At 64.8% G+C, this 115,343-nt stretch carries 99 protein-coding genes, 3 tRNA genes and 2 pseudogenes; 44 read left to right on the top strand and 60 right to left on the bottom strand.

Features of this window, described 5'->3' with window-relative positions:
- Window positions 1-64 precede the first annotated feature (64 nt).
- Entirely contained in the window at window positions 65-265 is a 201-nt protein-coding gene (locus MUN73_RS17480) for a DUF7835 family putative zinc beta-ribbon protein (RefSeq protein WP_250141793.1), read from the top strand.
- Between the two features lie 131 nt (window positions 266-396).
- Here MUN73_RS17480 and MUN73_RS17475 read toward each other — a convergent pair.
- Window positions 397-1,056: pseudogene (locus tag MUN73_RS17475) on the bottom strand (metal-dependent hydrolase).
- 137 nt (window positions 1,057-1,193) lie between these two features.
- On the opposite strand from MUN73_RS17475, the gene MUN73_RS17470 reads away from it, so the two are divergent.
- Both MUN73_RS17470 and MUN73_RS17465 read left to right on the top strand, forming a co-directional pair.
- The gene (locus MUN73_RS17470) at window positions 1,194-1,904 is read left to right on the top strand and encodes a helix-turn-helix domain-containing protein (RefSeq protein WP_250141792.1); all 711 of its coding nucleotides are present in this window, start codon (window positions 1,194-1,196) and stop codon (window positions 1,902-1,904) included.
- Between the two features lie 10 nt (window positions 1,905-1,914).
- Window positions 1,915-2,106, top strand: coding sequence for a hypothetical protein (locus MUN73_RS17465; protein ID WP_250141791.1), 192 nt, complete (start codon window positions 1,915-1,917; stop codon window positions 2,104-2,106).
- Between the two features lie 102 nt (window positions 2,107-2,208).
- Here the strand turns inward: MUN73_RS17465 and gcvH are convergent, their stop codons facing one another.
- Together gcvH and gcvT are read right to left on the bottom strand one after the other, a co-directional pair.
- Complete coding sequence (gcvH, locus tag MUN73_RS17460; RefSeq protein ID WP_250141790.1) at window positions 2,209-2,592, bottom strand: glycine cleavage system protein GcvH; 384 nt, start codon at window positions 2,590-2,592, stop codon at window positions 2,209-2,211.
- Window positions 2,593-2,597: 5 nt separating this feature from the next.
- On the bottom strand, window positions 2,598-3,716 hold the full coding sequence (gcvT, locus tag MUN73_RS17455; protein ID WP_250141789.1) for a glycine cleavage system aminomethyltransferase GcvT: 1,119 nt from the start codon (window positions 3,714-3,716) through the stop codon (window positions 2,598-2,600).
- Between the two features lie 318 nt (window positions 3,717-4,034).
- Here gcvT and MUN73_RS17450 point away from each other — a divergent pair, with 318 nt between their 5' ends.
- Window positions 4,035-5,285 (top strand): RNA-guided endonuclease InsQ/TnpB family protein, encoded by a 1,251-nt coding sequence (locus MUN73_RS17450; protein WP_250141788.1) that lies wholly within the window; start codon window positions 4,035-4,037, stop codon window positions 5,283-5,285.
- A gap of 12 nt (window positions 5,286-5,297) precedes the next feature.
- Here the strand turns inward: MUN73_RS17450 and MUN73_RS17445 are convergent, their stop codons facing one another.
- Complete coding sequence (locus MUN73_RS17445) at window positions 5,298-6,890, bottom strand: S8 family peptidase (protein WP_250141787.1); 1,593 nt, start codon at window positions 6,888-6,890, stop codon at window positions 5,298-5,300.
- Between the two features lie 405 nt (window positions 6,891-7,295).
- Between MUN73_RS17445 and MUN73_RS17440 the strand changes: the two genes are divergently transcribed.
- A complete protein-coding gene (locus MUN73_RS17440; RefSeq protein WP_250141786.1) occupies window positions 7,296-7,754 on the top strand; it encodes an NYN domain-containing protein in 459 nt (152 codons plus the stop codon).
- A 10-nt stretch (window positions 7,755-7,764) separates the two neighbouring features.
- Here MUN73_RS17440 and MUN73_RS17435 read toward each other — a convergent pair whose 3' ends face one another.
- Window positions 7,765-9,378, bottom strand: coding sequence for a S8 family serine peptidase (locus MUN73_RS17435; RefSeq protein WP_250141785.1), 1,614 nt, complete (start codon window positions 9,376-9,378; stop codon window positions 7,765-7,767).
- A gap of 351 nt (window positions 9,379-9,729) precedes the next feature.
- On the opposite strand from MUN73_RS17435, the gene MUN73_RS17430 reads away from it, so the two are divergent.
- From MUN73_RS17430 to MUN73_RS17415, 4 genes are all read left to right on the top strand, one after another.
- A complete protein-coding gene (locus tag MUN73_RS17430; protein ID WP_250141784.1) occupies window positions 9,730-10,587 on the top strand; it encodes a TatD family hydrolase in 858 nt (285 codons plus the stop codon).
- 98 nt (window positions 10,588-10,685) lie between these two features.
- On the top strand, window positions 10,686-11,264 hold the full coding sequence (locus tag MUN73_RS17425; RefSeq protein WP_250141783.1) for a DUF2150 family protein: 579 nt from the start codon (window positions 10,686-10,688) through the stop codon (window positions 11,262-11,264).
- Between the two features lie 101 nt (window positions 11,265-11,365).
- Window positions 11,366-11,737, top strand: coding sequence for a 30S ribosomal protein S8e (locus MUN73_RS17420; RefSeq protein WP_250141782.1), 372 nt, complete (start codon window positions 11,366-11,368; stop codon window positions 11,735-11,737).
- Window positions 11,738-11,855: 118 nt separating this feature from the next.
- Entirely contained in the window at window positions 11,856-12,182 is a 327-nt protein-coding gene (locus MUN73_RS17415; protein WP_250141781.1) for a sodium:proton antiporter, read from the top strand.
- A gap of 58 nt (window positions 12,183-12,240) precedes the next feature.
- On the opposite strand, the gene MUN73_RS17410 is transcribed toward MUN73_RS17415, so the two are convergent.
- Entirely contained in the window at window positions 12,241-13,236 is a 996-nt protein-coding gene (locus MUN73_RS17410; RefSeq protein WP_250141780.1) for a phosphate uptake regulator PhoU, read from the bottom strand.
- 404 nt (window positions 13,237-13,640) lie between these two features.
- On the opposite strand from MUN73_RS17410, the gene MUN73_RS17405 reads away from it, so the two are divergent.
- From MUN73_RS17405 to pstB, 4 genes are read left to right on the top strand one after another with little or no spacing between them, the layout of a single operon-like run.
- Window positions 13,641-14,618: a PstS family phosphate ABC transporter substrate-binding protein gene (locus MUN73_RS17405; protein ID WP_382182031.1), complete on the top strand. Its 978-nt coding sequence runs from the start codon at window positions 13,641-13,643 to the stop codon at window positions 14,616-14,618.
- Window positions 14,615-15,532: a phosphate ABC transporter permease subunit PstC gene (pstC, locus tag MUN73_RS17400; RefSeq protein WP_250141779.1), complete on the top strand. Its 918-nt coding sequence runs from the start codon at window positions 14,615-14,617 to the stop codon at window positions 15,530-15,532. Before MUN73_RS17405 ends, pstC begins: the two co-directional genes overlap by 4 nt.
- A complete protein-coding gene (pstA, locus tag MUN73_RS17395; protein ID WP_250141778.1) occupies window positions 15,532-16,437 on the top strand; it encodes a phosphate ABC transporter permease PstA in 906 nt (301 codons plus the stop codon). The genes pstC and pstA overlap by 1 nt, the downstream gene beginning before the upstream one ends.
- Before the next feature lie 2 nt (window positions 16,438-16,439).
- Window positions 16,440-17,315, top strand: a complete 876-nt coding sequence (gene pstB / locus MUN73_RS17390) for a phosphate ABC transporter ATP-binding protein PstB (RefSeq protein ID WP_250141777.1) — start codon at window positions 16,440-16,442, stop codon at window positions 17,313-17,315.
- A gap of 212 nt (window positions 17,316-17,527) precedes the next feature.
- On the opposite strand, the gene arsB is transcribed toward pstB, so the two are convergent.
- The 3 genes from arsB to MUN73_RS17375 form a co-directional block, all read right to left on the bottom strand.
- Entirely contained in the window at window positions 17,528-18,697 is a 1,170-nt protein-coding gene (arsB, locus tag MUN73_RS17385) for an ACR3 family arsenite efflux transporter (protein ID WP_321575770.1), read from the bottom strand.
- A gap of 106 nt (window positions 18,698-18,803) precedes the next feature.
- The gene (locus MUN73_RS17380) at window positions 18,804-19,259 is read right to left on the bottom strand and encodes a RidA family protein (RefSeq protein WP_250141776.1); all 456 of its coding nucleotides are present in this window, start codon (window positions 19,257-19,259) and stop codon (window positions 18,804-18,806) included.
- A gap of 183 nt (window positions 19,260-19,442) precedes the next feature.
- Window positions 19,443-19,838, bottom strand: a complete 396-nt coding sequence (locus MUN73_RS17375) for an ArsR/SmtB family transcription factor (protein WP_250141775.1) — start codon at window positions 19,836-19,838, stop codon at window positions 19,443-19,445.
- Between the two features lie 205 nt (window positions 19,839-20,043).
- Here MUN73_RS17375 and phoU point away from each other — a divergent pair, with 205 nt between their 5' ends.
- Window positions 20,044-20,715: a phosphate signaling complex protein PhoU gene (gene phoU, locus MUN73_RS17370; RefSeq protein WP_250141774.1), complete on the top strand. Its 672-nt coding sequence runs from the start codon at window positions 20,044-20,046 to the stop codon at window positions 20,713-20,715.
- A gap of 288 nt (window positions 20,716-21,003) precedes the next feature.
- Entirely contained in the window at window positions 21,004-23,091 is a 2,088-nt protein-coding gene (locus MUN73_RS17365) for a midas domain-containing protein (RefSeq protein WP_250141773.1), read from the top strand.
- 75 nt (window positions 23,092-23,166) lie between these two features.
- Here MUN73_RS17365 and MUN73_RS17360 read toward each other — a convergent pair whose 3' ends face one another.
- From MUN73_RS17360 to MUN73_RS17335, 6 genes are all read right to left on the bottom strand, one after another.
- On the bottom strand, window positions 23,167-23,811 hold the full coding sequence (locus MUN73_RS17360) for a plastocyanin/azurin family copper-binding protein (RefSeq protein WP_250141772.1): 645 nt from the start codon (window positions 23,809-23,811) through the stop codon (window positions 23,167-23,169).
- Between the two features lie 242 nt (window positions 23,812-24,053).
- Entirely contained in the window at window positions 24,054-24,431 is a 378-nt protein-coding gene (locus MUN73_RS17355; RefSeq protein ID WP_250141771.1) for a DUF8055 family protein, read from the bottom strand.
- A gap of 2 nt (window positions 24,432-24,433) precedes the next feature.
- Window positions 24,434-26,107 (bottom strand): FAD-dependent monooxygenase, encoded by a 1,674-nt coding sequence (locus tag MUN73_RS17350; RefSeq protein WP_250141770.1) that lies wholly within the window; start codon window positions 26,105-26,107, stop codon window positions 24,434-24,436.
- On the bottom strand, window positions 26,100-27,692 hold the full coding sequence (locus MUN73_RS17345) for an electron transfer flavoprotein subunit alpha/FixB family protein (RefSeq protein ID WP_250141769.1): 1,593 nt from the start codon (window positions 27,690-27,692) through the stop codon (window positions 26,100-26,102). Before MUN73_RS17345 ends, MUN73_RS17350 begins: the two co-directional genes overlap by 8 nt.
- 2 nt (window positions 27,693-27,694) lie before the next feature.
- Window positions 27,695-28,564, bottom strand: coding sequence for an electron transfer flavoprotein subunit beta/FixA family protein (locus MUN73_RS17340; RefSeq protein ID WP_250141768.1), 870 nt, complete (start codon window positions 28,562-28,564; stop codon window positions 27,695-27,697).
- A gap of 223 nt (window positions 28,565-28,787) precedes the next feature.
- The gene (locus MUN73_RS17335) at window positions 28,788-29,639 is read right to left on the bottom strand and encodes a polymer-forming cytoskeletal protein (RefSeq protein ID WP_250141767.1); all 852 of its coding nucleotides are present in this window, start codon (window positions 29,637-29,639) and stop codon (window positions 28,788-28,790) included.
- A gap of 193 nt (window positions 29,640-29,832) precedes the next feature.
- Between MUN73_RS17335 and MUN73_RS17330 the strand changes: the two genes are divergently transcribed.
- Together MUN73_RS17330 and MUN73_RS17325 are read left to right on the top strand one after the other, a co-directional pair.
- A complete protein-coding gene (locus MUN73_RS17330; RefSeq protein WP_250141766.1) occupies window positions 29,833-30,030 on the top strand; it encodes a DUF5800 family protein in 198 nt (65 codons plus the stop codon).
- Between the two features lie 199 nt (window positions 30,031-30,229).
- Window positions 30,230-32,719, top strand: a complete 2,490-nt coding sequence (locus MUN73_RS17325; RefSeq protein ID WP_250141765.1) for a methyl-accepting chemotaxis protein — start codon at window positions 30,230-30,232, stop codon at window positions 32,717-32,719.
- Window positions 32,720-32,924: 205 nt separating this feature from the next.
- Here the strand turns inward: MUN73_RS17325 and MUN73_RS17320 are convergent, their stop codons facing one another.
- Window positions 32,925-33,467: a DUF7097 family protein gene (locus MUN73_RS17320; protein WP_250141764.1), complete on the bottom strand. Its 543-nt coding sequence runs from the start codon at window positions 33,465-33,467 to the stop codon at window positions 32,925-32,927.
- Window positions 33,468-33,652: 185 nt separating this feature from the next.
- Here MUN73_RS17320 and MUN73_RS17315 point away from each other — a divergent pair, with 185 nt between their 5' ends.
- Window positions 33,653-34,015, top strand: coding sequence for a DUF192 domain-containing protein (locus tag MUN73_RS17315; protein ID WP_250141763.1), 363 nt, complete (start codon window positions 33,653-33,655; stop codon window positions 34,013-34,015).
- An 89-nt stretch (window positions 34,016-34,104) separates the two neighbouring features.
- Here the strand turns inward: MUN73_RS17315 and hpt are convergent, their stop codons facing one another.
- The gene (gene hpt / locus MUN73_RS17310; RefSeq protein WP_250141762.1) at window positions 34,105-34,662 is read right to left on the bottom strand and encodes a hypoxanthine/guanine phosphoribosyltransferase; all 558 of its coding nucleotides are present in this window, start codon (window positions 34,660-34,662) and stop codon (window positions 34,105-34,107) included.
- A 230-nt stretch (window positions 34,663-34,892) separates the two neighbouring features.
- Between hpt and MUN73_RS17305 the strand changes: the two genes are divergently transcribed.
- The 3 genes from MUN73_RS17305 to MUN73_RS17295 all read left to right on the top strand — a co-directional run bounded on the left by MUN73_RS17305 (window position 34,893) and on the right by MUN73_RS17295 (window position 39,384).
- Complete coding sequence (locus MUN73_RS17305) at window positions 34,893-36,425, top strand: (R)-citramalate synthase (RefSeq protein ID WP_250141761.1); 1,533 nt, start codon at window positions 34,893-34,895, stop codon at window positions 36,423-36,425.
- 234 nt (window positions 36,426-36,659) lie between these two features.
- The gene (locus MUN73_RS17300; protein WP_250141760.1) at window positions 36,660-38,354 is read left to right on the top strand and encodes a right-handed parallel beta-helix repeat-containing protein; all 1,695 of its coding nucleotides are present in this window, start codon (window positions 36,660-36,662) and stop codon (window positions 38,352-38,354) included.
- A 187-nt stretch (window positions 38,355-38,541) separates the two neighbouring features.
- A complete protein-coding gene (locus MUN73_RS17295) occupies window positions 38,542-39,384 on the top strand; it encodes a succinylglutamate desuccinylase/aspartoacylase family protein (RefSeq protein ID WP_250141759.1) in 843 nt (280 codons plus the stop codon).
- Window positions 39,385-39,446: 62 nt separating this feature from the next.
- Here the strand turns inward: MUN73_RS17295 and MUN73_RS17290 are convergent, their stop codons facing one another.
- The 5 genes from MUN73_RS17290 to MUN73_RS17270 all read right to left on the bottom strand — a co-directional run bounded on the left by MUN73_RS17290 (window position 39,447) and on the right by MUN73_RS17270 (window position 45,664).
- Window positions 39,447-39,644 (bottom strand): hypothetical protein, encoded by a 198-nt coding sequence (locus MUN73_RS17290; protein ID WP_250141758.1) that lies wholly within the window; start codon window positions 39,642-39,644, stop codon window positions 39,447-39,449.
- A gap of 108 nt (window positions 39,645-39,752) precedes the next feature.
- Window positions 39,753-41,552, bottom strand: coding sequence for a 4Fe-4S ferredoxin N-terminal domain-containing protein (locus MUN73_RS17285; protein WP_250141757.1), 1,800 nt, complete (start codon window positions 41,550-41,552; stop codon window positions 39,753-39,755).
- A 636-nt stretch (window positions 41,553-42,188) separates the two neighbouring features.
- Window positions 42,189-42,273 (bottom strand) — tRNA-Ser (locus tag MUN73_RS17280).
- Between the two features lie 108 nt (window positions 42,274-42,381).
- Complete coding sequence (gene ppc, locus MUN73_RS17275) at window positions 42,382-45,072, bottom strand: phosphoenolpyruvate carboxylase (protein ID WP_250141756.1); 2,691 nt, start codon at window positions 45,070-45,072, stop codon at window positions 42,382-42,384.
- A 415-nt stretch (window positions 45,073-45,487) separates the two neighbouring features.
- Window positions 45,488-45,664 carry a hypothetical protein gene (locus tag MUN73_RS17270; protein WP_250141755.1) on the bottom strand — a complete coding sequence of 59 codons (177 nt, stop codon included), beginning with the start codon at window positions 45,662-45,664 and terminating at the stop codon, window positions 45,488-45,490.
- Window positions 45,665-45,884: 220 nt separating this feature from the next.
- On the opposite strand from MUN73_RS17270, the gene MUN73_RS17265 reads away from it, so the two are divergent.
- A complete protein-coding gene (locus MUN73_RS17265; RefSeq protein ID WP_250141754.1) occupies window positions 45,885-47,567 on the top strand; it encodes a thiamine pyrophosphate-binding protein in 1,683 nt (560 codons plus the stop codon).
- 30 nt (window positions 47,568-47,597) lie between these two features.
- Here MUN73_RS17265 and MUN73_RS17260 read toward each other — a convergent pair whose 3' ends face one another.
- Both MUN73_RS17260 and MUN73_RS17255 read right to left on the bottom strand, forming a co-directional pair.
- A complete protein-coding gene (locus tag MUN73_RS17260; protein ID WP_250141753.1) occupies window positions 47,598-48,698 on the bottom strand; it encodes a 3-hydroxyacyl-CoA dehydrogenase family protein in 1,101 nt (366 codons plus the stop codon).
- The gene (locus MUN73_RS17255) at window positions 48,695-50,014 is read right to left on the bottom strand and encodes an APC family permease (protein WP_250141752.1); all 1,320 of its coding nucleotides are present in this window, start codon (window positions 50,012-50,014) and stop codon (window positions 48,695-48,697) included. The genes MUN73_RS17260 and MUN73_RS17255 overlap by 4 nt, the downstream gene beginning before the upstream one ends.
- Window positions 50,015-50,319: 305 nt before the next feature.
- On the opposite strand from MUN73_RS17255, the gene MUN73_RS17250 reads away from it, so the two are divergent.
- Entirely contained in the window at window positions 50,320-50,643 is a 324-nt protein-coding gene (locus MUN73_RS17250) for a zinc ribbon domain-containing protein (RefSeq protein ID WP_250141751.1), read from the top strand.
- Between the two features lie 183 nt (window positions 50,644-50,826).
- Here MUN73_RS17250 and MUN73_RS17245 read toward each other — a convergent pair.
- A tRNA-Glu gene (locus MUN73_RS17245) sits at window positions 50,827-50,901 on the bottom strand.
- A gap of 187 nt (window positions 50,902-51,088) precedes the next feature.
- Here MUN73_RS17245 and MUN73_RS17240 point away from each other — a divergent pair.
- The 4 genes from MUN73_RS17240 to MUN73_RS17225 all read left to right on the top strand — a co-directional run bounded on the left by MUN73_RS17240 (window position 51,089) and on the right by MUN73_RS17225 (window position 55,260).
- Window positions 51,089-51,826 (top strand): fumarylacetoacetate hydrolase family protein, encoded by a 738-nt coding sequence (locus MUN73_RS17240; protein ID WP_250141750.1) that lies wholly within the window; start codon window positions 51,089-51,091, stop codon window positions 51,824-51,826.
- A gap of 125 nt (window positions 51,827-51,951) precedes the next feature.
- Complete coding sequence (locus MUN73_RS17235; protein WP_250141749.1) at window positions 51,952-52,653, top strand: MBL fold metallo-hydrolase; 702 nt, start codon at window positions 51,952-51,954, stop codon at window positions 52,651-52,653.
- Between the two features lie 157 nt (window positions 52,654-52,810).
- The gene (locus MUN73_RS17230; RefSeq protein ID WP_382182063.1) at window positions 52,811-54,181 is read left to right on the top strand and encodes an Nramp family divalent metal transporter; all 1,371 of its coding nucleotides are present in this window, start codon (window positions 52,811-52,813) and stop codon (window positions 54,179-54,181) included.
- A 101-nt stretch (window positions 54,182-54,282) separates the two neighbouring features.
- Entirely contained in the window at window positions 54,283-55,260 is a 978-nt protein-coding gene (locus MUN73_RS17225) for a zinc ribbon domain-containing protein (protein ID WP_250141747.1), read from the top strand.
- A gap of 125 nt (window positions 55,261-55,385) precedes the next feature.
- On the opposite strand, the gene MUN73_RS17220 is transcribed toward MUN73_RS17225, so the two are convergent.
- The 8 genes from MUN73_RS17220 to MUN73_RS17185 all read right to left on the bottom strand — a co-directional run bounded on the left by MUN73_RS17220 (window position 55,386) and on the right by MUN73_RS17185 (window position 65,366).
- Entirely contained in the window at window positions 55,386-56,474 is a 1,089-nt protein-coding gene (locus MUN73_RS17220) for a DNA topoisomerase IV subunit A (protein ID WP_250141746.1), read from the bottom strand.
- Entirely contained in the window at window positions 56,471-58,948 is a 2,478-nt protein-coding gene (locus MUN73_RS17215) for a DNA topoisomerase VI subunit B (protein ID WP_250141745.1), read from the bottom strand. The genes MUN73_RS17220 and MUN73_RS17215 overlap by 4 nt, the downstream gene beginning before the upstream one ends.
- Window positions 58,949-59,103: 155 nt before the next feature.
- Complete coding sequence (locus MUN73_RS17210; protein WP_250141744.1) at window positions 59,104-60,102, bottom strand: potassium channel family protein; 999 nt, start codon at window positions 60,100-60,102, stop codon at window positions 59,104-59,106.
- 74 nt (window positions 60,103-60,176) lie between these two features.
- Window positions 60,177-61,445: a hypothetical protein gene (locus tag MUN73_RS17205; RefSeq protein ID WP_250141743.1), complete on the bottom strand. Its 1,269-nt coding sequence runs from the start codon at window positions 61,443-61,445 to the stop codon at window positions 60,177-60,179.
- Between the two features lie 131 nt (window positions 61,446-61,576).
- Window positions 61,577-62,107, bottom strand: a complete 531-nt coding sequence (locus MUN73_RS17200; protein ID WP_250141742.1) for an SPW repeat protein — start codon at window positions 62,105-62,107, stop codon at window positions 61,577-61,579.
- A gap of 86 nt (window positions 62,108-62,193) precedes the next feature.
- Window positions 62,194-62,622: a universal stress protein gene (locus tag MUN73_RS17195; RefSeq protein WP_250141741.1), complete on the bottom strand. Its 429-nt coding sequence runs from the start codon at window positions 62,620-62,622 to the stop codon at window positions 62,194-62,196.
- A 633-nt stretch (window positions 62,623-63,255) separates the two neighbouring features.
- Window positions 63,256-64,035, bottom strand: a complete 780-nt coding sequence (locus tag MUN73_RS17190; RefSeq protein ID WP_250141740.1) for a sulfite exporter TauE/SafE family protein — start codon at window positions 64,033-64,035, stop codon at window positions 63,256-63,258.
- Window positions 64,036-64,109: 74 nt separating this feature from the next.
- Window positions 64,110-65,366: an NRAMP family divalent metal transporter gene (locus MUN73_RS17185; protein ID WP_250141739.1), complete on the bottom strand. Its 1,257-nt coding sequence runs from the start codon at window positions 65,364-65,366 to the stop codon at window positions 64,110-64,112.
- 667 nt (window positions 65,367-66,033) lie between these two features.
- Between MUN73_RS17185 and gyrB the strand changes: the two genes are divergently transcribed.
- Together gyrB and gyrA are read left to right on the top strand one after the other, a co-directional pair.
- Window positions 66,034-67,965, top strand: a complete 1,932-nt coding sequence (gyrB, locus tag MUN73_RS17180) for a DNA topoisomerase (ATP-hydrolyzing) subunit B (protein WP_250141738.1) — start codon at window positions 66,034-66,036, stop codon at window positions 67,963-67,965.
- Between the two features lie 21 nt (window positions 67,966-67,986).
- A complete protein-coding gene (gene gyrA, locus MUN73_RS17175; protein WP_250141737.1) occupies window positions 67,987-70,473 on the top strand; it encodes a DNA gyrase subunit A in 2,487 nt (828 codons plus the stop codon).
- Window positions 70,474-70,663: 190 nt separating this feature from the next.
- Here gyrA and MUN73_RS17170 read toward each other — a convergent pair whose 3' ends face one another.
- From MUN73_RS17170 to MUN73_RS17160, 3 genes are all read right to left on the bottom strand, one after another.
- Window positions 70,664-71,197 carry an Rrf2 family transcriptional regulator gene (locus tag MUN73_RS17170; protein ID WP_250141736.1) on the bottom strand — a complete coding sequence of 178 codons (534 nt, stop codon included), beginning with the start codon at window positions 71,195-71,197 and terminating at the stop codon, window positions 70,664-70,666.
- A 256-nt stretch (window positions 71,198-71,453) separates the two neighbouring features.
- Complete coding sequence (locus MUN73_RS17165; protein ID WP_250141735.1) at window positions 71,454-72,383, bottom strand: ZIP family metal transporter; 930 nt, start codon at window positions 72,381-72,383, stop codon at window positions 71,454-71,456.
- Window positions 72,384-72,530: 147 nt separating this feature from the next.
- Complete coding sequence (locus MUN73_RS17160) at window positions 72,531-73,208, bottom strand: metal-dependent transcriptional regulator (RefSeq protein WP_250141734.1); 678 nt, start codon at window positions 73,206-73,208, stop codon at window positions 72,531-72,533.
- Window positions 73,209-73,300: 92 nt separating this feature from the next.
- On the opposite strand from MUN73_RS17160, the gene rocF reads away from it, so the two are divergent.
- Together rocF and MUN73_RS17150 are read left to right on the top strand one after the other, a co-directional pair.
- Window positions 73,301-74,221 (top strand): arginase, encoded by a 921-nt coding sequence (rocF, locus tag MUN73_RS17155; protein ID WP_250141733.1) that lies wholly within the window; start codon window positions 73,301-73,303, stop codon window positions 74,219-74,221.
- A 96-nt stretch (window positions 74,222-74,317) separates the two neighbouring features.
- Window positions 74,318-75,487 (top strand): NAD(P)/FAD-dependent oxidoreductase, encoded by a 1,170-nt coding sequence (locus MUN73_RS17150; RefSeq protein ID WP_250141732.1) that lies wholly within the window; start codon window positions 74,318-74,320, stop codon window positions 75,485-75,487.
- Between the two features lie 82 nt (window positions 75,488-75,569).
- Here MUN73_RS17150 and MUN73_RS17145 read toward each other — a convergent pair whose 3' ends face one another.
- The 3 genes from MUN73_RS17145 to MUN73_RS17135 form a co-directional block, all read right to left on the bottom strand.
- The gene (locus tag MUN73_RS17145; RefSeq protein WP_250141731.1) at window positions 75,570-76,694 is read right to left on the bottom strand and encodes a DUF4013 domain-containing protein; all 1,125 of its coding nucleotides are present in this window, start codon (window positions 76,692-76,694) and stop codon (window positions 75,570-75,572) included.
- Window positions 76,695-76,783: 89 nt separating this feature from the next.
- Complete coding sequence (locus tag MUN73_RS17140; RefSeq protein WP_250141730.1) at window positions 76,784-77,329, bottom strand: acyltransferase; 546 nt, start codon at window positions 77,327-77,329, stop codon at window positions 76,784-76,786.
- Between the two features lie 109 nt (window positions 77,330-77,438).
- Complete coding sequence (locus MUN73_RS17135) at window positions 77,439-78,260, bottom strand: Nmad3 family putative nucleotide modification protein (RefSeq protein WP_250141729.1); 822 nt, start codon at window positions 78,258-78,260, stop codon at window positions 77,439-77,441.
- A 282-nt stretch (window positions 78,261-78,542) separates the two neighbouring features.
- Here MUN73_RS17135 and MUN73_RS17130 point away from each other — a divergent pair, with 282 nt between their 5' ends.
- The 4 genes from MUN73_RS17130 (at window position 78,543) to MUN73_RS17115 (ending at window position 84,010) form a co-directional block, all read left to right on the top strand.
- Window positions 78,543-78,704: a hypothetical protein gene (locus MUN73_RS17130; protein ID WP_250141728.1), complete on the top strand. Its 162-nt coding sequence runs from the start codon at window positions 78,543-78,545 to the stop codon at window positions 78,702-78,704.
- Window positions 78,705-79,225: 521 nt separating this feature from the next.
- Window positions 79,226-80,803 carry a cryptochrome/photolyase family protein gene (locus MUN73_RS17125; RefSeq protein WP_250141727.1) on the top strand — a complete coding sequence of 526 codons (1,578 nt, stop codon included), beginning with the start codon at window positions 79,226-79,228 and terminating at the stop codon, window positions 80,801-80,803.
- Between the two features lie 274 nt (window positions 80,804-81,077).
- Window positions 81,078-82,229: a DUF1214 domain-containing protein gene (locus tag MUN73_RS17120; protein ID WP_250141726.1), complete on the top strand. Its 1,152-nt coding sequence runs from the start codon at window positions 81,078-81,080 to the stop codon at window positions 82,227-82,229.
- A 101-nt stretch (window positions 82,230-82,330) separates the two neighbouring features.
- On the top strand, window positions 82,331-84,010 hold the full coding sequence (locus MUN73_RS17115) for a SulP family inorganic anion transporter (RefSeq protein ID WP_250141725.1): 1,680 nt from the start codon (window positions 82,331-82,333) through the stop codon (window positions 84,008-84,010).
- A 93-nt stretch (window positions 84,011-84,103) separates the two neighbouring features.
- Here MUN73_RS17115 and MUN73_RS17110 read toward each other — a convergent pair whose 3' ends face one another.
- Entirely contained in the window at window positions 84,104-84,277 is a 174-nt protein-coding gene (locus MUN73_RS17110; RefSeq protein WP_250141724.1) for a hypothetical protein, read from the bottom strand.
- A 168-nt stretch (window positions 84,278-84,445) separates the two neighbouring features.
- On the opposite strand from MUN73_RS17110, the gene MUN73_RS22790 reads away from it, so the two are divergent.
- Window positions 84,446-84,775, top strand: a complete 330-nt coding sequence (locus MUN73_RS22790; RefSeq protein ID WP_382182014.1) for a bacteriophage holin — start codon at window positions 84,446-84,448, stop codon at window positions 84,773-84,775.
- Between the two features lie 144 nt (window positions 84,776-84,919).
- Here MUN73_RS22790 and MUN73_RS17105 read toward each other — a convergent pair whose 3' ends face one another.
- The 13 genes and pseudogenes from MUN73_RS17105 to MUN73_RS17045 form a co-directional block, all read right to left on the bottom strand.
- Window positions 84,920-85,087 (bottom strand): hypothetical protein, encoded by a 168-nt coding sequence (locus MUN73_RS17105; RefSeq protein WP_250141723.1) that lies wholly within the window; start codon window positions 85,085-85,087, stop codon window positions 84,920-84,922.
- Window positions 85,084-85,611, bottom strand: a complete 528-nt coding sequence (locus MUN73_RS17100) for a DUF488 family protein, N3 subclade (protein ID WP_250141722.1) — start codon at window positions 85,609-85,611, stop codon at window positions 85,084-85,086. Before MUN73_RS17100 ends, MUN73_RS17105 begins: the two co-directional genes overlap by 4 nt.
- Window positions 85,612-85,906: 295 nt before the next feature.
- Window positions 85,907-86,430: pseudogene (locus tag MUN73_RS17095) on the bottom strand (PD-(D/E)XK family putative nuclease).
- A 605-nt stretch (window positions 86,431-87,035) separates the two neighbouring features.
- On the bottom strand, window positions 87,036-87,275 hold the full coding sequence (locus MUN73_RS17090; RefSeq protein WP_250141721.1) for a DUF7563 family protein: 240 nt from the start codon (window positions 87,273-87,275) through the stop codon (window positions 87,036-87,038).
- Window positions 87,276-87,384: 109 nt separating this feature from the next.
- A tRNA-Pro gene (locus MUN73_RS17085) sits at window positions 87,385-87,455 on the bottom strand.
- A gap of 164 nt (window positions 87,456-87,619) precedes the next feature.
- Window positions 87,620-88,987, bottom strand: coding sequence for a branched-chain amino acid ABC transporter permease (locus MUN73_RS17080; RefSeq protein WP_250141720.1), 1,368 nt, complete (start codon window positions 88,985-88,987; stop codon window positions 87,620-87,622).
- Window positions 88,977-90,017, bottom strand: coding sequence for a branched-chain amino acid ABC transporter permease (locus MUN73_RS17075; RefSeq protein WP_250141719.1), 1,041 nt, complete (start codon window positions 90,015-90,017; stop codon window positions 88,977-88,979). The genes MUN73_RS17080 and MUN73_RS17075 overlap by 11 nt, the downstream gene beginning before the upstream one ends.
- A 70-nt stretch (window positions 90,018-90,087) precedes the next feature.
- A complete protein-coding gene (locus MUN73_RS17070; protein WP_250141718.1) occupies window positions 90,088-90,786 on the bottom strand; it encodes an ABC transporter ATP-binding protein in 699 nt (232 codons plus the stop codon).
- The gene (locus MUN73_RS17065; protein WP_250141717.1) at window positions 90,783-91,601 is read right to left on the bottom strand and encodes an ABC transporter ATP-binding protein; all 819 of its coding nucleotides are present in this window, start codon (window positions 91,599-91,601) and stop codon (window positions 90,783-90,785) included. The genes MUN73_RS17070 and MUN73_RS17065 overlap by 4 nt, the downstream gene beginning before the upstream one ends.
- A gap of 10 nt (window positions 91,602-91,611) precedes the next feature.
- A complete protein-coding gene (locus MUN73_RS17060; RefSeq protein WP_250141716.1) occupies window positions 91,612-92,979 on the bottom strand; it encodes an ABC transporter substrate-binding protein in 1,368 nt (455 codons plus the stop codon).
- A 131-nt stretch (window positions 92,980-93,110) separates the two neighbouring features.
- Window positions 93,111-94,019, bottom strand: coding sequence for an RNA-guided pseudouridylation complex pseudouridine synthase subunit Cbf5 (locus MUN73_RS17055; RefSeq protein ID WP_250141715.1), 909 nt, complete (start codon window positions 94,017-94,019; stop codon window positions 93,111-93,113).
- A complete protein-coding gene (gene cmk, locus MUN73_RS17050) occupies window positions 94,019-94,597 on the bottom strand; it encodes a (d)CMP kinase (protein WP_250141714.1) in 579 nt (192 codons plus the stop codon). Before cmk ends, MUN73_RS17055 begins: the two co-directional genes overlap by 1 nt.
- A gap of 143 nt (window positions 94,598-94,740) precedes the next feature.
- Complete coding sequence (locus MUN73_RS17045; RefSeq protein ID WP_250141713.1) at window positions 94,741-95,685, bottom strand: DUF106 domain-containing protein; 945 nt, start codon at window positions 95,683-95,685, stop codon at window positions 94,741-94,743.
- A gap of 153 nt (window positions 95,686-95,838) precedes the next feature.
- Here MUN73_RS17045 and MUN73_RS17040 point away from each other — a divergent pair, with 153 nt between their 5' ends.
- Entirely contained in the window at window positions 95,839-98,250 is a 2,412-nt protein-coding gene (locus tag MUN73_RS17040; protein WP_250141712.1) for a vWA domain-containing protein, read from the top strand.
- Window positions 98,251-98,517: 267 nt separating this feature from the next.
- Here the strand turns inward: MUN73_RS17040 and MUN73_RS17035 are convergent, their stop codons facing one another.
- Window positions 98,518-98,781 (bottom strand): hypothetical protein, encoded by a 264-nt coding sequence (locus MUN73_RS17035; protein WP_250141711.1) that lies wholly within the window; start codon window positions 98,779-98,781, stop codon window positions 98,518-98,520.
- On the opposite strand from MUN73_RS17035, the gene MUN73_RS17030 reads away from it, so the two are divergent.
- Both MUN73_RS17030 and MUN73_RS17025 read left to right on the top strand, forming a co-directional pair.
- Window positions 98,668-100,071 carry a DUF7289 family protein gene (locus MUN73_RS17030; protein ID WP_425492735.1) on the top strand — a complete coding sequence of 468 codons (1,404 nt, stop codon included), beginning with the start codon at window positions 98,668-98,670 and terminating at the stop codon, window positions 100,069-100,071. The two genes, MUN73_RS17035 and MUN73_RS17030, sit on opposite strands and share 114 nt — an antisense overlap.
- A gap of 292 nt (window positions 100,072-100,363) precedes the next feature.
- Window positions 100,364-101,857, top strand: a complete 1,494-nt coding sequence (locus MUN73_RS17025; protein ID WP_250141709.1) for a DUF7289 family protein — start codon at window positions 100,364-100,366, stop codon at window positions 101,855-101,857.
- Window positions 101,858-101,866: 9 nt separating this feature from the next.
- Here MUN73_RS17025 and MUN73_RS17020 read toward each other — a convergent pair whose 3' ends face one another.
- The gene (locus MUN73_RS17020; RefSeq protein WP_250141708.1) at window positions 101,867-102,502 is read right to left on the bottom strand and encodes an adenylate kinase; all 636 of its coding nucleotides are present in this window, start codon (window positions 102,500-102,502) and stop codon (window positions 101,867-101,869) included.
- 59 nt (window positions 102,503-102,561) lie between these two features.
- On the opposite strand from MUN73_RS17020, the gene MUN73_RS17015 reads away from it, so the two are divergent.
- On the top strand, window positions 102,562-102,987 hold the full coding sequence (locus MUN73_RS17015) for a DUF7975 family protein (protein ID WP_250141707.1): 426 nt from the start codon (window positions 102,562-102,564) through the stop codon (window positions 102,985-102,987).
- Window positions 102,988-103,032: 45 nt separating this feature from the next.
- Here MUN73_RS17015 and MUN73_RS17010 read toward each other — a convergent pair whose 3' ends face one another.
- The gene (locus MUN73_RS17010) at window positions 103,033-103,323 is read right to left on the bottom strand and encodes an amphi-Trp domain-containing protein (protein ID WP_250141706.1); all 291 of its coding nucleotides are present in this window, start codon (window positions 103,321-103,323) and stop codon (window positions 103,033-103,035) included.
- Between the two features lie 472 nt (window positions 103,324-103,795).
- Here MUN73_RS17010 and coxB point away from each other — a divergent pair, with 472 nt between their 5' ends.
- Together coxB and MUN73_RS17000 are read left to right on the top strand one after the other, a co-directional pair.
- Window positions 103,796-104,620: a cytochrome c oxidase subunit II gene (coxB, locus tag MUN73_RS17005; protein WP_250141705.1), complete on the top strand. Its 825-nt coding sequence runs from the start codon at window positions 103,796-103,798 to the stop codon at window positions 104,618-104,620.
- Window positions 104,620-107,076: a cbb3-type cytochrome c oxidase subunit I gene (locus MUN73_RS17000; protein WP_250141704.1), complete on the top strand. Its 2,457-nt coding sequence runs from the start codon at window positions 104,620-104,622 to the stop codon at window positions 107,074-107,076. The genes coxB and MUN73_RS17000 overlap by 1 nt, the downstream gene beginning before the upstream one ends.
- Before the next feature lie 319 nt (window positions 107,077-107,395).
- Here MUN73_RS17000 and MUN73_RS16995 read toward each other — a convergent pair whose 3' ends face one another.
- The 3 genes from MUN73_RS16995 to MUN73_RS16985 all read right to left on the bottom strand — a co-directional run bounded on the left by MUN73_RS16995 (window position 107,396) and on the right by MUN73_RS16985 (window position 111,187).
- Window positions 107,396-109,066 carry a S8 family serine peptidase gene (locus MUN73_RS16995; RefSeq protein WP_250141703.1) on the bottom strand — a complete coding sequence of 557 codons (1,671 nt, stop codon included), beginning with the start codon at window positions 109,064-109,066 and terminating at the stop codon, window positions 107,396-107,398.
- 234 nt (window positions 109,067-109,300) lie between these two features.
- Window positions 109,301-109,624, bottom strand: coding sequence for a DUF7410 domain-containing protein (locus MUN73_RS16990; RefSeq protein ID WP_250141702.1), 324 nt, complete (start codon window positions 109,622-109,624; stop codon window positions 109,301-109,303).
- Between the two features lie 147 nt (window positions 109,625-109,771).
- Entirely contained in the window at window positions 109,772-111,187 is a 1,416-nt protein-coding gene (locus tag MUN73_RS16985) for a hypothetical protein (protein WP_250141701.1), read from the bottom strand.
- Window positions 111,188-111,290: 103 nt separating this feature from the next.
- Between MUN73_RS16985 and MUN73_RS16980 the strand changes: the two genes are divergently transcribed.
- Window positions 111,291-111,557 carry a cytochrome C oxidase subunit IV family protein gene (locus MUN73_RS16980; RefSeq protein ID WP_250141700.1) on the top strand — a complete coding sequence of 89 codons (267 nt, stop codon included), beginning with the start codon at window positions 111,291-111,293 and terminating at the stop codon, window positions 111,555-111,557.
- 223 nt (window positions 111,558-111,780) lie between these two features.
- Window positions 111,781-113,934, top strand: coding sequence for a GH32 C-terminal domain-containing protein (locus MUN73_RS16975; RefSeq protein WP_250141699.1), 2,154 nt, complete (start codon window positions 111,781-111,783; stop codon window positions 113,932-113,934).
- Between the two features lie 27 nt (window positions 113,935-113,961).
- On the opposite strand, the gene MUN73_RS16970 is transcribed toward MUN73_RS16975, so the two are convergent.
- Complete coding sequence (locus MUN73_RS16970) at window positions 113,962-115,296, bottom strand: glycoside hydrolase family 68 protein (protein ID WP_250141698.1); 1,335 nt, start codon at window positions 115,294-115,296, stop codon at window positions 113,962-113,964.
- Window positions 115,297-115,343 lie beyond the last annotated feature (47 nt).

Here is a 115,343-nt window from a genome sequence, read left to right as displayed (position 1 = left end):
TACCCCTTCTCCTCGTCCGAAGCCACTGGCAGTGCTATATGACGGACCGGTGTGATGGGCCGGTATGGCAACGACAGATGGTGTGTCAAACGGGATGACCGAACCGTGTGCCGTATGCGACACCGATACGCTACACGAGGTGTCGGTCCAGCTCGTGACCGAGGCAGGAGGCGGCGAGAACGCCCAGTATTCGCGCGAACCCTACCGCGTCCGGGAGTGCCAGCGCTGTGGCAACCGCGAGAGCCAGCGGATGAACAACGCCTGATACGGTCGGTTGTGATTCGTTCCCGGTGATCGCCCGACCGGGGCGGCGATCACCGGTAACACGTTACAACGATGCGTATGAGGGTCCCGCTTTTGTTCCTGGAACGACGGTTCTCCTGACGGCGAGAGCGGTCATTCGTTCTCGGACGTGCGACGCGTTTCTGCGATCCGAAAGAGTACCGTCCCGAGTCCCGCGACCGTGAGCACGAACAGTTCCCCCGTGTCCGCGATCGGGAACGTCCGTTCCGCGCCCGCGGCGGGCTCTCCGGGCGTCGGGTTGAACCCGGTCGAGTAGTACGTATCCCGGGTTGTGCCGCGGGCCGTCGACTCGGTGATCCGCCCGTTACCGTCGTCGAACTCGACGAACGTCTGTTCGATCCCGCGCTCGGTAGAGAGGATGATCTAGTCCGAGAGATCGTAGAACCGATCGTGGAGCGGCCAGAGGAGATTCGCGCCGTTGTAGAACGCGTCCAGCAGGACGTGTGCGAACAGCACCGTAACGAGGATGACCCAGAGGACGCGGGTGCCGTAGGCACCCCAGCGCGCGCGGACGACCGACGTCGAATGGAGATGTCCGTCCCAGTACAGCACCGCGGCGGGAACGAGCACGAGCCAGACGTTGTGAAAGAGCGCGCGGTGAGCGCCGGGAACGTAGATGCCGATCACGGTGTCGAGATCGATCGCCGCCGTCACGACCATCACGGCGAGGATCGCCTTCGTATCGAACCGCTCGCCGAGCAACGCGGTCCCGAGGAGACCGGCGAGGGCGACGTGGACGAGAACCGAGGGCATATGGAGTTCGTGTTCTGGTACCGATATTCAAGGTACTCCCGTCTCTCGGAGGGCGAGGGCGACACGAGAGGTCTGGCCCTGCTGTACTCCCGATCGATCTTCAGAAGCTACTTGACGCGACCACGCAACCGACGCACATGGGCGGACGCGGACCGAAACGAGAACTCGCAGAGAAGATTGCCGGGGAGATCACGCTGAGTACCGAGCCCGGTGCCACGTTACGCAAGTGGCGAACCGATTTCGGCGTCTCCCAGACCGACCTGGCGGCGGAGATCGACGTCTCCTCGTCGGTCATCTCCGACTACGAGAGCGGGCGCCGCGAGAGTCCCGGGATCGGCGTCGTGAGCCGACTCGTCTACGGCCTGCTCGCGATCGACGAACGCCGCGGGGGGGATCGCATTCGACAGTACGGCCGCGTACTGTCGGCCGGGTTCGAGAGCGACGTCGTCTACGACCTGCGGGAGTACGCGACGTCGATCCCACTGGCGCGGCTGTACGACGCGATCGACGCGACCGAGATCGCGAGCGGGGCCACCGATCGGATCAGCGGCCACACGGTCATCGACAGCATCCAGGCGATCACCCGGCTCTCCAGCGAGGAGTTCTTCCGGCTCTACGGCCAGAGTACGAACCGCGTACTCGTGTTTACGGGCGTCACGCGCGGCGAATCGCCGCTGGTCGCGTTGCGCGTGGTCAACCCGACACCGAACGCCGTCATCCTGCACGGGATCGACGAACCCGACCTGTGGGACCACGCCGCCGACCTGGCGCGGATCGACGGCTACTCGCTGGCCGTCACGACCGAACCGCTAGAGGAGTTGCTCGACCACCTCGTCTCCCTCGAGTGACCCCGCTGCCGTGACCGACCGCCGCCAACCGCTCGATCGGGCCGACCGACTGACGATTGCGGTCGCCATCGTCTTCCTCGCGACGCTCGCGATCGTCGCCGTCGTCGACGCGGCGATCGGCTGGCTCCTCTGGAGCGTCGCGATGATCGCTCTCGTCGGGACCGTGCTGATGCTGATCAACCGATCGTCGTCCGACGAGTGACCGAATGCGGACGGTCGATTCATACGGCTTACTGTACGTCAGTTCCAGCGCAACCGCGATCCGGGCGGCGGTTGCGCCGGTGCATCGGTACAGCAATCCGTATCAGGCGATCTGGTCCTCGTACTCGTCGGCGGACAGGAGGGCGTCGAGTTCGTCCGCGTCGTCGGCGTCGATCTCGAGCATCCAGCCCTCGCCGAACGGATCGTCGTTGACGAGTTCCGGCGCGTCGAACAGGGCCTCGTTGATCGCCACGACCTCGCCGCTGACCGGGGCGTAGAGATCCGACACCGCCTTGATCGACTCGATGACGCCGAACTCCTCGTCCTGGGTGACCGCGTCGCCCTCGTCGGGGAGTTCGACGAAGACGACGTCGCCGAGTTCGTCCTGTGCGAAGTCGGTGATGCCGACGCGGACGACGCCGTCGGTTTCTTCTGCCCACTCGTGCGATTCCTGGTACTGCCGGTCGTCGGGAATTTCGAAACTCATAGTCGTTATACCGTATCGATGAAGGGAAGGGGTTCAACTCTTGCTTTTTTCGACTGGCCGCGGACGACGACCTGCAACGTCGTGCCGGGATCGGCGTACTCGACCGGGACGTAGCCGAGGCCGATCGGTTTCTCGAGGCTCGGACTCATCGTCCCGCTGGTGACCGACCCGATGACGCGGCTCTCGGTGGTGGTGATGTCGTAGCCGTGCCGGGGGACGCCCCGATCGATCAGCTGGAAGCCGACCAACTTCTCGTCGACGCCCTCCTCGTCGACCGCCGCCAGGGCGTCGCGGCCGACGAACTCGGTATCGAGAGCGACCGTGAAGCCGATGCCGGCCTCGTAGGGGTTCCGGGGATCGTCCTCGTGGTCGAAATCCTGGCCCGCAAGCAGGAGGCCCGCCTCGATCCGGAGCGTGTCGCGGGCACCGAGCCCACAGGGCTGGCAGTCGAACAGCGACCAGATGCGCTCGGCTTCGGTCCAGGGGACGATCAGTTCGAACCCATCCTCGCCCGTGTAGCCGGTGCGCGCCGTCCAGCAGTCGACGCCGTCGATCGTCGCGTACTGGGCCTCGAACCGCGACAGGTCGGTGATCGACTCGTCGGTCGCCTCTTCGACCAGGTCGGGGGCCGACGGTCCCTGGACCGCGAACATCGCGTACTCGTCGGTCCGGTTGTCGACGGTCGCCTCGAGGTCGAAGTCGTTCCGGTAGCTGATCCAGCGTTCGTGGGTCGCCTCGTCGGTCCCCGCGTTGGGGACGAAGAGATACGTCGGGTCGCCGCTTCCGTCCGATCGATCGCCATCCCCGTCCGGGAGCCGATAGACCACGGTGTCGTCGATGATGACGCCGTCCTCGTTCGTGATGGTCGCGTACTGCGAGTCGCCGACGTCGAGTCGCGTGACGTCGTTCGACGTGAGCCGTTGCATCAGCGTCGTCGCGTCGGGGCCGGTGACGTGAATCTGGCCCATGTGGGAGACGTCGAACTTCCCCGTATCGGTGCGAACGGCCTCGTGTTCGGTACGAATCGAGTCGAATTCGACTGGCATGTCCCAGCCGCCGAACTCCGTGAACTTCGCCCCCCGGTCGTCGTGAATCCCACGCAACGGCGGCGTCTGAAGCGGCATATTCGGGTGGACACTCTCGGGATAGTAATGTCTTTTCGTCAGTCGGTCGAACGCGGCCGGTCGGGGATCGGTTCGAGCACGATCCGTTCGGCGGCCGTTCCGGGACCGGACGGTAGACGCACGCGCCGGCGATCGATCGCGAAAGAGAAGACGAGCGCGTGTCGCGACGGTTCCACGCGGGTCGACGCGGCAGTTCGGTCCCTCGATGCGTTTTACAGGCTGTCGAGGCGAATGCCACGGGGCTTGACCCCGTGGATGAAGCCGACACTCCGTGCCACCAACCATTAAGTACAACACACCGATAATCACGGTACAGCGATGTGGTACGACTACCGCTTCCGTGCCTATCCTGACCGAACAGGCGTGACTGCGGAAGTCGAACGCCACATCGACATCCACCGCCAAGCCTACAACCACACGCGATACGAATACCAAACCCTCGACACCAACGAGGACAACATCGGTTCGGCGTACCAACACCAGAAGCGACTCACCGAGTGGAAAACTGAGTGGCCCGTGTTCTCAGATGTCCACTCTAAGGCGTTGCAGAAGACCGTCGAACGCTTCTACGACAACCTCAGCAACCTCTCGGACAAGAAAGAGAAGGGATACAACGTCGGTGAACTTCGATGGAAGTCACCGCGAGAGTACCAGAGTATGACGTACTCGCAGTCTGGCTTCGAACTCAAAAACACGAGTGGTCGGACTGCTACGCTCTGGCTCTCCAAAATCGGTGATATCCCCGTTCGCTACCATCGCAACATCCCCGACAACGCCACCATCAAAGAAGTCACCTTGAAGAAGGAGACGACGGGTGAGTGGTACGTCACATTCGGTCTCGAAGTCGATGATAACGCGCTCCCTGAGAAAACCGACGTGGATGACTTGGATGCTGAGGATTGCGTTGGCATCGACCTCGGCATCACCAACTACATCTACACATCAGATGGCGACAGCGTGGACTGGCTCGACCTCACCGACGAATACGAACGACTGCGCCGCGAGCAACGCAGTCTCTCCCGCAAGGAACACGGTAGCAACAACTGGGAGAAACAACGACGCAAGGTTGCCAAAGTCAAGCGCAGAATCAAGCGGAAGGTCGAAGACTTCCAGCACAAACTCACGACGTGGCTCGTCAGGACGTATGACGCCGTGTTCGTGGAGGACTTGAACGTCGCGGGGATGCTTCAGTCCACGGGGAATGCGCGGAACAAGCAGGACGCCGCGTGGCGCGGGTTCATCGAGATGCTGGAGTACAAGGGCGACCTGTACGGGATTCACATCATCCAAGTGAACCCTGCGGGGACGACCAAGGAGTGCGCCGAGTGTGGTGTCGAGACGGAGAAGCCGCTGTGGGTGCGAGAACACAGTTGCCCAAGTTGTGGGTTCGAGGTGGACAGGGACGCAAATGCGTCGTACAACGTTCTTTCTCGCGGTCTTCAGGAGTTAGGTCTGGGACAGGCCGAAGTTACGCTCGTGGAGACTGCGACCGCTGTGGAAACCGACGGAGGGCGGTCTTCGTTGGTTCCTGCAAGTCGCGTCATCGAAACGGGAAGCCTCGGGGCTTGACCCCGAGGCGGTTCACTTGCCGAGTTCCTCGATCGTCACCGTGTAAGAGCCGCTGCCGCTGTAGGCGTCGACGAGGATGCCCAGTTCTTCGTCGCCCGAGAGGTCGACCTGGATCTCCTCCTGACTGTCGTAGGAGGTCGCCGACGCGTCGTAGTCCCAGGTGCTGGGAGTCCGACCGTCCAGCGTCAGGTAGAGGTCGAAGTCCGCACTCGACGGGCCGTCGAGCGTGACCGTCGCGGAGCATGGGTTCGCCGTGTCGAGCGTGTAGGTGTAGGCGTCGCTGCTGCCCCAATAGCCGCCGCTGAGGTAGCCCTCGACGGAGTCGGTGGCGACCTCGTCTCCGCACTCTCCGTCACCGGGGTCGTCCGGATCGTCGGGGTCGTCGGGATCGCCGCCGTCGACGATGTTGAGCGCGTCGACCCGACCGGCACCCTGTTGATCGTCCGAGAGCCCGACGTCGACGGCGCTGTTTTCGAGGCGTTGCCAGAGATCGGCGGGCGAGTCGTCGGGGTTGACGCCCTTGCCGAGGGCGGCGACGCCGGAGGCCACGGGACACGCCATCGACGTCCCCGAGAGCGATTCGTAGGTGCCACCCGGAACCGGCGCGAGCACGTCGACGCCCGGGGCGGCGACGTTGATCTCGGGGCCCCGGTTCGAGAAGCTCGCGAGGTTCTCGTTCTGGTCGATCGCCGAGACCGCCATACAGTTTTCGTACGCGGCCGGGTACGAGACGGCCCCGCCGTCGTTACCCGCGGCGGCGATCGGCAGGGAGCCGTTCTCGTAGGCGTAGTCGATCGCGTTGCGCATGGTGGTGTTGGCACCACCGCCACCCAGGGACATGTTGATGATGTCGGCCCCCTGGTCGGCCGCCCACTGGATCGCGTCGGCGATGTCCGAGAGGGACCCGCCGCCGTCCGAACCGAGAGCGCGCCCCGAGATGAGCCGACAGTTCGCGATACCCGCGGTCCCCTCGGCGTTGTCGGTCGTCGCGGCCGCACAGCCGGCGACGTGGGTGCCGTGGTTCTCGCTGTTGACGACGGGTGCGGGGTCCTCGTCGTTGTCGACGAAGTCGTAGCCCTCGTCGCCCTCGAACCGATCGGCGAGGTCGGGATGGGTGTAGTCGACTCCCTGGTCGACGACGGCGACGGTCACGTCCATCGACCCCAGGGTAGTATCCCAGGCGTCGTCTGCGCGGACCTGCTGGGGAGCGTACTGCTGGCCGAACTGCGGGTCGTTCGGTTCTAGCTGAGTGTAGTACGTGGCGTTGCGCTCGGCGTACTCGATACCGGGCTGGCGCTCGAGTCGGTCGATGGTCGAATCCATCGTACCGGCCCGATCGTCGGGCATCTCGACGGCCATGTAACCGAGTTCGTCGTTCTCGTGGACGACCGCGGCACCGTCGGGAACGTTCCGTTCGACGGTGGCCTGGGCGCTGGCGATACCGACGCCGTCGGCGGTACCGACGAGGATTTCGTCCTCCTTCGGACCGGGCGTTCGGCCGGGCGTCGCGGAAGCGACGCCACCCATTCCGAAGAAGGCGCCGAGGGCGCCTGCTGCTTTGAGTACGGATCGGCGATCGACGTGGACGTTATTTTCTTCCACCATGATCCATGATCACAGAAATGAACCCTACATTAAATTCTTGTTAAACATTCTAATAATCAATACTGTATTGACACGATGAGAAGGATCTGCGAAAAGAGTTTCCGATACTTCCGTTCTGGCTGGAAGGTCATGTCGTGCCAACACTCTCAGTATGAAATAAACATAACACAAGTTCTTTTCCCGAAATAATTACCATCCACGACAATGGCCGATCGTCAGCCGACTGCAGGCCCAGAGCGGAGTCTCCGACCCGGTCTCGGTCGCTCGATCGATCGTCTCACCGGGAGATCGTCGCGAGGCGGCGAGTGGAGATCAGGGTGATCGGAAAGACGGCGGTACGTCCCGCCAGTCGAGTGACGGCGGCGATCCGTCACACCTATTTCCGGCGGGGGGAAACGGGCGTGCATGTTCGACCGCGTTCGTGCCCGTTTCGCACCCGATGCCGAGGGATCGCTGACCGTCGGGTTGTTCGTCGACGGGCCGAACGTCTTCCGCGACGAGTTCGACGTCGACCTCGACGACCTCCGGACGGCGGCGCGGGACCTCGGCCGGGTCGGCGTCATTCGCCTCTACCTCGACGAGCACGCCACGCCCGGACTCATCCAGGCGGCCGAGGCCCGCGGCTTCGAGGTGGTCGTGACCAGCGGCGACGTCGACGTCAAACTCGCCGTCGACGCGACCGCGCTGGCGAGCGAGGGCACGTTCGATCGCCTCGCCATCGCCTCGCGTGACACCGATTTCAAACCCGTCCTCGAGTACGCGGGAACCGTCGGCGTCGAGACCGTCGCGATCGCACCGGGGTCGTACGGCCGATCGGACGCGCTCCGGAACGCGGCCGACGACGCGATCACCCTCGGAACCTGATCGATCGACGCTACCGGCCCGCTTCCCGGACCGTCAGCGTGTACGCACCGCTTCCGGACTCGGCGTGGACCTGAATGCCGAGTTCCTCGTCACCCTCGAGCGGGACGGTCACGGTCTCGCTGGCGCCGGCGTCGGCGCTTCCGTCGTCGTAGTCCCAGCGGGTCGGCGATCGCCCGTCGAGGGTCACGTACAGGTGGAAATCGGCGTCCGCCGGTCCCTCGAGCGTGAGCGTGACGGAACACGGATCCGCCGTGTGCGGGGAGTAGGTGTATCGATCGCTTTCGCCCCACCAGCCGCCGCTGAGTTCGCCGGCGGCGCTCGCGGTGACCGTTTCGTCGCCGCACTCGCCGCCCGATTCCTCGTCGTCGCTCTCGTCTCCCCCCTCGGAATACGGGTCGGTCGTCACCGCGGCACCGGCGTCCACGCGACCGTGGCCCTGCGCGTCGGCGTCGAGGCCGACGTCGACGGCGGTCTCCTGGAGGTGTTCCCGGAGGGCCTCGCCCGAGAGGTCGGGATGGGCCGATCGCGCCAGGCCGGCCACGCCGGAGACGACCGGCGCGGCCATCGAGGTGCCCGACATCCGCGCGTACTCGTTCCAGGGAACGGCCGAGACGAGCATCGTCCCCGGTGCCGCGAGGTCGATCCCGGGCCCCGTGTTCGAGAAGCCAGTAATTTCGTCGTCCGCGTCGACGGCCGAGACGCCGATCACGCTCTCGTACGCCGCCGGATACGCGACGCCGTCGGTCCCTCCGTTCCCGGCGGCCCCGACGAGCAGACAGCCCTGATCGCGCGCGTACTCGCACGCGTTCGCGAGAGTCGAGTAGTCGCCGCCTGTCCCGAGCGAGAGGTTGACGACGTCCGCGCCGGCGTCGGCGGCCCACGCGATCGCGTCGGCGATGTCGGACAGCGAGCCGCGACCGGACTCGTCGAGCGCCCGGACGGAGAGCAACGAGCAGTTGCTGATGCCCGCGTGGCCGGTGGCGTCGTCGGTTTCACCCGCGGCGATCGCCCCGACGTGAGTTCCGTGCCGTTCCTCGTCGCTCACCGGATAGGGATCGCTCCCGGATCCGACGACGTCCTCGCCGCGCCGATCGTCGATCGTTTCCGCGACCGCCGGGTGATCGTACTGGATTCCCTGGTCGACCACGGCGATCACGACGTCCTCGTCGCCGAGCGTGGTCTCCCAGGCGGTTTCGCAGTCGATCTGCTGGGGGGCGTGCTGGATGTCGTAGTGGGGGTCGTCCGGTTCGGCGATCGTCTCGATCGTCGCGTTCTCCTCGACGTACTCGACCTCGTCGACGCGGGAGACCGCTTCCACGAACCGCTCGCGGGCCCGATCGGGTGCGTCCGCGGGAACCGAGACGACGGCGTAGCGGATCCGCTCGTTACGCCGGACGATCTCGGCGTCGCTGGGGAGGGCAGAGCGGACCGCACTTCGAACGTCCGAGACCGACTCGGAGAAGCCGATTACGAGTTCGTCTTTCCGGGGCCCAGGATCGCGTCCGGGGGTCGCGCTCGCGAGTCCCGTCGAACCGAGCAACCCGCCGATCGAAAGCGACGTCAGGAGCGTTCGCCGATAGACCGTCGGAGTGGTGTCCCGATCGCTTGAGCCATCGTGTGGCATGGAGTGACTGTCACCACCACGTGATATTAGTAAACGTTTGTCGAACAGACTATCTGTTCATTACCACTATTTTTAATAACTACCCGTCAGTTGAAAACGATTTGTTGACTTAAAGCGTGAACTGGTGCATCCGGCCGTTGAAACGTCCTGCGAGGAGCGGTGAAACCGGACCTGCGTTTGACAACTGGACGACGGTCTCGGGATCGCGATCGGCGCGGCGACCTGACCTCGCGACACCTGCGAGTGACGCGACGGCGGAACGGATCGGGGGTGTCGTCAGCCCGGCGATCGCGCGCGATAGACGGTCGGAGAGTCGATGAATTTTCCCGCCTCGATCGCCGACACCGACGTATGATCGACGACGACACGCCGGTACTCGACAACCACCTCCACCTGGATCCGGACACCAATCGCGGCATCGACGCCGTCCGGGACTTCGCACGGGTTGGCGGCACCCACCTGCTCGTGGTAAACAAACCCTCCTGGCACCTCGGGGTCGAGGCCGACGCGGGCGAGGACTTCCGTCCCGTGTTCGAGCGGACGATCGAGATCGTCGACGCGGCCACGGCCGAACTCGACGGGCGCGCCTGGCCGGTGCTCGGAGTCCACCCCGGACTGATCTCGCGGCTCGTCGACGATCGGGGCTACGCGCCCGCCGAAGCCCGGGAGATCATGCAGGGCGGCCTCGACGTCGCCGCGGAGTACGTCGAGCGCGGCGACGCGCTGGCCCTGAAGTCCGGTCGGCCCCACTACGACGTCGACGAGGGCGTCTGGGACGCCTCGAACGCCGTCATGCGCCACGCGTTCGACCGGGCCGCGGACCTCGACTGCGCCGTCCAGCTCCACGCCGAGGCGAGCGAGGACATGACGGCGGTGACCGACTGGGCCGAGTCGGCGGGACTGCCGGCCCACCGGGTCGTCAAACACTACGCGGGCGGCCGACTCGAGGGGCCGATCCCGAGCGTCATGAGCGAGAAAGATCGCCTCGAGGTCGCCGCCGATCGCGGCGACCCGTTCCTCATGGAGACGGACTACATCGACGACCCCGATCGGCCGGGAGCCGTGCTGGGTCCCAAGACCGTCCCCCGCAGGGTCTCGTGGCTCCTCGAGAACGGCCACGACGAGGCCGTCCGGAACGCACACGTCGAAACGCCCGAACTGGTCTACGGGATCGACACGGAGGCCACGCTCGCGGACGCGGACCGATAACGGGAGATTACCGCCATCGACAGGTCTTCGAACCGAAAAGTCACGCGTACCGGCCGGTGTAGAGAAAGGCATTTCAAGCGGCCGGTGTAGGTGTCTGTATGAGCAATCCGCCGACCGAGTTCTACTCGGAGGAACGCTGGCAGAACTGGATCGATCGCATCAAAGACGAAGAGATCGATCCGGAAGACGAATCGTCGGCCCGACTGCTGCTCAATCTGCAGGACGACACGGCGATCGCGATCGCGAAGATCGTCGCCGCCTACGACGACGGCGAACTCGGTGAGGAGGAGGCCCTGGAGGAGATCAACGACGTCCGCGAGATCGTCCTCGGCGAGGTCGATATCGAGGACGAGGAGAAGTTGATCCTCGTCGACGGCGTCCAGACGAGTCTCGTCTGCGTCTTCTTCGCCGCCGAAGAGTACGTCGCCACCGGCCCCGCCGACGACGGGAGCGTCGGCGACTACCTCGGGGCCGCGGCGGACGCCGAAGCCGAGGAGGATCTAGACGCCGCGCTCGGCTACGCCGCACAGGCGGGGACCCTCATCATCGACGGCGAGGAACTCGACATGGGCGTCGCGGAGGACCTCGAGTACGGCCTCGTCACGGAGTGGATCAACGGGCTGGACAGTCTCCAGAGCGCGATGAGCGACCCCGAAGTCGTCGAAGAGGACGAGTAACGCGGCTCCGAACGGCGTCGGGTCGTTCGATCGCGCCCGATCGGTGCGTTCTCGCGGATCGACTCGTTGCATTCAAATAGCCGCCGCGACTGGTATCGGGTATGCAAGACCAGGGACGATCTACGCGCAAGCGCACCGGCGGCCGACTGAAGAACGTTCGCAAGCGCCGCAAGAACGAACTCGGACGGCTCCCGACCGAGACGCAGGTCGGCGAACCCCGCTTCCGGACCGTCGACGTCCGCGGGAACGACACCAAGACCCGCGCGCTGGCGACGGACGTCGCGAGCGTCAACAAGGGCGAGGAGACCGTCAGCGCCGACATCGAGGACGTCGTCGAGAACGAGGCGAACCCGAACTACGTTCGCCGGAACATCATCACGAAGGGTGCCGTCATCGAAACCTCGGAGGGCACCGCCCGCGTGACGTCCCGTCCCGGCCAGACCGGCCAGGTCAACGCCGTTCTGCTCGACTAGTCTGTCGACCCGTTTCGATTTCGGTCGGGTACCGTCTGTCACACAGCGTCGCGGCTCGATCCGGTTTCCGGACGGGAGCCACGACAGATTTTTGTCATCCTGCAAACGAGTACTGGGTATGTTGCCGGCGTTCGTCGGACTGCTATCGGTCGTTCTCCTCCTCGCAGGAGCGCTCTGTCTCGTCGAATACGCGCTCTACACGCCGGAACAGAAGGCGCGTGCGCCGTGGCTCTCGCGCCTGTATCTCGGAGCGATCGGCCTCGTCATCGCGCTGGCACTCGGGGGCCTTCTTGCGGCCGTCACCGGAACGCGAGTCCAGGGGACGATCTTCGGTCTCGTCGCCGTCGTCGGCGCCCTCCCCGCGCTCGTCCAGTACCGCCTCCACCGGGAATTGGGGCTCGAAAACGGCCCGCTGTACGACCGTCTCTCGGAGAACTGGATCTGAGCCGGAGGCCCCGGGCCGGACGACCCGAGTCGAGCGATCGGACGGGACGCGCAGCCGGTCAGGGACGGGGCGCCGCCTTCTGGAGCGCGGTTTCCGCGATGTTGCCACCGTAGTCGGCGCTCCGGGAGAGCGAGTCGACGATCAGTCCGAGCGACTGGGCCTGGACGGGGTCCAGGTCCCGGAGCATGTCGTCGATTCGTCGGGTGTGCTGGTCGATCTCGATCACCGCCTCGCGAGCGGCGTGTCCGAGTCGGTTCGCCTCCTCGGTTTCGTCGGCGACCAGCGCGTCCATCGACTTCTCGAGGATGTCGAAGGCGTCCTCGTGCAGGGCGACGAGCGCGTCGGCCACCTCGGGTGGAATCTCGTCGAGTTTCAGCGCGAGGTTGCTGATCTTGGCGGCGTGGTCCGCGACCCGTTCGAGCTGGCGGGCGCTGGAGTGGTAGTCGAAGCAGTCCTCGCGGGGGACGCCGAGTTCTTCGGCCGCACGCGGGGACCGAAGCGTCGCCCGGAAGATCCGGGAGACGACCAGCCAGAGCCGATCGACGTCGTCGTCGCGCTCGATGACGTCGTGGGCGATGTCGTCGTCGTTCTCGATGAGGGCGGTGACCGCGTCCTCGAGCATCGACTGGGCGATCAGGCGCATCCGGGAGACGGCGTTGACGATCGACAGCTCCGAGGAGTCGAGCAGGTCCTGGATGACGACGCTGTCGGTGGTCTCTTCCAGTACTTCGACGCCGACCAGTCCGTGCGTGGCGGTGCGAATGGCGCTTCGTTGATCGGTCGTAATCCGGCCTGCCTCGAGCCGGATGATGTCGAAGCCGCTGACGTACATCGTCATGACGGCCCGGGTGAGTCGCTCGCCCTCGAGGTCGGTGATGTCGAGCGTTCCCTCCTGGCGATCGGTCTCGCTCTTGGGCGTCAACAGCAGTGCGTCGTCCTCCGGGTAGAACTCGACGGTCGTCCCGGCACTGACGCCGTTTTCGGTCGCCCAGGTTTTCGGCAGTGAGACGGTGTAGGTCGATCCACCCGTCACCTGGACCTTGCGCGTCTCCATAGGAGGACCGTTCGGGAGTGTGCGTATAAATATGGTCGCATCTATAGACGGTTCGACGACCACAGCGACGCCCTGGATGGGATATTGCCCCGATGACGGAATCAGGATCGACGCTCCCGCGCAGACAACGGACGTTCCCCGATTCCTATATAGCTATTTCGGAAGATCGGGAGCGGTACTCGATGGTGGCGGAGCCTGGTTCCCGACGTTCGACCGCAGAGCATCGGCGGTGGAAGTGGTTGGCTCCCAGACACCGCTAATGGTTGCTGTGGCGGCCAGGATCGCTTCCGCGATCGAGCCGGTTTCCGATCTCGTGGGGCGTGTTACCGCCCGTCTATCGAATACATATCTCTATATAGCCATCATAGTAGGGTACTTATCCGGCTGCTGGCGATCCAAAGGTGATGTCGAAAGACACCACTGGACCACCGTCGTTCGATCTCGGACGGCGGCACTTTTTGACCGGGGCAGGCGCGGCTGCCATAACCGGGCTGTCCGGCTGTATGCGGGCGATGGGGGGACGTGCCAGGGAAGTGAACATCGCCGGGAGTTCGACCGTGTTCCCCATCACCGAGGTGGTCGCGTCCGAGTTCTCGTCGGAACGGGAGGACGTGACCGTCTCGATCAGTCAGACGGGGACCGGGGGCGGCTTCTCGAACTTCTTCTGTCCGGGGATGACGGACATCAACAACGCCAGTCGAGAAATCGCCGACGTCGAGGTCGACCAGTGCGGCGAGAACGGGATCGAGGCGATCGAGTTCCAGGTGGCGACCGACGCGCTGACGGTCGTCGTCAGTCCCGAGGCCGAAGACATCGACTGCCTCACCGTCGACGAACTCCGACAGATCTGGACCGACGGGGGTGCCGAGCGCTGGAGCGACGTTCGGGACGACTGGCCCGACGAGGAGTTCGAATTCTTCGGGGCCGACACGACCTCCGGGACGTTCGACTACTTCGTCGAGGCCGTTATCGGCGAGGACGACACCCACCGGACCAATTACCACGCCACCGAGCGCGACCGGACGATCGTACAGGGCGTCCAGGGCAACCCGTACGCGATCGGCTACTTCGGGTTCGCCTACTACGACGAGAACCCCGACCAGATCAAGGCGGTCTCGATCGACGACGGCGACGGCTGCGTCGAACCGTCGCTCGAGACCGCGAAAAACGGCGAGTACACGCCGCTGTCGCGGCCGCTGTTCATCTACGTCGCGAAACAGGCGCTCGAACGACCCGAGGTCCGGGACTTCGTCGAGTTCTACCTCGAGCGGTCGGCGACCGACACCGTCAACGAGGTCGGCTACGTGCCGGTCACCGAGGACGTACGTGACGAGAACCTGGAGAAACTCCGGGCGGCGATCGACGAGGTGGTCGACGAATGAGCACACCCGATTTCACGCACAATCAGGCACGGTCGGCCCGCGGCGTCGCGTTCAAGGCGCTGTTCGCGCTCTGTGCCTTCCTCTCGATCCTCACGACGGTCGCGATCCTCGCGACGTTGCTGTACGACGCCGTCGACTTCTTCGCCGCCGTCTCCCCGGTGGAGTTCTTCACTGGAACCGAATGGGTCCCGTCGAACGAGGTCTACGGCGTCTGGCCGCTGATCTCCGGGACGCTGATCATCACGATCGGGTCGGCGGCGATCGCGCTCCCGATCGGCCTCCTGACGGCGATCTACCTCTCGGAGTACGCCTCCGAGCGTCGGCGGGCCTACCTCAAGCCCGCACTCGAGGTGCTCGCGGGCGTCCCGACCGTCGTCTACGGCTACTTCGCGCTGGTGTACGTGACTCCTGCCCTCGACAGGATCGTCCCTATCGGTACGTTCAACGCCTTCTCGGCGTCGATCATGGTTGGGATCATGATCATCCCGATGGTGTCCTCGATCAGCGAGGATGCCATGAGCGCCGTCCCCGACTCCCTTCGCCAGGCCAGTTACGGGCTGGGCGCGACGAAGTTCACCGTCTCGACCTCGGTCGTGGTGCCGGCGGCGCTGTCGGGCATCCTCTCGTCGTACATCCTCGCGCTCTCGCGGGCGATCGGCGAGACGATGATCGTCGCGATCGCCGCGGGACAGACCCCGCGGATGGCCGATCTCACTGACCCCGGCGGGATGTTCCTCGAGTCGGTCCAGACGATGACCGCCGCGATGGTCCAGATCGGGGCCAGCGACGTCGTCGGGCAGTCGACGGAGTACAAGAGCCTCTTTGCGGTCGGCCTGACGCTGTTCGTCATCACCTTCGCCATGAACCTGTTCAGTGAGTGGGTCTCCTCGCGCTACCGGGAGGTGTATCGCTAATGAGTACCGAAACCGATACGAGCGATATGACCGAGGGATCCGAACCGGCGTTCGGACGGGTAAGTCGGTCGAAAGACGTTGCGTTCCGCTGGCTCACGCTCGCGGCGGCCCTGCTCGGTATCGTCGCTCTCGCGGCGTTGCTGGCCAACGTCGCGGTCGACGCCGTCGGCTGGCTGACGTGGGACTTCCTGACCGGGATGCCCAGCTTCAGCAACCCGTACGACGCCGGCTTCTATCCGGCGATCGTCGGCTCGATCGCGCTCATGCTCCTGATTGCGCTCATCACCTTCCCGCTCGGCGTCGGCGCGGCGATCTACCTGGAGGAGTACGCCAGCGACGGCTACCTCACGCGGTTCATCCAGTTGAACATCGCCAACCTCGCCGGCGTCCCGTCGGTCGTCTACGGACTCCTCGGACTCGGCCTGTTCGTGGGCCTGCTGAACCTCGGGTTCGGGACGCTGCTGGTCGCCGGCTTCACCGTCTCCCTGCTCATCCTGCCGATCGTCATCATCTCGGCCCAGGAGGCGATCCGGTCGGTCCCCGACTCCCAGCGCCAGGCGAGCTACGGGATGGGTGCGACGAAGTGGCAGACGATCCGGAACGTCATCTTACCGCGGGCGATGCCGGGCATCCTGACCGGGACGATCCTCGCGCTCGGCCGGGCGATCGGGGAAACGGCCCCACTGATCATGATCGGTGCGCCGACGGCAGTGTTCGGCGTCCCCAACAGCCTGTTCAGCAAGGTCAGCGCGATGCCGATGCAGATCTTCACGTGGGCGGATCGACCGGAGATGGAGTTCCAGTACGGCGTCGTCGCGGCCGGCGTGGTGACGCTGCTGGTAATCTTGCTGTCGATCAACTCGATCGCGATCCTCATCCGGAACAGATATCAGCGGAGGACCTGACAATGACACAAGACACGATGACCTCCTCAGAGGCGGAACAGACCGACGACCAGCAAACCAGACCGACGCCGGGAGCGGACGGCCTCGTCGATCGAGCGGACGATTCCGAGAGCGAAACGGCCGCCGATCGGACGCTCATCGAGGCACGTGACCTCGACGTCTACTACGGCGACGACCAGGCCCTGCAGGGAATCGACATGGAGATTCCCGAAAAGCAGGTGACGGCGCTCATCGGGCCGTCGGGCTGTGGGAAGTCGACGTTCCTGCGGTCGATCAACCGGATGAACGATCTCATCGACATCGCACGCGTCGACGGCGACCTCTACTTCCGCGGGAAGAACGTCTACGACGACGACGTCGACCCCGTCGCGCTCCGGCGCAAGATCGGGATGGTCTTCCAGTCGCCGAACCCGTTCCCGAAGTCGATCTACGACAACGTCGCCTACGGACTGAAGGTCCAGGGGAAAGACGACGACGTCGACGAGAAGGTCCACACCGCCCTCGAACGGGCGGCGCTGCTCGACGAGGTCGAGGACCAGCTGGACTCGAGCGGGCTCGACCTCTCCGGCGGTCAGCAACAGCGGCTCTGTATCGCTCGTGCGATCGCGCCGGATCCGGAGGTCATCCTGATGGACGAACCGGCCTCGGCGCTCGACCCCGTCGCGACCTCGAAGATCGAGGACCTCATCGAGGACCTGGCCCAGGAGTACACGGTCGTCATCGTCACCCACAACATGCAACAGGCGGCACGCATCTCCGACAAGACGGCCGTCTTCCTCACCGGCGGCGAACTCGTCGAGTTCGACGACACCAACAAGATTTTCGAGAACCCCGAGAGCGATCGGGTCGAGGACTACATCACCGGCAAGTTCGGGTAACTCGCTTCTCCGTCGGCCCAAGGGCTATCCCGCCGACGTACGTTCTTCTCTCGGGCGGGCACGCGCCGGAGTACGATCGCCGGCGCGATTCGAGGGCGAATCGGCCCCGAGTATCCCGTTCGGATCGCGATTCATACGGATCGTTGTAACGTTTTACCGGTGATCGCCCGACCGGGGCGGCGATTACCGGTGAAGAATCAGAACAGACCGTATCAGTCGTCGTCGACGGTCGAGTCGTCGAGCACCGTCCGATCATCGAGTCGCCCGGTCTCGTAGCCGGCCCAGTCGAACCGATCCTGGAGGAATATGGCCACGTTGACCAGGGCGAGCAACACCGGGACCTCGATCAGCGGGCCGACGACGGTCGCGAACGCGACGCCCGAGCCGACGCCGAAGACGGCGACGGCGACGGCGATCGCCAGTTCGAAGTTGTTCGAGGCGGCGGTGAATCCGATCGCCGTCGTCGTCGAGTAGTCGGCACCGATCCCGCGTCCCATCGCGAAGCTCACGAGGAACATCACGACGAAGTAGATCGTCAGCGGGACGGCGATCCACAGCACGTCGGACGGCTGGGCGACGATAGCGTCCCCCTGCGTGGCGAACATCACGACGACGGTGAACAACAGCGCGACCAGCGTGAGCGGGCTGATCGTCGGAACGAACGACTCCTCGTACCACTCCTCTCCTCGGGAGCGAACCCCGACGAACCGGGTGAGGACGCCGCCGGCGAAGGGGATGCCGAGGAAGACCGCGATCGCCCGGAACACCTGTCCGACGGTGATGTCGAACGCGTCGATGCCGACGACCATCGCGTCGAGCCCCAGCAGTGGCGGGAGGACGAGTGCGAAGAGCCAGACGTACACGCCGTAGGTGACGATCTGGAAGACGCTGTTGAACGCGACCAGTCCGGCGGCGTACTCGCTGGAACCGTCGGCCAGATCGTTCCAGACGAGGACCATCGCGATACACCGGGCCATTCCGATGAAGATCAAGCCGAGGAAGTACTCGGGCCGGGCGGGGAACCACGGGACGATCCCGCTGAAGAAGACCACCGCCAGCGCGAACATCAGCGTCGGGCCGATGAGCCAGTTCTGGAGGAGACTCAGCCCGAGGACGCGCCACTTGCTGAACACCCGTGGCAGCCGGCCGTAGTCGACCTTCGCCAGCGGCGGATACATCATCGCGACGAGACCGATCTCCACGAGGTGATACTCCTGGATCGGGTCGACGATCGACGGCGCGAGGGAGCCGACCCCCACGCCGATCGCCATCGCGGCGAAGATCCAGACGGTCAGGTACCTGTCGAGGACGTCCATCGATCGCGGATCGCCACAGTCCGGACACCCGCAGTCGGGGCCGTGGTCGTGGTCCAGGTCACTCATCGATCGACCACCCCGACGGCTCTGCGGACGGGGTTCGATCGAGCACGGTTCGATACGGGTGGCCACTCCTCGTCTCTCTCATACGTCGATTAACTGTGTGAATCGATCATTCGTCGGCTGCGACGACTTCCAGCTGGACGTCGGCGCCGCCCGGCAGTTCACAGACGCCCGTCGTGGTCCGTGGCGGGTACGAACCGTCGAACCGGCTCGCGTACACCCGATCGACGACGTCCCGTTCGTCGAGATCGGTCAGCGTGAGCCTGACGCGCAGGATATCCTCGAGGTCGAGTCCGACGCTCGAGAGTCGCTCCTCGAGTCGATCGAGACAGCGCTCGGTCTGGGCGTGGATCGGTTCGTCGCTACGGATCTCCGAGCCGTCGGACGGGAGAACGCCCTCGAAGAACAGCAGGTCCGAGTGACCCGTTCGCTGACCGAAGGCACCGGTGTGTTTCGATCCGGACCGCTGTCGGCGGACGGTCGAACTCGGCTGGTCGACGGCCGTTCGATCGGCGGTGGCTGCGTCGTCAGCCTCCGTCGACTGGCCGGGATTCGGTTGATCCATATCTCATATGAGAGACTCCTCATACAAATATCTATCCGTCTTTCCGCGCATTTGAACGGAGGATCGGAATCGGATGGAATTGGGGTGGTCACGTCGATATATGGCAGTTATCGGTTTGTGACTACCGGCTCGTTTCGTCTACACTGACCAGAACGATTGAGGGGAATGAGAACTATCGGTAACTCACCGAGAGCCGTCGATCGCGGTGACGAGTGCGATCGCTCGCTGGGTAGCCCTGTACTTGCGCCACTTGCCGTCCTTTCGACGGGTGACGAGTCCGGCCTCGAACAACTGGGAGAGCGCGTGACTGATCCCGCTCTGGCTCACGTCGACCAGCGGCGAAATCTCGCAGACGCAGAGTTCGCCGTCGGCGGCGACGAGGAGACGAACGATCTTGTATCGCGTCTCGTTCGCGACCGCCGAGAGAACCGCGACGTCGCGTTCGAGCACCGATTCCCCGGCTTCGGCCTCGAGTTGTTCGAGTTCTTCCATCCGCGCGTTCAGGTTCTCGTCTCGACAGATCCCCATCTCGTCCTCCAGATACCGGCGGAGACGACCAGTGGATTCGGAGTCGCTCATTACAGTACGTTTTCGCCGCTGTTCAAGTAAACGTTCCCCTGCCATCCGGGCGTCACGGCGTCGGCAGTATCGAATTCGAGGCGTTTCGTGCGACCGGTAAGCTATGACACGGTTCGGCACCCGATCGTCGATTTTTCTGGTTCGTTCGTTGCGAAACGGTGTGATGAGCGCAAACTACATGAAGGCCGGACAATAGGGCAGACGTATGGCCAGAAAATCGTACCAGGAAAAACTCGCGGAACTGCGCGAGGACGTCCTCTACATGAGCGAGGTCGTGATGGAACGACTTCGCATGGGACTGGACGCGCTAGAGCAGAAAGACGAGGACCTCGCTCACGAGGTGATCACGGGTGACAACGAGGTCAACCAGATGTACCTCGACCTCGAGCAGGACTGCATCGACCTGCTGGCGCTCCAGCAGCCCGTCGCGAGCGACCTCCGGTTCATCGCCGCCTCGTTCAAGATCATCACCGACCTGGAGCGGATCGGCGACCTCGCCACCAATCTCGGCGAGTACACGCTCGACTCCCAGCGCAACCTCTTCCCCGACGTCGACGTCCAGGAGATGGGTGACCTGACCCTCGAGATGATCGAAGACGCGATGGACGCCTACGACGCCGAGGACACCGACGCCTGTCGAGAGATCGCCGAACGCGACGACGACCTCGATCACTTCGCCGAACGCGCCAGCGAGATCGTCGTCCGGGACCTCATCGAGCGGGAACTCGAGTCGCCGAACGAGGTCGAACGCCTCCTGCAGGACGTCTCGCGGCTCTTGCTGACGATCCGCGATCTTGAACGCGTCGGCGACCATGCCGTCAACATTGCCGCACGGACGCTCTACATGGTCGAGAACGACGACGAACTCATCTACTGACCCGTTACGATCGCCGCGCCGTTCGACGATCTCTGCGAGTCGGCCCCGGTCGCTCACCGGCCACGTCCTGCTTCTCACCCAGAAGCCGAGATCGAACAGTACAGGACGACGGTTCACGTCTCGTTTACGCTCCAGCGCTGACGGAGGGCGATCGCGAGACGGCCTCCGCCCTGCCGGCACGCTGACGCCCCTCGTTGCGTAGGATTCGACTGACCAGTCGCTGGGTGGCCGCCCCGGCCCGCGGGTGCAGGCAACGCCGGTTTGGGAGGACGTCGCGCTAGGGCGACCATGTCTGCGACGTTCACCGACGGCGACGTCGAGAAACGAGTCGAGAACGCGAACGGCGAGACGATCGGGGTCGTCACGGCGATCGACGACGACGTCGCGCACGTCGAGCCACGCTCGGGCGTAATGGATTCGATCAGGGCGACGCTCGGCTGGGGCCGGGCCCACGACGACACGTTCGCGGTCCGGGACGAGGCAGTCGAGGAAATAACGGACGAGACGATCCGTCTCGAGATCGAGTCGCTGGACCGGGACGACGCGTCCGTTCCCGAGAACGACCGACGCGGCTCAGGCGCCGGCCCCGATCGGGGCGGCGAAACTGACGACGTGGGGTCCGATCCGCCGATCGACGATCACGGGGACGGTGCAACGCCCGACCCCACCGCGGCCGACGAACGGGACGATCCGACGGCCAGCATCGATGGCGATCCCCACGGAGACGGTCTCGAACGTGAGCCAGATGGGACGGACGACGGGAGCGTCGAACCGTCGATGGAAACCGACGCGGAACTCCAGGACGAACTCGATCGTGGGACGAAAATCGAACCGCCCGCGGACCTCGACGAAATCGAGTCGGCGAACGCTGTCGACGAGAGCGAACCGGGAACGTCGATCGACGAGCCCCCAGACTCGACTGCGGAAGCGGACGGGGCAGACGACGTGGATGTGATCGACGAACCGACACGTCCGGACCCCGGATCGCCGCCGGCCGATCGAGACGCGTCGAACACGGACGCCGAGTGGAGCGCCACGAAGGGGCCGACCGGCGATCGAGACGCGTCGGACACCGATGCTGAGTGGAGCGCCACGGAAGACCCTGCCGACAAGGGAGACGACGGCGAGGATCGAACTGCCGACGGCACGTCAGCGCTCGCCGATCGGCTGGATCGCGGAACCGATCTGGAGGGGGCTGTCGACGACGAGGGACCCGATGAGGAGCGTCGGGAGACGACCGCAGTCGAGGACCTCGATACGGGGTCCGATCCCGAATCGGTCGCGACGGACGAACGGGGCATGGACGAGGAGTCACCGCGGGATCCGGCAGCCGAACTGAACGCCGGACTCGACCTCGAAGCCGCCGCGACGAGCGACGAACGGAACTCGACCGACGGAGCGTCGACGGAAGAGATGGACCTGGCCGACGCCATGGGGACCGGCGTCGACGTCGAGGCGGCCGTCGAATCCACCCGCGAACGGGAGGCCGAGATCGGCCCCGACACGCTCGCCGGAGAGACGACCGACGCCGAAGGCCGAGTCGAATCCGAGACGGTCGAACAGCCCCGCGTCGACGCCGAGATCGGTTCGGAGACCGACGCGCCGGATGTGAGCGTCGGCAGTGTGAGACCGGAAATCGGGATCGCGGGCCACACGGCGCTCGATCGCGAGGAAGCGGTGGACTGGCCGTCGGGAGCCGTCGGCTCGAAAGCGCGGGTTCCCGACGCCGCAGTCGGCGGTGGCGATCGCGCCGATAACGATACCGACGATCGTAGCCGACGGAGTGCGTCGTTCTCGGCGGAGACACTGCTCGCCGCACAGCGAACTGCCATGGTGGGATCGACGTCCCTGTTCGCACAGGGTATTGCGATCCAGCGAGCGCTCTCTGGGGCAACGCTGAGCGCACTCGAAGGGAGCGTGGCACTCCAGCGACTCGGACTCGATGCCGTACGAGCGGGGACCCGCGCATCACGCCGTGCGGTCGCGGAGCAGACGGAAACGGGGACGGAGACCAGCGGTGCTCACGGGCGAGGGCGATCGGCTTCCCTGGCATCGGCTGTATCTGATCTGTACGCGGCTCACGCGCAGCTACTGGACGTCGTAGAGCAGGAACTCGAAGCTGGTATCGACGCCGTCGACGAACTCGCCGACGACCAGATCGATGCGCTCACGGCCGGTACCGACCTGCTGCTGGCCGCGGATCGAGAGCTCCGCGACGAAAAAACTGGGAGTCCCGACAGTCGGGACCTCGAACGACTTCTCGATCGAACCCGGACGGTATACGCACGACTCGACGAACAGTTCGAGGTAGGTCGTCACGACGCTACCGAAGACCTCCCGGCACAACGCGAGGAGCTCGAACGGTACCTGCAGTAGGACGTCGTGACGGCACGCCGCGAGTGTGACCGTCTCCGTTACTGCGTGCCGCGAGTGATCCGTCGACGCTCGGTGTTATTCGGACTCGTTGTCTTCTGATTCGTTGTCTTCGGACTCGTTGCCGTTTTCGGTTTCGTTGCCGTCGGTCTCGTTGCCGTCCTCCTCCATACCGCCGTCGCCGCTTTCGACCTCGATCGTGCCGCGCATCGTGCCTTCGTGCGGCCGGCAGACGTATTCGGCCATCTCGCTGGTGATCTCGTCGACTTCGAGGGTCTGGGTCTCGCCTTCCTCCCCCATTTCGTCGGTCGAGTAGTCGTCGACGACTTCGTCGCTATCGTCGACGATCTCGATGTTGTGCATCTGGCCGTCGAGGTTCTCCCATGTGATGTCGTAGGATTCGCCCTCCTGGAGGACGAGCGTCGGGTTCTCCTGGTCGGCGATCTGGTCCGGGGCCTGGCCCATCCAGGCCTGTACCTCGGCACCGAGTTCGATCTCGTCGTCGGGGCTGATCGCCTCGCCGTCTTCTTCACCGTCCTCGGTTTCGTTACCGTCCCCGGTTTCGTTATCTCCTTCGCCAGCGCCGTCTTCTTCTTCCTCGCCGTCTTCTCCTTCACCGGGGCCACCGCCACCGTCTGCACATCCTGCGACGAGCGTCGTTACTGCCGCGGCACCTGTGAACTGGAGCATCCGTCGTCGGGAAAACTGGTCGTCACGTTCCATACTCCCCTGTGAGGGATCGATACCGATAATCAGTAACCCGTCACTTGCTTGTTAGTCAAAAGGGCGTATGATCAGGACCGCTGAAAGGCCGATCGCGGACGGCGAGTGTCGACGCGTGCAGGATCGATTCTGTCGGACCCGAACGTACAGCCCTCGTGAGAACTGCCCGCGTCCTGTAGTAGCCACTGAAAGTCACTGCACACCGATCGCGGGACGGTTTTGCGATCAGTGTGTACATCGTTTCAGTGGCTACGATATCCGTTCCCGCGTTCGGGGACGCAGGTCAACAACTGGGCCGTGTCGACGACGTTTCGCGTCTCCAGCAGGAGTTCGGCCGCCTCGCGCACGGTAAACTCCGCCTCGAGGGCGACGCCGTGACACCGCGTGTAACACTCGAGCCACCGGTTCATTGCTCCCTCGAGCGCGGCGAACTCCGCCTCGGAGAACGGAACCATCCGACCGCCGGTCCGGGCCTCGACGTAGAGCCAGATGGCCTGGCCCGCCCCGTCCCGGAGGTACTCGATCGCCTCGTCGGTCGTCGCGGTGTACGGATCGACGGCCGCCCGATCGCGCTCGGCCTGGCGGGCGAGCGCGGCGATTCGCGGTCCGTAGCGACTCACGACTACCCCTCGCGATACTCGACGCCCTTGCCGCCGCGGGGGTGTTCCCACTCGGTGTCGGCGACGATCGCACACGTCCCACACTCGACGCAGGGCTGGGTGTCGAGGCTGACGACGGTCTCTTCGGTTCCGTTCCGTTTCACCTCCTCCGAGCGGTAGCAGCCGCCGCCGTAGTCTTCGGCGCTGACCGGACAGGCGTAGACCGCGGCCCCGCTGGCCTCGAACGATTCGTCGGTGAGTTCGATGTGGGGGTTGCCGACGTCCGTGTCGTAGGTGAGGTCACCGATGCGTTCCTCGAGCGACGGTGGCTCGACCTCGCTGTCCCAGTGGATCGTCTTCCCGTGTTCCTCGCCGATGATCGCCGGCACGGTGACGTACCCGGTCCGGGTGTCCGGCAGCATCGACACCATGAACGGCGAGTTGTAGGCCCGCTCGAGGAGTCGCTTCGAGATCGGGTTGCCGATCGCGACGGCACCGATCGGCGAGTCGAGCACCGTCTCCACGACGTTCGTGACGGCGTCGCGCTCGCCGACGGTGCGAGCGAGGTCGTACCGACGGGGTCGAAGCTTGGCCATTGTCCCCGAATCCTCGAGCAACTGGGCGTAGCGCCGGCCGGCCGCGGTCGGATCGGCGCTGCCGCGAGTCGTCGCGAACGCGTCGGCCGCCAGCGCGCCGGCGGTGACGGCGTGGTTCATCCCCTTGATGATCGGCCCCTGGGCCTGCATCTGTCCGGCGGCGTCGCCAACCAGGACGAGTCGATCCTGGTACGGTTCGGGGTGAGCGACCTTCTTCGAGTCCGGCACGAGTTTGGCGGCGTACTCGCGCTCGTGGTACTCGTCGCCGAGCCACTGGGCGAGCACCGGGTGGGTCAGCAGGGCGTCCAGTAGCTGGTGGGGTTCGGCCTGCTGCTCGACGAGGCTGTCGAGGTGGAAGACGGTCCCGATCGACAGCGAGTCCTCGTTCGTATACAGGAAGCCGCCGCCGCGAACGTCCTCGAAGAGGTCGCCGGAGAAGAGGTGGGCGACGCCCTCGTCCTCGTCGATCGAGAACCGATCGTCGACCACGTCCGGGTCCATATCGACGACGGCCTTGACGCCCTGGAACCACTCGTCGGGTTCTTCCCAGTCCATCAGGCCGGCATCGCGGGCGAGTTCGGAGTTGACCCCGTCGGCCGCGACGATCAGGTCGGCCTCGATCGGGTCGAGTTCGTCGCAGGTGACGCCCACGATCTCGTCGTTTTCGCGAAGGAGGCCGTTCACGCGAACGTTCGTCAGCACGCCGCCGCCCGTCTCGCTGGTCTTCTCGTGGACGCGTCGTTCGAGCCACGAGTCCATCCTGCGGCGGAGGACGGCGTCGCACCAGTCGGTGTCGTGCTCGTGGAGATCCGTCAGATCGAACGTCTTGACCTTGTTTCCGGCGACGTTGTGGATCCGGTAGTCCGTGATGGGCCGTTCAGCGGCGGCCTCGCGAAAGCCGTCGAAGAGGTCGTCGATCGTGTAGGGTGCCGACCCCTCGGCGTAGATCAACCCGCCGGAGACGTTCTTCGATCCCGCACCGGTCCCGCGTTCGAGGACGAGCGTCTCGACCCCGTGATCGGCAAGCCGTGCTGCGGCCGCGGCCCCGCCGGGCCCACAGCCGACGACGATCGCCTCGTAGTGTTCGTGCTCGTCAGTCATCGTGGTCACCTCCGCCCCCGTCCGCGACTGCCTCGAGTTCGATAGCGCCCGATTCGACGGCCGCGGTGAGTTCGGGAAGCACCTCGAAGAGGTCGCCCTCGACGAAGTAGTCGCTGAAGTCCCTGATGCGCGCGTCGGGATCGGTGTTGATCGAGACGATCGTGTCGGACTCGTCCATGCCGACCTTGTGCTGGACCGCGCCGGAGACGCCGGCCGCGACGTAGAGGTCGGGCGCGACGACCTGTCCGGTCTCGCCGATCTGGCGTTCCTCCTTCGAGTACTCCTCGACGTGGCCCTCGAACTCGTAGGAGGAGGTCACGATTCCGCGGGTGATGCCGAGTTCGGCGTCCTCGAAGGCGTCGACGAGGTCGAGTCCGAGTTCCATCCCTCGGGTGGGATCGTCGGCGATGCCGCGACCGAGACAGACGACCACCTCGTGGCCGGTGAGGTCGATGCCCGCTTCGAGTCGATCGTACTCCGTGATCTCGACCGCGAACCACTCGTCGGGGAGGTCCATCTCGTGTTCGACGACCAGCCCCTCGCGCTCGTAGTCCGGCTCCATCGGCTCGAAGCTGCCCGGAATGACGGACGCTCCCTGCGGGTGGAAGTCCCGCCCTGGATTGTCCAGACAGAGGATCGTCGAGTACTCGAAGCCGGAGAAGTCCGGCCGCTTCATGTGCAGGACCTTCTCGAAGGTCTTCTTGACGCCGGGCTCGCCCGTCTTTACGGGGTTCGAGACCTCGTTCTCCTCGATGAAGAGGTCCGAACAGTCCGACGCCAGCCCGGAGTCGAGTTCGGCCTGCACCTTCGCCGAGAGATCCCGGCCGTTGTTCGTCGCCGGGAACAGGACGTACCGCGGTTCGTCGTAGTCGCGCCAGTCGGTGCTCTCGATCGAGCCCTGACCGCGGGCCATGTGGGCCGAAATCTCGGTATAAGGTTTGTGCAGGAATCGTTCGAGCCGATCGTCGTCGTGGTAGACGGCGACGTCGGCCCCGTAGGCGATACACTCCTCGGCCAGTCCCTCGCAGTCATCGCCCATCAGGAACGCGACGACGCGTTCCTCGTCGCCGTACTCCTCGGCGAACCCGTCCATCAGTTCGCGGGCCTTGCCGAGCATCTCCGTCGAGACGTCGAGCAACTCGCCGCCCTGGGTCTCGCAGAACACCCACATGTCCTCGTAGTGGCCGTCCTCGAGCGCGCGGACGTGTCTCTTGTCCCGCGTGGGGTGGGAGAGGCCGTCGTCTTCTTCCTCTCCGTCGGCTTCGTCCGCGTCTGCCTCTTCGTCGGTCTCGTCCGCGTCCGTCTCCTCGGCGTCGTCGATCTCCTCGCCCTCCGCGTCCTCGCCGACGTCCTCTTTCGTCTCCTCGTACTCGCCTTCCGTCTCCGTTCCGTCTTCGACGCCGTCGGTGTCGCCGTCGGCGTCGATCGCCTCGAGTCGCTCCCGGACGGCCTCGCGAGCCGTCGTCCGGTCCTGACCGGCCTGCTCGGCCTCCAGCACCGACTGGAGCGTTTCCTCGTCGTCGATCGTCTCGAGTTCATCGGTCAGTTCCTCGACCGTGTAGTCGTCGGGATCGATCGCCGTCATTGTCAGTCACCCGCCTCCGCGGCGTACGGTTGCATCTCCTCGAGCACCTGTTCCATCCCACGCTCGTCGTCGGGATCGATCATCGTGGCCTCGCGCTCCGAGGGCGCTTTCGGGATCGGATCGACCGAGGAGACGATCGTCGGCGAGCCGTCGAGCCCGATGTAGTCGGGATCGAGGTTCAGGTCCTCCTGGCTCCACGTCGTCAGGTGCTCGTCGTGGTCGGCCGCGCGGTCCTGCGTCTCAGCCCGGAGTTGCTTGTGGGTCAGCCGGTGGGACGCCTTGTGGTAGGACGGCTCGAACTCGGGATCGGTGACGATCATGCACGGCATCGGCGCCTCGACCGTCTCTATCTCGTCGACGTCACCCTCGACGAGGCGCTTCGCCCGGACGAGCCGCTCGTCGGGGTCGACGTCCAGCGCGAGGACGTGGGTGACGATCGGCCAGTCCATCGCCCAGCTCGTCTGGGGGCCGGTCTGGCCGGTCTCCCCGTCCGCGGACTTGAACCCGGCGAAGACGAGGTCGATATCGCCGACCTCCTCCTGGTACGTCTCGAGGCCGGCGCTCAGGGTGATCGCCGTCGCCCAGGTGTCCGAGGCGGCGAGTTCCCGATCGGAGAGCAGGTAACTGTCGTTCGCGTAGACCGACTCCATTCCCTCCTGGAGGACCTCCGCGTAGCCTGGCGGTCCCATGCTCATCCCGCTGACGTGGCCGCCGTGGCGAACCCTGGTCTGCAGGGCGGCCTGGTAGGCGAACTCGTCGTTCGGGTTCATCACCGTCGGCGTCTTGCCCCGCTCCAGGTGGCCGTCCTCGTCGAACGAGACGGCCCCCTCCGAGAAGTCGGGGACGCCCTTTGTCAGTACGATCGATCGCATGTATACCTCCGTCTCTTCGGTATGGTCTCGCGTATCATGCCCGTTCCGTCCTATCGGAGTTGACACTAATAAGAATGTGGGTGGGAATCACTCGCAGAAAACTGGCATCGAACAGTTCGCCGGACGGCACCGACGAACTCGCGACGAAAACGAGTCGATCGAGCGCAACGCTCGGCATTTAAATCGGTGGTCGACGATCGGCGGGAGAGTCGGAGAGTGCGGCTTACTCGACGTCTCGTTCGGTCGTTCCCATCGTGATCTCGCCGTCGGCGCGGATCGTCCCGTCCACCTCTGCGCCGGGGCCCAGTTCGAGGTCCGCACACGAGACGTCCCCGAGGACGCGGGCGTCTGCCGCGATCGTCACGTCGCCGTCGCGGGTCGTCACGTCGCCGTGGACGCGGGTCCCCTCGCCGACGGTCACGTCGCCACGCCCCCGGAGACTGCCGAAGATGTTGCAATCTGCACCCACGTCGATCGTCTCCGCGCGGACGTTGCCGTGGAGGCGGCAGTCATCCCCGATCGTCGCCGGGGTCGAGACGCGCCAGGCGTCGTCGCCGACCGACGCGTTCCGGGGGATCACGAGGGGCTCGGCGTCGGGGTCGTCCTCGTCGGTGAGTTCGGAGATGAGTTGCTGGGCCGCGTCCTCCTCGCCGATCAGCAGGAGGTGCTTGAGGTAGACGAACAGGAAGACGATCGTCGGCATCGGGTTCCGGATGACGATCCAGCCGTTGGCCTCGAACCCCTCCTCGATCTCGACGTCGTCGCCGATGTCCAGGTCGCCGGCGACTTTCATCTCGCCGCCGACGTGGACGCGCTCGCCGATGTAGGCGTCCTGACCCACCAGCACGTTGTCGGCGACCTCGCACCACATGTCGAGGCGGCAGTCGCCCTCGGCCTCGATGTCGCCGCCGAACTGGACGCCCTCGCCGGCGAGGACGTTACGGCCGCGCACGCCGAACTCGACGGTCGATCGGCCACCGACGAGGACGTCACCGTCGGTCTCGAGGGCGACTTCCTTCGCTTCGGTCCCGTCCGGAACGACGAGTTCGTCGAGCGGATCCCTGCTGATGGCCACACTTCCATCCAATGAAGACACCCACTATTAAACCTCGCGCGTCGTCTGCCGTCCGTCTGACGATCGGGACGACGGGGGTCGACGAGCAGGGGAACGGTCGGACCGTCGGACGATCCCCGGCCGCGTAGCGGGTCGATCCGGATCGTCGACCGCAGTCGTCCCGTTTTTCACCCACCACCTCCTACGACCCGCCATGACTACGCTCGCGTTCGACGACGACGGCGTCGACGTCGTCTACGAAGGAACCGAATTTCGCCTCGATCGTGACCTGATCGAGGAGGCGATCGAGAAACCGTACCACGACGTGACCGACCACGAGGTCCTGAAGATCGTCGCCGAACAGCCGAACCTGCAGGGAGAACCGCGGCGGGTCGGCGACATTCTCGACTGAACCCGACGTCACGGTACGCCGCGACACTGCGTCGCCGTCCCGTCGTTCGACCGACGTCGGACACCTGGGACGCGCCAGATTCTCCAATCCTTTACAAAATATTGCGGCAAGGGGTCGATAATTCCCAAAAATATCACCCGATAGAATATTCATACACGAAACATATCATTTATTGTCTATACGTTCGAGAGGTGATCGTATGAAGGGGAGCTTGCGTCGACTCGTTCCGTCGGTCATTCGGCGGAGTTATGCACTCAAATTCGGAATTGTACTGTTACTACTGGCTCTTTCCGTCGGTGCGATCGGGCTCGTCGCCACCGCACAGATTACCGAGGACGTCGAGCAGAACGCGCTCGATGAGTACGAAACCGTCGCCGTTCAGGAAGCGACGACGATCGATAACTGGCACCAGCGGAACGAACGGCTCGTTTCCTCGAACACGAAAGCGCCGGTGATGGTGGACGGGACCGAGGACGAAATCCAGTCGTACCTCAGGCAACTCAAGTTCGAACTCCCGGCCGATTACGTCGACATCCACTACGTCGACACGACCTCCGGCGAACTGGTCGCCACGACCGCGATCTCGGGCGACACCCTCGACGATCTCGACTTCCCGGACACCGCCGGTCTCGAGGACGTGTCCACGAGCGACGTCGAACGAACGGAGCCGTACGCGATCGGCGGCGATACCGCCGTGGTTTCGTACTACAGGGGGATCGAGGACGTCGACGACCGCGCACTCGTCGTCACGGTCAACCTGGAAGAACGAACGTCCGACATCGCCAGTTCCAACTCGAACGCGACGTCGACGATCGTCGTCGACGAGAACGGTGAGATCGTCGCCGACGACGAGTACCTGGGGTCGGACCTCGGCTCCTTCCAGCAGTCGTACCAGGACGACGCCGGTATCTTGGAGCAGGCGTTCGGCGGCGACGAGTCTGGGGCGATAACCGTCGACGAACCGCCGAGCGAGACGCTACAGGACGAGCCGTACGACTTCGCTCCCGGCGGATACGTCGCCGCGTATCAACAGACCGATACGGGCTGGGCCGTGCTGGTCCACACGTCGGACGAAGAAGCGTACGGGTTCGTCAATACCGTCAACCAGTTCGGGACGATCGCCACGATCGCCGGCGTCGTCCTGATCGGTCTCGTCGGCGCCGTCATCGGGCGAAACACGGCAACGTCGGTCGATCGTCTCACGGGGAAGGTCGAGGAGATGGAACAGGGCGACCTCGACGTGGAGTTCGAGACGAACCGGATCGACAACATCGGTCGCCTCTACGACGGGTTCGCGTCGATGCGCGACGAACTGAAACGGCAGATCACCGAGGCCGAGGACGCGAGAGCCGACGCGGAGCGCGAACGCGAGCGCGTCCAGCAGATAAACGACGAACTCCAGGCGGCCGCGGCCGAGTACGGTGACGTGATGGAGGGGGCGGCGGACGGCGACCTCACCGTTCGGATGGACCCGGACGTCTCGGACAACGAGACCATGCAGGCGATCGCCACGGACTTCAACGAGATGCTCGTCGAGATCGAGACGACAATCGACCAGTTGAACCGATTCGCGACCGACGTCGCGACGGCCAGCGAACAGGTCACCGCCTCGAGCGAGGAGGTCAAGGTCGCGAGCCAGCAGGTCACCGAGTCGATCCAGGAGATCTCCGACGGCGCGGACGAGCAGTACGAGTCACTGCGCTCCGTCGACGCCGAGATGAACAACCTCTCGACGACGACCGAGGAGATCGCCGCCGCCTCGAACGAAGTGGCCGACGTCGCCGAACGGACGGCGCGAACCAGTCGCGATGGCCACGAGGCGGTCGAGGACGCGATCGAGGCGTGTGAGACCCTCGAGGAGGAACGCGAATCCGTCGTCTCGGAGTTCGACCAACTCCGCGAGGAGGTCGACCAGGTCGACGACCTGATCGATCGGATCGCCGAGATCGCCGAGCAGACGAACATGCTCGCGCTGAACGCCAACATCGAGGCGTCCCGGTCCGCGGCGGGCGACGACGACGGCGGATTCAGCGCCGTCGCGTCGGAGGTCAAGGAACTCTCCCAGGACGTGAAAGTGACCGCCGAGGAGATCGATCGCAGACTCGAGGAGATCCAGGTGCAGACCGAGCGCTCGGCGGACGAGGTCGATCGGACGAGCGAGGAGATCCAGCACGTGAACGACCTCGTGACCAACGCCGGCAGCGCGCTCGAAGAGATCGCGGAGTACGCCCAGGAGACCAACGACGGGGTCCAGTCGATCTCGGCGACGACCGAGGAGCAGGCGGCCTCGACACAGGAGGTCGTCGCGATGGTCGACGAGGTCGGAACGATCGCCGAGGAGACGACGGCAGAAGCCCAGAACGTCGCCGCCTCCGCCGAGGAGCAGACCTCCGCACTGACGGAGGTGACCGCGTCGGCGGACGACCTGTCACAGCAGGCGGTGGCCCTCTCCGAAGCGCTCGATCGGTTCGAGACGGACGCCGACGCCAGTTCCGACGCGGCCGCGATCGAGAGCGAGAGCGTCTCGACCGCGGACGCGACCGTCGGTGCCGCCGACGCCACCGACACCTCTGACGCGGCTACAGGTGACGACAGCGCCACCGATCCGTCGAACGCGACGAGGACCGAGACAGACGACGACGAACCGGACAAAACGGGAACCGACGAGACGTTCACGTTCGGCGGCTGATCGGGCTATAGCCGCAGTTTCGCTGGGTCGGGTGCCGATCGATCCCGGGCCCCGATCGATCGAATCAATCGTCCCGACAGTGAGCGGCCGTGGCAACTGTGACGATCGACGTTTTCTCACCACTCTCGCCCGGACGCCGGGCCCCGAAAACCGCTCTCTCCGAACCGCCGGCGAGTCCGGAGCGCGAGCGCGTCACTCGCCGCCGTCATCGGCGTCCGTTCTGGCTCCCGTCGTCGTACCGCTCCGCGGCCGACTCGAACCCCGCCTCGTCGAGTTCCCGGCTCCGACGGTGTTCGAGCGTCGCGATCGCGTCCGGGTCCGGTGCGGCGTCGTCGGTGATGCGGGCCCAGGAGTTGTGGACCTTCGAGTGACACCACCGGCAGAGGTAGATCGTGATCTCGTGGGAGAGGGTGTCGCCGTCGCGAGCATAGGAGAGGTGGTGTTCCTCGAGGAGCGGCCGCTCGTCCGAGTGCGCCATCCGCTTCGCCTCGAGACCGCAGCGAACGCACTCGCGATCGCGGTTCCGGGACCGGAAGTGCGGGCAGTCGGCCCACGTCTCGTCCGTTTCGGGGTCGACGACGGGACAGGCGTAGTCCGCCTGTGCGCGTTCCCGGGCGAACTCGGGGTCGTGCTCGTAGTGGTCGAAGGCGTACCTGCATTTGCCCTCGCCCGTCAGGTAATCACAGACGCCGGCGAACTCGTAGGGATCGTCGACGCCGACGGAGGTTCCCTTCGGCGTTTTCTCCATCGCCGCCACGTAGGACTCGCGGACAATTGAATCGCCCGGTGCGTGACCCCGGAGCCGTCCGGAGTGTGGGCCACCGTCGCCGTTGGTACCACCGCCGGTGCCCGTCCCCTCGTCGTCGAGCGTGCCCGCGGTCGCGCCGGCGACCGGTCGGGAGCTTTTTCTCGTCCCCGTTCCGACTCGATGGCGTGCGCCTGGTTCACGATCCGGTCGGGGACGACGAGGAGGCCGTCCTCGCGACGACCATCGACGTCGCGGACTCGCTCTGGAGCCAGACCCGCGGCCTCATGTTCCGCCGATCGCTCCCGGACGAGTACGCGCTGGTCTTCGAGTTCGGCACGGCCAGGACTCGCGACGTCCACATGTTGTTCGTCCCGTTCCCGATCGACGCGGTCTGGATCGTCGACGACGAGGTCCGGCGCGTCGAGCGGCTGCGACCGTGGCGGGGCTTCGCTCGCGAGGCGGCCGATCGGATCGTCGAGCTACCCGCCGGTGCGGCCGCGAACGTCGAGACCGGCGATCGCCTCCGCCTCGAGAGGCCGGAGTCCTGACCCCGATTCGTACGAACTACTGTACGTCAGTTCCGAAGCAACCGTGACCGCTTTGCGGTCGCACCGGTACATCGGGACGGCAGACCGTCTCAGTCGACGATCACCAGTTCGCCGTCCTCGACGCGGACGTCGAGCAGGCTCGTCACCGGCCGATCGAGGTCGTGATCGCCGTCGACCCGCCGGAGGACGACGACGATGTCCTGCAGGTCCGCCCCGCACTCCTCCAGCGCGTCACAGACGGCCTCGATCGTCCCGCCGGAGGAGAGGACGTCGTCGACGAGCACCACGCGGTCGCCCGCGTCGACCCCGTTCAGGTAGAGGTCGCTCTCGCTGTAGCCGGTTTCCCCGCGGACGACGATCTCCTCGGGGAAGCCGTAGGCCCGCTTGCGGACGACGACGAAGGGGAGGTCCGTCGCGAGCGAGAGCGCGGTGGCGTGGTGGATCCCCATCGCCTCGGGCGCGACCAGCTTGTCGACCTCCGCGAGGTCGATCCGGTCACGGATGCCGGTCGCGATCGCTCGCAGGACGTCCGGTTCGACCGGCGGAATTCCGTCGGTGACGCCGTGGACGAAGTAGTGATAACCGTCCCGATCGACGACCGGCGCGTCGCGAAGCGATCGCGCCAGCGGCTCGAGCGTGGAGTCCATACTCGCTCCCCGCTACCACGGGCACTGGAAAGGGTGTTCGGGTCGCCCGCCGATCGCGGCGACGGGTGGGCAGATGGTACCGTGACCGGCGAACTTAAGACGGGCCACTTCGATAGGACGAGATAGAATGGCACGAGATTCGTTCTCAACGCCGGACGAGGATAGAGGAAGTCGGGGCAACCCGGCTGGGCGCGAAATTCCGCGACGAACGTAGTCGCAGTTCATCACTCTTGCCTGTACATCACTCCACCGAGCAGACGATTCCATCCGATCGTACCGTCCGCCTTCTCGATACGACGCTTCGCGACGGCGAACAAGCGCCGGGTGTCTCGCTTTCACCCGACGAAAAAGTCGAAATCGCCCGTGCGCTAGAGCGCGCCGGCGTCGCCGTCATCGAGGCCGGAAGCGCCTGCACCGGCGCGGGCGAACGGCAGGCGATCTCCCGGGTCACCGATCTCGATCTCGACGCGCGCGTGACCAGTTTCTGCCGCGGGATGCGGACCGACGTCGACCTCGCGCTCGACTGTGACGTCGACGGGATCCACCTCGTCGTCCCCTCGAGCGACCGCCACGTCGAGGACAAGGTCGGCACTTCCCGGAAGGACAATCTCGCGAAAACTGCCGAACTCGTGGAGTACGCTGGCGACCACGACCTCTGGGTCGAGGTCATCGGCGAGGACGGCTCCCGGGCCGACCTCGATTACCTCGAGGACCTCATGGGGACCGCCCTCGACGCCGGGGCCGATCGAACCTGTTTCGCCGACACGGTGGGCCACACGGGCCCCGAGCGGACCGCCGAAGCGGTCTCCCGGCTCGCGGACCTCGGCCCGGTCAGCGCCCACACCCACGACGACCTCGGACTGGGCGTCGCGAACGCGCTCTCGGCCGTCTCGGCCGGTGCCGACCTCGTTCACTGCACCGTCAACGGCCTCGGCGAACGCGCCGGCAACGTCGCCCTAGAGGAGGTCGCGATCGCGCTCGCCCACGTCTACGACGTCGAGACGCTCGAACTCGAGGAACTGTACGACCTCGCACAGATCGTCTCGCGGGCGACCGGCGTCCAGCTCCCGCCGAACAAGGCCGTCATCGGGGAGAACGCCTTCACCCACGAGAGCGGGATCCACACCGACGGCACGCTCAAGGACGACAAGATGTACGAGCCCTACGCGCCCGAGACCGTCGGCCGCGAACGCCGACTCGCGCTCGGGAAACACACGGGCCGTGCCGGCGTCGCGGCGACGCTCGAGGAACACGGCGTCGACGCCAGCGGCGACGAGGTCGCCGCGATCGCGAACCGCGTCACCGAACTCGGCGATCGGGGCCGCCGGGTCACGGACGCCGACCTGCTGGCGATCGCCGAGGACGTCACCGGCGACGATCGCGAGCGCGTCGTCGAACTGCTGGACCTCACGGCGACGAGCGGCGGGGCCGTCCCCACGGCGAGCATCCGCCTCGACGTCGACGGCGAGGAGCGCGTCGCCAGCGGCACCGGCTCCGGCCCCGTCGACGCCGCCGTCTCCGCCGTCCGCGAGGCGCTCGGCTCCGCGGCCGACGCGGAACTGGAGTCCTACCACGTCGACGCGGTCACCGGCGGCACGGACGCCGTCGTCACCGTCGAAGTGACGATGGCGCGAAACGATCGCTCGGTCACCGTCGCCCGGAGCGAGGCCGACATCACCCGCGCGAGCGTCGAGGCGATGGTCGACGCGCTCGACCGATTGCTGGCGACGGACGCACAGCCCCTCGCGCCGGCCGACGACTGAACGCGCCGATCGACCGCGAATCGCCGGCCGCAGTTCGAGTCCGACGCTCGACCCCGAGTCGCCGACCGATCGCGGTCCGCCGCATCGATCGCTGTCGCTCCCGTTTTCCGGCCACTTGCGAACTCGAAACGGTGCTCTGGTCAGTTACAGATCTGCAACGGATTCGCAGTCGGTCACTGCCGCCGAGTAGTCGTCCGATAACAAATGATCACTTGTGATGACAGTATTCTCGCGATGAACGGTGATCGACAGCACGATCGATCGGAGGCGGCGAATCGAGGACTAACGCGACGCTCGTACGTCCGACTGGCCGGCACACTCGGCGTCGGCAGCGGAATCACGGCCTCGCAGGCGACGGGTTCGGACGGGGCCGACGTCGCTGGCGCGGCCCCAGGCGAGGACGCCAGCCGACAGGGACTCACCGTCACCGATTCGGGTGCGGCCGTGAGCGAGGGAGTCACACACCTCGACTTCGCCGGGTCGCTCTCGCCGGTCAGTCCCGACGACGGTGGCGGCGAGACCCGGCGCGTGCGGATTCAACCACAGGACGACTCGTCCTCACCGGCGATCGTCAACGTGCGGGACGACCTCGGCGTCGAACCACAGGGAGACGACGTCTGGGGTGCGATCGTCGACCACTACCAGTCGTTCAGTCCGACGGAGCGGAACCACCGCTACGTGATCCCACCCGGGGAGTGGCACGTCGAGACCGACAACGTTCACTTCGACGCCCACGAGTATCTCGGCATCGTCGGCGACCCGTTCGCGACCCTCAGGGTCACCGACCAGGACGTCGATCGACTGATGACCGTCGGACGGATCGACGACTCGCTCCCGCACGCCCAGCGGACGGTGATGAAAGACCTCCAGGTCGACATCCGCGGCGAGTACGACGCGGGGATCGGCCGCTGGTACACCTACACGTTCGGATTGATCGAGAACGTCTCGATGCGCGGCCGACGGGACAGGCGCAACCCCGACTTCGGCGGTGATCGCCACACGATCATGGTCGACGGGCGGCAGTTCACGACGACGAACATCATCCGCGGCTGTCACCTGAACAACGGCGACACCCACTACGACCGCGACACCCACGTCGGGCACGCGATCCCATTCAGTTCGGAGATCTACAATCGCGGGACGAACTTCTGGGAGGGGTGCCAGGTGACGGGCTACGTCGACAACGGGTTCTACGTGTCGAACAACGCCGGACGCAACATCATTCGGGGCTGTCACGCACGCGACTGCGCCGGCGCGGCGATCCGCATCGGCGCCAACGACTACGTCCAGAACTGCCGCATCACGATGACCGAACAGCCGGGGTACCCGTGGTCCGGTCTCTGGCTCGAGAACGGCGGCGGTCAGGTCGTCGACGGGGTCACCATCCGGAACACGGTCGAGAAGAACACCGAGATCATCCGCCTGACCCAGGACGGCCCGGCGCGGCTGTCGGGCGTCCACATCACTGACGAGGGAGGCAACGGGCGCGCGATCCGCGTCGCCGACAACGACGACGCGCGCACGGTGTTCGAAGGCTGTACGATCACCGATCGAACCAGTCCGAGCGTCTCCGACTACGCGGTGTACGTCCGCTCGTCGAACGTCGTCTTCACGGACTGCGAGTACGACCTCGACTCCCAGACGGACCAGGATCGCCACGGCTTCTTCGTCAGTCGACGGGGCACCGACGTCGACCGACTCGTCCTGCACAACAGCGACATCGACGCCGACGATGCGAGTCTCCGGTTCGGCGAGAGCGGGCGGGCACACAACATCGAGAACGCCGTCTTCGACGGCCTCGTGATGAGCGACCCCGGTACCGCGCTCGCCGACGTACTCTGGGTCGGCAACCGCCACCAGGGAGACACCGTCTTCCGCGGGGAGCGATCGAACTGGAAGGGCGACTTCAACTTCGGGTTCACCCTCTGACTTCCTCAGGGCGCGGGCGACGCGACCCCATCCGTGCACCGACGGACCCCGATCGGATTCGAACGAACGAGTAAGTGACGGCCTACGTCGGTTCGATCGCCCGAAACGGTCGATTTCACCCCGGATACTTTTCGTACCAATTACGTTCTCTTCGCAACGAATGTCACGAAAAACGAGACGATCGTTCGTGAAGTCTGCCGGCACGCTGTCAGTGCTCGCCAGCGCCACGACTGTCGGAATCCCGAACGCCCCTTCCGAATCACCGCTGACCCGTGAGACCAGTTCGACGAGTCGCCCCGACGACTCGCTTCGCGACGTCCTCTCACAGTTGGGCCCGCGTCGTACACTCATGGCGGACACCCGCTACGAGAGTGGGGTGTACGTCGTCGAGGGCCGATCGTCGACCGGCACAGACCCGACGGCAGTCGTCGTCGCGGGGCAACACGGTATCGAACCGGCAGGCTGGCTCACCGCGATGCAACTCACCGGGCTCACGCTCGAGACCGGCAGACTGGTCGTGATTCCGTTCGCGAACCCGCCCGCGATCGTCCAGGGTCGCTACCAGACGAGCGACGGCAATATGAACCGACAGTTTCCACCCGGCGAAGCGCCGACGCTCGACGCGGCAGCGGCGATCTGGCGCGAGATTCGGCGTCACGAGCCGGACGTGATGCTGGATCTCCACTCCTCACACGGCATCTACGCGTCGGGCGTAAACAGCGGCGTCGGACAGGTCGTCTTCCCGACTGCAGCCGGTCGCGACACCGCGGTTAGCGCTACTAAATGGGTGAACGACGAATTCGTCTCGCCGTCTACCTACGGCCCGGAATACGAGTTCGCGATCGGCACCGTTCAGGGCAAGGAGGACCGACCCCTCCTCACGCACAAGGTCGGTCACGACCTCGACGTGCCGGGCTACCTCGTCGAAGTCACACGGGAGGGGACGACGCTCTCGGATCGGCTCGCCTGGCAGACCGCGATGGCGACGAAACTGCTGGCCGAGCACGGGGTGACGCCGGCGACGGCGTAATCGTCGCCAGCCGCGGGAATCACGACTGCTCGGGTCCGTTCCGGGCTTCCCCCGCGACCCCGTCAGTGAAACGGCTGGCGACTGAGGACGCCCCAGGGATCGAACAGGTAGACGACGGCGAGAAAGAGCGCGAGGAGGACGACGAACAGTCGCGCGATCGCGCTTGCCGTCGACGGAATCCCCGGTTCGAGCGTGAGTGCCATCACTCCCGCGACGCTGATCCAGAGGATGCCGACGATCGTTCGCTGGCGACGGTCCATGGGTATCCCTTCGGGTCACGGGATAAGAAGCTCTCGAGTTGCCACGAGCATCGCCCCGTCGCTCGCCGGGTGAAGTGTACTGGCCCGGCGCATGTCCGATCACGCGAGTCACGTGAGCGACCCGAAATCGACCGTCCCATCGTCGAGGACCTCCTTGCGGTCGTCGGTCTGGCCGACGTCGTCGTAGGCGACCGGCCCCTCGACCTGCTCGGCCTCCGGTCCCGGTTCGTTGCCGATGTAGACGATGTTCGGGTGGGTCCCGATGTCCTCGAGGAGTCGAAACGACGAATTCCGACCGTCGGTGTAGGCCTCGATGACCTGCTCGGCCTGCTCCTCGTCGGTGATTCCGGCGTCCGATACCGGGTTCGCTTCGCCGTCCTCGAGGATGGCGAGGGCCTCTTCGACTTCCGCCGGCGTGATCTCCCGGCTCTCGTACCGATCGACGGCGTCCTCGATCGCCGCCTCCGAGTCGTCGAGTACCGCATCCAGCTGGTCTTCGGCGGCCGAGAGCGCGTCCGAGTCGGCGTCGCTTTCACTCCCCTCTCCGACCAGGGCGTCGACTACCGCCTCGACCTCGTCGTCCGCTCCGTCCTCGCCGACGGCTTCCGTAACGGGGTCCTCGACGATGCCCCGAACGATCTCCCTGGAGGCCTCGTCCGCCGCGGCTTCGGGGTCGTCTTCCTCCTCGGCGTCGATCACGTACTGCAACTCGCTCGCCTCGACCTCACCGTCGACGTACTGGACGGCCTCGATCTGCTCCTGGTCCCACTCCCCGGGGACGAACGACATCTCGAGCAGGTCGACGTCCCCCTCCACGAACGCGTAGGCTTCTTCGATCTCGTCCCTGTTGGGGCTCTGTCCCTGGACCATCTCCGCCGCCCGCGATCGGCCGACGTTCTCGAGGTACTGCTGTGGGACGCTCTCGGGATCGTTCATGTCGCCGAAGTTGATCGCCTGGGGCGGACAGGCGTCTTCACAGGCCGTCGTTCCGACCATCTCCTCGCCTTTGGTGCCGTCCTGGCGGGTGGCACAGAACGTACACTTCTGCATGGTGCCTCGCGGACTGCGGCTGCTGACCCACCGGCCGCGTTCGTCGATCATGTGTTCCTCGTCGATTTCGCTTGCCGGTACGTCCGGTTCGTCCCACTGGAAGTAGTTGACGCCGTAGGGACACGCGACCTGACAGTACCGACAGCCGATGCAGACGTCGTAGTCGGTCAGCACGAGTCCGTCCGAATCTCGGGTGTGTCTGGCCGTCGTCGGGCACACCTTCTCACACGGCGCGTCGGTACAGTGCTGGCAGGGCCGAATGAGACGATTTCGACCCCCGGGCGTGCTGTCCTCGAAATCGAGGATGTACATCCAGTTCGCGCCCTGGTCCCAGTTGTGCTCCTCCGCACAGGCGGTGACGCAGGCGAGACAGCCGTCACACCGCTCCAGGTCGAGGGTCATCCCCCACTGGGTTCCCTCGCCGTGACCGCCCGCTTCGCCACCCTCCTCGTCCTCCTGTGTGGCCGCGAGTGACGGTTCGCCGCCCGATTCCGCGGTCCCCCAGGCACCCAGTCCGACCGCACCGGCGCCGGCCCCCATCTTCTTCATCACGTCGCGACGCGACTCCTCGCCGACCCCGACTCGCGACAGCGCCTCGTCGAACCGGCCTCCCTCCCCGGATTCGATCGGGCGCTCGTCCTCGCCGAACTCGGCCAGCACGTCCTCGTGGTACCGATCGTGGAACGCTTCCTCCGACAGTTCCCCCTTCGTCACCTTCATGGCGTCTTCGGCCATCTCGAGGCCGAGATCCGTGTCGTACTCGGTGTCCTCGAGGGTCGCCTCGAGTTCGTCCTGCCATTCTTCTCCGAGCGGATGGAACGGTTCGTCCCCCGAGTCCCCGTCCTCGTTCGAACTCATCGATACCCCTCTCTCCAGACCGTTATGCCGTCGTAGAATGCGACCATTGGTAGCTACTGACAGGACAGATGACCAGCCCCGGGCGAATAAAAAATCACCTTGCAGTTGACGGGGATTCGGAAGGTCGATTTCGCCGACAGGACCCCGAAGAATCCCGATCGCGGCGATCCTCGATCGGATCGTGACCAGGTCCAGCGAGACGGTCGCCGACCGATCACCGCCGATCGATCCACCGTCTCCGATCGGGATACCCGTGCCGCTCGCGATATCCGTGGCGATCGTATTGCGAGGCTCGGTGGGAAGCACCGCGATACGGTGCTCCCCGACGAGTTCTCGAAGAAGCGCCGAGAGGGAGAGTTGAACTACGCCCGAGAACCTGCTCACTGCGTTCGCAGAACCTCGGTCTCATTCAAATCCCCGACGTCGTTTTCCAGCAACGAAATGATTCGCGCCGCTGTGCGGCGCTCATCGAATTGTTGCTGGAAAAGCGCCGAGAGGGAGATTTGAACAACGCGAAGACGGTCGCTCCCTGCGGTCGCGCTACGTCTTCTCTCGTTCAAATCTCCGTCACCGTTCGCGGCGACCGAGTGACTCGCGCCGCTATGCGGCGCTCGCCATTGTTGGTCGCCGTAGAAGCGCCGAGAGGGAGATTTGAACTCCCGAGTCCGTGAGGACAGCAGATTTCGAATCTGCCGCCTTGGCCGGGCTAGGCTATCTCGGCTCACTCCTATCTATCCGGGTGATGTTTTTACCCGTTTCGATTTTTGGCAGGGATGCCAGGGAGTCACGTTCGCCGCCCGCACCCGATCGAAGGGCTATGGCGACGACCTTAGCCGGTGTTCTTCATCCCGGCAGCGATCCCTTTCACCGTCAGCCGGAGCGTCCGCTCCTCGATGTCGGTCCGGTGAGTCCGATCGAGGAGGTAGGTCTGGAGGAGGTTCAGCGGATCGACGTAGGGGTTGCGCCGTTCGAGGTTCTCCCCGAGCCAGTCGCGCGTGTGGAGTTCCTCGCGCTGGCCGATCTCCTTGATCAACTCGGCACCGCGTTCGCACTCGTCGGTCAGTCGGGGGAAGAACCGATCGCGGAGGTCGTCGTCGGCCAGGTCGGCGTACTGGTCGGCGATCTCGAGTTCAGTCCGGGAGAGCGAGAGCGCGGCGTTGTCGAGCGTGGTCTGGAAGAACGCCCACTCGTCGTACATCTCCTGGAGGGTCTCCATCGACCCACCATCGTCGAGATAGGCGTCGACGCCCGTCGCGATGGCGTACCAGCCGGGGAGGATGCACCGCGACTGAGTCCAGGAGAACACCCACGGGATCGCCCGCAGGTCCTCGACGGTGCGTTCGCCGCTTCGCGACGCCGGTCGCGACCCCAGGTCGAGGTCCTCGATGACGGTGATCGGGGTCGCCTGCTCGAAGTACTGGACGAAGCCCTCGCTCTCGAGGAGGTCGCGGTACTCCTGGCGGGCGGCGTCGGCCATCGTCTCCATCGCGTCGATCCACTCCTCGAGGATCTCCTCTTCGGGCTGGTCCATCGCGTACAGCCGCGATCGGAGTTGCGCGTTGACCATCTGCTCGATGTTTCGCTCGGCGATCCGGGGATTGGCGTACTTCTCGGCGATCGCCTCGCCCTGTTCGGTGAACTTGACCTGCCCGGTGACTGACGAGTTGGGAAGCGCGAGCAGGGCCTCGTTCATCGGACCGCCACCCCGGGAGATCGAGCCGCCGCGGCCGTGGAACAGCCGCATGGTCACGTCGTGGTCGTCGCAGATCTCGGCCAGTCGGCGCTGGTTCTTGTACAGCGACCAGTTGGCCGCGAGGAAGCCGTTCTCCTTGTTCGAGTCGGAGTATCCCAGCATGATCTCCTGGGTCCGACCGCGAGCCTCGAGGGCCTGACTGTAGGCTTCGTTCTCGAAGAGGGTGCCCATGATGCGCCGCGCCCCGGAGAGCGCGTACTCCGTTTCGAGGAGGGGAACGATGTCGATCCCGCAGTGTTCCGGCAGGGAGACGACGTCCGCCTGGTCGGCGAGGAACAGCACCTCGAGAACGTGGCTCGGTTCGTCGTTCATCGAGATACAGTAGGTGTCGATCGCGTGAACGCCGTACTCGCTTTGCCACTCGGCGAGACTATCGAACAGCGTCAGGACGCGGGTCGACGCGTCGGAGAGATCCTCGGTGTCGGAAAGGTCGATGACGGGTTCGTCCTGGAGAACCGCCTCGGTCAGCCACTCGACGCGTTCGTCCTCGGAGAACGCGTGGTAGTCGATCCCCTCCGACTCGAGGGCCTCTGCGATCGCGTCGGTGTGTTTCTGCTGGTGTTCGCGCAGGTCGAGACTGGCAAGCGAGAAGCCGAAGGTGGCGACCTGCCGGCGGATCGGATCAACGTGGGCGTCGACGACGACCTCCGCCCCGTTGTTCCGGAGGCTGTCGGCGATGTACTCGAGGTCCTCGAGCAGTTCGTCGACGTCGTCGTAGCCGCCGGGACGCACGTCGCCGACGCGCTGCAGGCGCTCGCGCATCAGTTTGAGCTTCTGCCGGTAGGGTTCGCCGGGGTAGCGCTCCTCGGCGGTCCTGGCGCTCCCGGGCAGTCGTTCGAGGTCCTCCTCGAGCGAGGCCTGGAACTCCGAACCAGCGTCGATACGACTCCCGTCCTGGCTCAATACGCCCGAGAGGCGCTTGAGCTGTTCCCGGTACTTCTCGAGGACGACCTCGCGCTGGCGTTCGAGCGTGTTCGCCGTCACCTCGGGCGTCACGTAGGGGTTCCCGTCGCGATCGCTCCCCGCCCACGAGCGGAACTCGAACAGTTTCGGAATCTCGAGGTTGCCCTCGACCTCCTCGTCGATCGCGTCGGCGAGTTCGTCGTAGACCTCGCCGACGACGTCGAACAGCGTGTTCTCGAGGTACCACTGGACGTTTCGGGCCTCGTCCTCGGGTTCCGGCTGGCGTCGCCGGACCTGCGGCGTCTGCCACAGGCTCGTCACCTCGGCGTCGATGTCCCGCCACACCTGCTCCGACTCTTTGTTCGTCAACAGCCGCTCGTCGAGGGTCTCGAGGTACGTCGAGACCGTCCGGAGCTTCGACTTGACCGTCTTGCGACGGGCCTCCGTCGGATGCGCCGTGAAAGTGGGCTCGATCAGGACGTCGTCCAGCACCTGTTCGACCGTCTCGGTATCGGTCTCCCCGAGTTCCTCGGCCGCCGTCTCGAGGCTGTCCGCGAGGGTCCCCTCGTGGGACTCGGTTCGAAGCGATCGGACCCGCTCGCGTTCCTCGGCGAGGTTGATCAGTTCGAAGTACGTCGTGAACGCCCGCGCGACGATCCGCTGTTCGTGGGGGGACAGCCCCTCGAGTTCCGTGATGAGCGGCTCCCGCGACTCCAGTTCGTCGGCACGGTAGTCGATCGCTGCACGCCGGCACGATTCGACGGTTTCGAAGGACCGTCGCGAGGTCTGATCCTCGAGGACTTCCCCGAGCAACGCCCCGAGTTCGCGGACGTCCTGCCGAACGTCCCTGTTATGCAGTGTCATATTCGCCCCGTACGTGTCCGACGCTAAAAATCCCCGTGTCACACGGTTACACCGTCGATCATCGTCTTCCGTGATAGTTACTGGCGGCATGACAGCGAACGGAAACCATCGCGTGCGATCGATCGACCCGGGGCGAGGTGCAGGCCGAAATTCACGGCGTTCGCTACCGGAGTCACGAACATTTACTACTAATATAAATTTTAATATGGCTGTCTATTTTGCCCGAGCCGATCGACGCGCCGGAGCGCCGTTCACTTTCGATATTATTGTGATTAGCTAACGTGGTTCGGAACGGGGAGAAATCGGGACGATCGGGTCGACGAACGGAGCCGACGGTGCTCGCGCGCGCCACTCGTCGCGTCGGGTGATCGATGGACTGGGACCGAGATCACGGCGGTCGCGATCGGCGTTCGAGCTATCGCATTTCGTCGAGCGCCAGCACGGTGTCCGACATGAGCCACGCCGTGTCGCTGTCTGCCCGTTCGATGCTGAGCGCGAAAAACGAGTCCCGGCCGTCGTCGACCGTGATGTGGTACCCACGACTCCGCAGCTGCTCGCCGCCGTCGGTTCCGTTCGATTCGGCTGAAGTCACACCAGCATTCAGGGCCGAGGCCGAATAACGGGCGCGGTTTCGGGTTCGGGTGTAGGGACGTCCTACGGGATACTGCCGGCGACGACGCCCCGCTCGCGTCTCCGAGATTCCGCCCTCGGCCGATGCATTCCGTCCGAGGATGACATCGATGTGGATAGTCGGCGACGGGCGACAGTCCAGGGGTACGTTTTTAGTTCTCCCCTTGAGTATCGGGTGCTATGTGTCACCAGGAACCACTGTACAGGAGGTGTCGATGATGGCCCGATCGACGGACGCGATCGCCGCACTCTTCGAACGGGCGGGGATCGAGACGGTCTTCGGGTTCCCCTGCGAACAGATGGATCCCTACTACGCGAGCGTCGACGGGTCGACGGTCAGGCACGTCCTCGCCCGGAGCGAGGCGAGCGCGGCCCTGATGGCGGACGGCTACGCGAGGGCATCCCGAACCGCGGGCGTCGTCGACGGGGTCAGCGGACCCGGTGCCGCGTACATCGGCGTCGGACTCTGCGAGGCCGCCGGCGCGTCGTCGCCGGTCGTTGCCCTCACCGGCGGGAACGATCGGGAGACCCGCGGGAACGGCGTCATTCAGGACGGGGACAACGAGGCGATCCTCGACCCGTTCGCCGAGGCGACGTTCGACGCCGAAACGCCCGGCCGCGCCGTCGAGGCCGTCGAGAACGCGCTCCGGATCGCCACGACCGGGGTTCCCGGTCCGGTACACGTCAATCTCCCGGAGGACGTCATGGCGGGCGAGACCGATCGAGAACCCCGCGACGACGTCTCCGGAACCTATCCGCGGACCCGACCGGCACCCGATCCGGACGGCCTCGACGCGATCGGCGATCTGCTGGCGGCCTCCGACAGCCCCGTGATCGTCGCCGGTGAGGGCGTCGTCCGCGCGGACGCGACCGACGAACTGACGCGCTTCGCGACGGCGGCGGACGTCCCCGTCGTGACCTCGATGAACGGCAAAGGAGCGATCGCGGAGACGGACCCCCACGCGCTGGGCGTCGTCGGACGCTGGGGGTTCTGCCAGGTGGCAAACGACGCCCTCGAGGACGCTGATCTCGTGCTCGGTTTCGGGACCCGGTTCGGCGAACTCACCAGCGTCGGCTGGTCGCTGGTCCCCGAGGACGTGCCGCTGGTCCACGTCGACCTCGATCCCGCCTGGCTCGGCCGCAACTACGAACCGACGGTCGCCGTCCAGGCGGATCTCAAAGCCACCCTCGACGCGCTGGCCGAGACCGCGTCCGGCGACGCCGATCGGGCGGTACGAATCGAGAGACTCGTCGAGGACCGGGCTGACTGGCGCGCCGGGTTCGAGGCGGACCTGACGAGCGACGAGACGCCGGTAAAGCCACAGCGCGTCGTTTCCGAACTGAACGAGCGACTCCCGGCCGAGGCCGTGCTCGTGAGCGCGACGAGTTTCCCCGGGTTCTTTTCGGGCGCGTTCTACGAAACCGAGCGGGCCGGCCTCTCCTACCTCCAGGCCAGGGGCAGCGACGGGATCAACGTCTGTCTCCCCCAGGCGCTTGGCGTCAAGACCGCGTTGCCCGATCGGCCGATCGTCGCGCTCTCCGGCGACGGCGGAATCGGCTACCACATCTCGGACCTCGAGACAGCCGTCCGCGAGGACCTCCCGATCACCGTCGTCGTCACCAACAACGAGTCGCTCGGCTCCTCCAAGATGAGCCAGCTCGGAACGCACAGCTTCGACATGTCCACCGACTTCCACGACGGCGTCGACTACGCGCAGGTCGCCCGCGGCTTCGGCTGTGCGGGCGAGACGATCGACGATCCCGAGCGGGTCGGTTCGGCGATCGAAGAGAGCCTCGAGCGCGACGTGCCGACCCTGCTTGACGTGCGCGTCGATCCGTACGCCGCACCGCCGTTGCTGGTCTGACCGGATCGACCCGCTCGGGATGCGAGCGGTTCAGAAGACCGGATCGTAGACGTCGGCTCCCGTTTCCCCGTACCGCTCTCGCAACGCCTCCCGGAGGAATCCCGTACCGAGCATCGATTCGACGTCGAATGGACCGATATCGCCGCCGGAACCGCGTTTGAGGACGTCGTTTACCGTCTCCCGATCGGTGACCCCGTCCCCGACGAGTCGGTAGGCCTCGTTGACCAGCGCGCCGACCACGGGCGTCACGTCGTGGGCGTCCTCGACCTCGGGTATCCGGGGTTCCTCGCCGTCCCACTCGAAGAACCCCTGGCCGGTCTTCTTTCCCAGATCGCCCGCGTCGACGAGCGCGTCCATCCGATCGCGGATTTCGGGCGGTGGCGCGTACCGATCGCCATAGGCGGCCGCGAGGTTGTCGACCGTCGCGAGGTGGACGTCGATCCCGATGAGGTCGACGAACTCGATCGGCCCCCGGTCGAACCCGATCACCCGCGCGCCGCGATCGACTTCCGCGGGTGAGGCCGCGAGCAGTTCCCAGGTCCCGGCGCACTTGATGCTCGCCGAGAGTCGCGAGAGGCAGTTCGCCCGGTACTCGGCCTCGAGTCGGACGGGCGTGCGATCGATCGCCTCGGCGACCGCCGTCGCAGTTTCGAGGGCGCGATCGCTGGCCTCGTCGCCCGAAATCTCCACGAGGTCGCGATCGATGGCCGGATTGGCGAAGTGAAAGAGGACGACCCGTTCCGGGCGTTCGAGGCCGGTCGCGATGTCGCCCGGCGTGAGCGACGACGTGTTCGTCGCGACGACGGCCCCGGGGTCGAGGACAGACTCGAGGTCGGCGACGAGGTCGCGCTTGAGGGCGAGCCGTTCCGGGACGGCCTCGACGACGAAGTCGTGGTCGACCAGCGCCGCGAGGTCCGTCTCGTATTCGATGCGACTCGCGGGATCGTCGGGGTCGAACCCGGCCGATTCGAGTGCCTCCGGGAGGTCGGTTCGATGGTAGTCGCGTGCCGATTCGAGCGCGGTGTCGTCGACGTCGACGAGGGTAACCGGAAAGCCACCGTTGGCCAGGAGGCCCGCGATGTCGCGGCCCATCAGTCCGGCACCGACGACGCCAGTCGTGTCTGGAATCATGAGTTCGGAGTTTCGTGAACGCTGTCCGCTGCACGCGTCCGGATCCGGGTCCGGAACACGTAGTAGAGACCGCCCGCCGCCAGCAGGCCCGCCCAGAGGGCGAACACCGACGGCGACTGGACGGCGAGCAATCCGAGCAACGCGAGATTACAGGGGATCGCCAGCGCGGCCATCGCCGTGACGGACTGCGCCGGGAGTCCGATCGCCGATTCGGCCGTCTCAGCCCGCGTCCGCCCGACGACGATCGCCGCGGCCATCACCGGCACGACGAGAAACGCGCCGCCGAAGCCGAGCAACGAACCCAGTCCCGCGATCGGGAGCGGCGAGAGCAACGCCGCCGTCGAGAGCGCGTAGACGACGACCAGCCCCCAGTGTGGCGTGTCGAACCGACTGTTCGTTCGGGCCAGTCCGGACGGCACGAGGCCGTCCTCGGCCAGCACCGCGAGGTACCGTGGGGTGATGATGTAGACGGCGTTGATGCTCGTCGCGATCGCGAACAGCGCGCCCCCGACGACGAACACGGACTGGAGCGGCCCGGGAAGGAACATCCCGGCGGGGACCGCGAGCGTTTCACCCGCGAGGGCGTCCGTTCCGGCGACACCGACCGCGACGAGGCCGATCCCGACGTACACGGCGAGTACGAGCGGGACGGTGATCGCGAACGAGCGGGGGATCGTCACCGTCGCGTCCCGGACCGAGCCGCCGATGTCCACGACGAAGTTCGCACCGAGACAGACGAAGTAGAGGACCCCCGCGGCCGTCGCGACGCCGATCGCTCCGCTGGGAAAGGCCGGCGTCAGGTTCGCGGTCTCGACGGCGGGGACGCCCAGCACGACGAACGAGCCCAGGGCCGCGATCAGGCCGACGAACATGACCAACTGGACCGTCGCGGCCGGCCGAATCCCGACGAGATTCACGACGAAAAAGCCCGACAGCAGGAGGACGCCGACGAGGGTTGGCGCGACCGGGACGATCGCGTCGACGTACTGGCCTGCGGTCAGCGCGTACAGCGGCAGGCCCCCGCCGAACATGCTGACGCCGAGGCCCCAGGCCGCGAGAAACGCGATCGGTCGCGAGACGAACCGCGCCGGGTAGCGGTAGTTGCCGCCGGTCGTCGGGAACGCCGCCCCCAGCATCGCCGTCGGCACCAGCCCGAGAATCGCGATCGAAAACGCCAGCACGAAAGCGACCACGACGCCCGGACCCGCGATACCGACCGCGACGCCCGTGAGACTGAACAGCGCCCCGCCGACGATCAGGCCCACCTCGATGGCCACCGCCTGCACGAGCGTTACCTCTCCCGTCTGCTCGGACATTGGTCTGTGCCATCTTCCCGCACGTGTTCGATCGACAAAAGTTCTCCCCCGGAGACAGCTTCGGGGCGTCGACCGTAGCAAAACGCTCCGTCCGGAGTTGAACTACGCAAAGACGTCCCCGGTCGTTCGATTCGGTCGCGCCCAGGGCTGGGACTTCTCTACTTCAAATTCCAGGTCATCGGCTCGAACGGCCGGTCGTATCGGATTCGAACTGGAGACCGACCAGCGGTGATCGCTGGGGAACGTATATTACTCGCGAACGATTTCACGAGTGCGATTATGGTAAGTGAGACGAACCGACCTGTATGAGCCTCGTCCTCGTTGGGGCAGTCCTTTCGCTCTGCCTTCTCCCGTCGCTCTTTTTCTTCGGACTCTGGCACGGGCTTCTCCGCATGCAAGGCAGTTCGCTGCTTTCACGCACGAGAACCCGCGCAGGGTACACTGATACTGATCCGGCGGTCACGTGGAGCGACGTCGTCGACGCGTACACCGACCCGCGGAAAAACCTCTTTGCGCCCCCGTCCGAGTCGCGGTCATCGACGACTCGTGACGGCCAGTGTGGTGTATGCGCCACGGAAAACGATTCGGTCGCGTCGTTCTGTCACAACTGCTTCCGAAAACTCGAGTGAGACGAGTTATCGCTCGCGTATTGCGGCATCGGACCCTGCCCCACAGTTGCGACTCGCGAGTTTACCCGTCGAAAAACGCGCCGTCTTGGGTTCGAACTCTGGGGCAACGGTCGCTATCGCTCGCGTTTCTCTACTTCAAATCCAGGGTCGCATTCTTCGCTCACGAAGTAGTTCGCGAAGAAGTGCTCCGTCTGGGATTTGAACCCAGGTCATCGGCTCGAAAGGCCGAAATGATTGGCCGGACTACACCAACGGAGCCAACGCATTCACTGCTTGCTGGGGACTAGTAAAAAGCGTTCCGTTCCGATCGCGTAGTGGCACGGCCTCACGTACTTCGATCGCCGACAGATCGGATTCGGCCCTGCCACGTTCATCCCGCGGCCTCGGGCAGGCGATCGCCGCCGACATCTCAACCCTTTTCATCCCGGAACGCGACGGATCCCGCATGAAATACGTCCGATTTCGCGACCCGGCTGGTGCCGTCCGCCGCGGCGAGTACGAGAGCGGTCACGTCCACTTCGGCAACGAAAGCTACGCGCTCGAGGACGACGCGATCGACGTCCTCCCGCCGTGTGAGCCGTCGAAGATCGTCTGCATCGGGCGCAACTACGCCGACCACGCCGACGAGATGGATTCGGACGTGCCCGATCGGCCCCTGTTGTTCCTCAAACCGCCGAACGCGGTCGCGAGCCACGGCGACACCGTGACCGCGCCCGCCGGGAAGGATCGGATCGACTACGAGGCGGAACTCGGCGTCGTCATCGGCGAGCAGTGTCGCCACGTCCCCGTGTCCGACGCGATGGACGTCGTGGCGGGCTTTACGTGCGTGAACGACGTCTCGAACCGCGACGACCAGCGCCAGGAACAGAACTGGATCCGCGGCAAGGCCTTCGACGGTGCGGCTCCGATCGGGCCCCTGCTCGCGACGCCCGACGAGGTCCCCGACGACGCGGCCGTCCAGTCGCGCGTCAACGGCGAACTGAAACAGGACGGCTCCCGCGAGCAACTCATCTTCTCGATTCCGGAGTTGATCGCCGAGATCACGACCTACATGACCCTCGAACCGGGCGACGTGATCGCGACTGGAACGCCGGAGGGCGTCGGCCCGCTCGAGGACGGCGACGAGATCGAGATCGAGGTCGAGGGCGTCGGGACGCTCTCGCACTCGATCCGCCGTCCCTGACCGGCAATTCGGTCGGACGCGATCGAGCGAGACGATCCGTCGGCCGACTCCGGGTCGGGACGTTCCCCACTATTCGGCCCGAATCGAGTCGAACGATTTTCCCCCACGTCGAACGAAAGAGCGGTATGACCGTTCGTTTCGGTGCCGTGACCGTCGACTGGCTGGGGTACGCGACCGTCCGCCTCGAAAGCGAGACGGGGGCCGTCATCTACCTCGATCCAGGTCGCTACGGCGTCCTCGACGACTACGACGCCCGCGACGGCGATCTCGTGCTCGTATCCCACGATCACCACTACGACCCGGAGGGGATCCGCCGGGTCGCCCACGAGGACGCGATCGTCGTCGTCCACGAGTCGATCGACGCGGGCGAGATCGATCGGGTCAACGACCAACCCGAGGACCTTCCCTACGAGGTCGAGCGCGTTCGCGCGGACGAGTCGTTCGTCCTCGGACCGCTGGACCTGTTCACGACGCCCGCCTACAACGATCCTGCCGGCCCACACGTCGACGAGAGCGGCGAGCCGTTCCATCCAGACGGCGAGGGCTGCGGGTTCGCCGTTACCGTCGACGGCGTCCGCGTGTTCTGGCCCGGCGACTCCGACGTTCTCCCGTTCCACGGGGACCTCGACGTCGACCTCTTCCTGCCGCCGATCGGCGGGTCGTTCACGATGGACCGCCGCGAAGCCGCGGCGCTGGCCGAGCGAATGGATCCGGGACTCGTGCTCCCGATCCACTACGACACCTTCGACGCACTCGAGACGGACGCGGACGCATTCGTCGTCGACGTCGCGAACCGGAGCGTTCCGGTGGTTCTGGACGACCACTGACGATCGACGCTGTACATCTGGTGACGGATCCGTGAGTATAAGTTACGGGTCGCCAATTCTTCGATAGAATCCATGTTGGATATTGACGATCGTACACTTTCGAACGGGGGGCCGATACCGGGCACCGGTGTCCGCTGGTGGGTGGATCGCGAACCGGGTGGTGAACGTGGCCAGTGAGCCGGACGCGGCGAGGGGAACCGCCGAGGCGGACCTCACGTATCCGTCTTCGGACTGGGCCGGTTTCTTCAAGAATCACTTCGGTCCCTCGATGCTCTGGGCGCTGATCGGCATCGGGGGGAGCCACATCGTTATCGCGCCGTCGATGGGCGGCACCTTCGGGCTGGTCGCGATCTGGATGTTCGCGCTCATCTACGTCGCGAAGTACGGCGCCTGGGAACTCGGCGTCCGCTACAACTACGGGATGGGGGCGAACCCGATCGAGGGCTACCGCGACCTCCCCGGGCCGAAGAACTGGGCGCTCTGGGTGACGATCGCCGTCTTCACCGTCATGTACACGTTCATCACGGCCAGCGTCGGCATGAGTTCGGCGGCGTTCGTCGCGGCCCTCACCCCCGGCTGGTTCACCGCGCAGTGGGCCTACGTCGTCTTCGTCGGCGGCGCCGGCGCGCTCGTGCTGGTCTCCCGCTACAGCCTGCTGGAGAAGATCCTGATCGGGTTCACGATCGCCGTCGGCGCCCTGATCCTGCTCGGCGCGCTCGTCGGCCCGCCGTCGCCGGATCGGATCGTGGAGACGGCGTTCGCCGTTCCCGACCTCACCGGTCCGGCGTTCGTCGCGCTGTTCGCGGCCGCCGCCGGGTTCGCCCCGACCGGGTTCAGTACGAGTATCCTGATCGGCAGCTGGAGCATGGCCAAGGGAGAGGGTGCGGGCGAACTCCGTCGGAAGGGGCTCGATCCGGCGGATCCGGCCTACCACGACTACATCCGGGCGTGGATTCGGACCGGTCGGCGTGACTTCAACGTCGGCTACGCGTTCAGCTTCGTCCTGATCGTCGCGATGGTGGTGCTCGCGACGAACGTCCTCTACCCGAATCCGCCGGAAGACGCCAACCTCGCGTTCGCGATCGGATCCATTCTGAGCGACTCGTTCGGCCCGTGGTCGTACTACGCGATGCTGATCGGGGCGTTCGCCGCCCTGTACTCGACGGTCATCACGTTGCTCGACGGGGCCGCCCGTGCGACCGGTGACGTCCTGCCGATGGCGCTCGAGGACGACAGCATCGACAGCGAACGCGTTCGGCAACTCGTGATCGTCGGCGTCGTCGGCGTCAGCAGTACGACGGTGCTCGCACTCGGCAACGTCCCGGTGACGCTGTTGCTGTACGTCGCCGCCGTCCTCGCCGTGACGGAGATTTTCTTCTACCCGGCGAACTGGTACATCGTCGAGAAACACCTGCCGGAACCGTTCCGTCCGTCACGCACATGGCACGCGTACTACGTCGTCAGTCTCGCGTTCGTCCTGCTGTTCGGTGCGATGGGTGCCGCGCTCCGACTCGGACTCATCGGCTGAGCCGCCGATTATCGGGACCCCGACCGTTTCCGCCGACTCCCGTTTCATTCGATTTCCGAACGCTCCAAAGAGTTAGTGTCGCGGTCGGCGTGCGCACGGGTATGAGCGGCGATCGTCCGCGTAGTCCGGACCCCGGTTCCGGCGGGCCGTACTGTTCGAACTGCGGCGATTCCCTCGCGCCATCCGCAAACTACTGCACCAGTTGCGGGGCCCCGACGAGGGCCGGTTCGGCGGGGACCGATCGGCAGTCGTCCACGACCTCGGCGGACCGCCCGGGGACCGATCGGGCCGTCCTCAAGCGGCGGATCGCTCGCGCGGCCCGGCGGGGCTGGGAACTCGAACACGATTTCGGTGAGCGTGTCGTCATGGTCCGCCGATCGTTCGGGAGCGTGACCGACCACCTGATCGTCGCACTCCTGACCGTCTGGTGGACGGGCGGATTCGGGAACGCGCTGTACGGCGCGTACCGGTACTTCGGTGACCCCGATCGGCTGGTGCTTCGTGCGAACGGGGTGACGACGGACGCCGCCGCGACTACGGACTCGAGCACGGGCACCGGGGACACCCGCTGGCGAGTGCTGGCACGCCTGACCGCGGCCGTCTGCTGGCTCGTCACCGCCGTGCTCGCTGGCGTCGGACTGCTCGTATCCGCGGCGACGGTGAGCCTCGTGCTCTTTGCCTTCGCGTCGCTCTTCGCGATCGGTGGGCTCGCCGCATTGCCCTCCGTTCGGCGGCGGCTCGACCGACGCCACCCGGTGACTGCGACCGGCCGGATCCGATCGGTCGACGAACGGGCCGTCGTCGCCCCGGATCGGCCGTGTGCGGCGTGTGCCGACCCAGTCGATCGGGGCGTCGAGCGAACCTACCGCGAGGACGTCTGCCTGTTCGGTCTCCCGCTCTCGATGTCGGACGGAACCAACTACTACTGCCGGCGCTGTGCCAACGCGGAGCACGTGGCGGGTTCAGCAACGACGGACGGAGTCGCCAACAGGAGGGAAGCGACGCAGGCTCGATCGACATCCGATCGAGACCCGGACGGATCGACGGAGTCAGAGCCCGAACCCGAATTCGAAGCGTAACGCGAACGCGATCGAACCTGACGATCCGTCCTGTCCGGCGATCCGAACCGTCGCCGCCTTAGAGGACGCCCATCTCACTGAGTCGTTCGGGGAACCATCTCCCTGAACCACGGTTCGACGGGCGTCTAGAGGACGCCCATCTCACTGAGTCGTTCAGGGAGATACGTATCCGTCACGAAGTCCAGCCCGCGAGCCGCGAGCGACTGCTGTTCGGACTTCTTCTCGATGTCGAGTTGGAGTTCGATCTGTTCCTCCCAGTAGTCGGTCTGGAAGCGCGGGTCCTCGAGTTCGCTCTCGAGGGCGTTGATGTCGGAGTCGCTGAGCGGATCGGTCGGGAGGTCGTACTCGACGATGTCGGCCGGCTGGATGCCGATGAACTTCGCGTCCGGCGTCGCGAGGTACTCCGAGAGGTGCGCGGACTTGATCGAGCCGTAGGCGACGGAGCCGTAGATCCGGTACGACCACGGGTCACCGTCGGTAAAGACCGTGACCGGGAGGTCGAGTTCGTCGTGCAGGCGCTTCGTGATCCGCCGTGTCGCCCGTGCGGGCTGGCCCTTGAGGTGGACGATCAGCGCGTTGTACTCGTCGTCGAAGCCGTTCTCGACGAGCCGATCGCGCATGCCACCGGTCTCGACCGCCAGGATGAAGTCCGAATCGCAGTCGAGGAACTCGATCGTATCGGGGTTGTTCGGGATCTGGTAGCCGCCCTCGCCGACGTCTTCCTGGCAGTGGATCTCGCGTTCCCCGCGGCGGGTCTGTTCGCGGAGGTGGAGCGGACCCATGATCGTCGCGCCCGACTCCTCGGGGCGCATGTGGAAGTCCTCGCGGGTGACCCCCGAGACGATCTCCAGGTCCTCGATCAGCTGGTTGGACTCGTCCTGGTCGCCGAACTGGGCCTCGTCGTTGTCCCAGCTCTCCGAGAGGTAGTACAGCTCACGCAGGGTCGACGAGCGATCCTCCTCGAGTTGGTTCGCGAGGAACTCGATCGTGTAGACGGCCTTGAGGAGCTTTCGCGCGCCGCGAACGGAGTTGGCCGATCGGGTCGACTCGCGATCGCCGTACACCCAGACCTCCTTGTCCTCGTCGTACTCGATGTTGGCCTTCGTCCGCGTCGGGACGGACATGTGCGGGATCTCGCCCAGTTCGAACTGGTCGTAGAACTGTGCCGCGAGATCGATCAGCTGCTCTCGTGCGTCCTCGTTGTCTGCGCTCATTGGGAATCAGTTACGGTGAGTTTCTCGCTCTCGACGCCTTTCACGTCGAGGTCGAACGATGCGTCGTCGGGGACCTCGTACTCGAGTGCGGCCTCGTCGTCGCTCGAGACGTCCGGTTCCCACTTGACGAACCACTCGCCGTCCATCTCGACGACGGTCGCGCCGTCGGAGAGGTTCCGCGGTTCCGCCGAGACGATGTCGGTCACCTCGAGCGATTCGGTGGTTCCCGAGTGGTTCTCGACGACGACCGAGACGGCCCGTCCGTCGCCGTTCTCCTCGATGTGGCGCTCGACGAGCACGTTGTTCATGATGCGGGCGATCGCGTCGTCGATGTCGGGTTCCGGCCGCTCGGTGACCTCGGCGACCTTCTCGGCCATCTCCGGCAGGATCTTCCCGAGGACGTTCTGTTTCTTCCGGCGTTTCTGCATCGAGCGGCGCTTGTTCAGGTAGCTCTTGAGGTCGCGGGCCGCCTCGCGGATGGCGAGCTCGATCTCGTCTTCGATCTCGGGGACGTTCGCGACGGCGTCCTTGGACTCGCTGGTGAAGGGAACGTTCGTCGAGGCGACGTGAACCATGATCACCGCGGGGCCGTTCGGAAGCCCCGAGCCACCGGGCTGGTCGAGTCCGTAGTTGCGCCAGCCGATCGACTTGACCACGTCGGTGGTCGCACACGCGCCGCGCTGGTAGACCAGCGGAACGCGGTTCGCAAAGCGCATGACCTCAGCGCTCCCCTCTGCGTCGATCTCGCCGCCGTAGGCGATGCCGGCCTCGACGATGAACGGATCGCCGCCGTGAACCTCCGCATCGCGGGTCGCGGCCGAGTAGAAGTCGGCGTCGAACTCCTTCTCGAGACCCGCCTGGATGAGGTCGTCCGTGATCGGCGCGAGACACCGCGTCGGCGGGGCCATGATGTCGGTCGCGCGCATCCCGTCGACGAGGTCGCTCGTGGCGTCGCGATCGCCGTCGAGTTCCCGGACCAGTGGCGGGTCGTCCGGAACGGTCGCCATCACGTCCCAGATCGCCTCGGTGACGTTCTCTCGGGCCGTCTCGCCGAAGGCGACGTCGTCGTACTCCTCGGTGAGGTCCGCGGCCCGATCGACGTACTCGCGCAGTTGCGTGCGCGTGAACCGGTGGCGGACGTTCTCCGCCCGTTCGTCCTCGAATCGGCCGGCGAGCCGTTCGGCGAAGGCGTGGACGATCTCGTCGTCCTTGCGGGTGCTCGTCGCCTCGTCGGCGAGGTCGTAGCAGTCGGCGACGAGGCGCGATTCGTCGGGGGCTGTTCCGTCGTCGCCGTCAGCCTCGCGGTCCGAGTCCGGGTCGGGTGCCTCGACGAGCGTGCGCCAGACGACGTCGACGGCGTTCTCGCGGACGGTGTCGCCGAACGTCGTCCCGTGTTCGGCCTCGACGTCTTCGGCCGCCGCGTCGACGACGGCGAGCAGTTCGTGGTGGGCGATCCGATCGCGCTCGTCGACGGCGTCGGCGATCGCGTCGGCGAACGCGGCAGTGGCCTCGGCCCCTTTGTTGGCGGTCGCCGCAGTGACCGCGTCCCGGAGGTCGATATCTTCGTGGGTCGCCGGCGGCCGCCAGCGCATCTCGCGACCGTAGTGGCGATCGCGGAACGCGTCGATGATCGACTCGGCGGTCTTCTTGCCGACGCGGGTGAACTCCTCCTGCAAAAAGCCCGAAACCGTCTGGGAGTCCGTCGCCGACAGCATCTTCATCACGGTGCCGAGTTCGACGCCGTGGGGATGGGGACGGATCTCCTCGGTCTCCTCGGGGAGCTGGTCGGTCGCTCGTTCGAATTTGAAGTGTGCGCTGGGTTCGCGGAGTTCGAGACGCGCGTGAGGGTTGACGACCGCCGTGTGCTTGATGTAGTCGTGGAGTTGCTGGCGGGCCCGCATGTTCCCCTCCATCTCGAGTTCGATGCGCGTCCCGTGGGGCCGGTCCCACGAGGTGGTCTCCTCGACGCTGATCTCGGGTTCGTTGTTGTCCGTGTCGACGATCAGTTCGAAGTACTCCGCCTCGCTCGCACCCTGGGTTCGGCTGGTGATCTTCGCCGGCTTCCCGCTGGTCAACTGGGCGTAGAGAACGGCGGCGGAGATGCCGATACCCTGCTGCCCGCGCGATTGCTCGCGGGCGTGAAAGCGCGATCCGTAGAGCAGTTTCCCGAAGACCTTCGGGAGCGATTCTTTCGTGATTCCCGGTCCGTTGTCCTCGACAATCAGGCGGTAGTAGTCGCCGTCTTCCTGGATCTCGACGTAGATGTCCGGGAGAATTCCGGCTTCTTCGGCGGCGTCTAGGGCGTTGTCGACGGCCTCCTTGACGGCCGTGACGAGGCCCCGCGCACCGCTGTCGAAGCCGAGCATGTGCTTGTTCTTCTCGAAGAACTCGGCGATCGAGATCGCCTGCTGGTTCTCGGCCAGCTCCTCGGCGATCCCCGGCTCGTCACCGAGTGTCGACTGGAACGACGTCATCACTCTCCCTGTACTAACGGCGGGGCTAAAAGGTGTGTGCTACCGGACTGAAAGTGAATCCGTGCAACCGACTTATACGGATTGCTGTACCGATGTACCGGCGCAACCGCCGCCCGGATCGCGGTTGCGCCGGAAATGACGTACAGTAAACCGACTTACTCCTCGACCGGCGGCCACTCCCAGGCGTCACCCTTGGCCACGCCAAGCAGTCGTCGACGGCGCTCGCTCAGGTCCGCGAGGGCGTCGGCGAACGCCTCGTCGTCGACGGTCGGGATTCCCTCCTCGCGGAGTCGATCGAGGTCCGGCGGCGGGGGCACCTCCTCGGCCGGTTCGATGAACGCGGTGTCGAGCGTCTCGAGGTAGTCCTGCACGCTCGATCGGGCGGCCTCGACGAGCATCGGATCCGGCCCGTGACCGTCCGGAACGCCGTGGCGGTAGAGCGTGAGCGCCTCGTCGAGGATCGGCACGGCCACGGACGAGGCGCGATCGCTCTGCTCGCTGTGATAGTAGTGGAGGATCGGATAGGATTTGTGCTGCTCGGCGAGCGTCCCCAGTTCGGACGCCAGCGACTCGAGCGAGAGGGCGGTCCCGCGATGTTCCGCCCCGGTCCAGGCCGTCCGGACGAACGCTTCGCTCCGATCGCCCACTCCCGTGACCGAACTGGCGAACGATCGCTTGTCGGAGACGGCCCCGAGGACGGTGAGGACGTAGGAGACGCCGAGGGTGACGAAGGCCATCCCGGTGGCCGTCGTGAACGCGCTGGCAATCTCCCAGACGTCGCCGATCGGTGCGTAGTCGCCGTTGCCGTTCGTGAACATCGTGTAGGCGACGTAGTAGAACCGGCCCGACCAGTCGGCGGCGGCCCCGGTGCGCGTGCTGACGAGGGCAGTGGGGTAGCTGGCGAAGACGAACGTCCACCCGACCCAGATGAGCGCGACCCAGGTCGCGAGCGTAAGCGTGAGGATGAGCGGGCCGGCGAGACTGAGGGCTCGATCGTGATCAGCGCTCACGGCCCGGAGTCCCTGCCAGACGCCGGTCGTGAGTCGACCGGAGACGGGCCCGGAGCCGCCGTCGACCCAGAGGGTCGTCCAGAGAATGTCCACGATGACGAGGACGAGCAGGGCGATCCCGACGACGAGATACAGCGGGCGCATTTCGGTTCCGTACAGTCCGGACGTCCGTCAACCGTTCCCCGGGGACTGACGCGGGTTTTTCCGTGTCGACGGGCTCACGGTTCCTCGACGATCTCCGCCCGCTCTTCGACGACGTCCGCGAGCACGTCCGCGATCGCTTCGTTCGTCTCCGGGCTGTAGTGGCCGCCCTCGCCGCGCTGGACGTACAGCGACTCCACGTCGCCGTCCTCGGGAGAGAGGTGTCTGGCCATGTCGATCGTCTCGAGGCGGTCGTACCGATCGTCGAGTCGGTCGAGCAAGTCGCCGTAGATCGGGCCGTGCTCGGCCTCGTAGGTCGCGTACCGGAGTTGCTGGACCATCACGAACACGGGCGTGAAGTCCTGCTCGTCCGCGTAGTCGACGAACTCCCCGACGAGCGCGTCGAAGAGGTGCTCGTGGGTGTCGAACAGGCGCTCGTGGTACCGGACCCGGGGCCGTTCCATCCGCAGGGCCGACCGGGTCTGGGCCTCGTCGAAGTCGATGCCGGGAATCGAGGTTTCGAGTCGGCGTTCGAGTTCCTTCCCGCCGGTGGCGAGGGCGTACCGGAGGTGTTCCGGCTTCTCGAAGAAGTCCGGTGTGTAGGGGAACGACGCGTAGTGCGGTTTGAACCAGTGGTCGTAGTGGAAGTCGTACTCCCGCAGGAAGTCGGCCTTCGACTCGAGGTCGAGCAGGTCCTCCTTCTCGTCGACCGGACTCTCGATCCGCCGGAGGTCGCCGTCTTCCATCACGTACCGGGGTTTGACGGCGAGGATGTTGCCGAACTCCTGGTAGTGTTTCCAGACCGAGAGGATCCGGGCGATCGAGGAGGCCGTGACGACCACGAACACGTAGTCGGTCGGGTCTTCGGGGTACTTGCGCTCGAGTCGCATCAGCGCCTGGTCCAGGCCGTAGTTGCCGCCGCCGTAGTTGGCGACGTGCGTGTCGAGTTCCTGGGCCATGTAATTCTGGAACGTCTCGTCGTTGTCGACCTCCCGGCAGAAGCAGTAGGAGTCGCCGTAGGTCGAGACGCTGGGCCCGTCGGATTCGTCCCGATCCCTGGCGGGACAGACCCGGCTGGCGTACTCGTCGGTGGAGTAGGTGACGACGGTCCGGACCTCTTCGCCCGGGAGGTGGTCCCCGGTGTCTTTCTGTTTCTCCCGGTTCGGCTGGGGACACCACCCCAGTTCCGGGTCGAAACTGCTGAACTTCCCGAGGAGGTCCCGATTGATCTCGGGGAACTCCTCGGTCGCGACCGCGGGGATGCGTTCGAGCGCGGCGTGGGACACCCGCTCCAGCGCGATCGCCGTGACGACCAGACCGAGTGCGAGCGCTACGTACGGTAGCATTCGACTCCTCATATCGGAACCCGAAGGAAGTGCGTTGTGCCGGCAATATCCGACGGACGGGATCGCCGATAGTGGCGGCGGGGACGGACGACGGCGAGGGACGCCGACGGGAGTCACCTGGTTCGATCTCGTCACTGCCCGCGCCGATCGTACGTCGCCGTCGGCCGCGCGTCGGCTGCCTTGCGCCGGGCGCGGACGACCATCGCGCTGTAGCTCCCGGCCCCGAACGCGAGGAGGCCGACGAGGACGTGGTTCCAGCCGCCGATCGCCGACCCGGTACCCGCTGGATCCGGGGCAGGTCCGACGACGAACGGCGAGACGAGGACCCAGAGCCCCAGTATCGCGGCGAACCAGGCGACGCCGGCACTTCCCAGTTCCCGCCTCGATCGCCGATAGTAGTTGTACGCGCCGGTGGCGATCAGGGCCGCGCCGACGAGGGCGTCGTTCCAGACCGCCGCCGCCGAGAGGTCGAACGCGACGGCCGTCCCGACGACCCAGAGGCCGAGCAGGGCGACGAACGCCGAGAGTCGCCGGCCCCGACGATCGGGATTCGGCTCGTACTCGATCCGATCGCGGTGGGTCACCGCCTGTCCGTCTTCGCGACGCCGATCGTGTTTCGCGTTCGGATCGTGTTCCGTCGTGTCGCTGTAGTCGTCCTGCATGGTCCGGGCCGATCGAACCTGGGGTATTCGACGCGAAGAGTCCGGTGCCCGCGGTTGCAGGCTGGGGAAGCAAGCCCGTCCGCGACTCACCGGACCACGGTGACCGGAACCGACGAGTGTCTGACGACGACTTCCGCGACGCTTCCCAGCAAGATCCGGCTGACGCCCGATCGACCGCGACTCCCCATCACGACGTGATCGAAGGCGCCCTCTTCCGCACAGTCGACGATCTCCTTGGCCGGCGATCCGACGCGCGATCGGGTCTCGAGGTCGACGCCGTGATCGGCGGCGAGTCGCTCCGCGGCCTCGAGTTGTGTGGCGGCCTCGCCGACCAGTTCCTGGAACTCGTCGCTGGATTCCGGGTCGTCGGCCGCGTTCGGGATGAACGGCAGTGCGGAGGTGTCGACGACGGTGACGGCGACGAACTCACCGTCGGGGAACAGTTCGAACGCGTACGAAAGCGCCTCGCGAGCGGGGTCGGAGTCGTCGAACGGAACGAGGATCCGCGCGCTCATATCTCCCCGTCCACCCGTAGTTCCTTCAGTCTGGTACCTGCGTCATCGATCGGTGGCGAAACCGATCGCGAGGCCTTCTTGAAACCCTCAAAACATGGCAGGTTTTAGCAGTCGTGCTGAGTAGAGAGCGCGAACGTCGCACGAGATTCGATCCGACTTGCGAAGGTGGTGTTCGCTCAGTACAGGGGATAAACGGAACGGTTGATGACGTTCACCCAAATCATCACACAACAGTTATACTGCCTGTACGTCGAAACTAGAGACAATGCCCGAAGGGGACAGCGAACGAACGGTTGTCTCTTGTTCATCCTGCGGTTCTGTCTATGCCGCCGAAAAGTGGTCTGACGGAACGATTCAACCCATTGGAAAGAGAACAGGCTGTGAGTGCGGGTCAGAAGACCTCCACGTTGTCAAAGATTTGGATAGTGCCGTTCTCCGAGACGGGGAAACGGACTGACTACGAACAGTCGTTCAGTTCGCACACGTACCGAACCGTTGGTCCAAGAGATTCCGGGTGAACAAACGAAGCGGTCGTGCTGAACGCATCCTCTGTATCTCGCACGACGTTCCTGGCAACTTCTTATGGTTTCAACAGAGCCGATCGCTTCGCCATCGTCGACTCGCCCGGTTCCATCAGAGCGCCAGATAGGGGCCGACGCCGAGGAGGACGACCCCAAGCGCGACTTTCAGCCGATCGGGATCGACCACGTGGGCGACCTTCCACCCGACGACGACGCCGAGGAGCAACGGGGATCCGATGACGACGGCGAGCGGAAGCAGGACGTTTCCCTGGAGGTAGTAGCCCGAGGCCGCGAACGTCGCGATGAAGATCGACTGGACCTGTGCGACGGCGACGGCGAGCAACATGGGAACGCCGACGAGCACCAGCGCCGGCACGGCGAGTACCGGGCCGCCGATCCCGAGGAGTCCGCTACAGAGTCCGAGCCCCAGGCCGAGGCCACCGAGTTCGAGACGGCCGGACCGTGACAGCGGATCGACGTCGAACAGCGGGCTGAACCCGCGCCGCTCCCGGTAGAGGATGATCCCGCCCACCGCCATCGAGACGCCGCCGAGCAGGACCCCGAACAGCGATCGGGGGACGGAGGCGTTTACGTGTGCGCCCAGTAGCGCACCGACGATACTCGAGAGACTGAGCACGATCGCGATCGCGCGGCTCTCGCCGCTGTTCATCTCCCCGGAGTGGAGGTACGCGGCGCTGCCGACGAGACCGGTCACGACGAACGTCGCGTGTGCGGTGCCGGCGACCTGACTCGAGGGAAGCGACGTGAGCGAGTAGAGCGCGATCGTCACGAAGATGCCGCCGGGACCGATCGTGGTGATGCCGATGCCGGCGAAGAACGCGATCGCGACGAGCAACAGCGCGAGGGAGGGGGCGAACGGAACTGGAAGCATGACATCACGGGAGCGTTACCCACTCGTCCGTCGTCGACCCGTTACTTCTGCTCCGGGATCGTCGCTGATCGTGGTCACAGGATGGTCACGATCGTCTCGTAGAGCGACTGGACCGTCAGGAGGCTGCCGACCAGCAGGACGACTCCCGCGGCGAGGAAGCCGAGGTTCTCGTACCAATCGACGTCGTCGTGCCTGTTGACGGCCCCGATGAGCGCGAAGACGGTGATCGGGAGCCCGATCGCGCCGTTGACGGCGGGCATGATGATCGCCATCTGAACGGGGCCGAAGCCGGTGTAGACCAGCATCGGGAGTGCCGTCAGCGCCGAGAGGACGATCAGGCCGACGACCGTCCGCCGGAACGCGGTGTCGCCGAAGACCGTGTGGCGGCCGAGCGACTGGGGCATCATGAACCCGGCCCCGAACAGCGTCCCGGTCGCCGACGTGATACTCGCGAGGAAGACGGCGAGCATGAAGACGACGAGTGCGGTCTGGCCGAGAATGTCCGCGAGCGGGACGCCCGGTCCGGTCAGCGTCATCTCCCCTTCCGAGAGCGTGACCGCGGAGACGATCATCACGAAGCTCCCGATGAGCAGCGTCGTCGCGATCCCGACGGCGTTGTCCTGCCGATACCGCCAGATGTCTGACCACTCCTTGGTCGGCCTGATGCTCGACTGGATGAAGAAGTTCGGCCAGTAGACGGTCGTCCCGAGCAGGGCGATGACCGCGGTGAGGTAGCCGATCTCGCTCTCGAGCATCGGCTGGAGCCCGGCGGCGACCGACTGCCACGGCACGTCCAGTCCGGCCAGGAGCAGGCCGTACGAGCCGAAGACGGCGAAGACTGCGGCCGCGATCGCCGCTTCGACCCGGTCGTAGACCTTGAGCTGGACGATGGCGATGCCCGCGCCGGCGGCGAGAACGATCCCGACGATCACGTCGTCGAACACCGGGACGAGCCAGGCCAGTGCCGCGCCCGCGACGGCGTAGTTCGACACGGCCCACAGCGCGGACATCAGCGACATCGAGACGACGACCCCGGTTCCACCGATCGGGAGTCGATCGACGATGTAGTCCGCGAGCGGTTCGTTTGCGACGGCGAGGCGGGCGCTCATGTCGTGCAGTGCGATGTCGATCAGGAAGGCGAGCGGGAGCACCCACAGCAGGGAAAACGCGAAGTTCGCCCCCGTATCGGCGAGGATGTACACGGAACCGGCACCGAAGACGTTCGCGGCGAACAGGACGCCGAGCCCGTACCGGTAGAGTGCGTCGTGGATCGCTTCGCCGCCGGGAACCGCCTGGACGATCTCGGAAGACGTCGCGGACCGTTCACTCATGCCTGCTCACCTCGACGAGTGACCCAGCGGCCCCGGGTGAGCCAGCGACTCCGCTCGTCGGTACGTCCGTGAGCGTCGATCGTGGGTTCGACTGTTCCAGGGTCGACCGGCGTGTCGCCCCCAGACGAACGAGGTGGAGTGGTCGTCTGCGATTCCGGTTCGTCGGTTCGATCGAATTGTCCTGACATGTGTCGTATACCCCGGAGACGAACGCTGTCGTCCCCGGTCCAAACGGAGTGTCGCCCGTCTCGCTGTTCGATCGAGGGACAGCGATACGTCGGCTGGTTCGCCTCGCCTGTCTCTGGGTCTCGCCAATGCGTGAGTTCAAAGCCGTCGTGTGAAAGCAGCCTATCAATTCGTCGCAGGTGCAAGCCGTTGCAGCAAACCCGTTGTCTGTCTCCGTGCGTTTCAGTCCCTGACGGCTGTGTTTGGGAGGGTATACGAACGGAACGGTCGAGTACGCGCCAGTCCCAGACGACTGGTAGATCGCCGATCAGGTGCGATGCTCGCGGACGGTTCTCGGCGACGTGGCCGTTGCACACGATCCCCCGGCAGTGCTCGGATGCGTTCGGTCGTATCCGTAGCTCACGCCGCTCGGCAGTCTCGCGCTCGCGCGCGTACGTGAAGCTTTATAAGGGGCCGGGCGCTACCCACAGACAGGTTTTACATGTCCCAGGAAAGCGAGTACGGCGCCGGACAGATCCAGGTCCTCGAAGGCCTGGAGGCCGTGCGAAAACGGCCGGCGATGTACATCGGCTCTACCGATTCTCGAGGGCTCCACCATCTCGTCTACGAAGTGGTGGACAACTCGATCGACGAAGCGCTGGCAGGCTACTGTGACGAGATCGCCGTTACGATCCACGACGACGGATCTGTGAGCGTGTCGGACGACGGACGCGGCATCCCCGTCGACACCCACGAGGAGTACGATCGCCCCGCCCTCGAGGTCATTCTGACCGTCCTCCACGCCGGCGGGAAGTTCGACAACAAGTCCTACCAGGTCTCCGGCGGCCTCCACGGGGTCGGCGTGAGCGTCGTCAACGCCCTCTCCGAACGGCTCGAGGCCGAGGTCAAACGCGACGGTGGCGTCTTCCAGCACGCGTTCGAGGCGGGCGAACCCGTCGGCGACATGGAGCGGGTCCGCGACATGGAGGCCGACGAGGTGACCGGCACGGAGATCCGGTTCTGGCCCGACGAGAGCATCTTCGAGGGGAACGACTTCGCCTTCTCGACGCTGTCGAACCGGCTCCGGGAACTGGCCTTCCTCAACTCGGGCGTCCGCATCACCCTCCGCGACGAGCGCGAGACGGACGAGGAGGGCGAGTTCGTCGCCGATACCTACCAGTACGAGGGCGGGATCCGCGAGTTCGTCGAGTACCTGAACGAGACCCGCTCGGCGATGCACGCGGACGTCATCTACTTCGCCGACAGCGAGCAGAACATCGAGGTCGAGGTGGCGATGCAGGCCACCGAGGAACTCCAGGGGTCGATCCACGCCTTCGCGAACAACATCAACACGCGCGAGGGCGGGACTCACCTGACCGGGTTCAAGACCGCGCTCACGCGCGTCGTCAACGACTACGCCGACGAGAACGACCTGCTGTCGGATCTCGACGAGAACCTCAAGGGCGAGGACATCCGCGAGGGACTGACGGCAGTCATCTCCATCAAACACCCCGACCCGCAGTTCGAGGGCCAGACGAAGACCAAACTCGGCAACTCGGAAGTACGTGGCATCGTCGAGAGCGCCATGCACGAGGGCCTGGGCACCTACTTCGAGGAACACCCCGACACCGCCGAGGCGATCGTCGCCAAGGCCGAAGAGGCGGCCAAGGCTCGCAAGGCGGCCCAGAAGGCAGAAGAACTGACACGCCGCAAGTCCGCGCTCGAGTCGACCTCGCTCCCGGGGAAACTGGCCGACTGCCAGACCAAGGATCCCGACGAGGCCGAACTGTTCATCGCGGAGGGTGACTCCGCGGGCGGGAGCGCGAAGCAGGCCCGGAATCCGGAGTTCCAGGCCGTCCTCCCCATCAAGGGGAAGATCCTCAACGTCGAGAAACACCGGCTCGATCGCATCCTGGAGAACGACGAGATCCGGAACATGATCACCGCGATCGGCGCGGGGATCGGCGACGAGTTCGACATCGAGGACGTCCGGTACAAGAAGATCATCATGGCGACGGACGCCGACGTCGACGGGGCACACATCCGGACGCTCCTGCTGACGTTCTTCTACCGGCACATGCGGCCGCTGCTGGAGGGCGGCTACGTCTACGCCACCCAGCCGCCGCTGTACCGCATCCGGTATCGCGGGAACACGTACGACGCGATGACCGACGCCGAACGCGACGAAATCGTCGAGGAGAAGTGCAACGGCAACCCCTCGCAGGTCCAGCGGTTCAAGGGGCTCGGCGAGATGAACCCCGAACAGCTCTGGGAGACGACGATGAACCCCGACAACCGCATCTTGAAGCAGATCACGATCGAGGACGCGGCCGCGGCGGACAAGATGTTCTCCGTCCTGATGGGCGACGCCGTCGAACCGCGCAAACAGTTTATCAAGGAGAACGCTCCGGAAGCGGAGTGGATCGATATCTAAGCGACGTGGTGAGGTGACTACATGAGTTCAGACGTACCCGATCCGACCGACGTAGAGGCACGAGCGGTAGAGAACGTCCGCATCGAGGACGAGATGGAACAGTCGTACATCGACTACGCGATGAGCGTCATCGCGGGTCGTGCGCTCCCGCGCGTCGAGGACGGCCTGAAGCCGGTCCACCGGCGCATCCTGTACGCGATGCACGAGATGGGCGTCACCTCGGGCTCGTCGCACCGGAAGTCCTCCTCGATCGTCGGGGAGACGATGGGTGACTACCACCCACACGGGGACAGCGCCATCTACGACGCGCTGGTGCGGATGGCCCAGCCGTTCTCGATGCGCTACCCACTCGTGGACGGCCAGGGGAACTTCGGTTCGATGGACGGCGATCCGCCGGCCGCCCAGCGGTACACCGAGGCCCGGATGGCTCCGATCGCCGAGGAACTGCTGGAGGACATCGACAAGGACACCGTCGACTTCTCCGCGAACTACGACGATCGCCTGCAGGAACCCGACGTGCTCCCGTCGGCGTTCCCGAACCTGCTGGTGAACGGTTCGTCGGGGATCGCCGTCGGGATGTCGACGAACATCCCGCCGCACAACCTGGGCGAGGTCATCGACGCGACGATCGAACTCATCGACGACCCCGACGCGACGGTCGAGGACCTGATGGAGCACGTCAAGGGGCCGGACTTCCCGACCGGCGCCAACATCGTCGGCCGCGACGCAATCTACTCGGCGTACAAGACCGGCCGCGGGCGGGTTCGCGTGCGCGCCGAGTTCGAGGTCGAGGAGTGGAAGTCGGGCCGCGAGCGGATCGTCATCACCGAACTCCCCTACCAGGCCAACAAGGCCCGGCTGGTCGAGCGCATCGCCGAGGACGTCAACGAGGGAGAGATCGATGGCATCTCCGACCTGCGCGACGAGTCCGATCGCGACGGCGTCCGCATCGTCGTCGAACTCAAGCGGGGGGCAAACACCGAGGTCGTCAAGAACCGCCTGCTCGAGAACCACCTGGAGCGCACGTTCGGCGTCATCAACCTCGCGCTGGTCGACGGACAGCCGCGGGTCCTCTCGCTGAAAGAGACCTTAGAAGAGTACGTCGCCCACCGGCGGGAGGTCGTCCGCCGGCGAAGCGAGTACGACCTCGAGGAGGCCGAGGACCGCGCACACATCCTCGAAGGCCGGCTGACCGCCGTCGAGAACGCCGAGGACGTCGTCGACCTGATCCGCAACAGCGAGACGCGATCGGACGCGAAGGAGGCCTTACAGGAGGTCTACGACTTCTCGACGGACCAGGCCGACCACATCGTCCGGATGCAACTCGGGAGCCTCACCTCGATGGAGGCCGCCGAGATCGAGGACGAGTACGAGGCGGTCCAGGCCGAGATCGAACGCCTGACGACCATCCTGGAGAGCGAAGCGGAACTGCTCGGCGTCATCAAGGACGAACTCCGGGAGATCAAAGACGAGTACGCCGACGATCGGCGCACCTCGATCGTCGAGGACCAGGGAACGGTCACCCACGAGGACCTGATCCCCGAGGAGGAGGTGTTCGTCGTCATGACCGAGGACGACTACGTCAAGCGGATGCCGATCGAGCAGTTCGACCCCCAGGGTCGCGGCGGGAAAGGCATCATCGGCGCGGACGTCAAGGAGGACGATCGCGTCGCGACGGTGTTCCGGGCCAACACCCACGATTACCTGCTGTGCTTTACCAACCACGGCCAGGTCTACCAGCTGAAGACCTACGAGATCCCGGAGATGGGCCGCACCGCTCGCGGCAAATCGGCAGTCAACATCCTCGATCTCGATCCGGGCGAAGACATCACGGCGATCGTCGACACCGACGCCTTCGGCGACGGCGAGTACGTGACAATGGTCACCCGGAACGGCTACGTCAAGCGAACCGCCGGCGACGAGTTCGACAACATCCGATCGACCGGGATCATCGCGGCCGACCTCGAAGCGGGCGACGAACTGGTCGACGTCGAGGTGACCGACGGCTCGAAGGATCTCGTCATCGCGACCGAACACGGGATGACGATCCGCTTCGACGAGGACGAAGTCCGCGCGATGGGCCGCAACGCCCGCGGCGTCAACGGGATCAAACTCGAGGGGGACGACGCCGTCGCCGGCCTGGTCGCGACGGATGAGGACGACGACAAGGCCTTGCTGACCGTAACCCGGAACGGGTACGGCAAGCGGACCCGCCTCTCGGAGTACAGCAGGCAGTCCCGGTACGGCAAGGGGCTGATCGACATCAAGACGGGCGATCGGAACGGCCCCGTCACGGCCGTCAAGGCCGTCTCCGACGACGATCAACTCGTGATGATGAGCGAACGGGGACAGATCGTTCGCACGCGGGTCGACGAAATTTCGACGGTCGGGCGCAACACCATGGGCGTGATCGTGATGGACGTCGAGGAGGGCGACGCGGTCGCGAGCGTCGACGAGATCCCGGCGGCCGCGGCGGACGCGACGGACGACGAGTCCGAAGAGAACTGAGGATCGAAGCGGGCAGATCGATCAGTTTTTCGAGACGCAAAACCCGGCCACACCGTCGGGTTCGGCGCGCTATCGAGCGCGTGGCGATCGAGGAAGTACGCGACGACTCATACGATTTACTGTAAGTCATTTCCGGCGCAACCGCCGCCCGGATCGCGGTTGCGCCGGTACATCGTTACAGCAATCCGTATCAGTGCTCGGGCTCTTCTGCGGGCGCGAGCATGTCGTCGATGCGCAGGATGAGGATGTTGTTGGTGTCGTCTTTGCCGTCGAGCGAGCCCTTGACGACGAGTTTCGATAGCGGGGTCGGACCGACCGTCACCGAATCACCCTCCGAGATCCCGTCGAGTGCGCCCTGGATGTGGACCTCGGCGCGACAGAGTTCCGGGTGGTGGACGCTCGAGAGGTCGATCTCCTCGACGATGACGTCCTCGACCGGCTCACCCTCGTGCTCGAGCGGAACCGAGGCCGGATCGTCCATCTGCTGGATCTCGAGGGCCTCGTAGGCCGCGGCAGTGGGTTTGTAGCCACCCTTCGGTCCGGGTACCCCTTCGACCAGTTGCAAGGCCTTGAGACTCTGCATCTGGTTCCGGATGGTGCCGGGGTTGCGATCGACCTGCTCGGCGATGTCTTCCCCCTTGATCGCGTCTTCGGACTCCTTGTGGAGGTTCGTTAATGCGCGGAGGATTTTCTTCTGGCTCGGGGTGAGTTCGATGGATGACATACTGAATTCTTCGTAATTGATTTCCTTAAACCCGACGGGTGAGGACGGGCGTTTCACTACGATTTTGTCGTTGATATCGGGAGTAGTAAGGAGTTTCTCTTCTCTCTCGGGAGACGATGGATCGTAGTCACTGAAACCCTTCCACGTCGAGAGCGCGGTTCGGAGCGAGCGAAGCGAGCGAGAATCGCGGACAGTGCGATCGGGTGTGCACTGACTTCCAGTGGCTACTGTAGCGACCGTCCGCTCGCCGTCGGTCTCAGACCGGCGCGAGCCAGCCCTCGACGACGAGGTCCCCGACGACGTCTTCGAGGAGGAACATGAGTACGAACCCCGCGACGAAGGTCGTGGCGTTGGCCCGGGTGAGGACGGCCCCGGCGTCGAATCGGATGAGGTCCCCGACCTCGATGAGCACCTGCAGGATGGCCCCGATCGCGATCGCGAACGACAGCACCGCGAGCAGGGCTGACTGTGCGAGACTACCGAGCCAGCCCCCGACGATCACGGGGCCGCCGGCGAGGGCACCCATCGCGGCGAAGTGGCGGACCGGTGGCGTCTCCGCGTCGCGGGCGACCGCGGCCACGACGGTCGGCCCCTCCATCACGTTGTGGAGCACGAACGCGAGGACGAGGACCGCGACGAGCGTCGAGTCGCCCTGCACGAAGGCGGTACCGATCCCGAGCCCTTCGCCGACGCTGTGGAGGCCGAGCGCGAGCGCGACGAGGTACGCGATCGCGAGTCCGCTCTTCTCCGTCGACGCCATCGTCCGCTGTCGCCACGCGCTCGCGGCGTACATGACGGCGAAGGTCGCACCGACGCCGCCGACGGCGAGCGCGGCGGCGAGGGCCGTCCGGTCGACCGCCGCGGTGTACGCGACGACGTCGCGAGTCATCTCGATGGCGATGAACGCGAGCACGCCGGCCGCGAGCGCGAGGAACGCGTGCAGGTAGCGCGGGTCGAGGTCGCGCAGGAACGGAAACCACAGCATCCCGATTGCGACCGGAATGATCCCCGCGATCGCGCCGATGATCGTCACGGTCAGGAGGACCTCGCCGGTCGTCGCACCCTGGGCATCGATCGTCCCGAACGGCGTGGTCAGCGCGAGCAGACCGAATACGGTCAGGAGGACGACCAGCGGTCCGATCGCGAGCAGCGGCCGGGGGATCGCCGACGAGAAGGAGCGACTCATCGCGGACGCACACCTCCACGTCGTGGGAATCGACGCCTCATTACACCTGGATTAGATGCGTCTAACTAAGTATCTTGTCCACGGATCAGCCGGTGGTGCGCCGCGTCACTGCGCGGGTCAGTGACGTGGTTTCCCTCGATCGCGTTGCTACGGTTCGGCCTGTGCGGGTGCGACGACCCGAACCTGGTGGGCGACAGTTTCGGGGAGGGAGACGTCGTCGTGACCCTCAGATCGCGCCGTCACCATCCCGAACGGGGCGATTTCGACGATCTCGAGTTCGACGCCGGGTTCGACGCCGTGCTCGGCGAGATACGAGAGCATCTCGGGATCCCGATCGGCGACTTCCTCGACGATCACGGTGTCGCCCTCGGAGAACGCCGTGATCGAGTCGCCGGCGGGACGCTCGGGCGGTTCGAGGTCGGCCCCCGGGATCGGCGAGCCGTGTGGATCGACCTCCGGTTCGTCGAGGGCGTCGGCGACGCGGGCCTCGAAGTCCTCGCTGATGTGATGTTCGAGCCGATCGGCTTCCTCGTGGACCTCCGACCAGTCGTAGTCCAGGTGTTCGGTCAGGTAGGCCTCGAGCAGGCGGTGGTGGCGAACGACCTCGAGTGCGACCGTCTCCCCCTCCGCCGTGAGCGTGACCCCGCGATACTTCTCGCGGTCGACGAGTCCCCGATCCTCGAGTTTGTCGATCATACTGGTGACGGTCGGCGACGTGACGTCCAACTCCTCGGCGATCGCCGAGGTCTTGATCCGGTCGTCGGTGGACCGCTGGAGCTGGTAGATGGCTTTCAGGTAGTCCTCCATCACGTCGCTCAGCATCATCGTACCCGGAATTAGAGCGGTCTAACCCTAAATCTGTCGCCGTCGATGCCGGAAATCGCCACGATCAAACCCCCCTCCATCGTACGACCAGTATGGGAGAGACCGTTCGAATCATCGGTGCGCCGATGGACTACGGCGCGAATCGACGTGGCGTCGACATGGGACCGTCCGCGATCCGCTATGCGGGGCTGGCAGACGGACTCGAGGAGGCAGGCGTCGACCCGATCGACGGCGGCGACCTGCTGATGCCGCGGGCGGAGGAGCGCGACCCCGACGCCGACCAGCCGAGTCGGGGGAACGCGAAGTTCCTCCGGGAAATAGCGGACGTCTGTCGGCGACTGGGCGACGAGGTCGCGGACACGATCGCCGACGGGACGTTCCCGCTGGTGCTGGGCGGTGACCACGCCGTCGCGATCGGATCGATGCACGGTTCCTCGCGCAATAGCGATCTCGGCGCGATCTGGTTCGACGCCCACGCGGACCTCAACACGCCCGGCACGTCACCCAGCGGGAACGTCCACGGGATGCCACTCGCCGCGGCGCTGGGCCGTGGCGTCTTCGGCGAGATGGACTGGGCGCGGGCCCCGGGCATCCGCGAGGAATCGATCGCCTACGTCGGCCTCCGGAGCATCGACGAGCGCGAACGCGAACTGGTCCGCGAGAGCGAGATGACGGCGTTCACGATGGCCGACATCGACCAGCGGGGCATGACGTCCGTCGTCGAGGACGCCCTCGCTGTCGCGACCGACGGAACCGACGGCATCCACGTCAGCCTCGACCTCGACTGGCTCGATCCGAAGGCCGCCCCCGGCGTCGGGACGCCCGTCCGCGGGGGAGTCACCTATCGGGAGGCACACTCCGCGCTCGAGACCGTTTCGAGGCGCCACGAGCGCGACGGCGTGCTCCGATCGATGGACGTCGTCGAGGTCAACCCCATCCTCGACGAGGCGAACGAGACGGCGACGCTCGCGGCGGAACTCACCGCGAGCGCGTTCGGCAAGCGGATCCTCTAGAACGAGCAAGTACGACCTGATTCGACAGGTGAGAACACGACACACGCTGGTTCCTGTTTCAACACCTTTGTATCGGAGTGTTGCTGACTGTCGGGTATGACTGAAAACGTCGTCGTGCTCGGGGCCGGATACGCCGGTGCCGGTGCGATCAAAACGCTCCAGTCGGAGCTCGGGGGCAACGCGCGGCTAACGTGGATCGCCGACGTCGACTATCACCTCGTTCTCCACGAGTCCCATCGCGTGATCCGCGACCCCGACGTCCGATCGGACATCACGTTCCCCGTCGAAGACATCGCCGATCCGTCGACCCAGTTCATTCAGGCTGAGGTGGCCGGCCTCGACACCGACGAACGCGTCGTCGAACTCGCCGACGAGGAAGACGTCGAGTACGACTACGTGCTGGTCGGACTCGGGACGAAGACCGCCTACTACGGCATCCCCGGACTGGAGGAGCACTCGCTGACGCTGAAGTGCCTCGACGACGCCCTCGAGATCAACGAGGCCGTCACGGCCGCGAGCAAGGAGGCCACGCGGGGCGATCCGGCACAGGTCGTCATCGGCGGTGCCGGGCTCTCCGGCATCCAGACGGCCGGCGAAATCGCGGAGTTCCGCGACAACAACCGTGCCCCGATCGAGATTCACCTCGTCGAGGCACTCGAGGAGATCTTCCCGGGCAACGATCCGGAGATCCAGCAGGCGCTTCGCGACCTCCTGGAGGAGGCCGGCGTCCAGATCCACACGGACGACCCGATCACCGAAGCGAACGACGAGGCCATCGAGTTCGACGAGGGCGACCCGCTCGAGTACGACGTCCTCGTCTGGACCGGCGGGATCACGGGCCGCGACGCACTCGACGACGCCGAGGTCGAAAAGGAGCACAATCGCGTCCACGCCGACGCCACGTTCCAGACCTCCGACGAGCGCGTGTTCGCGATCGGCGACTCGGCGATCATCGACCAGGGCGACCAGCCCGCACCGCCGACGGCACAGGCCGCCTGGCAGGCCGCGGAACTCGTCGGCGAGAACATCGCCCGCGCGATCGAGGGCCGGCCGCTGAAGACCTGGGAGTACGAGAACAAGGGGACGGTCGTCTCCGTCGGCGACAAGGCCGTCGCTCACGAGATCAAACCGGCCTTCGGCGTCTCCCTGCCCGTCGACACCTTCGGCGGCTTCGCGGCCCAGAACCTGAAGAAGATGATCGCCGCGCGATGGATCGCCGACATCACGTCCCTGAACGCGGCCCGCAAGTCCTGGTCGTCGCTGTAGATACCTGGCCCCGAACCGACGATCGGACGTGTCGACGTTCTCCGCTTCGTTTCGTGCCTCAGCGACGCGGTTCCCGATCGGGTCAGGTCATCCCCAGCGATTCCCCGGGGAGGACTGACTCGACGTCACCCGCTTTTGCCGCCCGGTTGTAGACGTACCCCCAGACGACGAACAGCGCGTTCACGAGGTAGACCGGGAACACGATCAGCAGTGGAATCAGGAGCACGATCCCGAAGATCGAAAGGAAGAGGACGAAGGCGGCGACGAAAAACGCGACGTAGCCGAACATCGCGAACAGGATCGTCGCCACGATCCCCAGCAGATAGTGTCGCGTGAGGGCGAACGTGACGAACTGGTACTCGAAGACCGTCTCGCGGGGGCTACCGGTGCCGATCAGGACCGGGACGATCGCGCCCGCGAAATAGAGTCCGGCGAACGTGCCGAAAACGACCACGAGGTCGAACGCCCCGGACAGCGGTGTGTCGGCGATGGCATCGCCGACGGCACCGGCGACGACGGAGGCGAACACGAACGCGACGACCACGGCGAGCGTGATCCCCAGGAGGACGGCACCGTCTCTGGCCAGCCCGCCCAGGTCGTCGAACGAGGGCGGATCCGCATCCCCGCGTGCGGCGGCCCGACCGATCCGGAACGAGTACCCGAAGGAGAACAGCAGCGGCACGATCAGGAAGTAGACCACCGACATCACGGTATCGATGAGCAGGGGTTTGCCGCTCTTGCCGAGTGGAAACGTGATGCCAACCGAAACCAGACCCGACTCGTGAAACCGTGGCCCTGACGTCGTCGACGATGCTGGCTCCGGATTCGCCGGGTCCCGGTTCCGATCACGAGAACACGTCTCGTGGTGTGCAGCAGCGGTCGTGGTCCCGCCGCTGGTCGTGTCTTCGGCTCCCCGGCGTTCAGGCACGTCCTCGCCGGATCGGCCGCGGGCCGATCCCGTGCCGCCATCGGACCACCCACCCGCCGCTGACGACTCGTCGTCTCCGCCCCACCCGTCCGCGTCGTCGGCTTCCGCCCAGCCACCCGTCGAGCCCGTCGCATCGTCCTCGAACCAGCGCCCCGACGACTCCGCCCCGTCGTCGATCGAGTCCGGAGCCGATTCCGTTTCGACCAGCGGTGACCCACACCTCGGGCAGTACGTCGACCCCCGGTCGAACGTCTCGTCACAGTCGCGACAGTAGGCCATGCACCGGTGATTCTTTCAGAAAATCATAATTGTTCTGAATCGACGCCTGCCGATCGAATCGGCGGACCGGGACGGGTCCGCGACCGGCGTCACGCCGCGGCGTCGGACTCTGGATCGCCGTCGCCGATCGCGTCGCTGTTCATCGGGCGGGCCGGAACCCCCCCGACCGTCTCCCCGGGGGCGACGTCCTGGGTCACCAGCGAGTTCGCCGCGACGCTCGCACCCTCGCCGATCACGACGCCCGGGAGGACGATCGCGCCGGCCCCGATCATGGCCCGTTCGCCGACGACCACCTCGCCGGTCCGGTACTCGTCCTGGAGGAACTCGTGGCAGAGGATCGTCGCGTCGTACCCGACGATCGCCTCGCGTTCGACGGTGATCAGATCGGGCCAGAAGACGTCCGGCGTCGCCTCGAGCCCCCAGGAGACCCCCGGGCCGACCGTGACGCCGATCCGGCGCAGGAGCCAGCGTTTCAGCCGCAGACTCGGGGAAATCCGGACGAGCCAGACGATCACGTAGTTGATCGCGACCCGCAGCGGATGCCGCGCACGCGTCCACTCTGCGAGGGAGTTTCCGGCACCAGGCGTCGGATGGGACGTGACGCGATCGTGCCGGCGGGTCCGTTCGTCCGTCACTGATAGGTGGTTCGTCCCATCTCCTTATCAATTCGATCGATCCGGCATCGCGGCGTGACCCGTGTCGAGAAGACGGACTGTTCGTCGGGCGGAGGGACGACACCCCGACTTACGCGGAGGTCGAGGGCGAATCGAGGTCGGGACTCGCCCGTCCGCCGGGAAGACCGATCAGGTCCCGGAACGCGGCACCGGACAGTTCACACCGGTAGGCGGGCTTGTACATCATGTTCCGGCCGCCGGCCGCGACCGCGAACGCCGACGCGATTTCGTCCCGGAGGTAGTACTGGGGGCGCTCGTTGCCCGCTTTCACGTAATAGTCGCTGAGCCTGATGGGGTGGCGCTCGAACAGGCCGCCCGGTTCGCGGCCGTCGACGATGACGATCGGTTTGTCGAGGTAGAGGTCGCCCTCGTCGGCCCGTTTCGCGTGCGCGTTCTCGGGGTGGGCGTCGAGGAGTCGGCGGCGCTCGGCGGCCGGAGCGTCCGGTCGGATCACCGTCACGTCGGCGACGGTCATGTAGCCGACGAGGTACCGGTGGGCCCGATCGCCGTCCGGTCGTCGCAGGCCGGCGTAGAAGCCGACGGCGTCGCCGGGTTCGAGGGCCGAGAGGCGCGAGACGTAGCCACTCGTCCGGTGTTCGCCGTAGGTCAGCGCCTCGAAATTGGGGTCGTGGTGCAGGGGCCAGTCGGCCAGCGCCGCGCCGCTGACGGTCGCGGCCTCGCCGCGGACTGGCTGTGGCTCGATCCGGGTCGTCAGGTCGGCGGCCGTTCCGTCGCGGCCCCGTAGCTCCCACGACCCGAGGGTCTCTGATTCGGTCGTCCGCCGGGTCTTCTCCGGGATCGGCACGTACTCGAAGCGCCCATCGTCGTACAGCGGCCCCAGCGCACCGAGGTTGGTGCTATCCGCGCCGACACCCGCGAGGACGACCGTCATGGCAGGCCGTCCGATCGGTGGGACGAAAAAGGCCCCGATCGACGATTCCGACCCGCCGATCGATCCCGCACTGTCGGGGACGTCGGTCGATCGTCGCCGCGGGTCGGGCTACGTGCTTGCCACCACGCCGATCGGACCGTCCTCGTCCATGGCCACGACACGCGGTGCGGTCGGGATCGTCGCTTCGGGGTCAGATCTGGGACGGGGCTCACCGACCCCGTCTCGAAAGATCGGATAAGCGGAATCGGGTTATATAAAAGGAGTCCACGAGAACGCGATCGTATGGAGACACTGCTGCACACCGGTGCCGAACACCCCGACTTGCTCTGGATCGTCGTCTCGGCCGTAATTGCTTTCGTCTTCGGGACGGGGATCGGAGCGTACCTGCTCAAACCACGGCTCCGATCCGAGACGGACCCCGATACCGGGACGACGGAGCGGTAACAGCCTGCTCCTGTCCCGATCGGTCGTGAAAGACGGATCACACTCTTCTGGCAGTGGTGCGCTCGTACCCGTCCAGAGCTATCTCGGCCGGGCGATCGATCCGTAGCCTCGACGCGATCGTCACGCGGACCGTCCCGAATAGACTGTTCGTCAGGTGGCGAGATACCGAAATCGAGAAGCGGCTTTTCGGCAGTCTTAGAGGGTATGTGAGTCCTTCTGTTGACTGAAACAACTGTTACGTAGAAGTGCGTATCTAACACTGGCACTTCTATCAGCTACCGGTGATGTTGGCAGAGCCGTGCTGAATACAGAGCGCGAATGCAGCACGAGCTGATGTTTATGATCGCTCAATACAGGTACAGATAGTCGATCGAGAATTCAGAGATAGTCATCCATCTACCACTATCATCGCGCCATGAAATTCTTCTTGAGTATCGTCACTGGATTATATGGAAGGGTGGAGTGCGAACGTGTGAGTGGGTCGCAACTGCTGCGGTGGGCCACTCAGAGAGGCCTGAGCCATGAGCAACGAGCCACCCCAGACGACGCCAGAATCGGACGCCGAACCGCTGCGAGCAACCCGCCGAAACGCACTTCGTGGGGCTGGTCTCGCCGGAATGCTCGCGATGGGCGGCGCCAGCGCCCGCCAAAACTCCGGTGTACGACTCCACTGGTACCGCCGCGACCTGCGTGTGACCGACAACCCGGCGCTGGCGGGCGACGGCCGCCTACTCCCGGTGTTCGTCCACGATCCCACGATACTCACTTACGGCGCGCCGCCCGTGGTGGCGTTCCTGCTCGATGCGCTCGATTCATTGCGCGAGCAGTACCGCGAGCGCGGCGGCGAACTGCTCCTCGCTCGCGGCGACCCAAGGGCGGTGCTTCCCGAGCTCGCCACGGCCTGCGACGCCGATGCGGTTACCTGGAACCGCGACTACTCCGGCCTGGCGGGCGAACGCGACCGTGCGGTCGCGGCGGCACTCGCCGACGCCGGCATCAGCGTCGACGTCGAACGGTTCGGCGGCACTCTCCTCCACGAACCAGAGACCATCACGACGGACGACGGGAGCCACCACTCCGTCTTCTCGAATTTCTGGCAGGAGTGGCGCACCCAGGAGAAGGCCGCCCCCGTCGCCGCGCCGGTTCGTGGTGACGTTGTCGACCCCCGCGACAGCCTCGACGAGGAGCGGCTCGGCGAGGCCTCCGGTGTCGCCGGCCCGCTCCCGTCACTCGCCGAGCTGGGCTTCGACGATCCCGAAGCCGACGTGCAACCAGCGGGCACCGACGTCGCCCACGACCTACTCGCCGACTTCCGCGAGGACACGATCTACCGCTACGGGGACGACCGCGAATACCCCGCCCGGGAGTCGACCTCGCGCCTTTCGCCGCACCTGAAGTTCGGGACAGTCGGCGTCCGGACGGTCTGGGAAGCCACTGAGGACGCGGCGGCCGCCGCCAGCGACGGGGACGCCCGGGAGTCGGTCGAGGCGTTTCGGCGACGGCTCGCCTGGCGGGAATTCTACGCGCACATCCTCGACGCGCGTCCCGACGTAGTTACCGAGAATTACCGCGAGTACCCGAACGAAATCCAGTGGCGCGATGATCCTGAGGGGCTCCGGGCGTGGAAGGACGGCGAGACGGGATATCCGCTCGTCGACGCCGGGATGCGACAGTTGCGCGCCGACGCGTGGGTTCACAATCGCGTCCGGATAGTGACCGCCTCGTTCCTCACGAAGGACCTGCTGATCGACTGGCGCGAGGGGTACGACTGGTACCGTCGAAAGCTTGCGGACCACGACACCGCCCACGCCGCCGGCGGCTGGCAGTGGGCTGCCTCGACGGGAGCGAACGCCCAGCCGGATTTCCGCATCCTTGACCCCACGACCCAGGCCGAGAAGTACGACCCGGACGGCGAGTACGTCAGGGAACACGTCCCCGAACTCCGGGACGCACCGACCGACGCCATCCACGAGTGGCCCACGCTGGATGACGAGACACGCGCCGCCATTGCGCCCGACTACCCCGCTCCCATCGTCGAGCTCGGCGAGTACCGCGATCGCGCAATCGCGGCGTTCGAAGCCGCGCGCGGCGACGGTTGACGGGGCACCCGAGAAACGGCTCCGTCGAGCGAGAGGCCACGGTGTGTCTGGTTTTCGTGGGGCAGAGATACCAAACCGACGAAACTCCAACGTTAGTCCGAATATAACAGGTACAGATAGTTGATCAGGAATTCAGAGATAGTCATCCCTCTGCTATGATCATCGTGTCATGAAATTATTCTCTGGTATCGTCACTGTATTATATGGGCTGCTGGAGTGCGAGCGTGTGAGTCGGTCGCACTACTGCTGTGGGCCACTCAGAGAGACACGAGTCATGGGCAAAGAACCAAACCACACGACGCCAGAATCGAACTTCGAACTGCTGCGAGCAACGCGCCGAAGCGCACTTCGCGGGGTGGGCCTTGCCGGAATGCTCGCGCTGGGTGGTGGCAGCGCTACTGCCAGTCAACATTCATCGGAGGCGAACACTCACGAGGCTGGAAGCGAGACGTCAGCGGATGACGAGCCAATCCCAGTGACGTGGGAGAACTTCCTACGCGTCCAAGCGGATGACTACTTTGGATCACATGTCGAAATTGGTGGGTTCGGCGAGTTCAAGCACTACCGAGATATTCCTCCCATAGAGGAGCAGGTCAACCAACCCAAGGCACCAAACCATGAGGTGCTTTACTCGTGGGGAATATTCGACCTAACCGAGCCGGTTACCATCACGAAACCGGACACCGGTGACCGATACCAGTCGATAGTTCTCACCAACCAAGATCAGTACGTGAAAGGGGTTCTCTCCGATCCTGGCGAGTACACGTTGACGCAGGATGAGATCGGAACGCGGTACGTCAGTGCCCTCATGCGCACGTTTATCGACCTGAACGATCCGGACGATGTGAACGAAGTTCATAGACTACAAGACGAAACGACGGTACGTCAACAATCGTCGGGAACGTTCGAGATTCCCAACTGGGATCAAGAATCGTTCGAAGAAATCGAGGAGGCGCTCATCACGGTCGGAGAGACGATGGACGATTTAGGAGGCGTCTATGGCGACGTCGACGAGGTCGACCCCGTCAAGCATTACATCGGCTCCGCGGCGTTCGGGGTGGGTGGACTCCCTGAGTGGGAGTCGTTACTTGTGATGCGGTATCCCGAACAGAACGACGGCGAAACGCCGTACACACTCACCGTCGACGAGCCGGACACCGTCCCCGTCGACGCGTTCTGGTCGGTCACCGTCTACAGCAGCGACTGGTTGCTCGAGGAGAACGAGTACGACGCGTACTCGGTTAACAACGTGACCGCAGAGCGGGACGATGACGGGAGTGTCACAGTACACCTCGGCGGTGATCCCGATCAACCGAACTTCCTCTACACCCCGGAGGGATGGCGCTATATCGTCCGACTCTACCGACCACGTGAGGAGGTTCTCAATGGGAGCTATCAGTTCCCCGAGGCCGAGCCACTCGAGTGAAATTACGAACAACGAGAGTTACCAAAACCAAAAGGTGAGTTTTAGTGTCAAAAGAGCATCTAAAAGAACGAATTAGCCGACGGTTTTCGTCTACGCTCCCGGTGCTGGAGTGGTTTCCGCAGTACGACAGGTCCTGGCTCCGTCTGGACATCGTTGCTGGAATCACCGTTGCAGCGTCAGTCATTCCGGAGGGGTTGGCGTACGCATCGCTTGCAAACTTGCCACCGGAGACTGGCTTGTACGCCGGGTTGATGGCCGCTATCGCGTACCTTTTTCTTGGCACCTCTCAGCAGGTCATCGTGGGACCGACCTCGGCGCTGGCGATCCTGCTCGCGAGTGGTGTTGGAGCAGTCGCTGGCGGAAACAGCGCCACATACGCGTCACTTGTCATAATTACGACAATCCTCGTCGGTGTCTTCGCAGTTATCGCGTGGGCGTTTCGGTTGGGGTTTCTCGTCCACTTTATCTCGGGGTCGGTTCTCACGGGGTTTTCCGCCGGGGCGGCGTTGTACATCATGTCGACTCAACTTAACAAGCTATTCGGCATTGAGAGCAGCGCGTCGGGTGCTTTCTTCGGGGAAACGTTCTTTGGACGGATATGGTACACAGGAACCCATCTCGCTGAGACAAACCCTGAGACATTGGCCGTTGGTGTTGCTGGCATCGTGTTGCTCGTCCTCGGAGAACAGTACTTGCCGCGTGCCCCGAATGCACTCCTCGTCGTCGTTCTCTCGATCGTGCTTATGTCGGTCACGAATCTGCAGGCCCGCGGTGTCGAGATCGTTGGATCAATTCCGAGCGGTCTCCCATCGCTAACGGTTCCGTCGATTCCCAGTATCTCGACGCTGGGTACCCTCGTCCCTGTCGCCGCTTCGTTGTTCCTTCTCTCGTACGTCGAAGGCATCGGCGCAGTCGAGACGTTTGCCAGACGACACGACTACCGAACCGATGCGAATCAGGAACTGTTGGCCGACGGCGTCGCCAACCTCGCCGCTGGCTTCGGTGGCGGATTCGTCGTCGGGGGAAGTATGTCTCGATCGGCGCTCAACGACGCTGTCGGCGGCAAAACGCAACTCACGAACGCCGTGATCGCTCTCGTTCTCGTCGTCGTCCTGCTCTTTCTCACCGGCGTATTCGCGAATCTCCCAGAAACGATTCTCGCAGCGATCGTTATCGTCGCCGTTACGGGCCTTATCGATACGAACGCACTCCGCCAACTGTACCACGTGAGCAAGAGTGAGTTTGCCATCGCGATGTCGGCCTTGCTCGGAGTACTTACGGTTGGGATGCTCTGGGGCGTCTTCGTCGGCGTCGTCCTCTCGTTGCTGATCGCGATTTCTCGGGTTAGCCGTCCGTTGACACACGAAATCGGTCGAATCGACGGGGCGGACAATTTCGTCGCTCTCGACTTGTATCCGGCGGCAACGACTATCACGGACGTGTTCGTCTACCGCGTCGAAGCTGAACTGTTCTACGCGAACGCAGATACGGTTCAAACCGATCTTCTCGAACGGCTCACAACACGCGACTCCACTATCGAATTGGTCGTCTTCGACCTCACATCGTCGTCAACGGTCGACTTCGGGGCCGCACAAATGTTGGAGAAACTCGAGCAAAAACTCGATTCACGCGGAATCGACCTCCGTTTTGCGGGGGCGGAGTCCGAGGTTGTGCAGATGTTCGAAACGACGGGACTCGCGGCGAACGCTGGCGGCGTGAAACCCGAGGAACCAATTGGCGACGTCATCGACCGCTGGAGAACGGAGCGCTCGTCCTCATAGACGGATCTGTTTTCATATAGGGTTTCTCGAACCTCACTGAACCGACCGAAAGAATGACGGCTCGCATCCGAAGTGTCCGGTTTGGTGTTTTGGTTAGTCCTTCACGGCTGTTTCAGAAGTCTCACGTGTTGAACCTTTGGATGATTCGGGATGGTCGGTTCGTTCGTCGTCTCCCGATATCTGCCGTGGCAAGAACGTCGATGCGACGAACAAGAGCAACACGAACAGTACGAGGAGGAGCAGTGCCGCCCACTGGGCGTCGACCATCGCGGCCTCGAAGATGGTCCCGTGTCGGGGTTATCGTTCACCGGTCCGCACTGTCGTGGTGACAGTAATTTACGTGATAGTGTCGTCATGGTATTATATACTGGGTTGCCGTGTGCTGGTATGGGCCGATCGAAATAGTCCCGCTATCCCCGCTCGAGAGGTGTTAGTATGAGTAACTGGAAAGGAACCACGAGGGAGAAATCGGATTCTGAGGCGATGCAAGCATCGCACCAAACAGCGATTTCGGAATCATCTCAATTAGCGCCGAATGCACTCGGATTGGCGTGTGGAATATTCTGGGCTGGTGCAGTGGCAAGTATTGGGACAACTGCTCGAGTGGGATGGGGAAAACGATGGGAAGAGCTACTCGCAGACATGTATCGTGGCTTCAGTGAGACCTGGTCGGGGCTCGTAATTGGTGCTATCTGGGCGTTCTTGGATGGGTATTCCAGCGGATACATCGTCGCTTCGTTGTACAATCGCTTTCTCCAGGATTGATGACTCGGATTTAGGTCCCGGTGTCCTTCTCATAGAGTACAGACGGCGGGTATCGGGCTGGCGCCGCTGTGAGAGATACATCCTCTGTATTCAGCAGCCCCATCTGTCAATTTCTAAGGAGCTAGCAGTGCAACCCCCCGGCGATCACATCTCTCCTTTCGTCTGAACAGCGACCTCGGTGCTCAGTTCGAGGTAGCCCTCGAACGGCGGCCCCAGCATCACCGACGAGAGCGCGTCGTAGGGCCCGCGGTCCCAGTCGGGCCACTTCCAGCGGCCCTCGATTTCGTGCGGTGTGGACGCGACCTGGATCATCGCGCACCCTCACCAGTCGCGAAGTCCGCAAGCGTTGGGCCGCTCTCGTCAGGGTCCGCGCTCTTGTTCCCGTCGTCGATCAGGATAGTCGACGGGTCCGGGTGATGGACGATCTCGATGTCCTCCAGGTCGGCGACGATCGCGTTCGAGAGCAGTCGCCGGTGGCACCAGCGGGCATCCTTCTCCCAACAGACCAGCCAGACGTCACGCCCGCGAGCGCGATCGGTTAACTCCTCGAGGACGATCTGGGGGCCGTCCCGATCGAGGTACTCCAGATATCGTCGCTCAAAGTCGACGGAATTCCACGTGATCGCCGCGGCGTTGGGTTCGTCGTTCTCCTCGGCGGCGGCCTCGACGGTCTTGTACGCATTGAGAAGATCATCTGGCGGCGCGACTGCCGGGATGTACCGATCGGTGATCCGCTCGACGAAACCCTTCGGATAGCGGACAACCCCGAAAACTGCATCCTGATCGAACGACTCGTAGCTTGGAAGCCGCCCGAAGTACGTCGTGTGGACCGTCATCGCCGATCACCGTCCGCGTGACCAGCACCGGTCTGTGGTGTGGGGGAGCCAGCCACACCTAGGTGGGTAGGGACGACGGCTATGTCTCGAGAGACCACCGATAGATCCATGAAAAACGGAGACACACTGGACCGGACCGTTCTCGTCTGCCAGAACTGCGCGTCCGTGTACGCAGCGAGAGTCTGGCCCGACGGAACGCCCCGGCCGATCGGGGTGGGGCCCGACTGTCCGTGTGGTAACACCGACTTTCGTGAGTACGTGTAAATAGCGGTGTCCGGACCGTGACCGTCCACCCTCATCGACGATCACCCACCGTAACCGCGGGATCGACACCGCTCGTGATCGATTACGTGCGTCCACGCGAGTTTCGCAACCTCCTCTTCGGAACGCGAACCGCCGACGTCGTACCAGCGGCCGGCCAGGAGTTCGTCGACGATCGTTGCAGTGTACGATCGCACGCGCGACCTGCGGGAGTCCAGGTCGCGGTAAGTAGACCACGAGCAGGTACATCCCAGCGGCCTCGAGCAGTTGCTCGTGTGCGGCCTGCTTGACGTAGAACCGACCGTGAGTCGATCGATTCCCGTTGCTCGTCTCGATCTGGCACCATTTGATTTCCACTGGAACTCCGGGCTCGACGATGACGATTCCGTAGAACGGCAGCGATCGTTGCGGCTCGAGGAGCGTCGACGTCCGCGCGTCGTGCCAAGTAGCCGTCCGGTCACCGACGTACTCGAGTTCGGCGACCACTTTGACGATCTTAACCTCGATCGCGTCGCCGCTGGCCTTCGGACTATCGAGTTCCGACGTCCGCGAACTCATAGCGGACCCTCCCGCGCGTCGCGGACGTCGCGCGTACAGTCAGCACACAGTCGGCGAAGCGCGTCGACGCGATCGCCGCAACGATCGCACTCGTCGGATTCGACGAGTCGGCTCATCGGGGAACCCCCTCGCTTCGTGTAGAGTTCTCAGAATATGAAGACGAATATTCATTTTCCGCGTGTAGTGACCGGACAGTATCGCAAGGTCGTTCATTATTTTGGATACCTATACGAGTAGGGATTAGAATTAATCCGGGCTCAACGCTAGACCGGGCGCCAATGAACGCTTGTTGCCCGGAGTGCGATGAAGGACTGGGGGAATTACTCGAAAAATACGTTGCTGATGGGATAGCAACGGCGGGCTTCCGTTGTGCTAGCTGTGGACACGAATGGTCGCTCCCGCTGTAAGCAGAAAACGGAATTCCGGACGGTATTTTCTTGCTCCATTCGGTACCGCCGATAGAGCAACCGCCATCAGTTCGAATCTCTCGCTCTCGATTCTCGATCGCCTGCTGAATTTGCTCGTCGGTTGCCTGATGGGCCGGATGGGCTATGGGCGTCCGCGAGTCGACATCGTACAGCCGATTCGCCGGCACGAACAACCCGTCACGCATCGGCCTCACCTCCGTGGCGGCCGGGACTCGTCTCCGGATCCGGGACCGCGACGTCGACGCCGGCGGCAGAACCGCGGCTCAGTCGCGCGTAGGAGTCGCACTCGCCACAGCGGTGGGCACGATCGCGATCGTCGCCGAAGACCCGGCGGAATCGATCGGTGACGTGTGCTCCGCAGTGACGACACATCGGTCGATCGCCAGAAGACCACGGCGCGGCCGTCACGCCGACCACCTCTGCGAAGTGTATCGACCATGTGGTAATATACCGAAACCGAGAATTGGATTTTCGGCCGTCTCGAGGGCACGAGATGCTAAGAGTTGAACACTTAGATAATTTCGAGTGGGACCGCCGAGAATTGAACTCGGGTCCTACGGACCCCATCCGCAGAGGATACCACTACCCCACGGTCCCGCACGTGAACCGATGGTCGTCTCCCGTTTAAGCGTGTCGTTTCGAGACTGGGCTTCGGGGTGGTCGACCGAACGGCCGGACCCGCTCGCGACGAGCGTCATCGGGTCGGTACAGGGCCGTGACCGATCGGGCGAGAGAACGCGGGTCGCAAAAGAGAGAACGGCTTACCGGCGGTACCGATCGAGCACGGCAGGGAGCCGTTTGCCGACTGGACCGCCGACCCGGTTGCGGACGGAGCCGAGCAGGCCGTCGGGGACGAAGAGGACGAACAGCACGAAGATGATCCCCAGGTACAGCGGCGCGCGGCCGGTGAGCACCGTTCCGAAGAAGTCGGAGAGCGTCATGCCGGCGACCTCGGTGGTGAGGACGTCCTGGGGGAGCAACTGTTCGAGATAGGTCGCGATCCCGTCGTTTTCGGTCGTGAGGATGTCCTCGAGCCACTCGTGAAACAGCGCGCCGTACAGCGGCCCGGCGAGCGTCCCGATTCCGCCGATGATCGCCATGATCAGCGCGTCCGCCGTGACGAGGAAGTAGAAGGAGTTGTCCGGCGACGCGCCGCGCGCATAGGCGGCGAACACCGCCCCGGCGATGCCGGCGAAGAACCCGCTGGCCGAGAACGCGGCCATCTTGTACCAGAAGACGTCGTAGCCGATCGCTCTCGCCCGTTCCTCGTTCTCCCGGATCGCGACCATCACCGCCCCGAACGGGGAGTGAAGGATTCGCTGCATCGCAAAGTAACAGACGAGGACGACGACGCCGAGGGCGTAGTATGACGTCATCGTCGCCGAGACGTCGACGCCCATCCCGAGGACGTTCTCGAAGCTATCCCCGGCCAGACGGCCGACGGCGACGTTGAGCGAGTCGACGTACGGGACGCCGATCGAGAGTCCGTCGACGCGGGAGATCGTCGCCCCCTCCGAGGGGTTGGCACCGACGTACTCCCAGTGCCGGACGAACTCGTAGATCACCTGGGCGAACCCGAGAGTGATCATCGCGAAGTAGACGCCGCTGAGCCGGAACGACACGGCACCGATCGCGAGTGCGACGACGAACGCCAGGACGGCGGCCAGAAGGAGAAGCACCATGAACGGCGTGTCCGCGGGCACCCCTGGTACCTTGCCGTTCGCCGCGAGGACGACGACGTAGGCACCGGTCCCGTAGAACGCGGCGTGGCCGAACGAGAGGTAACCGGTGTAACCGCTGACGAAGTCGAAGCTCATGGCGAACAGGCCCATGTAGAGGACGACGATCATGGCCGTCAGCCCCGGCAGGAACGACGACGCCTCGGTCGCCAGCGGCGTCCGATCGAGGACGCCGAGGACGACCGGATACAGCGCGAAGGCGGCGACGACCAGCAGGTGCGCGGCGTGATCGCGAGTGTACGCCGCGAGCCAGTTCTCGTCGCTGGAATCCGTGGGTGCCGTCGATCCGGCGTCGATCGAGTCGTCTTCGTCCGCCGGCGACTCGAGCGCGGAGTCGGCGCCGCCATCCGGGACCCGGTCGCGATCGGGATCAGTGGGACTAATGGCCACCCACCTCCTCGACGCCGTAGAGTCCCTGAGGGCGGAGTATCAGCATGAGGACCAGCAGGCCGAATATCGTGAGCGCCGGCAACCCGGTGAACGTCACGATCCCCGTCGAGAACAACCAGGTCGTGAACGAATCGGTGATCCCCACCAGGAGCGACGCGGCGACGGTCCCCTCGAACGAGCCGAGGCCGCCGATGATCACCACGACGAACGCGTACAGCAACACGTCGATGGCGAGCAACGCGCTCGGCCCCCAGAGCGGGTCCCACATGAGGAACACGCCGCCGATTCCGGCGAGACCCGTTCCGAGTCCGAACACGATCGTAAACGCGCGGCGCACGTCGATCCCGAGCGCTTCGACCATCTCCGGGTCCTCGCTGCCGGCCCGGATGTAGAGCCCGTACAGCGTCCTGTTGAGGAACAGCCAGACGCCGGCGACGGCGAGCACCCCGAGGACGATCTCGAACGCGTAGAGGCCGCGGATCGGCGCCCCCAGGACGTCGTACCGATCGGTAAACAGCGCCGGTGCCGTGGCCATCGCCGCGGACCACGGCGGATCCGGCTGGATCCCCCGGGCGAGCACGACGATCCGCGTCACCTCCTCCAGAATCAGCGCGATCCCGAACGTGAGGAGGATCTGGTACATCGGCGTCCGATCGTAGATCGGTCGGATGAGTGAGTACTCGATCGTGCTCCCGAACGCGGTGAGCACGGCGAATACCGCGACGACGGCCACGAAGAAGAACGCAATTCTCGCGACCGTCCCCGTCCCGTCGGAGACGGCGAGCACCATGAGGAGTCCACCGACGTAGGCCCCGAGCATCGCCATCGCCCCGTGGGAGAAGTTGAGCACGCCCATCAATCCGAAGACGAGCGTCAGCCCGACGGCGAGAACGAAGTACACCGCGGCTTTGCCGAGTCCCTCGACGAGGATCCGGGCGAGCGTATCGGGCTGGAACAGCCGACTGAGTGCGTCGACTACCAGCGGAAGGTCGGTCGCCAGCGGCAGCCCGGTCGCCAGTTCGATCGTCATCGACCCATCACCCCGCCGAGAGCCGTGTTCGTCGCGTCGGTTCGATCGGCAAGACGTGGACTGGACCAGTTCATGCGCTCAGATACCTCCGTATCCGTTCGTCGTCGGCTGTGACGCCCGCGGTCGATCCCGACTCGACCACCGTTCCGTGGTCGATGAGGTAGAACCTGTCCGCGAGGTCCATGGCGAGCGGGAAGTTCTGCTCGACGAGGATCATCGTCGTTTCTTCGGAGGCCGTCTCGAGGGCGTCGACGACCTGGTCGACGATCATCGGGGCGAGCCCCTCGCTCGGTTCGTCGACCAGCAGGAGGTCGTTCCTGCCGACCATGCCGCGTGCGATCGCCAGCATCTGCTGTTGGCCGCCGCTCAAGTTCCTGGCTTCGTTCTCCCGGAACTCCTCTAGCGCCGGAAACAGCGAGTAGACGTAGTCGCGCTGGGCCTCGAAGTCACCGTCGGACGGAACCGCCACCCGGATGTTCTCCTCGACGGTGAGGTAGCCGAACATCCGCCGTTCCTCAGGGACCCAGCCGATGCCGTCGGCGGCGACCTCGTGCGTGTGCTTGCCGGTGATGTCCTCGCCCCGGTACCGAACCGTCCCCTCGCGGGGCGGGTTGAGCTGGAGAATCGATCGCAGCGTCGTCGTCTTGCCGACCCCGTTGCGGCCGATGAGCGCGACGATTTCGTTCTCCTCGACGTCGAGGGTCACCCCCTGGAGGACGTGACTCTCCCCGTAGTAGGCGTGGACGTCCTCGAGTTCGAGGAAGCTCATCCGGTCGCCACCCCCGGTTCGCTATCGTCGGATGCCGTTTCGTTCCGATCGTCGCCCTCGTAGCCGCCGAGGTAGGCCCGCTGGACCCGCTCACTGTCGCGAATCGCCGCAGGTTCGCCGTCGGCGATTAGCGATCCGTTGTCGAGGACGACGACCCGATCACTGATGTCCATCACGATGTCCATGTTGTGTTCGATCAGCATGATCGAGTGGTCCGCCGCGATGTTCTCGATGAGGTCGGTGAGACGGCCGATGTCCTCGCTGGAGACGCCTGCGGTCGGTTCGTCCAGCAAGAGTAGATCCGGATCGCCGGCGAGTGCGATCCCGATCTCGAGGCTCCGCTTTTCCCCGTGACTGAGGTTCTGGGCCTCGACGTCGGCGTCATCGGCGAGGCCGATCCGTTCCAGGATCGTGCGTGCCTCCTCGAAGTGGTCGTCGAAGCTGTTGACGTTCCGCCAGAACCGCCACGAATCGGATCCGCGGTGTGCCTGGGCCGCGATCCTGACGTTCTCGAGGACCGAGAGCGTCGGGAAGATATTCGTAATCTGGTACGATCGATGCAGTCCCAGGCGCGCGGTCGTTGCCGGGTCCGCCGTCGTGATGTCGGCGACTCCCTCCGCGTTGGTGGAGTCGAACTCGATCGTGCCGCTCGTGGGTTCGAGTTCGCCCGTGATCAGGTTGAAGAACGTGGTCTTGCCCGCACCGTTCGGGCCGATCACGGAGCAGAGTTCGCCCTCCTCGAGCGTGAACTCGACCCCGTCGACAGCGGTGATGCCACCGAAGGATTTCGTCAGTCCGGACGTCGAAAGCAACATCGGTAAGGTATCAGAGGCTACAACCGACGTCGTCTTCCGGCACCATCGCGTCCTCGGCCGACACGTACTGGACCGGTTCACCGGGCATGATGTTCGCCTCCCAGGTGTCGGCCCACTCGTCGCTCGTCGGCACCGGGTACGCGATCGCCATCTCCGAGGCCGCCTGGTTGTTCGCCTCCCGGAACTCGTACCCGTTCTCCCCTTTCGGCGTGTCCGTGACGGTCATTCCCGTCATCGCGTCGACGAGGTCGTCGGTGGCCGTCGACCCGGACTCGTCGATCGCCTGGGCGAGCGCCGAGGCGAGGGTGAACGTCCCCGAGTGGAAGAGATCCGGAACCTGGTCGTAGGCGTCGATCGTCATGTCGACGAACGCGTCGTTGATCGGGTTGTCGAACTGGTTCCAGTGATACCGCGTCGTGAACGGGCCGAGTCCGGCGTCTTCGATATCCTCGGCGGTGAAGTCCTCGCCGAGGGCCTGTTGCATCGCCCCGCCGAGGGCGCTGATGGTCAGCATCTCCGCGAACCCGCCGAAGATTTCGACGTCGTAGTCCATCGCGGTGGGGATGAACGACGGCAGCGTCACGGCCGTATAGACGCCGGCAACGGCGTCGGCACCGTTGGCGACGGCCTCGTCCAGGAGCCCCTCGAACTCGGCGTACCCCGCCTCGGTGTACCGGGGCTCTTGCAGTTCGATGTGGTCGTACTCCTCGAACACCGCGGTGTAGTTCTCGACGCCACCGCGGCCGAACGAGTTGTCCGATCCGAACATCGCGACGTTCTCGACGTCCATCTCCTCGGCGACGTACGTCGCGCCCGATCGAGCGTCCATCGCGGTGTGCTCGCTCGCACGGAAGACCCGCTCGTGACAGTACTCGTCGGACGTGGTGATGTCCCCGTCAGCGGCCGGCCCACAGAGGTACAGCACGTCCGACTGCGAGACGACGGTGTCGATCACGCGGCGCGCGCTGTCCGAGGACGTGCCGCCGAACAGCACGTCGACCTCGTCGTCGACCACCAGGTCCTGCGCGACGCTCTGTGCGGTGTCCGGATCGAACGCCGTGTCCTCGACGATGATTTCGTACGTCGGCCCCGCCTCGGGGTCGACGGTGTACTCGCCGACGTCGAGGCCGTCGATCGGATCGATGTCGTCGTACTTGTACGCCAGCCCACCGTAGAACCCCTGCAAGGACGTCTGGCCGTAGTACTGGAGGTCGGCCGAGGTCGGCTGGAACGCGCCGATCCGGATCGTTTCGTCGTCCGGGTCGCCGTCGTCGTCGCTACTGTCCTCCGTGACACAACCCGCGAGTGCCGCGGTTCCAACTGCGGCGAGGCCACCTGATCGCTCGAGTACCGTTCGACGAGTGATGTTCTGTCCCATACTAACTACTAAAGTATCATTATATGTCCAAAGAACGTGAGGTTAACAGGTAAACATGCTGTGAGATAGTCCCAACTCGAGCCCAGTGTGACGAGGGTGGCCCGGCAAGAGCGTGCGGCGATCGGGACGGGTCAGACCAGCACCCGCTCGAGGTCGACCACAGTTCCGCTCTCGTCGGCGGGATCGCCGACCAGGTCGCCGAGACAGACCGCCGCGCCGTCGGGCGTGTAACAGGCCACGAGGTCGCCGCGATCGGCCCGCTCCTCGACGTCGAGCACGCCGGGGGCGTAGACGGGCGCACCCGTGGCGACCTCGCGAGCGGCACTTTCGGCGATCACGATCGAGGGGATCGGTTCGAGGATGCGTTCGGCGGGCGAGACGACCTCCCGAAGCGGTTCGGGATCGTCGTCCTCGACCCAGAAGGCGAGCGCGTCGAGGAACTCGGCCGCCGTGTGGAGGTCGGTGTCGTCGAACGGTTCCGTCATCGTCCGTCGCAGGTGGCCCATGTGGCCACCGGTCCCGAGCGCCAGTCCGAGGTCGTGACAGAGTTTGCGGACGTAGGTCCCGCTCTCACACCGGATTCGCAGGAGAACCTGGCGATCGCCGGTCTCGAGCACGTCGATATCGTAAATCTCGCGCACGCGCAAGCGACGCGCGACCGCGCTCTTGCGCGGCGGCTTCTGGTAGATCGGGGCCTCGAACGCCGCGATGACGGATTCGGCGTCGGCCGGCACGGGGCCGTGACACTCGAGCACTGCAACGTACTCCTTCGCCCCCTCGAGGAAGACCTGCGCGAGCCGCGTCGCGTCGCCGAGCATGACCGGGAGACAGCCGGTGACCTTCGGGTCGAGCGTCCCGGCGTGGGCCGCCTGGTCGATCGTCGCGTCGACGTCGCGTTCGGCGAGGGTGTCGGCGACGGCGTCCCGGAGCCAGCCGCTCACCTGGTGAGAGGAGGGACCGGGCGGTTTGTCGAGGTTGACGACGCCGAAGGTGAGCAGTTCCGCGGGCGATCGCTCCTCGGGTGGGCCACGCAACGTCATCAGAACTGGTAGTCGACGCCGGTCACGGGTGCTTTCCCCTCGTCACCGGCGGCCTCGTACTCTCCGACGGCCGTGACGAGCATGTCGAGCACCGCGTCCGGCTCCCAGCGAGCCGTATTGATCGAGAGATCGTAGATCGTCAGGTCCCTGATGTCGATGCCGTAGTACTCCTGGTATCGCTGGGCCTCGCTCGCCTCCCGCGCTTTCGTCTCCTCGGTCGCGCGCGCAGGATCCTTTTCCTCGCGTTCGGCGATCCGCTCGCCGCGGACGTTCGCCGGCGCGTCGAGCCAGAACCGGAAGTCGGCGTGCTCGCCCGCCAGCCAGCCGGCGAGTCGCGACTCGAGCACCAGGTCCTCCTCCTCGATCGCGATCTCGCGCAGTCGGAGATCGAGGTCCCGATCGATCTCGTCGTTCTCCTCGGCGAGTTTGTTGAACTCGAGCGGCGTGTAGCCGCGTTCGTCGGCCAGTTCGCGGAAGATGTCGCCGCCGCTGACGTGGTCGAGATCGAAGGCGTCGGCGAGCAACTCCGCGGTCGTGCTCTTCCCGCTTCCCGGCGGGCCGGAGACGGTGAGTAACATATTCCTGCTCCGATGCGGTGGGTAAAATGGGTTTTGATCGGGTGACGTTTCCCTCGGCGAGTCGCCGCGAACGGCCGCGGGCGAGGACAGGTCGAGCGAACGGCGACGATCGCGGGATTCCGAGTCGCCGGCGTCCGTAGGCGCTACGCCCCGGTCGGCGACATGTCGATGTTCAGCGATTTGCGCAACAGCTGGGTAAAGCCCATCGAACAGAGGAAGTACCAGACGATCCACGCCTGCATCGGACCGACCAGCCCGGACCGCCAGGTCGTCTCGCCGACGATCGGCATGACGACCGTCGAGTTACCGACCCCGCCGACGTTGATTTTCCAGTACATCCAGAGGAACAGCGGGATGGTAAACAGCATGATCCAGACCATCGGCCGGAACTGCTCTTTGAACATCCCGAGGTTCTCCGCCATCGCCTCCATCTGCTCTTCGCGTGCTTTCTCGAGTTCGCTTTCGAGGCGTTCGATCTCGGCGTCGCTCGCGCCGCGCTCTTCGGCCTCCTCTTTGCGTTCCTTGATATCGCTTTGCTTGTCCTGCATCGCCTTCATGCGCTCCTGGTACTTGCCGATGACCTCGGGGTTCATCAGGTTCGCCTGGAGCAACGTCGAGTACAGGCCCGTCAGCAACGCGACGGAGAGAATAACGGCGTAAAACGGTAGCGCCGTATCCAGCGGTCCGAGCACCAGATCGATCGTACTCCCGACCGTGTCCCGGACGGACTCGAGCCAGTAGCCGACCATCAGCAGCACCGAGCCCAGGGCGGCGGTCTTGTCCCACTGCGACCAGCTCGTGTCTTCGTCGACCTCGACGTCGGGAACGCCGGCACCGCCGTCGCCGTCGCCGTCGAGCGCCTCGTCGAAGGCCTCGCGATCGGCGATCTCGAATCCCTCGTCCCCGTCGACCAGTACTCCCTTCTCGATCAGGCGGCCCCACTGACCGCTCGTCAGGTCGTCGCGGACGTCGGCCCACTCGACCTCACCGCCGTTTTCGTCGGCCTCATCGCGGATGGCCTCCAGGGCCGCTGCCATCGAGGAATCCTCGCTGACGAGGGCGTTGATCTTCTCGGCTGTACGCGTCATCTAGTCGATGGCTAGGCTCGTCCGATATACAAGTGTTTTTCTTCGGCGGGCCAGGCTCGACCGTCCCGACGTCCTCGTCGAACGCCAGTTGCTAAAAGTGTGACGAGTTCGGATAAATTTTTGTGTTTCAAATATCTATATCTTAGTCATTCAATGGGGAGGATAGAGATCCAGCCGTCCGGTCACGATCGCGGGTTCAGTCCACAGGTGGGGCTCGTACTGTTGTTCGGCATGGTCTTCGTCGGGATCGCGTTGATCGCAATTACGGGCATGGTGGCGCTCGACTCGGTCGAATCGCAGGCGTCGGCCGAGCAAAGCGAACAGTTGATGCATCAGTTCGATCACGATCTGCGGACGGCGCTGGTGGACAGCGACTCGAGCGGGTCAGTGTATCTCGAGGAGGACGGTGAGTACGAACTATCGAACAACAGCACGATCACGATCAGCGTCTCCAACGGGTACAGCGAGCCGAAAACGCTGGACGACATCACGATGGGGACGCTCCGGTACGAGGACAGCGCAGGCAACCGATTCGGTCACCAGGCCGGCGGCATCTGGCGCGAAGGGGACAGCGGAACGACGCTCGTCTCGAAGCCGGACATCCGGTACTACACCGAAACGAACGACGACGGCGAACCGGTCGGACGAATCGACCTCTCGGTGACGAACCTCCAGGGCACTACCGGGAGCGGCGAACACACCGTCACCAACCGGCCGGTGGAGGACTCGGCGAACGTCAGCGACGTGATCGACGAAGTCGGCTTCGTCGACGAGATCGAACTGACGGTCGAGAACACGCGTTACCACGACGCCTGGTACGACTTCCTGCAGGAGGAGTTCGACGCAGTCGACTGCGACGAGAACCCTGCCCCTGACGAGAACGAGGTCTGTCACGATCCGGCAACCGAGTCCGTTACCGTCGTGGCGACGATCGACAGCGACAACGCGTTCGCGGATCACGTCGGGATCGATCCGGTGGTGTACGGCGGCCTCCACACGGAGGGGGTCGATGGCGACCACGACGTCACCACGAACGTGACGGCCTACGATCGCAACGGCGATCCCAATATCAGCGACGACCTGTTCGTCGTCGACGACGACCTCTCGCTCGGCGACGACGCCGATATCAGTGGCATTCCCGTTATCAACGACGAACTCACCAGGGTGGACGACGATGCGAACCCGATCGTCTCGCAGATCGCGTACGCTGCGGACCTCGAACAGGGCGATACCCCCAGTGGATACGAGTATATCAACACGACCGAGGACGGTGAGACGGCGGTCTACTGGCTGAGCGACGAGGAAGAGGTGCTCGTCGCGAATATGTCGGACCCGTTCGAGTCGGTCGACGCGATCGACGACGAACTCGACGCGGCGGTCGGGGATCTCGAGTACCTCGAGAGCAACGGTGACGCCGAGGACGTCGAGTCTCAGAGCAACATCGACGCCGGGTTATACTACGGAGACGAACTGACCGATCTCGACGCGATCGATACCAGCGGCGGCGACGTCCACGCCGGCGTCAACGGAACAGTAGAGCTATCGGACCTCGAAATCGACGGAAACGATTCCGCGTACATCTACGCCAACGACGACGTCACGATCGACGGCAACGTGACGATCGAGGACGGCGATCGGGCCAATGCGCTCTGGATCTATGCAGGAAGCGATGCCAAGGTCACGATCGAGGACGAAGACGAAGTCAACTTCGACGGCGTGATCTACGCTCCCGGGAGTGAACTCGAAGTCGGCGATAACGTCGAAATCACCGGTGCGGCCATCGGCGGCGAAACCACCTTCGACGGAGACGTCGACGTCCAGTTCGATCGATCGCTCCGGACGGCGGTTCCGATCCCCGAGGCAAACAGGGAGATCGAACTCGTCGAGGAACGCTCCCGCAACGCGCTGGACGTGACGTTCGTCCTGGATCGATCGGGATCGATGGAGTGGAACGATCCCCACCACGAACGCGTCGACGCGACAACGGACTTCATCGGGATGCTAAACGAATCGGATGGCGATCGTGCCGGCGTTTATGAGTTTGCAGCGCCCGATCTCTTGGGCCCGACGCAAACCTTGCACGAACTAAGTAGCGATCTTGTCAGCGTTGAGGACAACGTAACCGCAAACGAATACGGAGGAACAAACATCGCTTCGGGAATGGAACTCGCACTGGACGATTACCGAGACAAATCCGACGAGGGCAACGATCGCGTCATGATCCTCCTGAGCGACGGGAAAAACAGTCATCCCAGCTACGACGCCAAAACCAGGAATCTGGCAAAACACGATGCCAACGATCTCGACGTGACGATCTACACGATCGGGCTCGGGTTCGACGATCTCGACGAAGAACTCCTCGAGTACGTGGCTGACGAGACCGGTGGCGAAAACGTCAACGTCGACAACGCTGACGAACTCGACGACGTCTTCGAAGACATCGCGGAAGACGTAACTGCGGACTCCGACGTCAGTTTCGACGTCGGATCGGCACCCGATTCCTCGAACACGTCGAGCGACTACGTGATCGACATCGACGAACAGAACGTCGTGATCGAGGACTGATACGGTCTGGTGTACCGAGTTACCGGTGGAACCGCAGGACGATCGCGGTTACACCGGCACTGATTTAGAGTAGTCCGGATGAATCGGCGATCGACACGGCTCTCTCGAACGATAGTTCGCGGCGTGTCCCGGTTTGCTTCCCCCACGGTCCCGCTTGCGCGGCAACCGGTTTCAGCGGTCGGACAAACTATGTCACTCGTAGCAACTGTTTACGGGACGAACCGGTTGCCGTCCCCCAATTATCTCGATCCGGAGCCGAAATATAAACTATCCTGAATTGTTTGATAGGTCGACCGTCTTAATAGGGATAGTATCTGTGAGGCGGGTATGGAGTCCCGTTGCAAGGGCGACGACACCGGTTCGGCGACACCCGATCGGGGGCAGGCAGCACTGCTGGGGATCGTGTTGTTGATCGGGATGGTCGCGGTCGTCAGTGTCGGGATCTTTCTCGTCGGGGGCGAGGCGATCACCAGTGCGGAACAGCAATCCGAGAAAGAGCGCGTCGAACAGGGATTCGTCGAATTGAGCCATCAGATGGCGACGACGACGGCCACGAACGAAAACGTCTCTCGTTCGATGGACCTGGACGTCGGGGACAGTGGCGCCATCGTGATGACCAACACCGGGAACATCCACATCCGGGGCGACGACTTCGACGAAAACATCTCGATCGGTGCGATCGAGTACGAGGCGGAAGACGGAACCAAAATTGCGTATCAGGCGGGCGGCGTCTTCCGCGAGACGATGGACCAGACGCAGGTCAAATCGGCACCGCCAATCCACTACGAGGACCAGACGCTCTCGTTCCCGGTCGTCGAAGTCGATGAGGAGGGAGAACTCGGCTCCGGCGACGTCACCCTTCGCCGGACGGACACCGAGCGGATCAACAGTCCGAACACGATCGAAAGCGAGACGGTCAAGATCAACGTGACGAGCCAGTACTACATCGGCTGGAAGCAGTACTTCGAGCAGGCAGTCGGAGACGAAGGCGATCCGATCCGGGAGTACGGCAAACTGAACGAGACCCACGGCTACGTCGAAGTCGAACTCGGCCGTATCGATGTCGAGGCCGTATTCGAGAACGCCGTGGTCTCCGAAACGGAACCGAAGGAACCGAGCAACAAAAACGCTGGCATCGAGGGTGACGTCGTGTACGGCGAGGACGTCTCTATCGAACCGATCGACGAAAAGATCGAAGCGACGATTGACGAGGCGGCAGCGAACTACGACAAACTTCCCGAGGACGAATCGGAGCTCTCCGCGGGGAAATACTACGTGGACGGCGACCTCGATACGGACAAATACGATATGCAGACGATCAACGTGTCGAATGGAAACGTGACAATCGTCGTCAACGGATCAATCGACGTAACCGAAGACGTCTGGGTCAATGGATGGGAAGACGACGGAAACGAGGTGCAGATATACACCAATGGCGATCTGGATTTGGACAGTCACCTGTATGTAGCCGAATCTGCTTACAAGCCAGGAGTCGGTAACGAACCAGAGACGGATAATATCAATTCCAGATACCTGCAAGTGTACGGAACATCGGACTTCAAAATGACGCTGAGTGATAACGATTACTACGAGGGGATTGTTTATGCCCCGGGCGGATCGGTGGAATCCATCGGAGGGACTGCAGACATCTATGGCTCGGTCGTCGTCTCGGACGTGGACATCAGCGGTGGGAACAGTAAGATCTGGCACGACGACAGTCTCGACGACTCTTTCGAACCGAGAATGGAAGACGGCGGTCACCTCCCACCCCGGATTACGTACCTCAACGTGGTGAAGTACGGGCTCGAAATCGACAACTGAGGCGGTTCGCGACGGAATTGGCGTCTCGCACTCGAGGCGTGATCTCGTGTTCGGCTTTTCGTTCGTCGTCACTCTTCAGTAGTCGTTCCCACCAGCCGATCGAGAGGCCGGCTCGCGGACGGAACGCGTTCCGGTATCTCACCGGACGAAAAGTCGGGTTGAATGTCCAACCAGTTATCCAGATTCCACTTCCCCGATATGTAATAATCTTCCCATTCGCTATATAAATAAACTGTTCAAAACTACGTGATCGATCGACTGTATTATGATAGTAACTATCACGTTGGAGTGTATGAGCAGGGATCGACGAGGAGCGGGATCCGCCGATCGGGGCCAGTCGGCGATGATCGGGATCGTCCTGTTGGTCGGGATGGTCGCGGTTACCAGTGCTGCCCTCTTTCTCGTGGCGGGCGACGTGCTGACGAGCACGGAAGCCCAGACGGAAGAAGAGCGAGTCGAACAGGTGTTCGTCGAACTGAGCCAGAAGATGGGTTCGGCGTGGACCGACAACGACGTGAGTCACTCGATGGATCTCGATGCCGGTGAACGCGGGGCGGTCGCAAGAGCGGAAACCGGGTGGATCAACGTCTCCTCGGAGGGGTTCGACGAACCGATAAACGAGACGGTCGGCACGATCGAGTGGGAGGGAGACGGCGGAAGCACGATCGCCTACGAGGCCGGGGCCGTGTTCAGCGAGACGGGTAACGAGACTCGCGTCGTCTCCGTTCCGCCGATGTACTACGATGCGACGACCGAAACACTCACTTTGCCGGTGACGACCGTCAGCGGCGACTCGGAACTCGACTCGGGCGACATCTCGTTCAATCACGACGGGACGACGGTGTACGCGGACTCGAACGTCGTCGAAGACGCCGATATCCGGATCACGATCAAGAGCGAGTACTACCGCGGCTGGGAACGCTTCTTCACGCGCGAAGCGGGCGACACTATCGTCCGTGACATCGATCACGAGAATCGAACGGTTTCGATTAGAGTCGGCTATCTCGACATCGACGACGCCTTCGACTCGGGTGTGACGCTCTCGGAACCGGCCGGCGAACAGGGGAACGTCGATTTCGGCGAGGAAGAGGTCCGGAACGATCGGATGCCGGAACTCGACGACGTGATCGAAGCGATGCTCGAAGAGATGAAGAACGGCGAGTACTCGGACGACGTCGAGGAGGTCGATTCGATCGATGGCAACGAAACCTACACGAACGGGACCTACCTCGCTGACGAGGTACTCCTCGAGGATACCACAGACGTAACGTTCGATCTCGAAGACGGAAACGCGACGCTCATGGTCGACGGCGACGTCGAACTCGCCCATCCCCAGTCCAGCCTGTCCGTCGAGAACGCAACGGGGACGAACCACTCGCTGAAAATTTACGTCACGGGGAATCTCAGTTCCTCTGGCGATATGGGTGGCACCTCGGCGACGTACACGGAAGTGTACGGCACGTCCGAGACGGCCGTGGCGTTCGACGGTGGCTCGTTTACCGGGACGATCTACGCCCCCAGTGACGACTGGACTGGAACCAATCCGCTCGGTGGGAAAGGCAAGTGTAGCGACGAACAGGTCTGTCTCCTTTCGAATCCCGATTTGACGGGGTCGGTCGTCGCATCATCGGCCCACTTCCAGGGTGGGTGGGGAAGTATCGACTTTACGCACGACGAGGATCTCGCAGACGAACCGGTCGAGCTCTATCCGGACGAGTACGACCTGCCGCCACAGCTAACCTACCTCAACGTCGCCCACCACGAGATCGACGTCAAAAACAGCTAACGGCGGAGCTTACGCCGCGTCCTCGATCGTCGCCTTCACGTCTTCCCAGACCTCGTCGGGCGCCTGCTCGCCGTCCACGCGCTCCAGATCGCCCTGTTCCTCGTAGTGTTCGATGACGGGTTCGGTGTTCTCGCGGTACACGCGCAGGCGCTCTTTGACGGTCTCTTCGGTGTCGTCGTCCCGCTGTTCCAGTCGCGCTTCGACCTCGGGGTCCTCGGGCGGGTTGTACTCGACGTGGTAGATGTCGCCCGTCTCGGGGTCCATCCGGCGCCCCGTGAGTCGGTGGACGAGTTCTTCCTCGCTCACGTCGAGGTAGAGAACGACGTCCAGATCGGTCATGTCGTCGAGTTCCTCGGCCTGCTCTAAGTTCCGCGGATAGCCGTCCAGGACGAAGCCGTCCGCCTGCGAGAGCGCCTCGTCGACGATCGCGTTGACGACCGCGTCGGGGACCAGTTCGCCCTGGTCCATGTACTCGCGTGGGGTGTCGTACTCCGTGTCCATGTCGGAGATGTCCATGTCCTTGTTCGCGCGGAGCGCGTCGCCGGTGGTGACGTGATCGACGCCGAACTCCTCGGTGATCTTCTGGCTCTGTGTCCCTTTGCCCGCCCCGGGTGCACCCAGGATGAGGATTCGTGGCTGTGCCATATGCGCTCGTTCAGCGCCACCGCATAAAGGCTTAAAGAATTGGTCACATCCGTACGGGTATGACCAGATTCGACGCGGCCGACCCGACCGACCGACGGAAACTGTACGTCGACGCGATCACGGCCCACCGCGATCGAGGGAGCGGTTTTCTCACGCTGGAAGTCGACGACGAACTGTTCGCCGGGGAGACGGACGACGCCGGCGCTGGCCCCGATCCCGACCTCGGCGTCCCCTGGATCCAGTTCGGCGACGGGACGATCAACCTCGACTGCACGGACGACGAACTCGAGGAACTGAAGTCGCTTCTCGGTGAGTACCCGGCGTTCAAGATCGACGATCTCCACCGACCCGAGGAGGCCGCGGGGGTCAACGCCCGGATCAGCGCCAAGGCCGACCCGAACCGGATCGCCCAGTTCATCGACGCCGCGTTCCAGCGGGTGTACGATCTGCCCCCCGAGTTCCGGATCTGGGTCGTCGAACTCTGATACGGATCGTTGTAACGAATCACAACAGACCGTATGACGCGCCGACTACTCGATCGTCAGTTCGCCCGATCCGTCGTCCTGGCCGTCCCCGCCCTCGTCCCATTCGAGTTCGAACTCGACGCTCAACTCGCCGGGACCGCCGGTACTCGGGGTCTCGCGTTCGGCCTTGATCTCGAACGTCGGTCGATCGGGTGGGGACATCGTCACCGACTCCCCGCCCGCGTCGAGAGTCAGATCGCCCCCCTCGTCGAGTTTGTCCGCGACTGTCCGCAGGTAGTCGGCGATCTCTGCCGTTGCCATCGACCGTTCGAATTTGAAGAGTACTTCTTCCGGCATACCGGAACAAAGGGTCTCCAGGGTATAGAACCTGGCGCCGAATCGAGCGATACCGTCGACGGGCAGGCGCTACTCACTGATCGACCGGTACTGAGGATCCGATCGGACGGTAGTCAGGAATTGTCGTGGGTTCTGGGAGGTGCCCGCGCAATCTGCCGTCGTAACCGTCGATGTTAGCAAGTGGTTGAGCGGCGAACGTGTTCGGAAGCGGAGCAGCGGGCGGCGGTAATCCGGAATTGACCGCGACTCGGCGACGAGACGAACGACAGACAAAAGACCTGCCGGTCCAACGCGTTTGTGATGAACCGAGTCGGAACCGCTGATCGCCGGTCGATCGTTTCCGAACCCGGATCGATCGTTCCCGGACCCGATCGGCGATACCCGCCATACGACGGCCACCGACGGGCCGCTTTCCAAATAGATAAGTGCTCTCGGGAAACAACCTCCGACATATAAGAGGTCTTCAAAAGAGGTGAATACGATCTTCAACGCAGTTACGACTCCGATACAGGCCCAGACGCGCGTCGACGTGTTCCAGGAGATTTTCCTCGTCTTCCTCGGACTCGGGACGCTCGTCGGCGTCATCGTCGTCGCGTATACCCTGTACAACGCGTACAAGTACCGCGATACAGGCTCGGCGAGCGACGAGGACGTGCCGACACTCGGAGAGTTACCGACTGGTGGAAAGGGCGGCAAGAAACTGTTCCTCTCGTTCGGCCTGAGTGCCATCATCGTCATTTCGCTGGTCATCTGGACGTACGGCATGCTACTGTACGTCGAGGATGGTCCAGGCGAAGGACCCGGCGAGGACGCGGTCGAGATTGATGTGACCGGGGAAGGGTTCGCGTGGTTCTTCGAGTACGAGAACGGCGCTGAGTCGATCAGTACGATGAACGTGCCGGCGAACACGCCGATCTGGATCACGACGACCGGCGGTGACGTGTGGCACACGTTCGGCATACCCGAGTTAAAGGTCAAATCCGACGCCATCCCCGGCGAGGAGGACCAGACCTGGTTCATGGCAGACGAGCCGGGCGAGACGTACGAGATCAAGTGCTTCGAACTCTGTGGCGACGGTCACACCCAGATGACCGGTCAGGTCAACGTCATGGAAGAAGAGGAGTTCGACCAGTGGCTCGAAGAGGAAGTCTCCGAAGACGACGAGGACGGCGACGAAGAGAACGGCGGTGAAAACGGAGGCGACGAAGACGGTGACGAAGAGAACGGCAACGAGACCGAAACTGGAAATGAAACGACCAACGACGACGCTGACAACGAGAGTGGAGGTGAGAACTGATGAGTGATCTTCCACCGATGACGTCCGTCAAGCGGTGGCTCGTGACGACGAATCACAAGGACGTCGGTCTCCTCTATCTCTCGACGGCCCTGTTCTTCCTCGTCTTCGGCGGCGTCATGGCGCTCGTGTTCCGCGCACACCTGTGGGAAGCGGGCGGCATCGACCTGCTGACGAACCGCGAGTACAACCAGGCCGTGTCGACACACGGCCTCCTGATGGTCTTCTGGTTCCTCTCACCGATCGCGACCGGGTTCGCGAACTACTTCGTCCCGCTCCAGATCGGGGCGAAAGACCTCGCGTTCCCCCGGCTGAACGCCCTGAGTTACTGGTTCTACCTCTTCTCGGGCTTGCTGTTCGGGGTCTCGTTCTTCCAGGGCGGGACCTGGGCCGGCGGCTGGACGATGTACGCGCCGCTGAACGTGCCGACGTACACGCCGGCGATGGAGGCGATGACCGGCGGCACCGCGGCGGTTCTCGCGCTGACGCTGTTCGTCATGTCGATCACGGTCGGGACGGTCAACTTCCTCGTGACGATCCACCGATCGCGCGCGGAGGGCCTCGGCCTGTGGAACCTCCCGATGTTCACCTGGTCGTGGCTGCTGACCGTCTGGATGATGCTGTTCGCGTTCGCGGCACTGCTCGCCGCGTTGCTGTTGCTCTCGATCGACCGCGTCTTCCTCACGCAGTACTTCGCGACCGACCAGGGGTCGAGCCTGCTGTGGGCGCACCTGTTCTGGTTCTTCGGTCACCCAGAGGTGTACATCGTCTTCTTCCCCGCACTGGGGATCATGTTCGAGACGTTCCAGACCTTCTGTGGTCGACGTCTCGTCGGTCGGAAGTGGGTCATCATCGCGATGGTCCTCGTGGCCGTCCAGTCGTTCCTCGTCTGGATGCACCACATGTTCCTGACGACGATCAACCTCGAGATCAAGACCCTGTTCATGGCGACGACGATCGGGATCTCGCTCCCGTTCGACCTGATGGTCTTCGCGCTGATCTACACGATGGTCAAGGGTCGGGTTCGGTTCACGACCCCGTTCCTCTTTAGCCTCGGCGCACTCGTCCTGTTCATCCTGGGCGGGATCACCGGGGTCTTCCTGGGTGCCGTCGTGCTCGACTACGAGTTCCGTGGCACCTACTGGGTCGTGGCTCACTTCCACTACGTGATGGTCTCGGGCGTCACCGCGCTCGTCGGTGGCCTCTACTACTGGTGGCCGAAGATTTCCGGGAAGATGTACTCCGAGGCGCTGGGGAAACTCAACTTCGCGGTCTACTTCATCGGGTTCAACCTGCTGTACTTCCCGCAGTTCCTCGCGTGGGAGACGCCCCGCCGCGTCTTCCACTACGGTGAGGGAGTGCAGATTTACCACCAGCTGTCGACGGTCGGGGCGTTCGTCTTCGGCGCGTCGTTCCTGATCATGTTCGCGACGTTCGCCCACAGCTGGCTCCGGGGGCCGAAAGCGCCCGACAACCCGTGGGAGTTCTCGCGAACTGCCGAATGGGCGATCCCCTCGCCGCCGCCGCTCGAGAACTGGCACGATCGGCCGAGCTACGCGAGCGGTCGACTCGAGTTCGTCGACGACTCGCAGGCCGCCACGGACGGTGGCGTCGCGACGGCCGAGACGGAACTCCACGAGGAGGAACACGCTGACCACGCCAGCATCTGGCCCCTCGGAATCGGGCTCGGGATGGGCGTGTTCTTCCTCGGCCTGAGCGGTATGACCCCGTACATGGCCCAGTTCGCCGCCGCACGCGGTGCAGAGGGAATCACGGACATGGGCGAGCCCAACGTGATCTATCCGATTATTCTGGTCGCGGGACTTGCCATCCTGGCGGTCACCCTCTTTAACTTCGGCAAAGAGGAGTTCAACGTTCCCGAGATGGCCGTCGCCGAACGCTGGCCGTTCGGCGGCGTCGGAAACACCAAGTTCGGCATCTGGGTCTTCCTGGCGTCGGACGTCGTCGTCTTCGGTGCCGCGATCGGTGCGTACATCTTCGCGCGCCTCCACGCGGGCTGGGGTACCTGGGAGCCCGTGCCGCCGTCGACGGAGGCCGGGCTGATCAACACGTACATCCTGTTGACCTCCAGCTTCACGGTCATCCTCGCGCTGGTGATGGCCGAACGCAAGAATCGGAAGGGGCTGCTCGGGACGATGGTCGCGACGCTCCTGCTCGGCCTGACGTTCCTCGGTGTGAAGGCCTGGGAGTGGTCACAGGAGTTCGCCCACGGCATCTACTGGTTCACGGAGCTGAAGTACTCGCTGTACTTCGTGACCACCGGGATGCACGCGCTCCACGTGATCCTCGGACTGCTGGTCGCCGGCTTCATGATATTCCGGATCGTGTCCATCGACGCGTATCTCGAGGATCACCGGCCAGTCGAGTACTTCGGGCTCTACTGGCACTTCGTCGACATCGTGTGGGTGTTCCTGTTCCCGCTGTTCTACCTGATGTAGCGGGGACCCCGCTCTTCTGGCTTCGTGACGGACTGCGATTTCGACTGCACCGCTGTTCTCGACGCACGTTTTCACTGCGAGCCGATCGACCGGGGTCCTGACCCAGTCGATCCGGATCTACAGCGCCGGCCGAGGCGCTCGCCATAACGAGAATCGGATCGCCGGCTCCCCCGCCGGCCTCGCGATCGACGACGTCGAACCGATAGTAGCCACTGAACGTCGATGCACACTCGGTCGCAGGACAACGATGTGATCGACGCGGAAATCGTTTCAGTGGTTACTATAAATCGGCGGTCGATCGAACGGGCTCGAAGCGTCGTTACCGGTTCCGGGCCCGTGCGAGGGCGAGTGTGACGAGGAATGCGACGAAACCAATCGCCGCGACGAGGACGATCGGTCCGGCCGTGTTCGGACCGGTGCCGTTCGGTTCACTCGGGTGGTCCGCGTCGCTTCGCTCGCCGAGCGGTACCGGGTCGGTTCCACCCCGGGCCTCGACCAGCGCGTCCGTCGCATCCCTGGCGTCGACGACCCCGAGTCCGTACCGTGTCTCCGGATCGACGGTAGTTTCGAGGTCACTCGCCACCGCGGGGATCGAAGCGGAGTCGGTCAGTGCAGACTCGATCTCGGCGAGGGTCGCCCCGGGTTCGACCGACAGGAGCAGGGCGACCGTGCCGGTGACGTGCGGCGTCGCCATCGACGTACCCGGCAGGCGCGCGTACTCGCCACCGGGAACGGCGCTCGTGACCGCCACACCGGGCGCGACGACGTCGGGGGCGACGTAGGTAGCCGGCCACGTGGCCGGTGTGACCGCCCAGTCGGACCGATCGATCCGTTCGCCACCGGAGAACGCGGGGACCGTCCCGTCGGGCGCAACTGCCCCAACGGCGAGCGTTTCGTCGACGTTCCCTGGCGAACTGGACGTGCCGTGGCCATCGTTGCCGATCGCACCGACGACGATCGTCCCGCTGTCGCGGGCGTTCTGCACCGGCTCGATGAAGGCGGGGTGTTTCCCCGCCGTCCCCAGACTCATGCTGGCGACGTCGGCGTCGTTCGCCACCGCCCACTCCATGCCGGCGACGACCTGTGCGAACGAGCCGCCGGTATCGGGCAGGACGAGTCCGTGAAGCAGGTCGACTCCGGGTGCGACGCCGATCCGGGTTCCGCTCGCGTTCCCGCCAGCGACGGTGCCGCTCACGTGGGTTCCGTGGGAATCGGAATCGTACGGCGTCGAACCCGGAACGCGGACGCCCGTTTCGTCGAACTCGGCCCACCCACCCGGATAGGTCGGGTCCGACGGGTCCTCGGTGTAGAGGTCGATGTCGGGGTGGGTGGCGTCGACGCCCGTATCGAGGACTGCGACGCGAACGCCCTCGCCCCGGGTCTCGTACGTCTCCCAGACGGCGGGCACGTTCAGATAGTCGAGTCCCCACGTTCGCCCGGTGGTCGTCCCGGACCCGGGTCCGCCGGCCGGACTCGCGTTCGTCGCCGACTGCCGTTCCGGGATCGACACCGCGAAGTTCTCGTGGACGCGTTCGACGGCGTCGAGAGCCGCGATCGGTTCGAGATCGGCACGGTCGGTATCGACCGTGAGCACGACCGCGTTGGTGAGCCAGAGTTCCTCCTCGACAGTGACCCCGGCGGTCGTTTCTGCGTGTGCCAGCAGCGGACCCTGGGTCTCGTTCGCGTGACTCTCGAGTTTCGATTCGGCCTCGGATCCAGACAACGACGCCGGAATGTCGGGGTCCTCGAGCCGAACGACGACCTCGATCGATCCGTCGTCCGACAGGCCCTCGTCGACGACGCCGCCCGTCCCATCGCCGGTCTGGATCGACGCGTCGGTACTGGGACCGGCAGCGTCGTCGATCGCAACGCCGCCAGCGATCGGGAGTCCCGCGAGCGCCGTTGCCAGCAGGAGCGAGACCACGAGGACGACACGACCCCGGTTTCGAGAGTCGGGGAGAGGATCAGATAGCGGGGCACGCGCGGTCATGGTACGTACACTGGTGAGTCACGAAGTTAAGAGATTCCGTACTGGAAACCAGTTCCGTACTGGAAACCAGTTTCGGCGATCGGCTGACCGGTCGGGTCACGGCAGTCACGTCCCGGCGGGGCTACGCGGTCGAACGGACGGAAGTTCTGTCGGGGCGCGACTCGGCAGTCGTCGGGTATCGGACCGGACACACCCAATCGATCGAACCGATCGCCGACGTCGCTATTCGTACCGTCAGCCGGCCCACACGAGCGCGTAGATGAACGTGAACATGAAGTACAGCATGAAGACGCTCACGGCCGCCTTGACGTGGAAGGTGAACAGATCGTACTGCTCGTCGTCGCGGGCCTCGTCGAACAGTTCCCGTTCCGAGTCGGAGCACGCCTCGGCGTGGGCGCTCCCGACGTGGAAGGTCAGGTACCGTTCCGATCGGAAGGGGCGATCGCAGTAGGGACAGGTGTGTTCGGGCGTCTCGTCCGTCGGGACGTCGTACTCGACGTCGGTCACCCGATCGACCGCGGCCACCGATTCGACGTCAGTGACCTGTGACGCGTTCATTGCCAGTAGCAGTTCCTTGTCGCCTTCCGGTCAAGTGTGTACCGGTGTCGGATCGGATACGGTCTCATCCATCGAGTCGAACGGGGTCCCGGCGTCGAGTCGGATGGGATCCCGACTACCAGGAGACCAGTCCGAGTCGTCGACCGCTCACGCAGCCACGAACGGTGGGCTCATCGTCGGCAAGGAGACGAGATAGAGACTGACCATCGTGAAGAAGATCATCACGACGATGAAAGGGTACTGGCTGCGGATCGCTTGCAGTTTGCCCGGGAAGAGTTCGAACGCGATCGTGTGCGAGACCCAGACTGCGAGGATGTGCCCGATCAGGATGCCGGCGATCTCGACGTAGCCGAACCACGACGCGAGCCGGTACTGGGTCGGGTTCGCGGGGGGTGAAAGCGGTGCCGCGAGCGTCTCCAGTAGCGACGGCCACAGGGTGATCGCGAACCCGGCGTAGTGGGCGAAGTGATAGCCGGCCGCGATCGCCAGCAACGCCGGCGCGAACCGGAGCGCGAGATAGCGCGTCGAGATGTACGTCTCGGCGCGATCGCGCGTCCGCTCGGCCGCGAGCCAGTAGACCTTCCAGAACAGCCAGAAGCCGGCGAGCAGGAGGGCGAGGTAGACGAACGCCGGCGGGAGTCCGAGGCCGACGAGGAACTCGATCGTCGCCACGCCGGGAGCGGTGACGATGAAGCCGCTGTAGGTCAGTTCCCAGACGAGCACGAGGACGAACGCGATTGCCGAGACGTCGGTGACCACGTCGTCGTCGCCGAGACGCGCCCCCGGGAACCGCACCGCGAGGCCGTCGTCGGTCCGCTGGACCGGGGCGACGGCCCCGTACATACGGAACCACGTCGAGAGGGGATCGCCGCCGCGGTCGAACCACGTCGCCGGCGAGAACGCGACGGCACCGCCGATCGTGAACGCGGAGTAGCCGAGCACCGCGAGGAGCAACGCCCCCGGCGAGGAACTCAGCGGGGCGACGATCTCGAGCCAGACGAGCGCGAGGAGCGCGACCACTGCGGGCCACGACCCCAGTCGTCGGGGGTATTCCTCGGCGACGAACCCGTGGGGGAGCACCTCGGCGATCCGTCGCCACGGGTTCAGGGCGGGCCATGGGTTTCCGACGACGTAGGCGATCGTCGTCAGCAGTGCGCGACCCCCGACGAACGTCAGGAGCACCGCCGCGCTGGCGAAGCCGGCGACGTCGGGGCCGAGTCCGGCGACGACGATCACGAGCGCCAGCCCGAACAGCCCGAGGGTGCCGAGCAGGAGCGAGCCAGCGGCGACGACCTGCTCGGTCCCGAGTCCGACAGCTCGGTCGTGGTAGTCGTCGATGACTGCCCGATCGGTGACGAGCATCGTCATGAGGGCTGACGCGCCGATGACGCCGCCGCCGGTCGCGAGGTAGAGCCACGTCGGAATGGTGACGTCACCGCTCTCCTGAGAGAGGCCAGCGGCGACGTTACTCGCGGCGACGACGCCGACGGACACCGTGAGCGTCGCGAGACCGATCAGGAGCGCGATCGCGGTCCGGCGACCGAGAACCGACCGTCCACTCATTGTCCGATGGTTCGTCCGTGGCCCCATCTACGTGTCGTTTTCGTCGGCCCGGACTCGATCGCATGAGGAAGCTATAAGTGGCCGTCAGTCTGATAGCGTACCAATGGCTGGCCTTCGCACGTACGCACTCATCTACGTCGCACTGGTGGTGTTGGCTACGGGGAAGTTCGTCTTCTTCGAACTCGACCAGATCTTCACGTATCAGATGGCGATCGCCGGGACGGTCGTCCTCGCCATCATCAAGTCGGGCCTGATCGCGGGCTACTACCAGCACCTCATCGAGGAGCCCCGTTCGATCACCTACCTGATGGCGACGGCCCTGTTCATGGTCTTCCTGCTGACGCTCGCGGCGGGCTACTCCATCCAGTAATCGGCACCCGGTAACCGGTTTTCACCCCAATCGCGGCCGATCGTCTGCGGATTCTCGCCCTCCAGCGTTCGAACTCGCCAGCCGACCGGCTTCCCGAGACGTGCCTCCCCGATCGAGTCGGACGGCGTCTCCGACGGCCGTCGGCGGCAGTCGTCGTCCGGCCAGTGGCCACTGGCAGCAACTGCGGCAGTTCTATTACGATCCGGCGTTGGACTGCGTATAGATGAGTACATCCGTTGCCCCTGTCGGATTCCTGGTCGATGGGGAGCTGTCGGCCGAACAGCGAGCAGCACTCGACTGGTGTGCGGACGCGGGACTCGACGCCCGGACGATTTCGCTCGCCGACGTCGCCGCTGGAACCGACTCGCTCGACACCTACGACGCCCTCTGGTGGCACCGGACGGAGCCGATCGAGTCGATCGCCGAACTGTCGGACTGCCGGGAGCCGATCGAGGCCCACCTGCGCGCCGGCGGCGGCCTGTTGCTCTCGCTGCGTGCGCTCGAGGCCGTTACGGCCCTCGGGATCGATCCCGTTTCGCCGGACGTCTCGCTCGTCGAGGATTCCACGTCGACGAGCGGCCTCCTCGTGAAGGCGCTGTACGACGATCATCCGGCGTTCGACGGGGTGGACGGGCTACGGGTCCCGACGCGATCGGGCGACGGCTCACAGCCGTCCGCACGGTACGAGTCGGTCCTGCCCGAGCGTGGCGAGGTGCTCGCGAGCACCCTGCGAGCGGACCACGACGCCCCCAGCGAGGTCGCACTCGTGGGCTGGCAGGTCGGTGACGGCGACGTCGCCGGGCTCGGGACGGCACTGCGGTTCGACGGGGAGACGACCGAGGAGGCGGCACAGAATCGGACGCGACTCGTCGAGAACCTCCTCGGCGTTCTCGGCACCGCTGACGAACGGCTCGTCGACGGACGGCCGAAAGACGCGGACGCCCTCTCCCGTCGTCGGGCCGCGCTGGCCGACGATCACCACCGTCCGCAGTATCACCTCTCGCCGCCGGCGAACTGGCTCAACGATCCCAACGGGATGATCCAGTGGGACGGCCAGTATCACGCGTTCTACCAGTACAACCCCGGCGGACCGTCCCACGGGACGATCCACTGGGGCCACGCCGTCAGCGACGACCTCGTCACCTGGGAGGACCGGCCCGTGGCTCTCACCCCGTCGCCCGACGGCCCCGATCGGCACGGCTGCTGGTCCGGCTGTGCCGTCGACGTCGACGGGACGCCGACGATCCTCTACACCGGCGGACGGGGCGACCTGCAGTTGCCGTGTCTCGGCACGGCCGTCGACGACGACCTCTCGGGGTGGGAGAAATCGCCCGAGAACCCCGTCGTCGACACCCTCCCCGAGGAGCCGCCGTTGCGATCGACCGAGCACTGGCGCGCGGAGTTTCGCGACCACAGCGTCTGGCAGGCCGCGGACGGCACCTGGCACCACCTGATCGGCTCCGGAATCGAGGACGGTGGCGGGACGGCGCTCCTGTACACGAGCGCGGACGACGACCTGACCGACTGGGAGTACCGGGGTCCGATCCTCGTCGGCGACCCCGAACGCGACGGGGCAATGTGGGAGTGTCCCGAACTGCTCGACCTCGGCGATCGGCAGCTGCTTCACGTCTCGAACTACGAGGAGGTCCGCTACTACCTCGGTACGTACGACGCCGACGAGGGGCGGTTCGAGGTCGATCGAACCGGCCTGCTCGATCACGGCAGCTTCTACGCGCCACAGTCCCTGCGCGACGACGAGGGGCGATGGCTGACGTGGGGCTGGGTGAAAGAAGAGCGGAACGCGAGCGCCCAGTGGGACGCCGGCTGGTCGGGCACGCTGTCGCTTCCGCGTCACGTCGACCTCGACGCCGACGGACGCCTCCGCCAGCGACCGGCCCCCGAACTGACGGCCCTTCGCGAGGCACACGTCCACGGTGAAACGACGAGGCTCGTCGACGACCAGCGATCGCTCCCCGTTTCGGGGCACGCACTCGAACTCCGCGCGGAGATCCGGCTCGACGACGTCGAGGAATTCGGGTTCGTCGTTCGCGAGTCCCCCGACAACGAGGAGGAGACCCTGATCAGGTACACGCGAGACAGTACCGTCGTGGTCGATCGAGCGGGGTCGAGCCTGGACCCGCGTGCCTCGACCGACCCGGTGTCGATGCCCGTCACGCCGATCGACGACTCGCTCTCGCTCCGCCTGTTCGTCGACGGGTCGGTCCTCGAACTCTTCGCGAACGATCGCCACTGCCTGACGACCCGGATCTATCCGACTCGCGAGGACAGCGATGGCGTGTCGATGTACGCGGCGGGCGGAACGGCCACCATCGAGGAACTGGACGTCTGGGAACTCGGGAGCGCCTGGGCAGAGTGACGTGCGCCGGAACGTCCCGGCGTGGAGTCAGCGACTTACCGGCCCGTCGCCGTAGCGGGCTCCCGATTCGGCCCCGGAGCCGTCGTCCGCGAACGCCGAGAGCAGCGGCGGCAACTCCTCGTCGGCGATCGGCAGGTGGCCGTGCTCGAGCGTCCCGAGGATCCGCGTCGACGCGTTCTCGGCCGTCAGTCGAAGGGTCGGTGCCAGCGTCCCGCCGAAGCGCCGCTGCTGTTCCGCCGGCGGGAGGTGGGCCACGTCGTCCAGCGAGAGCCCCTGCAGGTCGTAGTAGTTGAAGAAACTGCTGACGAGTATCTCCTCGCGATGTGGATACGCGAGCCACGAGTAGGTCTGGAACGGCGCACTCGCCGGATTGGTGACGACGAGCCCCGACTCGTTCAGGGGCGCGTACTCGCCGCGAAGCGAGTCGGCGACGAACCCGTACAGCGCGTCGTATCCCGCGATCCCGGGTGCGAACGTGTGTTCGTGGCTCGAGACGAACAGGTGGTAGCCGTCGTCCCGGACGACCACGTGTGGCCGTTCGAGTTCCTGGTTCGTGCCCACGCCCTCGAGTATCGGCGGTTCCAGCGTCCACTCGGTCGGATCGCCGGACCGGGAGACGGCGATGCCGACGCTGCCGTTGTACGCGAGCGCGGCCGGGTCGGCGTCGAAGCGGTCCTCGTCCTCGGGGTCCGGAATCGGCGTGTTGGCCTCGAACAGCAGGCACGTCTCGCCGCTCGCCGGGTCCTCGAAGAACCACGGATCCCGGAAGGTGTAGATCATCCCCCGGGACTGGTCCTCGCGCTCGTAGTGCTCGCCGTCCGGTTCGAGCAAGATCTCGTGCTCGAACGGGCCCGCGATCGAGACGCCGTCCTCGTCGGCAGTGATCGTGCCGCCGGTACCGACCGCGATGCGTTGCGTGTAGCTCAGTTCGGTCTCGCCACGCGACCCGGCCGCCGTGTAGAACAGGTAGAGCCGATCGTCGTCGTAGAGCGCCGAACCGGCCCACTGGCGGGAGCCGAAGGCGGTCCCCTCCGGGAAGACCCGTCCGCCGCAGGTCCAGTTGCGCCCGTCCGCCGAGTAGAAGTACCGGATCGTCGCCACGTCGTGACGCGTCCCCGGCAACAGATCTGCGGGTGCCGTCAGCGAGAAGACGACGCGATAGCCGTCGATTTCGGCGATCGAACCGTCGCGGGACCGGAGCAACCACGTGTCCCAGCAGTGCAGATCGGGAGCGACGTCTTCCTCGGGGGGATAGACGATCGGCGCCACAGTCTCGTCGCTGCGTTCGATCCCTGCGGCCTGCGATCGCGTCCACCGCGGCGGAGACCGCGTCCGTCCGTCGCGTTCCATCCGGTGTGTCATACGTCGACACTCGGTCGATCGGAGAAAAATTGTTCCGGTTTACAACA

This window comes from Halosolutus amylolyticus (assembly GCF_023566055.1).
Lineage (GTDB): Archaea > Halobacteriota > Halobacteria > Halobacteriales > Natrialbaceae > Halosolutus > Halosolutus amylolyticus.
The sequence above is the reverse complement of the archived record's forward strand: the minus strand, read 5'-3'. Positions and strand labels throughout refer to the sequence as shown.

What these genes read in the sequence shown, in the direction of transcription:
- MUN73_RS17480 (WP_250141793.1), top strand. Translation starts at nt 65, where the DNA reads ATGGCAACGACAGATGGTGTGTCAAACGGGATGACCGAACCGTGTGCC.
- MUN73_RS17470 (WP_250141792.1), top strand. Translation starts at nt 1,194, where the DNA reads ATGGGCGGACGCGGACCGAAACGAGAACTCGCAGAGAAGATTGCCGGG.
- gcvH (WP_250141790.1), bottom strand. Translation starts at nt 2,592, where the DNA reads ATGAGTTTCGAAATTCCCGACGACCGGCAGTACCAGGAATCGCACGAG.
- gcvT (WP_250141789.1), bottom strand. Translation starts at nt 3,716, where the DNA reads ATGCCGCTTCAGACGCCGCCGTTGCGTGGGATTCACGACGACCGGGGG.
- MUN73_RS17450 (WP_250141788.1), top strand. Translation starts at nt 4,035, where the DNA reads ATGTGGTACGACTACCGCTTCCGTGCCTATCCTGACCGAACAGGCGTG.
- MUN73_RS17445 (WP_250141787.1), bottom strand. Translation starts at nt 6,890, where the DNA reads ATGGTGGAAGAAAATAACGTCCACGTCGATCGCCGATCCGTACTCAAA.
- MUN73_RS17440 (WP_250141786.1), top strand. Translation starts at nt 7,296, where the DNA reads ATGTTCGACCGCGTTCGTGCCCGTTTCGCACCCGATGCCGAGGGATCG.
- MUN73_RS17435 (WP_250141785.1), bottom strand. Translation starts at nt 9,378, where the DNA reads ATGCCACACGATGGCTCAAGCGATCGGGACACCACTCCGACGGTCTAT.
- MUN73_RS17430 (WP_250141784.1), top strand. Translation starts at nt 9,730, where the DNA reads ATGATCGACGACGACACGCCGGTACTCGACAACCACCTCCACCTGGAT.
- MUN73_RS17425 (WP_250141783.1), top strand. Translation starts at nt 10,686, where the DNA reads ATGAGCAATCCGCCGACCGAGTTCTACTCGGAGGAACGCTGGCAGAAC.
- MUN73_RS17420 (WP_250141782.1), top strand. Translation starts at nt 11,366, where the DNA reads ATGCAAGACCAGGGACGATCTACGCGCAAGCGCACCGGCGGCCGACTG.
- MUN73_RS17415 (WP_250141781.1), top strand. Translation starts at nt 11,856, where the DNA reads ATGTTGCCGGCGTTCGTCGGACTGCTATCGGTCGTTCTCCTCCTCGCA.
- MUN73_RS17410 (WP_250141780.1), bottom strand. Translation starts at nt 13,236, where the DNA reads ATGGAGACGCGCAAGGTCCAGGTGACGGGTGGATCGACCTACACCGTC.
- MUN73_RS17405 (WP_382182031.1), top strand. Translation starts at nt 13,641, where the DNA reads ATGTCGAAAGACACCACTGGACCACCGTCGTTCGATCTCGGACGGCGG.
- pstC (WP_250141779.1), top strand. Translation starts at nt 14,615, where the DNA reads ATGAGCACACCCGATTTCACGCACAATCAGGCACGGTCGGCCCGCGGC.
- pstA (WP_250141778.1), top strand. Translation starts at nt 15,532, where the DNA reads ATGAGTACCGAAACCGATACGAGCGATATGACCGAGGGATCCGAACCG.
- pstB (WP_250141777.1), top strand. Translation starts at nt 16,440, where the DNA reads ATGACACAAGACACGATGACCTCCTCAGAGGCGGAACAGACCGACGAC.
- arsB (WP_321575770.1), bottom strand. Translation starts at nt 18,697, where the DNA reads ATGAGTGACCTGGACCACGACCACGGCCCCGACTGCGGGTGTCCGGAC.
- MUN73_RS17380 (WP_250141776.1), bottom strand. Translation starts at nt 19,259, where the DNA reads ATGGATCAACCGAATCCCGGCCAGTCGACGGAGGCTGACGACGCAGCC.
- MUN73_RS17375 (WP_250141775.1), bottom strand. Translation starts at nt 19,838, where the DNA reads ATGAGCGACTCCGAATCCACTGGTCGTCTCCGCCGGTATCTGGAGGAC.
- phoU (WP_250141774.1), top strand. Translation starts at nt 20,044, where the DNA reads ATGGCCAGAAAATCGTACCAGGAAAAACTCGCGGAACTGCGCGAGGAC.
- MUN73_RS17365 (WP_250141773.1), top strand. Translation starts at nt 21,004, where the DNA reads ATGTCTGCGACGTTCACCGACGGCGACGTCGAGAAACGAGTCGAGAAC.
- MUN73_RS17360 (WP_250141772.1), bottom strand. Translation starts at nt 23,811, where the DNA reads ATGGAACGTGACGACCAGTTTTCCCGACGACGGATGCTCCAGTTCACA.
- MUN73_RS17350 (WP_250141770.1), bottom strand. Translation starts at nt 26,107, where the DNA reads ATGACTGACGAGCACGAACACTACGAGGCGATCGTCGTCGGCTGTGGG.
- MUN73_RS17345 (WP_250141769.1), bottom strand. Translation starts at nt 27,692, where the DNA reads ATGACGGCGATCGATCCCGACGACTACACGGTCGAGGAACTGACCGAT.
- MUN73_RS17340 (WP_250141768.1), bottom strand. Translation starts at nt 28,564, where the DNA reads ATGCGATCGATCGTACTGACAAAGGGCGTCCCCGACTTCTCGGAGGGG.
- MUN73_RS17330 (WP_250141766.1), top strand. Translation starts at nt 29,833, where the DNA reads ATGACTACGCTCGCGTTCGACGACGACGGCGTCGACGTCGTCTACGAA.
- MUN73_RS17325 (WP_250141765.1), top strand. Translation starts at nt 30,230, where the DNA reads ATGAAGGGGAGCTTGCGTCGACTCGTTCCGTCGGTCATTCGGCGGAGT.
- MUN73_RS17320 (WP_250141764.1), bottom strand. Translation starts at nt 33,467, where the DNA reads ATGGAGAAAACGCCGAAGGGAACCTCCGTCGGCGTCGACGATCCCTAC.
- hpt (WP_250141762.1), bottom strand. Translation starts at nt 34,662, where the DNA reads ATGGACTCCACGCTCGAGCCGCTGGCGCGATCGCTTCGCGACGCGCCG.
- MUN73_RS17300 (WP_250141760.1), top strand. Translation starts at nt 36,660, where the DNA reads ATGAACGGTGATCGACAGCACGATCGATCGGAGGCGGCGAATCGAGGA.
- MUN73_RS17290 (WP_250141758.1), bottom strand. Translation starts at nt 39,644, where the DNA reads ATGGACCGTCGCCAGCGAACGATCGTCGGCATCCTCTGGATCAGCGTC.
- MUN73_RS17285 (WP_250141757.1), bottom strand. Translation starts at nt 41,552, where the DNA reads ATGAGTTCGAACGAGGACGGGGACTCGGGGGACGAACCGTTCCATCCG.
- ppc (WP_250141756.1), bottom strand. Translation starts at nt 45,072, where the DNA reads ATGACACTGCATAACAGGGACGTTCGGCAGGACGTCCGCGAACTCGGG.
- MUN73_RS17260 (WP_250141753.1), bottom strand. Translation starts at nt 48,698, where the DNA reads ATGATTCCAGACACGACTGGCGTCGTCGGTGCCGGACTGATGGGCCGC.
- MUN73_RS17255 (WP_250141752.1), bottom strand. Translation starts at nt 50,014, where the DNA reads ATGTCCGAGCAGACGGGAGAGGTAACGCTCGTGCAGGCGGTGGCCATC.
- MUN73_RS17250 (WP_250141751.1), top strand. Translation starts at nt 50,320, where the DNA reads ATGAGCCTCGTCCTCGTTGGGGCAGTCCTTTCGCTCTGCCTTCTCCCG.
- MUN73_RS17240 (WP_250141750.1), top strand. Translation starts at nt 51,089, where the DNA reads ATGAAATACGTCCGATTTCGCGACCCGGCTGGTGCCGTCCGCCGCGGC.
- MUN73_RS17235 (WP_250141749.1), top strand. Translation starts at nt 51,952, where the DNA reads ATGACCGTTCGTTTCGGTGCCGTGACCGTCGACTGGCTGGGGTACGCG.
- MUN73_RS17225 (WP_250141747.1), top strand. Translation starts at nt 54,283, where the DNA reads ATGAGCGGCGATCGTCCGCGTAGTCCGGACCCCGGTTCCGGCGGGCCG.
- MUN73_RS17220 (WP_250141746.1), bottom strand. Translation starts at nt 56,474, where the DNA reads ATGAGCGCAGACAACGAGGACGCACGAGAGCAGCTGATCGATCTCGCG.
- MUN73_RS17215 (WP_250141745.1), bottom strand. Translation starts at nt 58,948, where the DNA reads ATGACGTCGTTCCAGTCGACACTCGGTGACGAGCCGGGGATCGCCGAG.
- MUN73_RS17210 (WP_250141744.1), bottom strand. Translation starts at nt 60,102, where the DNA reads ATGCGCCCGCTGTATCTCGTCGTCGGGATCGCCCTGCTCGTCCTCGTC.
- MUN73_RS17205 (WP_250141743.1), bottom strand. Translation starts at nt 61,445, where the DNA reads ATGCTACCGTACGTAGCGCTCGCACTCGGTCTGGTCGTCACGGCGATC.
- MUN73_RS17200 (WP_250141742.1), bottom strand. Translation starts at nt 62,107, where the DNA reads ATGCAGGACGACTACAGCGACACGACGGAACACGATCCGAACGCGAAA.
- MUN73_RS17195 (WP_250141741.1), bottom strand. Translation starts at nt 62,622, where the DNA reads ATGAGCGCGCGGATCCTCGTTCCGTTCGACGACTCCGACCCCGCTCGC.
- MUN73_RS17190 (WP_250141740.1), bottom strand. Translation starts at nt 64,035, where the DNA reads ATGCTTCCAGTTCCGTTCGCCCCCTCCCTCGCGCTGTTGCTCGTCGCG.
- MUN73_RS17185 (WP_250141739.1), bottom strand. Translation starts at nt 65,366, where the DNA reads ATGAGTGAACGGTCCGCGACGTCTTCCGAGATCGTCCAGGCGGTTCCC.
- gyrB (WP_250141738.1), top strand. Translation starts at nt 66,034, where the DNA reads ATGTCCCAGGAAAGCGAGTACGGCGCCGGACAGATCCAGGTCCTCGAA.
- gyrA (WP_250141737.1), top strand. Translation starts at nt 67,987, where the DNA reads ATGAGTTCAGACGTACCCGATCCGACCGACGTAGAGGCACGAGCGGTA.
- MUN73_RS17170 (WP_250141736.1), bottom strand. Translation starts at nt 71,197, where the DNA reads ATGTCATCCATCGAACTCACCCCGAGCCAGAAGAAAATCCTCCGCGCA.
- MUN73_RS17165 (WP_250141735.1), bottom strand. Translation starts at nt 72,383, where the DNA reads ATGAGTCGCTCCTTCTCGTCGGCGATCCCCCGGCCGCTGCTCGCGATC.
- MUN73_RS17160 (WP_250141734.1), bottom strand. Translation starts at nt 73,208, where the DNA reads ATGATGCTGAGCGACGTGATGGAGGACTACCTGAAAGCCATCTACCAG.
- rocF (WP_250141733.1), top strand. Translation starts at nt 73,301, where the DNA reads ATGGGAGAGACCGTTCGAATCATCGGTGCGCCGATGGACTACGGCGCG.
- MUN73_RS17150 (WP_250141732.1), top strand. Translation starts at nt 74,318, where the DNA reads ATGACTGAAAACGTCGTCGTGCTCGGGGCCGGATACGCCGGTGCCGGT.
- MUN73_RS17145 (WP_250141731.1), bottom strand. Translation starts at nt 76,694, where the DNA reads ATGGCCTACTGTCGCGACTGTGACGAGACGTTCGACCGGGGGTCGACG.
- MUN73_RS17135 (WP_250141729.1), bottom strand. Translation starts at nt 78,260, where the DNA reads ATGACGGTCGTCCTCGCGGGTGTCGGCGCGGATAGCACCAACCTCGGT.
- MUN73_RS17130 (WP_250141728.1), top strand. Translation starts at nt 78,543, where the DNA reads ATGGAGACACTGCTGCACACCGGTGCCGAACACCCCGACTTGCTCTGG.
- MUN73_RS17125 (WP_250141727.1), top strand. Translation starts at nt 79,226, where the DNA reads ATGAGCAACGAGCCACCCCAGACGACGCCAGAATCGGACGCCGAACCG.
- MUN73_RS17120 (WP_250141726.1), top strand. Translation starts at nt 81,078, where the DNA reads ATGGGCAAAGAACCAAACCACACGACGCCAGAATCGAACTTCGAACTG.
- MUN73_RS17110 (WP_250141724.1), bottom strand. Translation starts at nt 84,277, where the DNA reads ATGGTCGACGCCCAGTGGGCGGCACTGCTCCTCCTCGTACTGTTCGTG.
- MUN73_RS22790 (WP_382182014.1), top strand. Translation starts at nt 84,446, where the DNA reads ATGAGTAACTGGAAAGGAACCACGAGGGAGAAATCGGATTCTGAGGCG.
- MUN73_RS17105 (WP_250141723.1), bottom strand. Translation starts at nt 85,087, where the DNA reads ATGATCCAGGTCGCGTCCACACCGCACGAAATCGAGGGCCGCTGGAAG.
- MUN73_RS17100 (WP_250141722.1), bottom strand. Translation starts at nt 85,611, where the DNA reads ATGACGGTCCACACGACGTACTTCGGGCGGCTTCCAAGCTACGAGTCG.
- MUN73_RS17075 (WP_250141719.1), bottom strand. Translation starts at nt 90,017, where the DNA reads ATGACGATCGAACTGGCGACCGGGCTGCCGCTGGCGACCGACCTTCCG.
- MUN73_RS17070 (WP_250141718.1), bottom strand. Translation starts at nt 90,786, where the DNA reads ATGAGCTTCCTCGAACTCGAGGACGTCCACGCCTACTACGGGGAGAGT.
- MUN73_RS17065 (WP_250141717.1), bottom strand. Translation starts at nt 91,601, where the DNA reads ATGTTGCTTTCGACGTCCGGACTGACGAAATCCTTCGGTGGCATCACC.
- MUN73_RS17060 (WP_250141716.1), bottom strand. Translation starts at nt 92,979, where the DNA reads ATGGGACAGAACATCACTCGTCGAACGGTACTCGAGCGATCAGGTGGC.
- MUN73_RS17055 (WP_250141715.1), bottom strand. Translation starts at nt 94,019, where the DNA reads ATGACGTTGCGTGGCCCACCCGAGGAGCGATCGCCCGCGGAACTGCTC.
- cmk (WP_250141714.1), bottom strand. Translation starts at nt 94,597, where the DNA reads ATGTTACTCACCGTCTCCGGCCCGCCGGGAAGCGGGAAGAGCACGACC.
- MUN73_RS17045 (WP_250141713.1), bottom strand. Translation starts at nt 95,685, where the DNA reads ATGACGCGTACAGCCGAGAAGATCAACGCCCTCGTCAGCGAGGATTCC.
- MUN73_RS17040 (WP_250141712.1), top strand. Translation starts at nt 95,839, where the DNA reads ATGGGGAGGATAGAGATCCAGCCGTCCGGTCACGATCGCGGGTTCAGT.
- MUN73_RS17030 (WP_425492735.1), top strand. Translation starts at nt 98,668, where the DNA reads ATGGTCGCGGTCGTCAGTGTCGGGATCTTTCTCGTCGGGGGCGAGGCG.
- MUN73_RS17035 (WP_250141711.1), bottom strand. Translation starts at nt 98,781, where the DNA reads ATGGCTCAATTCGACGAATCCCTGTTCGACGCGCTCTTTCTCGGATTG.
- MUN73_RS17025 (WP_250141709.1), top strand. Translation starts at nt 100,364, where the DNA reads ATGAGCAGGGATCGACGAGGAGCGGGATCCGCCGATCGGGGCCAGTCG.
- MUN73_RS17020 (WP_250141708.1), bottom strand. Translation starts at nt 102,502, where the DNA reads ATGGCACAGCCACGAATCCTCATCCTGGGTGCACCCGGGGCGGGCAAA.
- MUN73_RS17015 (WP_250141707.1), top strand. Translation starts at nt 102,562, where the DNA reads ATGACCAGATTCGACGCGGCCGACCCGACCGACCGACGGAAACTGTAC.
- MUN73_RS17010 (WP_250141706.1), bottom strand. Translation starts at nt 103,323, where the DNA reads ATGCCGGAAGAAGTACTCTTCAAATTCGAACGGTCGATGGCAACGGCA.
- MUN73_RS17000 (WP_250141704.1), top strand. Translation starts at nt 104,620, where the DNA reads ATGAGTGATCTTCCACCGATGACGTCCGTCAAGCGGTGGCTCGTGACG.
- MUN73_RS16995 (WP_250141703.1), bottom strand. Translation starts at nt 109,066, where the DNA reads ATGACCGCGCGTGCCCCGCTATCTGATCCTCTCCCCGACTCTCGAAAC.
- MUN73_RS16990 (WP_250141702.1), bottom strand. Translation starts at nt 109,624, where the DNA reads ATGAACGCGTCACAGGTCACTGACGTCGAATCGGTGGCCGCGGTCGAT.
- MUN73_RS16985 (WP_250141701.1), bottom strand. Translation starts at nt 111,187, where the DNA reads ATGAGTGGACGGTCGGTTCTCGGTCGCCGGACCGCGATCGCGCTCCTG.
- MUN73_RS16980 (WP_250141700.1), top strand. Translation starts at nt 111,291, where the DNA reads ATGGCTGGCCTTCGCACGTACGCACTCATCTACGTCGCACTGGTGGTG.
- MUN73_RS16975 (WP_250141699.1), top strand. Translation starts at nt 111,781, where the DNA reads ATGAGTACATCCGTTGCCCCTGTCGGATTCCTGGTCGATGGGGAGCTG.
- MUN73_RS16970 (WP_250141698.1), bottom strand. Translation starts at nt 115,296, where the DNA reads ATGACACACCGGATGGAACGCGACGGACGGACGCGGTCTCCGCCGCGG.